Raw genomic sequence first — 114594 nt, 5'->3', positions numbered from 1 at the left:
CGATCCTCACGTCGACATCCTCCATATCGATGTCGCCGACGGCCATTTCGCGCCAGCAATGTTGTTTTTTCCCGACCTTGTCGCCGGTGTGCGCAAAGTCTCCGCGCGGCCGATCCATGTTCATCTGATGGTTGCAGACAGCATCATTATGTCGCAGATCGAGCAGTTCGCCGATGCCGGCAGCGACCTGATCAGCCTTCATGTCGAAAACGAAAGCGTCGCCGACGAGGCTCTCGATCTTCTCGACCGCCGCGGTATTGCAGCCGGCATGGTCCTCAAGGTCGAGACCCCCGTCGAGCGGATCGAGAAATATGTTTCGCGGCTGCGTTTTGTGACGCTGCTTGGCACGGCGATCGGCGTCAAGGGCCAGGGCCTCGACGAAAAGGCCGGCGCCCGGCTTCAACAGGCAAAGCAGATCATCGCCGGCTGCGGTGCGGCCGATCGGATCGTGCTTGCGGCCGATGGCGGCATTCGCGAGCATACGGTGCCTCTCCTGCGCCAGTCCGGTGCGGAAACAGTGGTTCTCGGTTCCCTGGCTTTCAATGCGCCGTCGCTCGATGAGCGGATGGCATGGGTCCGCGCACTCTAACTCTTGGTCTCCACATGCAGCAGGTTGCCATTGGTATAGACCTCGGCGGAACGCAGGTGCGGGCCGCCCTTGTCGATGAGCAGGGCAGGATCCTGGCGCGCTTGGCTGAACCAACGGATGCGCAGGCCGGCCCCGACCGGGTGCTCGCCCAGATTTGCGGCCTCACCGATCGGCTGCTTGCAGCATCGAAGCCTGCTTCGGTGGTGGGCGTCGGCGTATCGGCCCCAGGCCCGCTCGATACGGTCGCCGGTGTCGCGACTGATATCCCGACCCTTTCGGGCTTCGTCGATTTTCCGCTGAAGGCCGAGTTGCAGAAGCGCTTTCCGTTTCCGGTCGATCTCGAAAACGACGCCATTGCCGCGGCGATCGGTGAGTGGCAGTTCGGTATCGGCAGAGGACTTGATAACCTCGTCTATGTCACGGTGAGCACCGGGATCGGTGGTGGCGTTATCTCGGACGGTCGTGTGGTGCGCGGCCGTAAGGGCATGGCGGCGCATGTCGGACACATGTCGGTCGTGCCGAGTGGTGAGCTTTGCCCTTGCGGCAACCGGGGCTGTTTCGAGGCCTATGGATCCGGTCCGGCTTTTGCGCGGCGCGCCCAAATGCGGGCGCTGGGAAATGGCGAGACGACGTTAGGCAGTAACGGCGGCGCCATCGACAGCCGCAGCGTTTTCGCGGCGGCTCGAAATGGCGATCGGCTCGCCAATCAGCTGATCGACGAGGAAGCGGAAATTCTCGGCCGCGGTTTCACCAGTCTGATCCATATCTTCAGTCCCGATATTATCGTCATGGGGGGAGGGCTTTCCCACGAATTCGACCGGCTACAGCCGGGCATTCAAGCCTATATCAGCCAATGGGCGATGCCGGCATTCAAGGATGTGAAGGTGATGCTGGCGGCATTGGATCAGAACTCGGGCCTTATCGGCGCCGCGGCTCTGGCGTTTCTGGCGGGGAAGGTCGCTCCGCCGTGATGCAATTCCGGGACGACCGCCTTCGTCAGATGCGCCGGTTCAGCTCGTCTTCGTTTACTCCGAAGTGGTCGAGGATGATGCCGACGTTGCGGCGGTGAGATTTGAAATAGACATCGAAGATATCGCCGATCAGAGGGACCGTACCGCAGGCGGCGTCGACGCCGAGATTGACGCCCATACGGGCGAGTTTGTGGGCGGGAAGACCGAGCCGCCTTGCCTCATCGATGATGAAAAGACCGATCAGCGATCCGGCAATGTCGCCGACGCCCGGGATCAGACCGAGAACCGAATCCGCGCCGATCCGTACGCCGACGATAGGCAACCGGACCGCGGTATCCATTAGACGGGCTATGCCGACGGCGCGGCGAATCCGCCCGAGTTCGGCAGAGGTGAGGTATGTCGTCTTGCCCGTGTCCATGGCCGTGAAACGCCGCAAGACCCATAAAGTTCGTCGGCGCGCGTGATCTGGGAGATCTCGATCTTATCTTTCGTCGGGAACCGCCGACCTGGCTCGACATGCCGAACCTGTCATCGATCTCGATGATGCCATCATCGCGCGCATCCATCCGATCGGGCGGGCCGGGGTGGCGCGCCCCGCGAGATCCGCGCCGGAATTTCCCGGTCTGGTCAAACCGGGCGATTGTTGCCGTCGTGGCGATCATTACAGGCTGAGGTGAACGGAGTTTCGGCGGCTGCTCATACGTCAGGCCGCTCTCTGCGGTCTTGACGCGCTGGCTCTTGCATTAACCTGGAAGCGGTTGACGACCCCTTCCAGCGTCTGCGTCTGGGTGCCGAGCGCCCGGCAGGCCGAGGCGGTTTCGACGGCCATGGCCGCGTTGCGTTGCGTCACTTCATCCAGTGCGTTGACGGAGGCGTTGATCTCGCCGATCGCCACGGCCTGTTCGGAGGACACCGAAACGATGCGGGCAATCAGGCCGGCAACCTGCTCGACTTGTCCTTCGATTTCCAGAAGCGCCTTGCCGGTGCGGTTGACAAGCTGCACTCCGCTGGAAACCTGAGCCGAGGATGTGGAAATCAGAGCCCTGATCTCCTTGGCGGCATTGGCCGAGCGCATGGCGAGTTCGCGCACTTCCTGCGCCACGACGGCGAAACCCTTGCCCGCTTCGCCAGCACGGGCGGCTTCGACCCCGGCATTGAGCGCCAGAAGATTGGTCTGGAAGGCGATTTCATCGATGACGTTGACGATGTCGCCGATCTGCGACGACGAACCTTCGATCCGTTCCATGGCGGCGATCGCTTCGCGAACGACGGCGGCCGAATGTTCGGCGCTGGTGCGGGTCTCGGCCATCATGCCGGTTGCCTTGCCGGCATGCTCGGCGGCATCTTTCGCCTTGGCATTCATCTCGTCGAGGGCAGCCGTGGCCTCTTCGAGCATCACGGCCTGCTGTTCCGTACGCGACGCGAGACTCTCGGTTGCGCCGGTAATGCCGTCCGAGGAACTGCCCACTTGCCTGGAGGTCAGGGCGATCTCGGCCATCGAGGCGCAAAGTGCGTCCATGCTGTCGTTGAACTTGGCGCGCAAAGTCTCGTAGGCGGCGGCGAAGGGCGTGGCGATCCGGCAATCGAGATTACCGTGTGACAGCTGGTCCAAACCGTGTGTCAGTTGATCGATCACCGTTTCGCGGATCTGCTCCTCGGCGGCTTTTTCGGCCATCTGGCTGCGTTCGCGTTCGAATTCCACATCGCGAAGCGCCGTCTCTCGCTTCTGCGCGTCTTGCCGCTCGAGCGCGTTGTTGCGGAAGACGGCCACTGCCTTGGACATGGCGCCGATCTCGTCGGAACGGTCGGCATAGGGAACGTCCGTCGAATAATCGCCATCGGCAAGATTGCCCATATAGGCCTTCATGCCATCGAGCGGCACAATTGCCCGGCGACGCAAGAGATAGAGACCCACGAGCAGCAGGCCGAACGACCCCAAACCCGCAGCACCCGCATAGATCGTCCAGGTGACGATTTCCGAGGCGGCATTGTGCTCCTCACCCTTCAAAAAAGCATCGGAATTTGCAACGAGTTTCTCGACCGCGTCCTGGTGCGAATGAAAGGCGACGCGCAGTTGCTCGATCGCACCATGCGCCTTGTCTTCATCCTTCGCGTTCAAGGCTGGAATGATCTCGCGATCCATCACTCCCCAGAATACGTCGCCCTTGGCGATGACATCGTTTTCAAGCTCGTCCTTCAGGGCCTGCGGCAGCCGGGTGGTTTTCCAATAGGCGCGTCGGTCGTCGTAAGCGGCCTTGAGATTTGCGATCTTGGCGAGATTGGTATCGGTGAGTTCGGGAAATTTGCTCGCCTCGAAGGAGAGCATGTAAGATTCGACGACAAACAGCGGCGGCGGCAAAATATCGGCGATCAGATCCTTGCCGTAAACGACTTGTTCGTAAACCGGTCCATTGACCTTCAAGCGTTCGAGCGCCGATTGCTGCAATCCGATCGACATGAAGAGGCCGGCGGAAACGGCGACGCCAAATGCCACCAGACTGCGCGCAATAGTAAAGGCCAAGGACCATCTCCAAATAACTTTGGGCCTCTCTTCTTCGAGACGCCTGATTTACGTGGAGCATTATTTCGTAAGAACGCTGAGATATGGTTAATTCTTTCTTGGGCAGGGGGTTGGCTCGCCTGTGCAAAGCCGGCTCAGTCGTCCAAAATTGGGGTGATCGCAGACAATGGCCATTTTGATAGTACGCCAATCCACTATCTCACTGGCCGGGATGATAAGCTTTATTCATCGGAAAGGAGATCAGCATGGCCGTATCTCGGCTTGTCGTACGAAGCGCAAAGGCGCGTGATCTTGCACGACGGCTTGCCCGGCGCGAAAATCGTTCAATCGCCGAGATTGTCGAGAGGGCTCTTGAATATTATGAGATCTGTCAAGCCGGGCGCGAGCCAGCCATGTCGTTCTATGCCCGCCTTCCGCCGCAAAGCGGCACGGATCTCGATCTTGAGGCAATCGTCGATGGAAGCCGCGAGATTCATAAAGGCATAAAGCTTTGAATTTGTCGATGAATGGCTACCAGCCGGATGGGAGCAGATGACAATCCTATGATATCGGCGGTTAGATTAAGAATAGCGCCCAGTGGTGCATAAGACCGCTACCGGTTCAGGATAGTTCTATGTTTATTTATTTCGTGCTGTCTTTGCATTTGTTAGGACGCTCGGGTTTCGCCTTTGACGCCCCGCCCAGCGGGGGGACTTCACACACGACACAACTAGATATGCCGTCATCCAGTGATGAAATATGGGTGTCGGGCCAAAGAAATGTGTTTGATCCACACATCCTTCTAGCACAATTTTCGCGCCATCAAGCTGATGAAGATTTGATAATAATAGAAGCTGATCGTATTTTTGATACCATAGAGTCAATGAATTATACTGTTAACCCAGAGACGAAATATTTCGTCTTTTTTGCCGATAACTTTCCGTTCTTTCGTAGCCGTTCTACGCAGTTGGACAACGAAGTTTATGACTACAGACTGCCCACATCAGGTTACTTGCATTTAAAGACCTTTCGATTTGTGGTGGATCCCACCGATCAAAAGCTCAAAGCTGTTGTGGCAATGTCGTCTTTTTTGTAAGCGGCTTCCTAGGGGTAGTTTTCGGGAAAGCAGAAATCCCAATCCTTCAGGATTGGATCATTCTGGTGAGGATCAGGCCAATCGCATCAGCATATCGTTGAGGTCGCCGATCTCGCGCAGCAGCTCGACCAATCTATCCGTATCGTCTTGGCTGAGCCGGCCGGTTTCGCCGCTGCTATTCCAAAGCTGTTGGAATTCTTGGCTCATCTGGAGCGCGCTGTTCATTATGCTGATGATTTGCGCGCGGTTTTCCCAGGTTGCAACGACGGTTGGTTCGTCCATATCGATCGAAATATCCGGTTCGCGTTCCAGCAAAAGCAATTTCTGATTCCTTTTGGGCGATGATGACTTGGTTCGGGTGGGGCCATCGCGTCGGCGGTGACCCGTTTCGGAAATTACGCGAAAACACGGTTCGACTTAAAAAGCGTTTGAAAATCAGACGATTGGCTAGCGGGTATGGGGCGGACCCGTTAGCCAATCGGTAAACCCTTCCTGGAATCACCCGAAGCAGGATTCGCAAGAGCAATAAAATGGGAAAATTTCCCATTTGTCAACGTGGGTGACAGCGTTTTCAGTGCGGACCCGGATCGGGGGGCGGCGACCCGGGAGGCCCCGAGCCGGAAGGGGGGCCGCCAGGGCCGGGTGGCGGACCTCGCCTGCCCGGATTGGGAAAATCGCCGTCCGGCCCGCCTCTGCCGAAAGGCGAGTGATCGGGCCCGGGTCCGTTCCCGGGACCATTCGGCGGGCGGGGACCAAAGCCATTGGGACTAGGTCCGGGAAAGCCCGTCATTCTGCTCGAATCCCGTACGCCGATATCGACGAAGCCATGACCATCGGGGGAGAGTTGCATCGACCCGGACGGCGCTGAACCCCCAGGTCCAGAACCCGCCATGCCTCTGTCCCCCGGCCGGAAGGTCTCGATGTTGACGGTACCGTGTTTCAGACCCGGCACGACAGGTTCGGGCTGAATACGAGTGACGATCAATCGATCGGCGACTGCCTTCAGACGCACGACTGTTTGTTTGCCGGCCAGATACCCATGCGTGCTTCCAAGCGAAAGGCCGCCGATCAGGACGCGGTTGCCGCTCTTGACGAGGACACCACGGACATGGGCGCCATCGGAGACGGAGCGGGGCTCGATGCGCCGGGCAATGATCGTGCCGTCAGGTTTGCGGATACCGAACACGGCAACCCGCTTGCCTTTCCGCAGGCCCTTCGTTGGCAAATCTGATGTGTCGATGCTTTGCGAAAGTATTCTTATCCCGGTCTTATCAACCTGGTCGATGCGGCCCTGGACTTCGCTGACGATCGTAATGCGGGCGGCGCGCTTGCCTGTGAGCAGCACCCGGGCGACATGACCGACCTTCATCGCGCTGGCGGGAACGCGTCGTCCATCGATCTCGATCGGCGTCGTGGCGCTGAACGGTATGTGGATATCGTTGACGATGATGCTGCCGAAACCCTGGATGGTCCCGACGATGCCGGTTCCGCCGATACCGTGATCTTCGTTCTCCCCACCTCCCTGAATGGAAAGACCGGATCCGCCGATCCCATGATCGCTGGTGCCGGTCGGCTGCGCGGCCGTTATCGCAGGTATCAGGACCTGAAGCGCAATTCCGCCCAGGAGAAACTGTCGTCTCGAGATCGTTGACGGGCTCATTCGTCCGCCTCCGTCCCGGAGGCGGAATCTGCCCGGGGATCCGTCGCACGCTCCTCGGTCATGACGTAGAGGCCTGAGATCCAGCGGCTGTGGCCGCCCGGGTCGTCCTTGATGGACTGATGGGCGATCTTGTTGAGCTTGAGAAGCATCGCCATCCCTTCCTCGCGCGCGATTTCGTCGAGCCGGGCGGCGAGCGCTGGTGACATCCCATCATAATGAACGGCGCGTTCGAAATAGGGAGGAGGATCGTTCATCAGGTTCATGACCGACGCCTGCATATGGTCACGAAGGTTGCGGGTAAAATAATGCCGGCGGGCTTCGTCGCCGGCATTGGGCACGATCGATGAAAGGTTGAGCCGGACCCAGCCGTTGTCGTCGACAACGACGATGCCCTTGTCCAGCCAGTCGTCGAGGATGGAGCGGGGATGGACGTCTTTGGTGATGTCGCTCACCAGGCTCTCGAATGAGGGACCACCATCGCTTGAGGTTCGGGGCAGGGTGCTCGGCCTGTCCTCGGCATCGCAATAAAGCGGATCGGCAAGCCATCGGGCAAGGATGCGGCTCGTCTGCGAAACGCCCACGGTCAGGAACGAGGGGTCAAGCGCCAGTCCGCGCAGTCGGTTGACGTCCTTGCGGTGGATGCCTGTCAGCAGCGAGATGCGGCTATCCGTCTGCTGCTTGTTCGGCAGCGCGAATTCCTTCTCCGCCACCTCGATATAAAGCCGGCGAAGGACGACCGAAAAAGCGGTGAAGTTGAAGCCGGAGGCGAGAGCGAGTTTGACCAGCGGGCGAAGCACGCGGACCAGCATGGCCTGCAAGGTCTCTTCGGAGAACGGAAGCTTCGCGCGCGGCTTTGACATCAAGAAACACTCGGCCTGTGAAAGACCATTGCCGGCAGACTTCGACAATCGTCCTTGGTCTTCCCTATGGCAAAGTCCACACTGCCGCAACGCACAGGCGGCATGCAAGCCCGGTCCTTGCCATGCTCACCGGCGGAGCACACTCGATCGCGACGCCTTCCGGAAGGTATTTTTCTTATTCTATCAATGTCTTGTGTTCTCTGACTCGGGGGAGAGCAAGGCACCCTGACGCCAGTCGATCAACCGGTCGATTCGAGCAATCTTGTGGAAAACCTCGAAGACGTCGAATGACGAGCCTTTCTCGATGTAGGAGGCCAGGAGCTCGCAAAGCTCGAAGATTTCCGGGGGCGTTCCCGTCATCTCGACGCCGTCATCGGTGAAAATCCCCGATCGCGGCCACGCCTGGGCCTGTTGCTCGTCGAGCTTGCTGCCGACGAAAGGGATCGTATTGATGATGCCTGAGGCAAGCGCAAAGGCGGCCTCAGCCACGATTTCGGAGCAGCTCATGTTGGGCTCTCTCGTTAAGGCCGGTATTTGCAGCCGCTTGAATTCCCGCATTTTCAATCCGTCAGAGATAGTTGACCAGGCTCAGGCCCTGGAGTTTCGAGACGAGCGTGTAGGCCGTTTCCAGTTGTGTCTGCAGCTGGTTGACGAGTGCCGACGCCTCGTAGGCATCGACACCCTGGAGATCGACGAGGTTTCCTTGGAGCAGGCTCGACTGGGCATCGAGCGCGTCATTTGCCTTTTCGACCCGTTCCTGCGAGAGGCCGAGCTGGCTTTGCTGCGTCACGATGCCTGAAGTCGCCTGCGCGGCATAACCGATCGCCTTCGATGCCACCGTGCTCTGCGCGCCGGCGCTGAGATCCTGGCCGAAGAGCGCGGAGACGACGACGGAGGCAAGCGCCAGATAACGCATGCCTTCGGAATTGGCGTTGGTGGACGAGGTGATGGTTTCCGAGCCGCTGATCCGGCTTGTCATGTCGGTGCTGGAAGCGGTCGACCAGCCTTGCGAAGCGTCCGTCCAGGCGCTTTCGGAAAACATCGGCTCGACGGTACCGGTGATGAAAGTGCCGATTTCCTCGCCTGTGAGTTCGTTGACGTTTTTTCCAAGGCCGGTTGCATAATCGCCGAGCGCGGTCACGATCGCATCCGAGACCGTAGAGGACTGATCGGTCAGAGGCTGGCTGTCGAGATTCGTTCCGCCAAACAGGAACTCGCCATTCACCTCGGTGTTCGCCGTCGAGATCAGCTGAGAAATCGTGGCGCCCGCGGTCTGCAGGGCAACGGCGATGCTGGTCGTATCCTGGCTCGCCTGGAGCGCGGTCAGGTTCGAGACCAGGCTGTCGCCGGCATCCTTGAGGCTGGAAAGGGCGGTCTGCGATGCGTCCATGCGCAATCCGACGACCGCATTGCTCGACTGAAACGAGGCGGCCTGGTCGATGGCGCTGGTGAGATTGATCGTTTTCGCGGCGCCGGCGCCAAGGGAGACGCCGATATCGGCGTAAGTTCCGGTCGTCGCCTCCGTCGAAGCCTGCTGCAGCTTGGTTTGGGACTGGCTGATGGTCAGACGCAGGACGTTCTGCATCGCCGATGATGAGACAAAAGAGGCTTTCATGACTAGCTCGCTATATCGAGGAGCGACTTGAACATCTCGTCGATGACGTTCAGGATCTTTGTCGCCGCTTTGTAGGATTGTTCGATATCGAGGAGGAGCGTCAGCTCCTCGTCGAGGTTGACGCCGGCCTCGTTGGAATAGGCCTCGTCTGAGCGCGATAGCGCCGCAGATGTGTTTTCGGAGGCCGCCGTCGCATCGCTGCGGTATTGTTCGAGCCAGCCGATCGAGGAGCTGGCGTAGTCCATCAGGCTTTGCGATGTGGAAAGACCGGCGTCGGAGGAGAACGAGCGCTGTTCCGTCAACGCCGTATAGAGGGCGTCGAGATTGTCCGAGAAGCCGCTGTCGCCCGAACTGTTGAGATCGGTGATGCCGCTGATCGTTCCGTCGCGCAGTTTCGTCGCATCACCGCCCTCGCTGGTAACGACGGCAAGATTGACCGAGATCGAGGACGCTATACCGGTGATATCGTCGGAATCCGAGGGTGTTCCCCCGGTTGCTCCGGCCGCTGTTTTCCAGACGAAAAGTCCGGGTGCGCTGGTGCTGCCGTCGGTTTCCGAGAAGGCCTGGACGAGGGACTTGGCGATCTCGTCGAGCTGAGCCTGGAAGGTCGGGGCAATTTCGTCGCGAAGCTGCAGCAGCGCCTGCAGGCTGCCCGAGGCGCTTGTCGTCGATCCCTCGCCGGCGTCGAGCGCAACGCCGTCGATATAGACGGAATTGCCTTCCGTTCCGGCGACGTAGGTTGTGGTCGGGACGTAGGTGACGGTGCGCGGTATGGTCTCGAACAGCACGGTGCCGTCAGAGGTGTAGAGCGCCATGTCGTTATTGTTGCGGACGGCGGTGGTGACGCCGACGATCGAGGAGATTTGCTTCAGAAGCTTTTCACGCTCGTCAAGAGCCGAGGACGTATCGGCGCCGGTCGCTGTCGCCGCCTTGACCGCATTGTTGGCCGTTTCGAACTGTGACAACAGCGTATTCAGCGACGAGACCTGCGTGGCGATCTCGGCATCGGCATCGGCTCTGATCGACTGGACGCCGTCGCTTGCGGTATTCAGCGAGTTGGCCAGATCCTGCGCGGCAGTGACGGCCGATTGCGCTGATGTCGTGCTGCTCGGCGATGTGGCGAAGGTCTGCAGCGCTTGCTGAAATGCCGAGAGATAGGTGCTCGGCGAGGTCTCGTAATCATTGCCGCCCATCAGCGACTGCAGGCTTTCGAGGCCGGTCACCAGCGTCTGCTGCGCGCTGTCCTTGGCGTTCGATTGCAGATACTGGGCCAGCAGCGCAGTTTCCTGCGCCCGGCTGATGCTGACGACCTGGGCGCCGGACAGAGACGTCGTGATCGACGCCTCGCGTCTGACATAGTCGGAATTGCCGACATTGGCGATATTGGTCGAGACGACGCTGCTTTGCTGGCCGGTATTGTTGAAGATACTTTGCACGCTGTTCAAGGCGGAGGTAAGCGACATCCAGGCGCTCCCTCTATCGTTTCAGGTTGACGAGGACATCCATGATGTCGGAGCCGGTCTGAAACACCTTCGAATTGGCGGTATAGCTGCGCTGCGCCTCGATCATCTCGGTCAGTTCGCCGGCGAGGTCGACGTTCGAGCTTTCGAGAGCGCCGGACTGGATGGAACCCAGTCCGTTCGTCTGCGGAAAGCCGGTGACGGTAACGCCCGACTGGCCGTTGGCGCTGTAGACGTTGCCGCTGAGCAGCGTCAGATTGTCGGGGCTGGCGACCGTTGCAAGCGGGATCTGATAGAGCGCCTTGGTCGCACCATTCGCATAGGAGACCGACACCACGCCGTCCGTCCCGATCGATACCGAGCTGACGGCGCTGGCGGCCTGACCGTCGGCAGAGCCCGTCGCCGAGAAGTCGGAGGCAAGCTGGGTGAAATAAGAATAATCCATGGTGATCGTCTTTGCCGTGACCGGATCGACGATATCGGTGTCTGCCGAAGACGTCAGCTGGCCGTCGGCGTCGAAGGAGAGCGTCGCGACGCTCACCGCACTGGAGGAGTAGGGAAAGGACGTCGTGCCGCCGGTCGCTGCATCGGCGTTGCGGTAAACCGCGACCTCCCAGGTGCTTCCGGTGACCGCGCCGGCTGAATCCGTCGTGACACCCGTCTTGGTGAAATAGTAGTCGTACTGGACGGTGCCGCCGAGGCTGTCATAGGCCACCAGCGACATCTTCTGCGTATCGTCGGTGACAGTAGAGGAATTGGCGCTTGGCAGTGTCGTCGCATCGGTGACGACAGTTGCCTCGGAATTCAGGTTGCCGCTGAAATAGGCGCTGGTCGAAGCAACTGCGCTCAAGCCCGATTGGGCTACATTAACCGGCACCAGCCCGTCGAAACCGTTGACGACAACCGCCGGCAAGCCGGAATCATAAGAATACCCCATCAGGGTAAAACCAGCGCTGTTGACCAGATTGCCGTCGCTGTCGACCGAGAAGTCGCCGGCCCGGGTAAGCACCGGCGTGCCGTCGGGGCTTTCCACGATAAAGAACCCGTCTCCAGAGATCGCCAGGTCGTAATCCGAGGTCGTATAGGAGATGTCGCCCTGTTCGGAAATCGCCTGGCGCACGGATGTCTGGACGCCGCCGGAATTGTAATTGCCTGAAGAGGACGGCAGGACCAGTGACGAGAAGGACGTGGAAACGGCCTTGTAGCCGACGGTGTTTGCGTTGGCGATATTGTCGGAAACCGTGCTCAGCCGGTTTGCCTGGGCGCTCATGCCGGAGACGGCGGTTTTCATGCTTCCAAAGATGCTCATGGCTCGATCCTTAGTGGTTTGGGAACATGCCATGTGACGACAGGCTTCCAGCTCCCGGATTGCGGGCGCACGACATCGCTGGCGCCGGGCAAAGCCCACACCGGTCGATGATCTGATTGTCTGGACTGACCCCGTAATGGCGATAGGCGCTTCGGTTCATCCGGGCGCTGATGTCGTGCGCCTATTGCGGCGCACCATTTGTTCGGCGGAAGGCTATGCCGGCGTTCCTGCGACAGCATGATGCCGAAAAGTGTGAGCGGTTTCGGACGGCATCATGCTCTCACTCTCTAATTAAGAACGGGATTCAGATTTTAGGTCGACCGGGCCTAAAATCGTCCTGTTCCAGGCGGTCGTCAGCCCGTGGCAGTGGACAATGAACCGGTGCCCGATGTGTCGAGCAGATCAAAGAGCTGGCTCGCCTGGCTTTCGCTGACGTCGTCCGGCCTGCCGGCCATGAATTCGTCCAATGTCACGAGCCCGTCTCCATTCGTATCGAGATCGGAGAGCAGGGATGCGGTCTGGTCATCGTCGGCGGGCGGCGGTGGCGGCGGTCCGTCGGGACGTTGCGACGACTGAGAGGACATGGCCTCGGTCAGCGCATCGACCGATAGAGACCCGGCGCTTTCGCTGTCGAAGCTGTCGAACAGCGTGCCGGCCTGATCTTCCGTCACATCGGCCGGCCGGCCTGCGACGAACTCGGCCTTGCTCACCAGCCCGTCACCATCGGTATCGAGATCGGAGATCAGGGATGCGGACGGATCGTCGTGGGGCGGCGGCGGCGGCCCTCCGGCACGTTGCGACTGCTGGGCGAACATGGCCTCAGTGAGCGCATCGACCGACAGCGAGCCTGTGCCATCGCTGTCGAAACTGTCGAACAGCGTGCCGGCCTGATCCTCCGTCACATCAGACGGCCGGGCTGAGACGAACTCGGCCTTGCTCACATAGCCGTCGCCATCGCTGTCCAGCTGCGCAACGTCCATGCCTGCGCCGCCGTCCTGGTCTTGGCTGGAGCCGGACTGACCGGTGAGGCCGTTCATCGCCAGCGACATCAACTGGGCCATGAGTTTCTCGGCGCTGTTGGTCGTGTCTTCGTCGGACTGCTGGCTTGTGGTTGATTTTTTTGCCGAAACCGTATTACAGGATAGGATGTCCTGGGATGCGGATGTCGAGTTCTTGCTATAGGAATAGGAAGAAATTGATGTTGTGGCGGAAATGGTCGTCATAAGCGCTCCATCGCTAGAGGGTGGGGATGCAACGCATTACAGAACTTATGAGTTCTCTAAATCGAAATTGTTAATGCCACAACCGGAAAAATCATCCCTCAGAAATCGCAGTCCGCTTTTCCGGGTCGTCGGCATGCGCTTCGGTAAGGCGGTCTAGATCGTCATGGATGGTGTCGACGAACCCGCAGATGAGCCGCGCAAGCGGGGCCGGCCGAAAGTCTCCAGCGATGAGGACAAGCGGGCGCATATCGTCGAGATCGCTCGCCGTGTTTTTGTAAAATGCGGCTATGCCGGAAGCACGACCGCGGTCGTCGCCGCTGAGGCGGGTGTCTCGAAACAGACGCTCTACAAACTGTTTCAGAGCAAGGAAGAGCTGTTTGCCGCCGTCGTCGGTGCGCATCGGCGTATGATGCTCGATCTGCCCAGGCCCGTGGAAGATCTCTCGATTGCCGAGAGCCTCGAACGTATCTTCATGATCGACATGGATGAGGAGAAGGACGCGGATCGTGCCGGTTTCCTGCAACTCGTCTTTCGCGAGGCGGCTCAGTTTCCCGAGCTTGTCGACATCTTGCAGCATGAAGGCATGCTTGCCAGCCGCCAACACCTTGCCGACTGGTTGAACGATCGCCGGGCGGAAGGCAGGTTGGCGCTCGACGACCCGGCAAGCGGGGCCCGCATGCTGATGGATATGATCTTCGGCGGTATGGGCCCGCCGGAAGGGCGCGCCCAGGCGTGGCCCGATCGGGCGAGGCTGCTTGCCCATCTTCGCCGGTGCATCGCCATCTTTGCCGCCGGCGTCGGCGCGGCCTGACGCGCGTCGCATTTTTAACTTCCAATTCCGCATCAGATTAATTATAGAACTCTATAGTTCTTTTAAATCGATTCGGCCACATGGACGTGGCTGTGCCTCGCCATGATCGGCGACGAAATTCCCGCAGAGATGAAAAATTTCCCCGTGATTGCCGTCAGGCTTTCGCGCGGCGCCGTGCTTAGCGCAAATCCAGCAAAAGCCGCAGAGCGGTTTTGCGTTTGGAATTGCGTAAACACCAGAGTTTAGAGGGACAGACGTTGGTTTCCACTTATGTAAGCTACCTCGCGGTCGCTCGAAATCTCGGCGCCAGTCTTTCGAACGTCGCATCCCAGGCCACGGTTGCCCGCGACAGCGCCTATTACAAGGAAAACATCGGCAAGGTCACGACGGTCGATGACTTCATGGGTGATTACAAGCTCTATTCCTATGCCATGAAGGCCTACGGGCTCGACGACATGACCTATGCCAAGGCCTTCATGAAGAAGGTGCTGGAAAGCGACCTCAGCGATTCCTCGAGCTTCGCCAACAGCCTGAGCGACGGCCGCTATGCCGAGTTTGCAGCCGCCTTCAAATTTTCCGGCGAGACGAAGACGGCGCAATCGGACGTGCAGCGGGACAATCTGCTCGATGCCTACGAGACGTCGTTCGACACCGAGGCTGATGACATCGCGGATGAGACGGATTATTTCGAAGAGAATATCTCATCCATCACCTCGGTCGATGATTTCCTGTCGAGTTCAAGGCTGAAGAACTATGCGCTGACGGCCTTCGGTCTTAGCACCGACTATACGTCAAGCAGCTTTCTGAAGGAGGTTTTGACGAGCGATCTCGACGATCCCGACAGTTTCGTCAACCAGCTCGGCGACGACGTCTATGTCAGCCTGGCAAAGGCCTTCAACTTCAACGAGGACGGCTCGACCGACGGCGACGTGATGTCGGAAGACCAGATATCGCTGGTGACGAGTGGGTATGCGGTGGCCTCGTCGACTGCTGCGTCTTCGGACACCGGAGAGGCCTATGACACCTATTTCGCTGCAGAAATTGGAAACGTCACCTCAGTCGATCAGTTGATGAACGACGACAAGCTGGTCGGCTATCTCAGGATCGCCTACGCGCTGACCGACGACGAATCCGACACTTTCATTTCCGCGGCGTTGAAAAGCGCCGACATCGCCGACGCGATCGGTCTGTCCGATCTGCACGACGCCTTCAATTTCGACGAGGACGGCGCACTTGCCGATGGCGACACCGCCCAGACGTCGGAACAGACCGCCACGACCACGGCGGCCTTCGATGAAAATTATCAGGTGCTGGTCGCCAACACCAGCACGGAAGATGCCACCGACAACTATACGACGCGCATCGCCAGCGTCATCTCGATCGATGATTTCCTCGTGTCGAATGCCGATGACGACGATGACGACAATGACGATCTCCCGGAAATGTGGGAAATGGCGTTGCGCGCCTATGGCATCGATTCCACCGAGGTTTCGAGAAGCGAGGTCCGGAAGATACTCGAAAGCGATCCAACGGACGCCAAAAGCTATGTCAACAGCCTGAACGACGACCGGTTCGTGGCCTTTCGCAAAGCCTTCAACTTCGACAGCGCTGGCGACGTCACCGTTCCCTTGCAGGCCATGTCGGAATCCGTCGTCGACGACTATGCCGCCTATTACAAGCAGAACAAGATCCGCTACCTCGAAGGGGACGAGCTGACCGAGGCGACCGATGCGGCGGATGACGAGATTAGCTATTATCGCGAGCAGATGGCGACGATCACCACGGCGAGCGAATTTCTGGCCGACGATCGCCTGGTTTCCCTGGCACTGGTGGCCAAGGGACTCAACCCTGACGATATCACGTCGGACCAATTGAAGAAGATGTTTTCTTCCGATCTCGAAGACGAAGACAGTTATGTCAACAAGCTGGACGACAATCGTTTTGCCGAACTCGTCGGCTCGTTCAATTTCGATCAGGACGGCAATATTTCCGCCGATCCCACCGGGACGGTGCAGCAGCGCGGCGATGTGCTCGATACCATCGACTCCTATGTCAGGCTGACGCTTGAGGACGATCAGGGCGATAGCAACACCGGCGTGCGCCTGGCGCTCTATTTCCAGCGCAAGGCGCCGGAGATTTCGAGCGCCTATGGCATTCTGGGTGACAGCGCGCTTTTCGAGTTCTTTACCACGACCTTCAACCTGTCCAGTTATGTCTCGAACATGGACGTCGACAAGCAAGCCGAGATGGTCAACAATTTCGTCGACATCAAGGATCTGGCGGATCCTGACAAGGTCGACGATCTGATCAAACGCTTCACCGCCATGTATGATGTTGCCAACGGCACGGGCACCACGTCGACAGCACTTTCGATCCTGACCGGCTCTGCGACGATAAGCTCTGACACGCTGCTTGCCATGGCGCAGTTGAAAAGCGGCTGAGTGATCTTTTGCCTCGCCTCGTGATGAGAGCACTATTCTTTTCAGAAGACCGTTAAACCTTATATTAATCATTAAATCCCCATTAATAAGCATAGGCAAATATTCGCGGCCTGTCCGAATTGGCAGCGATGAAATCTATGGGGGATTTGTGAGTGAGCATTCTTGATCGTGGTGCAAATGCTGTCGCGGCTCTCGCCGCTCTATCCAACTCGCAAGCCATGATCGAGTTCGACTTGTCAGGCATGATCCTCACCGCGAACGAAAACTTCTGCAGGGCGCTCGGTTACGAATTGCGGGAGATCGTCGGACAACATCACCGCATGTTCGTCGAACCTGCCTATGCATCCTCGGCGGAATATAAGGCTTTCTGGACGAAGCTGTCTGCCGGGAAATTCGATCAGCAGCAATATAAGCGGCTCGGAAAAGGCGGCCGCGAGGTCTGGATCGAAGCATCCTACAATCCCGTGTTCCGGCGCGGGAGACCGGTCAAGGTCATCAAAATCGCAACCGATATCACCGCGCAGAAGCTGAAATCCGCCGAGGATGCGGGCAAGATCGACGCCTTGTCGCGGGCTCAGGCGATCATCGAATTCACGCCGGGCGGCGAAGTGCTTGGTGCCAACGACAATTTCCTTGCCGCCCTCGGCTATTCGCTTGCCGAGATCCAGGGCAAACATCATTCGATGTTCTGCGAAGCCGACTATTCGAGATCGGAGGCCTACAAGGAATTCTGGCGAAAGCTTGCGAGCGGCCAGTTGATTGCCGACGAATTCATGCGGGTGGGGAAGGGCGGACGCAAAGTCTACATCCAGGCCTCCTACAATCCGATCTTCGACCTGAACGGCAAAGTGTTCAAAGTCGTCAAGTTCGCAACCGACGTGACGGCACGCGTCGAGAATGTCGAACAACTTGCTTACTGCCTGACAAATTTTGCCGACGGCGACCTGTCGCAGACGATCGTGAAGCCTTTCATTCCTTCGCTGGAGCGGCTGCGCACCGATTTCAACAGCGCCTCGGAGAAGCTGAAGGGCGCGATGGCAACGGTGGCCGAAAACGCCAAGGCGATTTCGGCCGGTTCCAACGAAATCCGCACGGCAGCCGATGACCTGGCAAAACGCACCGAGCAGCAGGCGGCATCCGTCGAAGAGACGGCCGCCGCGCTTGAGGAGATTACCACCACGGTCAAGGATTCGAGCCGCCGCGCCGAGGAGGCCGGTCAACTGGTGGCGCGCACCAGGGACCATGCGGAGCATTCCGGCCAGGTGGTGCGGGATGCGATCGGAGCGATGGATCAGATCGAAACCTCGTCACGCGAAATTTCCAACATCATCGGTGTTATCGATGAGATTGCCTTCCAGACAAACCTTTTGGCGCTCAATGCCGGCGTAGAAGCGGCGCGGGCAGGGGAGGCCGGCAAAGGGTTTGCGGTTGTCGCCCAGGAAGTGCGCGAACTGGCGCAGCGCTCGGCGAAGGCCGCAAAAGAGATCAAGAGCCTGATTACGGCGTCCGGTTCCCATGTCGCAAACGGCGTCGCCCTGGTGACCAACGCCGGATCGGCGCTACGGGAAATCGCCACACAGGTTCACGAAATCAATACCAACGTCACGGCGATCGTCGAGGCGGCGCGCGAGCAATCGACGGCGCTCGGCGGCATCAACCAGGCCATCAACACCGTCGACCAGGGAACGCAGCAGAATGCCGCAATGGTCGAGGAGCAGACTGCTGCAAGCCATGGCCTTGCCCGGGAGGCTGCCGCGCTCTTCAAGCTCCTTGAGCAGTTCCGTTTCGAAGACGGACCGAAAACACGGTCTTCGTCGATGCAGGCGGGGCGTCACGCTTCGATGCCGTCGGCTTTAAAAGTTGTCCGCACGGCCTCGGCTCATGGATCGGCGGCTGCCGCGCTGAAGTCCGATTGGGAAGAATTCTGATTTAGCTCCAATCAAAGCTGCAGCGTTGCTTGCACGCCGAGAGGCGCGGCGCTGCAGGACTGAGGGCAGCTCCGGTTCCCTGGCGCTCGAAGCCAGGGGACTCGACCCTGACGATGTCACGTCGGACCAATTGGAGAAGATGTATTCTTCCGATCTCGACGACGAAGACAGTTATTTCAATAAGCTGGACGACAATCGTTTCGCCGAACTCGTCGGCTCGTTCAATTTCGATCAGGACGGCAATATTTCCGCCGATCCCACCGGGACGGTGCAGCAGCGCGGCGATGTGCTCGATACCATCGAATCCTATGTCAGGCTGACGCTTGAGGACAATCAAGCCATGTATGGTGTCGCCATACGGGCACCACGTCGACAGCACTTTCGATCCTGACCGGCTCTGCGACGATAAGCTCTGACACGCTGCTTGCGATGGCGCAGCGGCTGAGTGGTCCTTACTCCCCCGGTTCTGCAGCTTGTCCTTGAGTGACCGGATATTCCCAGGGTGCACGCGCTTTGAGGCAGCGGATCGGCTTGACGTGCTCCGACAGCGTCATGCGGCTGCTCCCTTTCGCCCAGAATATAGAACGCCCCAGGCCTGACCTGGAGAGGTTCCGATTTCCATCTCCGGCGCGCCGCTTTTTTCACCAAACCTCTGCGAAAGAGAATGTCATTTCTTATAATGCAGTTTGTCTACTGATTTTATAAATTATACTTTGCAACCAGCGATCGGCTCGTGATGTCATGACCTATCTCCTCAGCCTTCTCGACAAAAGTCCTATCGAACAGGGTTTCACTGCTGCGGATGCGTTGCGGGCGACGGTCAAGATTGCTGCCCGCGCCGAGGAACTCGGCTATCACCGTTTCTGGGTGGCCGAACATCACAACATGTCCAATCTGGCGAGCTCCGCGCCGGAGGCGCTGATCGCTTATCTTCTCGCCAAGACCTCGAAGATCCGGGTCGGCTCCGGCGGGGTGATGCTGCAGCATTACAGCGCCTACAAGGTTGCCGAGACCTTCAATCTTCTGGCATCGCTTGCGCCCGGCCGCGTCGATCTCGGTGTCGGCAAGGCGCCGGGCGGGTTTCCGTTGTCGACGCGCGCCCTGCAGCTTGCCGTCGATCCGTCCAGAAAGCCGGATTTTGCAAGCCAGCTTTCCGATCTCAACACCTATCTCGCCGCCGACCCGAATTATAACGGTGCGCAGGCGACCCCTTTCCCGCCGACGGCGCCCGATCGTTTCTTGCTCGGGGCCAGCGTCGAAAGCGCCGAACTGGCGGCCGAGAAGGGCTGGGAGCTGGTCTTTGCCGGTCACCTGAACGGCGATCCTGACAATCTGCGCAAGACCTTCGAGGCCTATGAGCGGGCATCCGGCGGCAAACGGCCGATCCTGGCGCTCGCAGCCTTTGCCGCCGAAAGCGAGGATTATGCCCGCGAGCGCGTCGGCAAGCTGCGCATCGTCAAGGTGTTCCTGCCGAACGGTCAGACCGTCAATGTCGGCAGCGAGGAGCAGGCAGCCGAATTTGCCCGCCAGGCCGGCGTCACCGATTACCGTATCGAGGAGAAGGTGCCGAGCGTGCTGCACGGCACGGCAAAGCAGATCCGCAAGGAATTGGACGAGCTTCACCGTCTCTACGGCGTCAAGGAGTTCGTGCTCGATACGCCGGCGCTTTCGGTCGCCGAGCGCCTGGCCTCCATCGAGCTGCTCGCCGAGGAGCGGCTTTCTCTCGTCGCCTGACCGTTTTCAAGGAGATCGATCCCATGGCTCAGAAACACGTCACGTTCGGCATCATGCTGCAGGGTCCCGGCGGTCACATGAATGCCTGGAAACATCCAGGCGGACCGGCCGATGCCAGCGTCAATTTCGACTTCTTCGTCAACACGGCGCGCAAGGCGGAGGCGGCCGGCATCGCCTTCGCTTTTGTCGCCGACGGGCTCTATATCAACGAGCAATCGATCCCGCATTTCCTCAACCGGTTCGAGCCGATCGCCATTCTTTCGGCGCTGGCGGCATCGACCTCGAAAATCGGCCTCGTCGGTACGGTCTCGACCTCCTACAGCGATCCCTTCACCATCGCCCGGCAGTTCGCTTCGATCGACCTCATCAGCGGAGGACGGGCAGGGTGGAACGCGGTGACCTCGCCGCTTGAGGGTTCGGGGCGCAACTACAGCCGCGAACATCCCGAACATGAGCTGCGCTACGAGATCGCTGAGGACTACATCGATGCGATCAAGGGCCTGTGGGATTCCTGGGACGACGACGCCTTTGTGCGTGACCGCGAGACCGGCGTCTTTGTCGACAAGACCAAGATGCATCGCCTCGACCACAAGGGCCGCTTCTTCCGCGTCGAGGGGCCGCTTAACATCGGCCGCTCGAAGCAGGGTCAACCGGTGGTCTTCCAGGCCGGCGCTTCGGATTCCGGCATCAGGCTTGCCGGCAAACATGCCGATGCCGTTTTCACCAATGGCGGGCCCATCGAGGAGGCGCAGGCCTTCTACCGCCAGCTCAAGGACAGCGTGATTGCGCATGGCCGCCCGGTGGCGGAGGTCGGCATCTATCCCGGCATCGGCCCGATCGTTGGCAAGACGGCCGAGGAAGCGGAAGCCAAGTACCAAGCGATCCGCAACCTTGTCACTATCGAGGAGGCGCTCGCCTATCTCGGCCGCTTCTTCGATCATCACGATTTCGGCGTCTATCCGCTCGACGAGCCGTTCCCCGAACTTGGCGATATCGGCAGAAACAATTTCCGCGCCACCACCGACCGCATCAAGAGAACGGCGCGCGACAAGGGCCTGACGCTTCGCCAGGTCGCGCTTGATTCCGCGACGCCCCGCACCGCCTTCATCGGTACCGCGGAGCATATCGCCGACGAGATCACCCGCTGGGTCGACCATGGCGCTGCCGACGGCTTCATCCTGGGTTTTCCCGTCATCGCCGAGGGTTTTGCCGACTTCGCCGAACACGTCCTGCCGATCCTCACGGAGCGCGGTTATTTCGACCCCGTCCTGAGGGGCGAGACGTTGCGCGACCATCTGGGTCTGCCCTTCCGTGAAAGCCGCTATGCGGCCAGTGCGGATCAGCTCGAGCGCGGAAAGGCCGTCGGCGCCTGAGGCGCTGACGAACCGTCATGAACATCATCGCTCGGAACCCACGCAGCAACGATCCCGTCGAAAAGGGCATCGCCGCCTATCTCGACGAGGTCATCGCGCTTCGCCACGATCTGCATCAATATCCGGAGCTTGCGTTCCAGGAACTCAGAAGCAGCAAGCTTGTGGCATCCCGGCTTTCCTCCTGGGGCTATGAGGTGGCGACGGGCATTGCCGGCACCGGCATCGTCGCCACCTTGAGACGCGGTGACGGCAGGAAGCGGATCGGCATTCGCGCCGACATGGATGCGCTGCCGATCGAGGAGGCGACCGGTCTTGCCTATGCCAGCAGCAATCCCGGCGTCATGCATGCCTGCGGCCATGACGGGCATGTCGCCATCCTGCTGGCGGCTGCCCGCTATCTCGCAGAGAGCGGCAATTTCAGCGGCACGTTGAGGCTGATCTTCCAGCCCGCCGAGGAAATCGGCGCCGGTGCCCGCAAGATGATCGCGGAAGGCCTGTTCGAACGTTTCCCCGTCGATGCGATCTTCGGGCTGCACAACTGGCCGGGTGTGCCGACGGGTCAATTCGGCTTTGTCGCCGGTCCTGCCATGGCCTCGGTCGATCAGGCGGTCGTCAAGATCGTCGGCAAGGGCGGCCATGGCGCGGAACCACACCGTGCCGTCGATCCGGTGCTGGCCTCCGCCTCCTTCATCACCGCCTTACAAAGCGTCGTCTCGCGCAATGTCGATCCGCAGGACATGGCGGTCGCCACCGTCGGATCGATCCATGCCGGCTCCGCTTCGAACGTCATCCCCGAAAGCGTCGAGATGAAGCTCACCATGCGGGCCTTCAGCGAGACGGTTCGCCAGCTGCTGCAGGAGCGCATTCCAGCCCTTGCCCGCGCCCAGGCTGAAAGCTTCGGTGCGGTGGCGGATGTGATTTACCGGCTCGGTTTTCCGGCCTTGGTCAATCACGCCAAGGAAACCGCCTTTGCCCGTGACGTCGCCTATGACGCACTTGGCCTTGCGGCGATCGAAAAGGATTTCCGGCCGAGGACCGCAAGCGAAGATTTTGCCTTCATGCTGCAGGCCAATCCCGGCAGCTACCTCTTTGTCGGCAATGGCGACAGCGCGCCTCTCCACAGCGCCCACTACAATTTCAACGACGCGATCATTGCACCGGCCTCCCGCTACTGGGTGCGGCTGACTGAGACCTTCCTCACTGATGACAACGGGTGACGAACGATATGAGCGATACGTTTCTCTATACCAGCCCTCTCGATCCCCGTGCCCAGCCGCTGATCGATGAGTTGATCCACGAATATGACAGCCGCTACGGCACCTATTTCAACGCCGAAGGTGCTGCAGCAGAGCTCAACCGTTATCCTCCCGAAGCCTTTGCGCCGCCTCACGGCAATTTTCTGTTGCTGATCCGCAATGGCGAAACCATCGGCGGCGGCGCCTTCAAGCAGTATGACGCGCGCACGGCCGAGTTCAAACGCATCTGGACGCGCTCCGACCTGCGCCGCCAGGGCCTTGCCCGCAAGGTGCTGGTGGAGCTGGAGGCTCAGGCCGCCCGCCAGGGTTATGCTCGCATTTACCTCACGACCGGTTTCCGACAGCCGGAGGCCGTCGGCCTTTATCTGAATGACGGCTACACCGCTCTCTTCGACACCTCAGCCGATCCCGAGATCTACAAGAGCCTGCCCTTCGAGAAGGATATCCGCCATCTGGCTCAGCCTGCGCTGGAGGAGGTGGCGGCCGAACCGCGTCTGCGCGTGGCCGGCGCACATCACTGAAAACGGCACAGACCGACAATCCATAAAAGGGAAGCACAATGGCACTGACGACGGATTTTGCCGGCATCGCGCCCGGCAGCAGGACGCTGGATTCGAAACCGGATCATTCCCGTTACCGCATCGTGCCGGCGCGCCATCCCGGCCGTCTGGCCGGCACGATCTTTGCCGCCATCGTCATCCTTGCCGTGCTCTATTCCACCTTCACCAATCCGCGCTGGGGTTGGGACGTCTTTGCCGAATGGTTCTTCGCCGAGCCGGTGCTCGTCGGCCTCGGCAGGACCTTGCTTTTGACCGTGCTTGCCGCGATATCAGGTTCCATTCTCGGAACGGCTCTGGCGCTTGCCCGGGTCTCCAGGTCGCCGCTACTGTCAGGCCTTTCCTGGGGCTATATCTGGCTGCTGCGGTCGATCCCCATGATCGTGCTGCTGCTGATCTTGAACAATCTCGGCTATCTCTACGAAACGATCAGGATCGGCATTCCCTTCACCGGCACGGTCTTCATCGACTATCCCACGGTGCAACTGCTGACGCCCTTTGCCGCCGCCTTCGTCGGCCTCACGCTCAACCAGTCAGCCTTCTTCGCCGAGATCGTCCGCGGCGGCATTCTTTCGGTGGATCACGGGCAGCTGGAGGCCGCAGCCGCACTCGGCCTGCCGCGCCGCCGCCAAGCCTTCCGCATCGTACTGCCGCAGGCCATGCGCTCGATCCTGCCGACCGGCTTCAACGAACTCATCGGATTGGCGAAGAGCACCTCGATGGTCTACGTGCTGGCGCTGCCGGAACTCTTCTACACGGTGCAGGTGATCTATCGCCGCAATCTCGAAGTCATTCCGCTGCTGATGGTCGCGACCGTCTGGTATCTGATCATCATGACGGTGCTGTCGATCGCTCAGCACTATATCGAGCGTTATTTCTCCAAAGGCGCCGTGCGCAATCCGACGCCGCTCCCTTTCCAGGCATTTTTCGAGCGCTTCCGCCGGCCGCTCCCTGTGCTGGAGACAGCGACCGATACTGTGCGGAAGGTCGGCTTCCGGGATGCGGCAGCTTTGCGGGCCGCAGGCGGTGCGGTGCGCATCCAAGGTATCTCGAAGAGTTTCGGCTCCCTGAAGGTGCTCGATAAGGTCGAGCTCAGCCTGCCGGCCGGCAGCGTGACCGCCATCCTTGGCCCGTCCGGCTCCGGCAAGTCGACGCTTCTGCGGGCCATCAACCATCTGGAGCGCGTCGACGAGGGCTTCATCTCCGTCGACGGCGATTTCGTCGGCTACAGCAGGAAGGGCGACACGCTCTACGAGCTCAAGGAAAAAGAGGTCCTGCAGCGCCGAGCCGATATCGGCATGGTCTTCCAGAGCTTCAATCTCTTCCCGCATCTGACCGTGCTCGAAAACCTCATCGAGGCGCCCATCCAGGTTCGCGGTGTCGGCCGCGAGGATGCCGTGCAGCTGGCGCAGGAGCTGCTGGCCCGCATCGGCCTCAGCGACAAGATCAACGCCTATCCGCGCCAGCTCTCCGGCGGGCAGCAGCAGCGTGTGGCGATCGTCCGTGCGCTGGCGCTCCGTCCCAAGGTGCTGCTCTTCGATGAGCCGACTTCCGCACTCGATCCGGAGCTGGTCGGCGAAGTGCTCGACGTCATCAAGGAACTGGCCCGCACCGGCACGACACTCGTCATCGTCACCCATGAGGTCGGCTTTGCCCGCGAAGTCGCCGACACCGTCGTCTTTATGGAAAGCGGCCGTATTCTGGAGGCTGGTCCGCCGGCCCGGATTTTCACGCAGGCGGAGCATCCCCGAACACGCGAATTCCTTGCCAAGGTTCTCTAGCGCCGGACAGTGCTGGTGAAATGCCGGGCCGCGACGGGCTGCTCTGGTCGAATGATAATAATTACAACCCAAAGATGAGATGGAGAAGGGGCATGGCATTTACAGATAGAGTAAGGCTTCTGATAGCGGGAGCCGTCACCATTGGTGCGATTGGTTTCGGGTACGCTCAGGCGCAGCAGAAATTCGATCTCAGCCCCGAGCAGCCGAACCGGCTGCGGGTGGAGAAGAACGAGAAGAGCATTGACGAGGTCAAGGGGTTCAAGTTCGTCGAAAACGGCCTCTTTACCGTCGGCATCAGCTCGAGCGGCAATCTGCCGCTGCATGACTATGCGTCTGATTCCAGAACGGTCATCGGTTACGACGTCGATCTGGCGCAAGCCATTGCCGACAGCCTCGGTCTGAAGCTCAATCTGGTTTCCGTTGCCTGGGCCGACTGGCCTCTGGGACTGACGTCGGGCAAGTTCGACGCGGTGATCTCGAACGTCACAGTCACGGAAGAGCGCAAGCAGAAATTCGATTTCTCGACCTACCGCAAGGATGAACTCGGCTTCTACGTCAAGGCCGACAGCCCGATCAGGGCGCTCAAGCAGCCGAAAGATATCGCCGGCCTGAAGGTCATCACCGATGCCGGCACCAACCAGGAGAAGATCCTGCTGGAATGGGATCGCGAGAACGTCGCGGCTGGCCTGAAGCCGATCGAGGTGCAATATTATGATGACGACGCGGTCAAGGATCTCGCCGTCCAGTCCGGCAGAGCCGACGCCGTCTTCAGCGTCAACGCGACGCAAGCCTATTCGGCAGGAATCAATGGCAAGACCAAGCTCGTCGGCACCGTCAGCGGCGGTTGGCCGATCACCGCCGAGATTGCGGTCACCACCCGCAAAGGCAGCGGTCTGGCGGCTCCCTTGACCGATGTTGTCAACGACCTGATCGCCAGCGGCGCCTATCGGAAGATTCTCGATGCATGGAATCTCGGTCCTGAGGCGATCGACAAGGCGCAGACCAACCCGCCCGGCCTGCCGAAGAGCGGCTCCTGACCTTATCCGGCCGGCAGCATTCCTGCCGGCCATTCCTGCCTGTCAATTTGGAGATTGAAGACGATGATTGCCTTTCCGGCATTGCGGACCCTGCTGATCGCCGCCATGGCGTCCGGCCTTTCCTTCGGCGCAACCCGTGCGGCCGACGATTTCGACCTGAGTCCGCAGCAGCCGGGCAGACTGCATGCCACCAGGAACGACGCGGCGATCGCTGCGATCCCCAAAGAGTTCAAATTTGTCACGCCAGGCAAGTTCACCATCGCCGTCAGCCCCGGCGGTCCTCCGCTTGCTACCTATGCCACCGATGCCAAGACCGTGGTCGGGGCGGATCCGGACTATGCCCACGCCATCGCCGACAGCCTCGGCCTGACGCTGGAGATTGTGCCCGTCGCCTGGATCGACTGGCCGCTCGGCCTTGCTTCCGGCAAGTATGATGCCGTCATCTCCAATGTCGGGGTCACCGAACAGCGCAAGGAGAAGTTCGATTTCTCCACCTACCGTCAGGGCCTGCACGGTATCTTCGTGAAATCCGATAGCCCTATCACCTCAATCAAGCAGCCGAAGGATGCGGCCGGTCTGAGGATCATCGTCGGGGCCGGAACCAATCAGGAGCGCATCCTGGTGAAGTGGAGCGACGAGGATGTCGCCGCCGGCCTGAAGCCGATCGAGCTGCAATATTACGACGACGAGGCGGCAAGCCTCCTCGCGCTCCGTTCAGGTCGGGCCGATGTCATCGTCCAGCCGCATGCGCAGCTCGTCTTCATCGCGGCGCGCGACAAAAATATTAAGCGCGTCGGCACGCTGAGCGCCGGCTGGCCCGATCGCTCCGACGTTGCGATCACCACCCGCAAGGGAAGCGGGCTCGCCGATGCGCTGACCGTCGCCACCAACGGCCTGATCAAGGACGGCAGCTACGCGAAGATCCTCGATCACTGGCATCTGTCCGAGGAAGCCCTGCCGGCATCCGAGACCAATCCACCCGGCCTGCCGAAATACTGATTATCGCCTGGCACGAATGGAAGGGGCAACATGAGCGGCCGCAACATATCGATCAGCCATATCGGCTTTCTCACACCCGGCAACTATCCCGACGACGATCCATTGTCGGGATTGGAGCAAACGCTCCAGCAATTGCAATATAGCGAGGCGCTGGGCTTTGACAGCGCCTGGGTCCGCCAGCGCCATCTTGAGCCGGGCATCTCTTCGGCCAGCGCCTTCCTGGCGGCGGCAACGCAGCGAACCAGCCGTATCGAATTCGGAACCGCGGTCATCCCGATCGGCTATGAAGCCCTTACCGGCTGGCCGAAGATCTCGCCACCGTCGATATTCTGTCGCGCGGCCGGCTGAATATCGGCGTCAGCGCCGGCCGGCCGCTGCATGCCGACCTGATTGCCCCGCTCGTGTTCGACGGTGACTGGACGGGTTACGATTTCTCGCATGATCGCGTGCTGCGCTTTGCCGACAATCTGCGTGGCGCCTATCTCGGCGACGAGCTGACTTTCATCAAGACGCCTTTCGGGCAGCAGCGGCCGCGCCTGCAGCCCTATGCCAAGGGCCTGATCGACCGGATCTGGTATGGTGGCGGGTCGCAACGCTCGGCCGAATGGGCCGGCCGCAACGGCTTCAACCTATTGACCGGCAACGTGATAACGAGTGAGGGGACGGACGATTTCTTCGCTGCCCAATCCAGATTGATTGAAACCCATCGCGCTGCTGGAATCGTGCGTCGCGTCGCGCTAGGCCGCGTCATCGTGCCTTTCGACAGCGCCGATAAGGCAACGCGCCGGCGTTACCGCGATTATGCCGAGGGCCGCCATGAACGGACGCTTTCGCCCCAGGGCGAACGGCGGACCCTGTTCGCCCGCGATATCGTCGGCACGTCGGAGGAAATATTGGAGCAGCTTTTCGCCGATCCGATCCTGCCAGAGGTCAGCGAGTTGCGGCTGGAGCTTCCTTACGAGTTCGAGCACGAGGAATATCGTCAGATCCTGCACGACTTCGTGACAAGGATCGCGCCGCAGGTCGGATGGAAAGCACAGCCGGTAATTCGGGCTGCTTCCTGAGGCAAGCCGCGCCGGTCACGCCCTCTTTCGACGTCAGAACAATCATTTACGAGGATCAATCACCAGTGACGAGAACGGTAGAATACTTCTTTTCGATTGGATCGCCCTGGTCCTACATCGGCTTCGATGCCTTCATCGAACTGGCGGCAGAGAATGACGTCGTCATCACGCCCTATCTGACGACTGTGGTCGAGGAAAATGGCGGGATCTTTTCGCGCAACCGTCCGGAGATCCGGCGCGCCTACTGGACGCGGGACCTTAAACGCTGGGCGCGCGTGCGGGAGAAGGAATTGCGGCTCGAACATCGCCCTGAGCTCAGCGATCCGACGCCGGCCTCCCTCTTCGTGATTGCTGCCTATCTCGACGGACAGGACTGGATCGGTGTCGCACGGACTCTGCAGCATGCCTTCTGGAGCGAGGCGAGGGATATCGGCAAGCCCGATGTGCGCGAGGCGATCGTTGTATCAGCGGGTTTCGATGGCGCAGCGCTTCTCCGGCGGCAAGCCGACGACGATGTCCAGAATAAATGGTCGGCAGACCGAGCGCATGCACGCGACAGCGGTGTCTTCGGTTTTCCCACCTATGTCCATGACGGCGAGATTTACTGGGGACAGGACAATCTGCCTTTCCTGGAGCGACATCTTCGCGGCGACCGGCCATAGGTTTGGATCATCAAGACGAATGTTTTTTCAACCGAGCGCCGAAGGAGAGACGCTCATTCCTTTAATCCAGTAATTTTATAGACAATATTTGAAGCAACCATAGAGAGGAAAAACCATGTCAGGTTTCAAACTCGTCGGCATCGCCGGCAGCTTCAACCGTCCATCGAAGACACTGGCACTTGTCCGGCATGTGGCCGACCGCGCGAGCCTCCGATATGGCTTTACGAGCAAGACCTATGATCTGCACGATGTTGGTCCGTCGCTGGGCCGCGCCTTGTGGCGCAAGGAGCTCGACGAGCAAGCCAGGCATGTCGTCGACGAGATCGTCAAGGCCGATGCTTTGATCATCGGCTCGCCGACCTACAAGGGTTCCTATCCCGGCCTGTTCAAACACCTGATCGATCTGATCGACCCCCAGGAACTTCGAGGCAAGCCGGTCATCATCACGGCGACGGGCGGCGGCGACCGGCATGCGTTGATGGTCGAGCATCAGCTTCGACCGCTGTTCGGTTTTTTCATGTCCCATACGCTGCCGACGGCCGTTTATGCGTCCGATCGCGATTTCGCGGATTACGCGGTCTCATCAGAAGCGCTTTCGAGCCGCATCAGCGAAGTGATCGGCGAATTGGCAGCCTTCTTTCCTGAAGCAAGGCCGACGATAGCGGCGGCCGAATAGGGATCGTCGCCATGGTTCGATCTCAGGAGGCCACGATGAACGATGTGGAAAGACCGGGGTCAAGCGAGCAATTGTGGAGCGTCTTCGAATTTGCTCGGCGATATCGCCTCGCCAAACGCGAAGAGAACCGCCTGTTGATGCTTTATGGGCCGACTGCGTCGCTTCGCGATCTTCTCGCCAATGCCCGACGTCATTCGCTGATTTCCTAACCTATCGGTCCCTGACAGGAGGTTCGCATGAAGCTTGATTTCCATTCCTGGCTGCAGCGCACGATCAACCGCCTCCTCGAGCCGAAGGTGCGGGAGCCCGCAAACGCATCCTCCTTGCGGGACAACCAACTATTCTCCCGGGACGAAGAGCGGGACCGGTCGGCACGCGAATACGAACTTCACTACTGGGGCGCGTTGCCCGGACTTTGGTATTGAGAAGGGTGGTGTAATGACAATTGTCGTCGAGACCGGCCTCGGTCGGCACGATACGGGAAGAGAAACGGGCAGCGTCATGTCGCAATTCAGGCATGCGGCCGGGATCTGCACGATCGTCAGTTCCTTCACCTTCCGCTTCGCCCTGGTGATCGGGTTGATCCGATGAGCGACGTCATTATTCTTCCAGGACTTTTCGGCTCGGGTGAAGGGCATTGGCAACAGCATTGGCTGCGGGATCAGCCTGGCAGCCGCTATGTCGCTCAGGACGACTGGGATCACCCGAACCTCGACAACTGGTTGCAGCGATTGGAAAGCACGCTTGAAGAGGTGGGTGAGGCCTATCTGGTTGCCCACAGTCTCGGATGCCTTCTCGCCGCAAGGCTGGCCGGGCGAAGCGCTGCCCGTCGCGTAAAAGGGGCGTTGCTCGTTGCACCATGCGATCTGCCGGTCACGGAAATTCTGCATCCGGGGCATATCGCCTTCGGCGGCATGCCGACGGCGGCTTTGCCATTTCCGAGCATCGTCGTCGGCAGCATGAACGACGCCTACATGACGGTCGATCGGCTGAGCCTTTTCGGCCGGCTGTGGAAGGCCGAAACCAGGAATATCGGCCTTGCCGGCCACATCAATATCGCCAGTGGTTTTGGCCGCTGGCGTACCGGCTATCGGCTGCTGGAAACCTTGAAGGCGCGCGCCGGCGATCGAAGGCGCATCATTTCCGCGCAGCCGGCCTTTGCGATGTGAATGGAAGCGGAATGTCCGACATTGTCGATGAATTCCTGCGCCTCAGCGAAGATCCGAATAGCGACCCTAAAAGCAGGCGCCGGCAAACCATGGAGCGTCTGGTGCAGACGCTGCTCACCATGGCCGATGCAGAAATCGGGCCGGAAGAGGCACAGCATCGCCATTCGATCATCCATTTGACGACGATTATCCGCGACATGACGGGCCGGATCGCCGAGGCCGACGATCCGACATTTGCGGCGATCGTCAGGGAAGCCGCGGTGCTGATCCGCAGCCTGGAGCGGCGCCAGACCGACGCGGCCGGATGTACGGTGCATTGAAACGTGACCGATATCGCGGAGCATAAGCAGGTGACGATCCGGCGAAGCGGGGTTCGGATGTTCGGCCCGACTAGGATGGCTCTTACGGACGAACTGGTGTCGCTCAGCCTCCGCCCTGAGCTCGACCGCGGCCCCGAGCCGCACCGGACACCGCTTACCGAGGCGGAGCTGGAGCTATTCGCCATGCGGCTTCTCGATGAATCCGACGGCGCGCCGCTTTGGGTTTTCGCCTATGGATCATTGATTTGGAAGCCGGACTTCGATGCCGTCGAATGGCAGCGGGGCGCAGCAAGAGGCTGGCATCGGTCCTTCTGCCTGAAGATGACCCGCTGGCGGGGAACGCGAACCCAACCTGGTCTCATGATGGCTCTTGATCGCGGCGGACGGTGCAACGGTATCCTCTTCAGGCTTACCGATGATGATCGCCTTGGCCAGATTCGACGGTTGATCCGCCGTGAGGTCGGCACGATCGAAGATGCCGCGACGGTTCGGTGGATTCCTGTCGAGACCGCACACGGCTTCGTGCGCGCGCTGGTCTTCTGGGCCGGGCCGAAGGGAGAGCGCGTTTCCCGCAAATTGCCGTTGGAGGCGGTGGCGCGCGTGCTTGCCAGGGCCTGCGGACACATGGGCTCCTGCGCCGAATATCTCTATCTGACGGTGAAGCATCTGGAAGAACGCGGCATCCGTGATCGCAATTTGTGGCGGCTTCAGGAGCTCGTCGCAGCCGAACTCCTGTCGATACATGGCTTCAACGGGGTCACGCAAAGTTGTTAATCGCTGCGCGTCTTTTCAGACCCGCGGCGCTTTGACGTTTTGCACTGGCCCATTCCCTCAGAGCTTGCCTTTCCAGGGCACAAGGTAAGTCTCCAGAAAACGAATGGCGGCCGAGAAGGTGAAGGCGCAGATCGCGATGATACCGATGCCGACGAAGACGACGTCGGTTGCCAGGAACTGCGACGCCGACATGATCATGAAACCGATCCCGCGCGTCGAGGCGATCAATTCGGCCGCAACCAGCGTGCCCCAGCCGATGCCAAGCGCAATGCGGATGCCGGTGAGGATCTCCGGCAGCGCGGACGGCAGGACGATATCGATGAAGAGCTGCAGCCGGCTCGCGCCCAGCGAACGGGCGGCATTGACGCGCTCGATCGGCAGCGAACGAACACCCGCCTGAGCCGAGAGGCAGATCGGCGCAAACATCGCCAGCACCAGCAGCGTGATCTTCGACGTCTCGCCGATGCCGAGCCAGATGATCATCAGCGGCAAGTAGGAGAGGGGCGGAAGCGGCCAGTAGAACTCGATCGGCGCGTCGAGCACCCCTTTCGCCCAACGGTTCAGGCCCATCAGCAATCCGAGCGGAATGGCGGCGGAGATGGCGATGAGGGCTGCGACCACGATGCGGAATAGGCTTGCAAAGACATGTTCGGAGAGCGACGCGCCGGCATAACCGTCGCGATAGATGACACCGATCTGAGTCAGCACCTCATCCGGACGCGGCAGGAACAGGTGTGGCACGAGGCCGATCGCCGAGACGAGCCACCACAGCAGCACTATCGCCAAGGCGGTGGCAATGCTGATCACCACCGTCGATTTTTCGCCGGCGCCGAAGCTCGCCATTTTCACCAGCTTGATCTGGCGGTCCTCTCTCTGTGCTGCAACCGGCGATGTTTGGACTATATCGCTCATGCGGCGCTCCTCAAATCTTCGCTGCTATGGAGAATGGCGCGGATCTCGTCGCGCAGCTCGGCAAATTGCGGCGACGCCTTGATCGACCGGGCATCGCCGGTTTCGGCGAAGCGGCGGATGAAGTCGAGATCGAAGCGAGCGACGACGCGCCCCGGCCGAGGCGACATGACCAGGACCTGCGTGCCGAGAAACAGGGCCTCTTCGATCGAATGGGTGATGAAGAAAACCTTCTTTGCCGTCTTGCTCCAGATGGAAACCAGCAGTTCCTGCATCTGCTCGCGGGTCAGGCTGTCAAGCGCACCGAACGGCTCGTCCATCAGCAGGATGTCGGGATTTGTTGCGAGCGCGCGGGCGATGCCGACCCGCTGGCGCATGCCGCCCGACAGCTCGTAGGGAAAGGCGCCGGCGAATTCGGCAAGGCCGACGAGCCGCAGCAGTTCGAGCGCGCGCACTCGCCGCTCCTTGCGGTTGACGCCGGCGAATTTCAGGCCGAGGGCGACGTTGTCGGCCACCGATTTCCAGGGCAGCAGCGCATCTTTCTGAAAGACGACGCCGCGATCGGCGCCCGGCCTTTCGACCGCGCGGCCATCGAGCGTGATCCGGCCATCGGAAAGCGGAAGGAAACCGGCAATCGCGTTGAGAAGGGTTGATTTTCCGCATCCCGAGGCGCCGAGCGCGACGACGAAACCGCGTTCGGGGATATCGAAGGAAACGCGATCGAGCGCGTGGACGGTCCGCCCGTCGCGGGCTGCGAAGAAAACGCTGGCGTGATCGACTTTAAGCATGGTCCGCTCATAAGTTCGATGCCGGCGCGACAACAGTCGCGCCGGCATCGGGGAGGATCAGTTGCTGACGCTGGTAAGCGCGTCTGCGGTGACGAAGGCGCCGTAATTTGCCAGCACGTCGGACACCTTGCCCTGGCCCTTCAGGAACGATGCGGTGTCCTGGAGGATCTTGGCAGCACCCGCCTTTTCGCCGCCGCCGAGCCAGGCATCCGATGCCTGGACCTCGGGCGTCAGCAGCGTCAGGTTCTTCAAGGCCGAGGCCTGCTGCTCGGCCGTTCCGCCGAGAAGTTTGGAGAGCGACTTGGCGTTGTCGCTATCAGGACCCCAGGCGGCTTTGTCCGAGGCGAAGGACGCGTAGTACTTGTTGATGACCGAGGCGAATCCCTTCAGGAATTCCGGATTATCGGTCGCGAACTTCGAGGTGGCGACCCAGGCGGAGAACGTCGGTGCACCCTTGTCCGCCACGTCCTTGGAGGTCACAAGAACCTTGCCGTTCTTCTTGAGTTCGGTCAGCGCCGGATCCCAGACGAAACCGCCATCGATATCGCCGCGATTATAGCTCGCGACGATTTCGGGCTGAGGGATTGCGAAGACCTGCACGTCCTTTTCGGTCAGGCCCAGGGATTTGACGAGCGCCAGCAGCTGGTAGTGGTCGGTGGAAACAGGCGCGGCGGCAAGCTTCTTGCCTTTCAGGTCGTTCAGGCTCTCGATGCCCGAGCCGTTGCGGACCACGAGAGCCTCGTCGATGCCGGAAATGGAGGCGAGGTAGAAGGCCTTGACCTCCAGCCCGCGCGATACTGCAGCCGCAAACGGGCTGGAGCCGACATAACCGACCTGAACGTCGCCCGAGGCGATGGCTGCAAAGATTTCGGCGCCGGAATTGAACCTGCGGAAATCGATATTGTAACCGGTGTCCTTAGCGAATTCGCCGTTGGCGATCGCCGCCGAAGACGGCAGGGCGTCGGTTTGATAGCCGACGACAACCTTCTTGTCCGCCGCTTCAGCAGCAATTGCCGTTGCAAGAGTACCGACGCCGATGGCGATTGCGGCAACCAAATTTCTGAAATTCATCCTAAGCCCCTTTGTTTAAGGGCCAGCCGGCCCCTTGATCTCACCTTTAAAAGGGTAACGGTTGCGGAGGGGCTGGCGGGAGAAATAACAAACTATATTTATAGACTATAGGGATAATTGTTTTCGTGATTCTGCCGCTTGAGCCATCCCCGGGCGGGTGAGCGATAAGAACCGGCGTTTCGCAGCTTCAGGGAGAATGCGTTGATATACGATGTGATCGTGGTCGGTTCCGGTTTTTCAGCGATCGCTGTGACCTGCAATCTCATCGAGCAGCTTCCCGCTTCGGCGAAGATCGCCGTCGTCGGCGACGATCCCGGTTTCGGACGTGGAACGGCATATAGGACGGAGCTCTATCTCCATCGCCTCAATGTGCCGGCAGGCCGCATGAGCCTGCTGCCCCATCATCCCGACGATTTCGTCGACTGGCTGAAAGCCCATGGACGCCAGCTGCAGGCAGGCGATTTCGCCTCGCGCGGCGACTACGGTCTTTATGTCAGGGATACGCTTGCGGGGCTGCTTCGAAAGCGGGACGGCCGTTGCCGGGTTGATTTCATCAAGGCCAAGGCGGCGGGATGCGTGGAACACTATAAGACGACGCTCGCCTTCCAACTCGACAACGGCGACGAGATTGCCGGGAAGAATGTCGTGTTGTGCCTTGGCGTCGGTAATGCCAACCTCCCGGTCGATCCGGCTGGCGTCCCATCATCTCTGCGATCGCGGATCATCGAGAACCCGTGGCGGCTCTCGTGGCTGAGGCGCGTCGCACCGTCCGATGCGGTCTGCATCCTCGGCTCCGGCCTGACGATGATCGACCAGGTTCTGGCACTTCGCGCCCGTGGCCATAAAGGCAGGATCGACGTGCTTTCGCGGCGCGGCTTGGCGCCGCTCGGCCATGCGAGGACGCCGCCGGCGGCTCTGCCGATCGACGTTCACACACTTCCCGCTACGGTCAGCGGTATCTTAAAAGCCTTGCGGGAAAAGAGAAGGGGCGCCGCCGACTGGCGGAGCGTGATGGACGGCCTGAGGCCGGTCACGCAGGCTCTCTGGCAGCGGCTTTCGAGCGAGGAGCGGGCGCGTTTCCTGCGGCATGCGCTTCCCTGGTGGAACATCCACCGTCACCGGGTCGCGCCCGAGGTGTTCGCCGGGTTCGAGAAACTGGTTTTGGAAGGAACCGTTCGCTTCCATGCAGGCTTCCTGAGAACGCTCGACGCCTGGGAAGATGGGCTCGCCGCCGGCTACAGGGTCCGAGCCAAGCGTGAGATCGCCGAGATCAGGGCGGACTGGCTGGTCAACTGCACGGGTATGGAGCGCGCCGGGATCAGCCATTCGCCGCTTTTAAAGGAAATGAGCCGGCTTCAACTGATCGTTCCCGATCCCCTTGGGCTTGACATCCTGGTGGATGCGGCTTCCGAGGTGATGGCTCCGTCTCGGATCTCGCCCGCTCGGCTGTTTGCCGTCGGCGCCTTGACCGCGGGGCAATTCTGGGAGATCACCGCCGTCCCCGATATCCGGGTGCAGGCGAAGGCGGTGGCCGAAGAGATCGTCAGGGCAAGACCCAATTCCGACGTATAGGCTGACGATCTGCAGATCGACACGGTGCTGTTGAATTGCTCGCCGCCGACCGCTACAGTATTCGGTAGGCCATAATACGATTCCTGAATTCGGCTGCCGCACCGGAACTTGAGCGTGCGACGTCAATCCAACACTGAGGTACAGCATGAGCGGTGCTCTGAAGGACGCGACAATCAGGGTAGAGCGTCCTGCGAAGACATTGCGGGAATTGGCGCTCGATAAGGTCCGCGAGGCCATCGTCAACGGATACTTTCGTCCCGGAGACCGCCTTGTCGAGCGCGACCTCTGCGCCCAGCTCGGCGTCAGCCGGACGGTCGTGCGCGAGGTTCTCCGACATCTGGAATCGGAAGGGCTCGTCGCCAATCTGCCGAACAAGGGACCAATCGTCGCCCTGTTGGATATCGAGGAAGCCAAACAGATCTATGAGATCCGTGGTGCGCTCGAAGGCATGGCGGCGCGGCTGTGTGCGGAGCGCGGCAGCCCAGAGATCGTCGCTGCGCTTGAGGAATCCCTGACCGCAATCCGCAACGGCTATCGCGACCAAGATATGGCGGTTGTGCTTGCCAATACCTCTTCCTTCTATCAAACGCTGTTCACCAGGGTCGACAGGCATGTCGCCTGGGGCGTCGTCAACCTCCTCACCGTGCGCATAAACCACCTGCGCTCGATGACGATCAAGACGGAACGGCGCGGCATCGAGGGGCCGATGCAGATGTCGAAAATCATCGATGCCATCCGCCGCGGCGACGGCGAGGGGGCCCAGCGGGCGGCGATGGATCATGTCGCGGCCGCCAGCGCAATTGCCGAAGCGGTGCTGTCCGCGCAGAAGCCTGCCGAATAGGCCGCAGCGCCGCTGCGTTTTTCAAGACGGTCGCCGCCCTACTACTCCAATTGGTTCATCCCTTCGTGTGCATCTGTCTTCACTAAAAGACGGCCAGCATGGCGTTGTCGCATCGACTGCCTCTTGCGTATTCGCAATCACGTTCCGCGGAATTCAAACTTCAAGCTTGACACCCAACTTTGCTCGATGTGATGGTATGCCATAATCCATCATATATAAGGCGGCATCATATGGGCCGGGGTAATATTTGCAGTCTGATGTGTCGCGTCACTGCGGGCCGCCGTCGCGCCTCCCGGCTCTCGACAAAAAACTGAATGAACAAGACGCTTCCGGGCGGTGGCGCGCCACATTGGCGATTTCTCGGACTTTATTGCGTCTTCGCCGAAACCAAGTTGACACTCATGTATTATGGTATACCATAATACTAAATAGAGAGATGAGGTGTTTCATGGCCATTCAAATTCGCAAGACGGGACTGCAGATCGAAACGACGCTGATCGAAGGCGGCAAGGCCGCGGCGGTGCCGCTGAAACTGTTTACCGCCTTCGCGGTCGTGAAGAATCCCTGGGCGGGCCGGGGCTTTGTCGAAGACCTCAAGCCCGAAATCCATGCGGGCGCTCCGGTTCTCGGCGAGTTGCTGACCAAGATGATCATCGATGCGGTCGGTTCCGGCGATGCCGTCGAAGCCTATGGCAAGGCCGCCGTCGTCGGCCTCGACGGTGAGATCGAACATGCCTCCGCGCTGATCCACACGCTGCGCTTCGGCAATTTTTATCGCCATGCCGTCGGCGCCAAATCCTATCTTGCCTTCTGCAATACGCGCGGTCCTGCCAATGCGCCGATCATGATCCCGCTGATGGACAAGAATGACGAAGGCCGCCGCTCGCATTATCTGACCATCCAGACCTCGATCCCCGACGCGCCTGCCGCCGACGAGATCGTCGTGGCGCTCGGTGCCTCGGTGGGTGGGCGTCCTCATCATCGCATTGGCGACCGCTATCAGGATCTGAAAGATCTTGGGCAGGACGTCGCCAATCCCGCGGGCGTTTGAAAGGGAAGGCGCTGAGATGCTGACAGCTGGATCGATCTCGGGCGCCGCTGCAGCAAAGAGCGCCGCCGCTCACCTGCCCCGAAAGCAGACGGCAGGTGGAACGGCCTATCACGAGGCCGGCAGCGGCGAGCCGCTGATTCTCATTCATGGCGTCGGTATGCGGCTTGAGGCCTGGGCACCGCAGATTGCGTTCCTGTCGGCCAGCCATCGCGTCATCGCCGTCGATATGCCGGGACATGGCGAGAGCGCAAAACTGCCGCCGGGCAGCCGCCTCGAGGATTTCGTCGCCTGGCTCGGGCGCTTTCTCGACGAGATGGCGATCGATACGGTGAATGTTGCCGGCCACTCGATGGGAGCGCTGGTATCGGGAGGGGCGGCGGCAACGTTCGGCGAACGTATCAGCCGTGTGGCTTACCTCAACGGCGTCTACAGGCGTGACCCGCAGGCAAAGGCTGCGGTCCTCGCGCGGGCCGCGGCCATTCCGATGACGGGCGTGGACAAGGAAGGCCCCCTGGCTCGCTGGTTCGGCGATGATCCCGATAGCGTCGTTGCACGTGAATTGACGCGGAAATGGCTCAACCTCGTCGACCCGGAGGGGTATGCTGTCGCTTACGCCGCCTTCGCCGGAGGAGACGAGACCTATGCCGATCGTTGGAAAGACGTGGCTGGTCCGGCCCTGTTCCTGACGGGGTCCGATGATCCGAATTCGACGCCTTTGATGGCGACGCAAATGGCGGCGCTCGCGCCCCGGGGCTGGGCCCGTATCGTCGAGGGTCATCGTCATATGGTGAACCTGACCGCGCCTGATATCGTCAATTCGCTGCTCGCTGAGTGGCTGTCGTTCGGGGAGGATGAACGATGACAATCCAGACTGTCGACCCAAGAGCATTGCGTGATGCATTCGGCGCTTTTCCCACAGGCGTGACTGTCGTCACCGCCTGCGACGGCGATGGAAATCCGATCGGCTTCACGGCGAACTCCTTCACATCGGTCTCGCTCAATCCGCCTTTGCTTCTCGTCTGTCTCGCCAAGACGTCGCGTAATTTCGCGACCATGACCGGAGCGCAGCATTTTGCGATCAACGTGCTTTCGGAAACCCAGAAAGACGTGTCGAACACTTTTGCGCGGCCGGTCGAAGACAGGTTTGCAGCGGTCGAATGGACCAAGGGCGCGGCGGGCTGCCCGATCTTCTCGAGCGTGGCGGCCTGGTTCGAATGCGCCATGGATCAGGTCGTCGAGGCCGGTGACCACGTCATTTTGATGGGGCGCATCGAAGCGTTCGACAATAGCGGCCGCAATGGTCTCGGCTATGCGCGTGGCGGCTATTTCACGCCGACGCTCGCCAGCAAGGCGGTTTCGGCGGCAAGTGAAGGCAATATCGAACTCGCAGCCGTCGTCGAGCGCCGCGGAGAGGTTCTGCTGCTCGGCGAGGAGGTGCTCTCTTTGCCAAGCGTCGACGCCCATGACGGCAACCCGACCGAGACGCTGGAAAAGTACCTGGAGACGCTCACCGGGCTGAAGGTCAGCATCGGCTTTCTTTATTCGGTCTATGAGGGCAAGAGCGACGGCAAGCAGCACATCGTCTATCACGCCGTCGCCGGCGACGGGGAGCCTGCCGGTGGCAGGTTCGTGAAACCCGACGCGCTGGCTGCGGCAAAATTCAAGACCAGTTCGACCGCCGATATCGTCAATCGTTTCGCGATGGAAAGCTCGATCGGCAATTTCGGCGTCTATTTTGGTGACGAGACCGGCGGCACCGTTCATCCCATTCCAGCCAAGGGCGCAAAAGCATGAAGTTCTCCCTCTTCGTCCATATGGAACGGCTCGACGCCAGCCAGAGCCATAAGAGCCTCTACGAAGAATTCGTCGCGCTCTGCGAGATCGCCGACAAGGGCGGCATGCATGCGATCTGGACCGGCGAGCACCATGGCATGGATTTCACCATCGCGCCCAACCCGTTCGTGACCATTGCCGATCTCGCCCGCCGCACGTCGCGGGCAAGGCTCGGGACGGGCACGGTGATCGCTCCCTTCTGGCATCCGATCAAGCTCGCCGGCGAGGCAGCTATGGCCGACATCATCTGCGACGGAAGGCTCGACATCGGGATTGCGCGCGGCGCCTATTCCTTCGAATACGAACGTCTGTTGCCGGGTCTCGATGCCTGGGGGGCTGGCCAGCGCATGCGCGAACTGATCCCGGCGGTCAAGGGCATCTGGAACGGCGACTACGCCCATGACGGAGAGTTCTTCAAGTTCCCCGCGACCACCTCGGCGCCGAAGCCGCTGCAGCAGCCGAACCCGCCGATCTGGGTCGCGGCGCGCGATCCGAACTCGCACGAGTTTGCCGTCGCCAACGGCTGCAACGTTCAGGTCACACCGCTCTGGCAGGGTGACGACGAGGTTCAGTCGCTGATGGAACGCTTCAACGATGCCTGCGCCAAGAATCCTGATGTCGAGCGGCCGAAGATCATGCTGCTGCGCCACACCTATGTCGGCTCGTCGGAAGAGGACGTTGCCCAGGCCGCCCATGAACTCAGCGTTTATTACAACTACTTCTTTGCCTGGTTCAAGAATGAGAAGCCGGTTACCCAAGGCCTGATCGAACGGATTCCGGACGAGCAGATCCGAGCGAACGCCATGCTGTCGGATCAAGTCATGCGCACCAACAATGTCGTTGGCAATGCCGAGACCGTCATCGACCGGCTGAAGGCCTATGAGGCGCTCGGCTACGACGAATATTCCTTCTGGATCGACACCGGCATGAGTTTCGAGCGAAAGAAATCGTCGCTCGAGCGCTTCATCACCGAGGTCATGCCGGCATTTCAGGAGTAGGGCCATGCGGCGTTTCCAGCACTATATCGACGGCGAATTTTCGGATGGCGAGGCTTCCTATCCGAGCATCGATCCGGCGACCGGCGTGGTCTGGGCTCATATGCCCGAAGCCCGCGAAGGGGATGTCGATCGGGCTGTGATCGCTGCAGAGAGGGCGCTTTATGAGGGCCCGTGGACGAAACTGACGGCCACCCAGCGCGGCAAGCTGCTTTACAAGCTGGCCGATCTCGTTGCCGCCAACGCCCCGATTCTGGCGGAACTGGAGACGCGCGACACCGGCAAGATCATCCGCGAGACATCCGCGCAGATCGCCTATGTCGCCGAATATTATCGCTATTATGCCGGCATCGCCGATAAGATCGAAGGCTCCTACCTGCCGATCGACAAGCCTGACATGGATGTCTGGCTCCGCCGCGAGCCGATCGGCGTCGTCGCAATGGTCGTGCCGTGGAACAGCCAGCTCTTCCTGTCGGCGGTCAAGATCGGCCCGGCGCTCGCCGCCGGCTGCACAATGGTGGTCAAGGCCTCGGAAGACGGGCCGGCGCCGCTTCTCGAATTCGCCCGCCTGGTGCATGAAGCGGGTTTTCCCGCCGGCGTCGTTAACATCATCACCGGTTTCGGCGCTTCCTGCGGTGCGGCGCTTGGCCGTCATCCGAAAGTTGCGCATGTCGCATTTACCGGCGGTCCCGAAACAGCCCGGCACGTCGTTCGCAACTCGGCCGAAAACCTCGCCTCCACTTCGCTTGAACTCGGCGGCAAGTCACCCTTCATCGTCTTTGCCGACGCCGACCTCGAAAGTGCGGCCAACGCCCAGGTCGCGGGTATTTTCGCGGCGACCGGGCAGAGTTGCGTTGCCGGATCGCGCCTGATCGTCGAACGTAGCGTCAAGGACAGGTTCGTCGCCCTGCTGCGGGAGAAGGCAGAAGCGATCCGGATCGGTCCGCCGCTCGATATGGCGACCGAAGTCGGCCCGCTTGCCACCAAGCGCCAGCAGGACAATATCGGCGCCCTGGTTGAGAGATCGATCGAAAGCGGCGCCCGTCTCGTCACCGGCGGACGCAAGATCGACGGCGAGGGTTATTATTTCCCGCCGACCATTCTCGATTGTGACGATGTCGCTTCACCGTCGCTGATCGAGGAATTCTTCGGTCCGGTTCTCTCGGTCGTCTCCTTCGAGACCGAGGCGGAGGCGCTGAGGCTTGCCAACGACACCCGCTACGGCTTGGCCTCCGGCGTCTTCACTCAGAACCTTACCCGGGCGCACCGGCTGATGAAGGGGCTGCGCGCCGGCATCGTCTGGGTCAATACCTACCGCGTGGTATCACCGATCGCACCCTTCGGCGGCTTCGGTCTGTCGGGTCACGGCAGGGAAGGCGGCATGGCCGCGGCTCTCGACTACACCCGTACCAAGACGATCTGGCTGAGGACCTCGGACGATCCGATCCCCGATCCCTTCGTGATGAGGTGACGCCGATGTTTTACGAAATCCGCACCTATCGGCTGAAGAACGGCACGATCCCGCAATATCTCAAGGTCGTCGAGGAAGAGGGCATCGAGATCCAGAAGAGCCATCTCGGCGCGCTGGTCGGCTACTTCTTCTCGGAGATCGGCACGATCAACGAGATCGTCCACATCTGGGCCTTCACGAGCCTTGATGACAGAGAGGCGAGACGCCAGCGGCTTCTGGCCGATCCCCGATGGCAGGCCTTTCTGCCCAAGATTCGCGACCTCATCGAGGTGGCGGAAAACAAGATTATGAAGCCAGCCAGTTTTTCTCCCAGGAGCAACGCGCGCTGACGACATAACGCATACCCGTAGGACAAACCAAAACAGGGATAAGGGAACATGAAAACAACATTTGCATTCGCGGCGGTTGCCGCATTCGTCGCGGTCTCTGCGCCGGCCCACGCTGATAACATGGTCTTCTCGAGTTGGGGCGGAACGACCCAGGATGCCCAGAAGGCGGCATGGGCGAGCCCCTTCACCGAGAAGACCGGCACCACCGTCGTGCAGGACGGCCCGACCGACTACGGCAAGCTCAAGGCCATGGTCGAGGCCGGCGAAGTCACCTGGGACGTCGTTGACGTCGAAGGCGATTATGCCGCCCAGGCCGGCAAGACCGGCCAGCTCGAGAAGCTCGACTTCTCCGTCATCGACAAATCTAAGCTCGATCCGCGTTTTGTCACCGATTATTCGGTCGGCAGCTTCTATTATTCCTTCGTCATCGGCTGCAATGCCGATGCCGTCAAAGCCTGCCCGAAGACATGGGCCGATCTGTTCGACACGGCCAAGTTTCCCGGCAAGCGCACATTCTACAAGTGGTCGGCTCCCGGCGTGATCGAAGCCGCACTGCTTGCCGACGGCGTGGCTGCCGACAAGCTTTATCCGCTTGACCTAGACCGCGCCTTCAAGAAGCTCGATACGATTAAATCGGACATCATCTGGTGGTCGGGCGGCGCCCAGTCGCAGCAGCTGCTGGCATCCGCCGAAGCGCCCTTCGGCAGCGTCTGGAACGGCCGCATGACGGCGCTTGCTGCGACCGGCATCAAGGTTGAAACCTCCTGGGAACAGAACATCACCGCTGCCGATGCGCTCGTCGTGCCGAAGGGCTCGCCGAACGTCGAATCCGCGATGAAGTTCATTGCACTGGCGACCTCTGCCGAACCGCAGGCCGCCTTGGCAAAAGCCACCGGATATGCGCCGATCAACCTTGACTCGGCCAAGCTGATGGACCCAGAGACGGCAAAGACCCTGCCGGACCAGCAGACGGCAAGCCAGGTGAACGCCGATATGAGCTACTGGGCCGATAATCGCGATGCCATTGGCGAGAAGTGGTACGCTTGGCAGGCGAAATAAGCTGAAACTTGAGATCAAAGGGCACGGCGAAGGTTCGCCGTGTCCCCCGCAGCGCCAGTGCCAATCGGTTGCACCTCGGCGCCCGCGGAAACTGACGGGTGGGAAGGACTGTCATGTCGACGTTTAGCAATGCCTCCGGCGTAATTACGCCCTTGCCAAAGGTCCGCAGGCCAACAGGTTTCAGCGGGGTCGTTCCGGCGTTCGCCTTCGTGAGCATCTTTTTCATCGTGCCGGTGGCGATACTTCTGTTGCGAAGCGTGCTGGAACCTGTGCCGGGTCTGGGAAACTACGCGCAGCTGATCGGCTCTGCGACCTATCTCAAGATTTTCGCCAATACTTTCATCGTCTCGGGTCTCGTCACGGTGATTTCGCTTACGATCGGTTTTCCGGTCGCCTGGGCGCTGGCGATCATGCCGGGACGGCTGAGTTCGGTAATCTTTGCGATCCTGCTCCTGTCGATGTGGACCAACCTTTTGGCCCGCACCTATGCCTGGATGGTGCTCCTGCAGCGGACCGGGCTTATCAACAAGATGCTGATGGGAATGGGTCTGATCGACCAGCCGCTGGCGCTCGTCAACAATCTGACCGGCGTGACGATCGGCATGACCTATATCATGCTGCCTTTCATCATCCTGCCGCTCTATGGCGTGATCAAGAAGATCGACCCGTCGACGCTGCAGGCGGCCGCCCTTTGCGGCGCCAATCGGTGGCAGTGCCTGACGCGTGTTCTGCTGCCGTTGGCGATGCCGGGCATGGCGGCCGGCGCACTCATGGTCTTCGTCATGTCGCTTGGCTATTTCGTCACGCCGTCGCTTCTCGGCGGCACCTCCAACATGATGCTCGCAGAATTGATCGCGCAGTTCGTGCAGTCGCTGGTCAACTGGGGAATGGGGGGTGCTGCGGCGCTGGTCCTCCTGGTGGTGACCCTGTCGCTTTATACCGTGCAGCTGCGTTTCTTCGGCAACCAGAATCCGGGAGGACGTTGATATGTTGCTCAATTTCGACCGTCTCGGTTGGTGGAAATACGCCCTTCTCGGCATAACGCTTCTGACCGCGGCCTTCCTGCTGATGCCAATCGTTTTTATCGCGGCACTGTCATTCGGCTCGTCGCAGTGGCTGATCTTTCCGCCGCCGGGCTGGACGCTTCAATGGTATGGCGAGCTCTTCGCCGATCCCCGCTGGCTGGAATCGGCTTTAACGAGTCTGAAGATCGCCGTCATCGTCACGGTTCTGTCGGTACTGCTCGGGCTCGTGACATCCTTCGGACTGGTGCGTGGTTCATTCATGTTCCGCGATGCGCTGAAAGCGCTGTTCCTCACGCCGATGATCCTGCCGGTCGTGGTTCTCGCGGTCGCCCTCTACGCCTTCTTTCTCAGGATCGGCCTTGGCGGCACCTTGACGGGCTTCGTCATTTCGCACCTCGTGCTGGCGCTGCCCTTCTCAATCCTGTCCATATCGAGTGCGCTTGAAGGTTTCGACAAGTCGATCGAGGATGCGGCGGTGCTCTGCGGCGCCTCGCCCCTTGAGGCAAAAATCCGGGTCACCCTTCCCGCGATCAGCCATGGGCTGTTTTCGGCGGCCGTCTTCTCCTTCCTGACATCCTGGGATGAGGTGGTGGTGGCGATCTTCATGTCCAGCCCGACCCTGCAGACCCTGCCCGTGAAGGTATGGGCGACGCTGCGGCAAGACCTGACGCCTGTTGTCGCAGCCGCGTCGACCCTGCTCATCCTTTTGACGATCATCTTGATGGCCCTGGTAGCCGTCGTGCGTAAGGTACTGAAACAATGAACGAACCATTCCTTCAGATCCGCGGAATACGCAAGGAATACGGCCCCGTGGTCGCCGTGCACGACGTCACGCTCGACGTCCGGCGCGGGGAATTCCTGACCTTTCTCGGCCCGTCCGGATCCGGCAAGAGCACGACGCTCTACATTCTGGCGGGATTTGACAATCCGACGAAAGGCGACATTACGCTCGAGGGCAAGACCCTGCTCGCCACACCGTCGCACAAGCGCAACATCGGCATGGTGTTCCAGCGTTACACCCTGTTTCCGCATCTGACGGTGGGCGAAAACATCGCCTTTCCGCTGAAGGTCAGGCGCAAGTCCAAGGCCGAGGTCGACACCAAGGTGAAGGAGATGCTGCGCCTTGTCCGGCTTGAAGGTTTCGAGGACCGCAAGCCGGCGCAGATGTCCGGCGGCCAGCAGCAGCGTGTCGCCCTTGCCAGAGCCCTTGCCTATGATCCGCCGGTGCTTCTGATGGACGAGCCGCTGTCGGCGCTCGACAAGAAGCTTCGCGAGGAAATCCAGCACGAGATCCGCCGCATCCACCAGCAAACCGAAGTGACGATCCTCTACGTCACCCACGATCAGGAGGAGGCTCTGCGGCTCTCCGACCGCATCGCCGTCTTTTCCAAGGGCGTCATCGACCAGATCGGCACAGGCCCTGAACTCTACGCCAATCCGAAGACCCGCTTCGTCGCCGAATTCATCGGCGACAGCGACTTCATTTCCTGCGACCTGCTGTCGTCGTCCGATGGGCAGGCTACGATTTCACTTGGCGGCGGCGCCGTCTTCAACAGCATTCCGGTGCATGGAAAAGGGGCTGCCGGCACAAAGGCAGCCTTGATGCTGAGGCCGGAGCGCATTCGGCTGTCGCGCGCCCAAGCGGGAGCGAGTCTCGCCGCCACCGTCAGTGACATCACTTTCCTCGGCAACAATATCCACGTTTCCACCGAAACGGCGAAGGGCGAGGCGCTGGCGGTTCGCCTGCCGTTCGGTCACGAAGCGATCACCGGGCTTAGCCGTGGAGATACGGTGCATCTGGATTTCGATCCGGGTGCCGCTCACGTCTTCTGTTGAGAGTCCTCCTATGAAACTCAGTGATCCCTCGCTCTTCCGTCAAGCATGCCCGGTCGCCGACCGTTGGATCGAAGCGGAAGGCCGTCCGGCAACGACCGTCCGCAATCCGGCGACGGGCGAGAAGCTGGGCGCGGTCCCCGACCTCGGGGCGGCGGAAACGGAGGAAGCCATCCGCGCTGCCGTCATTGCCCAGAAGCTTTGGGCAAAGAAGACCGCCGGCGAGCGCGCCGCCGTTCTCAAGGCATGGCATCGCCTGATGATCGAAAACCGTGACGATCTGGCGATGATCCTGACGCTGGAGCAGGGAAAACCGCTCGCTGAGGCCAAGGGGGAGATCACCTATGGCGCGAGCTTCATCGAATGGTTCGCCGAAGAGGCAAGACGCATCAACGGCGAAACCATACCGGGGCACCAGCCGGACAAGCGCATTCTCGTCCTGCGTCAGCCCGCAGGCGTGGTGGCCGCCATCACGCCCTGGAACTTTCCGAACGCGATGATCACCCGCAAGGTCGGCCCGGCACTCGCCGCCGGCTGCGCCGTCGTTCTCAAGCCGGCGCCGCAGACGCCATTCTCGGCAATCGCCATCGCCGTTCTCGCCGAGCGCGCCGGCCTGCCGGCAGGCCTCCTCAACATCGTCACCGGTGACGCTGTCGCAATCGGCGGGACGCTGACGGCAAGCCGTGACATCCGGGTCCTGACCTTCACCGGCTCGACGCGAACGGGCGAGCTGCTTTACCGGCAATGTGCGCCGACGATCAAAAAGCTCGGCCTCGAACTTGGCGGCAATGCACCCTTCATCGTCTTTGACGACGCCGATCTCGACGCTGCCGTCGAAGGCGCGATCATCGCCAAGTTCCGCAACAATGGCCAGACCTGCGTCTGCGCCAACCGGCTCTATGTCCAGGATGGCGTCTACGAGGCTTTTGTCGCCAAGCTGGCAACCGCCGTTTCGGCACTGAAGGTCGGCAACGGCCTGGAGCGCGACGTCGTGCTCGGTCCGCTCATCGACGAAAATGCTGTTGCCAAGATCGAGACGCATATTAGCGATGCCGTCGCAAAGGGTGCAGGACTCGTTTCAGGCGGCAAACGCCACGCACTCGGCGGCCTTTTCTTCGAACCGACCATTCTGCGCAACGTTGCGGCCGGCATGCAGGTTGCCCGCGAGGAAACCTTCGGGCCTCTGGCGCCGCTCTTTCGGTTCCGCGACGAGCGAGATGTCATCGAACAGGCAAACGACACCGAGTACGGGCTTGCTTCGTATTTCTACGCGCGCGATCTGTCGCGGGTTTTCCGCGTTGCCGAAGCGCTCGAATATGGGATGGTCGGCGTCAATACCGGTCTCGTCTCCACCGCCGAGGCGCCGTTCGGCGGCGTGAAAATGTCGGGTCTTGGCCGCGAAGGCTCCAGGCACGGGTTGGACGAATATACCGAACTTAAGTATGTATGTTTGGGTGGCATTGGCTGACCTTGGTCGACATTTGCGCATGCCGCAAAAGAAAGACCAGCATGCAATTCGCCCGTATAGCAATGTATCTCACACCCCAGCCGCTTGCAGGTGCGACGGCCGAGCTCTGGTCGTTCCTCCGGCATTATCTCTCGCAGGCCGGCCTGACGGACCTGCCCGAGACGCTCGATCGGACGGTGGCTTATGACGACGCCTGGCTGAGGCCGGATCTTCTCCTCTCGCAGACATGCGGCTATCCCTTTGCCAGCCGCCTGCGCGGCAAAGTTCGCCTGGTGGCGACGCCGGTCTATGATCATCCCGGCTGTGACGGCCCGCTGATGTGCAGCTTCATCATCGTCCGCACGGGTTCTTCCCTTCGCACGCTGGAGGATCTGCGCGGCACCACGGCTGCAATCAACAGCCCCGACAGCAATTCCGGCAGCAATCTCTTTCGCGCGGCCGTCGCTCCGCTTGCCCGCGAGGGCCGCTTCTTCGGCCGGATCATTGAAACCGGCAGCCACGGCGGCAGCATCGCCGCCGTCGTTGAGGGCAGGGCGGACAGCGCGGCGATCGATTGTATCACCTATGCCAATATCCGCCGCTTCGATCCCGGCCGGATTGAAGGGGTCCGCATCATCGCCGAAACGCCTAAAGGTCCAGGCCTGCCATTCATTACTTCAGGCGATGCCTCTGACGACAGAGTCCTTCTGCTACGAAATGCGCTCTACGCCGCCGTCAACGACCAATCGCTGGCAGCGGCGCACGCCACACTCGGCCTCGCCGATTTTGCCGTGCTTTCCGAAGCCGACTATGAGCCGCTTTTATCATTAGCCGGCGATGCATTGCCGCAATTGAGAACGTGAGTTTCTCAAATCATATCCGTCCTGGCGAGATGACGGCGGACGCTGATCAGTCACTCTCCTATCGCCGCGACAATGCCGATCTCGACGGAAAATTCCGGCCCAGCGAGCCTTGCTTCGACCGTGGCACGCGCCGGCGCATGGCCCGCTGGCACCCAGGCATCCCAGACGGCATTCATGTCTTCGAACCTCGATATATCCGCAAGCCAGATGGTTGCGCTGAGGATTCTCGTGGGATTGCTGCCTGCGCCCTCCAGAAGCCGCGTGATCCGCGCCAGGATGTTGGTCGTCTGCTCGCGGACGGAGGCACCAGGCGCGTCGATGGCCACCTGGCCTGCGAGGAAGACGAAGCAGCCATAGGTCACGGCCTGGCTCATCCGCTTTCCGGTTTCGTAGCGCTCGATCTGCATGCTCAAACTCCCTGAATTAGCCCCTGTGCGCAATCTTCTGGCGTTCAGCGCGTCGCTGCAGCCATTGGATCGTGGCGAGAAACAGTGTTGAAAAACAGGATGAGGAGGGTGGCGACGGCAGCGATTGTCGGGCTCAGCGTTTCCCGTACGCCGCTCCACATCTGGCGCGGCAGCGTGCGTTCCTCAGAACCGGCGATGAAGAGCGCGATCACCACTTCGTCGAACGAAGTCACGAAGGCAAAGAGGGCGCCGGATGCCACTCCAGGCGCGATGACCGGCAGCATGATGCGCAAGGTCGCTTCGACTGGGGTTGCGCCGAGACTGGATGCTGCTCGCATCAGATTGTGATCGAAGCTTGCGAGTGTCGCCGTCACGGTGATCACCACGAAGGGCGCACCGATGGCCGTATGGGCTAGCACCAGCCCCGTCAGGCTGTTGAGCAGCCCGACGGCGGCGAAGGCATAATAGATGCCGACCGCCGAAACGATGACCGGCACGATCATCGGTGAGATCAGGATGGCGGTCAGCGTGGCCCGCGCCGGACAGGATGGCCGGCTGAGACCGATCGCGGCAAGCGTGCCGAGAAAGGTCGACAGGACAGTGGCGCAGACAGCGACGATGATGCTGTTTCTCAGCGCCAGCTGCCAGACGTTGGAATCGAAGAATTCGCGATACCACCGCAGCGACAGGCCGGGCATGGGATAGGTGAAGAACGGCTCGGCATTGAAGGACAGCGGCACGATCGCGACGATCGGCGCGATCAGGAACAGAATCACAACGCCGCCGGCCAGCCACGAGAGTATCGAAAACAGCCGCGGGAAAGAAAGGAAGTTCGTCATCAGCCTATCCTCAGCCTGTCGATGCCGACGATGCGATTGTAAACGGCGTAGAGGATCAGCACCGCCACCAGCAGGATCGTGCTTAGAGCCGCCGCCATGCCCCAGTTCGTGACCTGGTTGGAATAATAGGCGATGAAATAACTCACCATCTGGTCTCCCGGCCCACCGACCAGAGCCGGCGTGATGTAATAGCCGAGCGCCAGAATGAAGACGAGCAAGCCGCCGGCGCTGACACCGGGCATGCTCATCGGCAGGTATATGCGCAAGAAAGCCGATACCGGCGGCGCGCCGAGCGACGAGGCGGCCCTCAGATAGACCGGGGGGATGCTTTTCATGACGCTGTAGATCGGCAGCACCATGAAGGGCAGCAGAATATGGGTCATGGCGATCAGGACGCCGATGCGATTGTAGATCAAGTCGAGGGGATGTGCGGGGTCGACCAGGCCCAGCCAGATGAGTGCCGAGTTGATCACGCCGCGTCCCTGCAGCAATACGACCCAGGCGCTGGTGCGGACCAGAAGCGAGGTCCAGAATGGCAGAAGCACCAGGATCAGCAGCGTATTGGCAACGGCGCCTTTCGAGCGGGCGATCAGGGCGGCGAGGGGATAGCCGAGGAACAGGCAGATCGCGGTTACCGAAGCGCTGACGACGAATGTGCGGATCAGCACATCGACATGTACCGCATTCTCCGCCGAGACCCTGCCGATGGCGCCCGACGCGTCGCGCTCCAGGTCGAGCGAGGCGAGAAGGTAGTAGTCAGTGAAGGGCGGCGACGCATTCTTGATGAGCGTCCAGTAGTGCGGTGTCTCCCATTTGGGATCGATGGCAACAAAAGCCGGCTTATACGGCGGCGCGGCGATGCGGATGGTGCGGGCGGTTTTCAACAGCATCGAGCGCATGCCTGTCTCATAATAGTTGAGACGCTTGGCCACCTCGGCGATCTGGTCGCGGGGCGATTGTTTCAGATCGGCGGCAAAGGCGGCAAACAGCGCTTCGTCCGGCGGCGATTGTTCATCCCAGGCTGATAGAGCCGACATCGTGTATGGCAGGGCGGCCGAAGCCGCCCTGTTGTCAACCGCCCGCGTCAGCAACAGGGCAATGGGCAGCACGAAGACGAGCAGCAGAAAGATCAATAAAGGCGCGACCAGCAGCAGCGCTCGCAACTGCGCCTTGTTTTTCGCGCTGCCGCGGCTTTTCACCCGCATGCGGGCGGCAATCGTCGAACCGTCGCTGTCATTCATTGTCGCGATCACCATCGCTCATGCCTTTTTGCGGTAGAGAAAGGGGCGGACGAAGCCGGGGGACACTCGCCCGCCCGACGAGGTTACTGTGCGAGCCACTTGTTGAAGCGTTCGGTCAACTCCTCGTCATGATCGGCCCAGAACTCGGAGGAGACGACGAATGCGGTCTTGGTGTTCTCGGGTGCTGTCGGCAGATCGACGAGAATGTCCGGCGGGACCTTGGCAATGGCCGCTTTCAGGGTCGGGCCATAGGAGATATACTTCGATTGCTGCGCCATCACATCGGGATTGACGGTGAAAGCGACGAATTTGTCCGCCAGTTCCTTGTTCTTCGAGCCTTTCGGCTCGGCCCAGAGATTGAAGTCCATTCCCTGGCCGTCCCAGACGATCTTGAAGTTCTTGCCGCTGTTCTTGACGGCATCGTAGATGCGGCCGTTCCAGGCCGTGTCATCACGACTTCACCGTCGGCGAGAAGCTGCGGCGGCTGCGCGCCGGCGGTCCACCAGACCTTCACATCCTTCTTGATCGTGTCGAGCTTCTTGAAGGCGCGGTCGACACCCTCCGGCGTCCCGAGCACGTCGTAGACCTCGGACGGTTTGACGCCATCGGCAATCAGGGCGAATTCCAGCGTGGTCTTCGGCGACTTGCGCAAGGCGCGCGGCCCTGGGAATTTGGCGGTATCGAACAGATCGGCCATGGTCGTCGGTCCGCCGTTCGGAAACTTGGCGGCGTCATAGGCATAGATGGTGCCGAAGACGATCGTCGCGACCGCGCAATCCATCGCTGCGCCATCGATGAAGGCGTCCTTGCCGCCAAGCTTCGAATAGTCGATGGTTTCGAGCCAGCCTTCATCACAGCCTTGCAGCGCATGGCTGGGTTCGACATCGACGACATCCCAGGTTACCTGGCCGGTCTCGACCATGCCCTTCAGCTTGGCGGTCGAGCCGTCCCATTCATCCTGAAGGATCTTGGTGCCGGTTTGCTTGGCGAAGGGCTTGAAAAAGGCCTCCTCCTGGCTCTTGGTATAGGCGCCGCCCCAGGAGGTGACGGTCAGCGTATCCTGAGCAAACGCCGCTCCCGCGATTGCAAGAGTCACGACGGAACTGAGAAGCATGCAGTTGAAACGCATCATGGTGGTTCCCCTTTTTGTTGCTGCGTTTACGAAAGAATCAATACCCGGTCAGGAGAGCGCGAGCGCGCGGCAATCATCCGGCGCCCAGCCGATGAGGGCATGCGAGCCCAACCCCTGAACCGGAATGTCCTGGGCGGCGGCAACTTTGATAAAGATGTCGTCGCAGCCGCAGGCGGCGACGCGTAACCGCACATGATCGCCGTGATAGATGATTTCCTTGAGCGTGGCCGTAAACCGGTTTGCAACGTCGGCAGCGGGCGCCAGCTGAATCCGCTCGGGCCTCAGAACCAGGGTTGCCCGCGCGCCTTCCTTCAATCCTTCTCCGGCGCGTCCGGTAATGATCGAACCGTCGGGCGCGCGAATTCGGCAGCCCGCCTTGTCGATCGCGATGACTTCACCCGATATCGCATTGTTCTCGCCGATGAAGGTTGCGACGAAAGGGTTTACCGGCGTCTCGTAAAGCGCATGCGGCGGCGCGATCTGCTGCAGGATGCCGTCATTGAACACGCCGACCCGATCCGACATGGTTAGCGCCTCGCTCTGGTCGTGGGTGACGTAAACGACATTGATGCCGAGGCGGGCATGCAGGTGTTTGATCTCGAGCTGCATATGTTCGCGAAGCTGTTTGTCAAGCGCGCCGAGTGGCTCGTCCATCAGCACAAGCTGCGGCTCGAATACGAGAGCGCGGGCGAGCGCGATGCGTTGCTGCTGTCCACCCGAAAGCTGGTTGGGCCGCCGCGTTTCGAAACTCGCCATGCGCACCATATCGAGCGCGCGGCGAACCCGTTCGCCAATCTCCGGCTTGCCGAGCCGGCGCATTTTCAGCGGAAAGGCGACATTCTCGCCGACCGTCATATGCGGGAAGAGCGCGTAATTCTGGAAGACCACACCGATATTGCGGCGATGCGGCGGAACGCTGTCGATCCTGTTGTCGTCAAGGGTAATGGTCCCGCTGCTCGGAGCCTCGAAGCCGGCCAGCATCATCAGTGTCGTGGTCTTGCCCGAGCCGGAAGGGCCGAGAAGGGTCAGAAATTCGCCCTTCGCGACGTCGAGGTCCAGGCCGCGCACGACATAGCTGACGCCGTCATAGGATTTACGCACGCCTTCGAAAGCAATGAAGCGCTCGCTCATGAATTCCTCCTGTTTGCATCGGCCGGGTCCCTGCCTCTTTGTCTCGATGCTGGCCCTATATTGTCTCGGTCTGTTTCTGCTTGTCAAGCCACACAAATAATTTTGTATGGCGGTGGTTGTGGATCTCGAAAACACTGGAAAAGCGTGCTATGTGGCACAAAATGACGTTAAATCGCAGCACGGGCAGCCAATACGGTGCATGATGCACATGAAATTTGTATCCCCGTTACAGGAATTGTATGTCTGAAAGATCAGAAGCAACCCGGACAAACCAGGAGCGGGAAGCGCGAATGCCGGCCTATCTGGAGCTTGCAAGCGAGCTTGAGGCTAGGATCCGTTCGGGCGGCTTGCCTCCGGGCAGCCAGCTGCCGCCGCAGCGTGACCTCGCACGGGAGCGGTCGCTCAATGTCTCCACGGTCACGCGCGCCTACCGCGAATTGCAGAACCTCAATCTTGTGATGGGCAGCACCCGGCGCGGCACGATCGTCATCGGCGACGGCGCCATGCCGCGGGTCGATCGGGCGGCGAGCCCGGCCGGGGTCATCGACCTGACGGTCAACCGACCGGCCGTTGACGATTTCCAGCAGCGTCTCGCCCAATCCCTGCCGGATCTTTCGTCCGATCCGCGCTTCCGCCAGATGCAGGAGTACCAGCCGCCGGAAGGGCCGGCCTGGGCGCGCCGTGCGGCGAAGAAGTGGATAGGGCTCAACGGCTTCGACCCGTCCGAAGACGATATCGTCGTCACCAGCGGCGCCCAGCACGCTCTTCTTGCTGTCATCAGCAGCCTGATCGAGCCCGGCGATACCATCGTCTGCGACCGGCTGACCTATTACGGCCTGATCGCGCTTGCTCAGATGTTCCGCTTCCACATTATCGGCATCGGAAGTGACGATAAGGGCATGTCGGCGGCGGAGCTCGACGATATCTGCAGCCGCGAGAGCGTGCGCGCCGTCTTCACGGTTCCCTCGATGCACAATCCGACCGTCGTCACCATGAGCGAGGCGCGTCGGCGGGAACTGGTCGAGGTCGCGGAAAAGCATGATCTCGTCATCATCGAGGACGATGTCTATGGACCGATGCTCGGGACCCGGGCAAGCGCCCTGATCACGCTCGCTCCGGCCAGGACCTACCATATCTCAGCGCTTTCCAAGGCCTTGGCGCCGGGGCTGCGCGTCGGCTATCTCACTTGCCCGCCGAGCCGTGCGCTGCTCTCCGCCGAGGCAGTCCGCACGACAGCCTGGATGCCTTCGCCGCTGCCGCTGCTGCTGGCCACCCGCTGGCTGGAGGACGGCACGGCCGAAGCGATCCTGAAGGCACAGCTTGCGGAGTTGCGGGCGCGCTATGCGATCGTCACGACGATCCTGGCCGGCCACTCCTTCTCCGCCGATCCGCGCTGCATGTTCCTCTGGCTCAGATTGCCGGCGCCATGGCGCTGTGAGGATTTCGCCGCCAATCTGCGCGCCCACGGCGTTGCCGTCATGGCTGCAACCGCCTTTGCGTGTGACCGTCAGCCCGTCGAACATGCCGTCCGTGTCAATGTCGGCTGCGCATCGTCGCGGGAGGAACTGGCAACGGCCCTGCGCATCATCGCCGCGACGCTGAACGATCGTCCCCGCGCTCTGGCCGGCCTGGTCTAGGATGAATAGGCCGCTCCCCGAGCTTCAGCCTTTGCCCGACGCCGAGCGCCGGCATGTGGCAGTCGTCGGCGCGGGATTGGTCGGCCTCTGCTCGGCCCTCTGGCTGCAGAGAACGGGGCATCGGGTCACGATCATCGATCCGGCGCCGCCATTGGGCGATGCATCCTACCGGCAGGCCTGTTCCTATGGGAACGCCTGCACCTTTGCGCCGCACGGCGTCGTTCCCGTCGCAACGCCGGGCGTCATGTGGCGTGTGCCGGGCATGCTGCTCAATCCGCTCGGTCCGCTGGCGATTGTCTGGAGATACCTGCCGCAACTGGCGCCGTGGCTACGCGCCTTCCTGGCATCGAGCACGAAAGCTGAGGTCGAGCGCATCGCCGCGACACTGGCGGTGCTGCTGTCCCATGCCGATGCCGCCTGGCAGCCGCTTGTGATGCAGGCGGGCGCCGAACGGTTGAAGCGGCATGACGGCTGCCTCTATCTCTACAAGACCGAAGCGCAATTCCGAGCGGCCGATGCCGAGAACGATCTGCGTGAACGCCATGGCGTCGCCATGGATCGGTTGGACCAAGCCGATATCCGCAGCATCGAGCCCAATCTTGCGCCGCTCTACCACAAGGGCGTGCTGTTCCGTGACGCCTATGTGTTTTCCAGCCCCAAACAACTCGCCTTCGCGCTCGCCCAGGCTTTTGTAGACGGCGGAGGAGATATCGTCTGTGGCGAGGTCTCGGCAATCGAGCCGCACACGGACGGCATCGGCCTCAGGATCGCGGGCAAGGCAATGCTTGCGGACCACGCCGTCGTCGCAGCCGGCGCCCATTCGCGCAAGCTCACCGTATCGATCGGTGATCGCGTCCTGCTCGACACCGAGCGTGGCTATCACGTCCTGTTCCCGCAAGCGGGTCAACTTTTGTCGCGCCCGGTCTGCTATCCCGAGCACGGCTTCTACATGGTGCCGATGGTGGACGGATTGCGCGCGGCCGGAACCGTCGAACTCGGTGGGCTTGCCGCTCCTTTGAACCCCAAGCGGACCGCGATGATCCGCGAAGGCGTGAAAAAGCTTCTGCCGTCTGCCGGGGAAGGCAGCGACGAATGGCTGGGCTTTCGCCCATCCATGCCGGATTCACTTCCTGTCATCGGCCGCTCCCGCCGCTTGCCCCACGTCACCTATGCCTTCGGCCACGGCCATCTCGGCCTGACGCTGTCGGCCTTGACCGGCTATCTCGTGTCTCAGCTTGTTGCGGGGCAGGATCCGGTCATCGACTTGGCGCCCCTGCGTCCCGATCGATTATGAGCCGCTGATGGCTCCGGCTGTCTGGCGGGAGCGTGATGAATATTGACAATATATGCTACGCCACCCATGATAAATAAGGAATGAAAGGGTATGCCGATGGCGTCGGGTAGCATTCATGTGAAGGTCAGTGGTCAATTGCAAGATCATATCCAGCAGCAGGTCGGTGACGATGGCCTCTATGAAAATGCCAGCGAATATATTCGTGCTCTCATTCGCCGCGACTTGCAGACCCGTGATGAGGCGTGGGATCTGCTTCAGAGGGAGCTTGCGCCCGCGATGCGGGCCGACGACAGCGAGTTTGTCGCCGTTTCGGCGGAAGACGTCATCCGCCGTAACAAGCGCCGATAGCCATGCCGGCTTATCGATTTTATCCGCGCGCCGACGCCGTGCAGGACAAGATTTGGCGCGATACGGTTGAGGCGTGGGGAGAAATGCAGGCGGACGCGTATATTCTCGGGCTGCATGCTTATTTGCAACGCCTATGCGAGGATCGAGTGATCTGGCGGCAGCTCCCGCAACGGCTGGCCGTGTCGGAAGACATCAAGCGTTCGGCCTATTTCGGCCGCTACGAGCATCACTATGTGTTCTTTCGCGAGCTTCAGAATGGTGATCTCGGTGTCATGAGCATTCTTCACGAGCGGATGAATCTGCCGGTTCGGCTTAAAGAGGACTTGGTGGCTCTCTCAAACAAACAACCGTGACGCGGGCTATCATCGCCCATCCTCAGAACCGATGTTCCGCTCCTTCGACCGGATTTGCCCAGACCGTCATCCCGGGCGCAAACGGCGTCTCGCCTTCGGCGCGCACGACCATCTCGCCGAGATCGGCGACGTCGAGATAGAGGATCGCGTCGGCGCCGAGCCTTTCGATGTGGCGGATCGTGCCCTGCCACTGTCCGGCACCTTTTGAAAGCCTGATATGCTCCGGCCTTATGCCATAGGTCGTGCAGTCCAATCGCCGCGCCGTCTCACCGCCATAGAGGTTCATTTTCGGGCTGCCGATGAAACCGGCGACGAAGGGGGTCGCCGGATTGCGGTAGAGCTCCATCGGGCTGCCGATCTGCTCGACCGCCCCGCCGTTCAGGACGACGATCTTGTCCGCCATCGTCATGGCTTCGACCTGGTCGTGGGTGACGTAGATCATCGTCGACTTGAGCCGGGCGTGGAGGTCGGCAATTTCGAGGCGCATCTGGGCTCTGAGCGACGCGTCGAGATTGGAGAGCGGCTCATCGAACAGAAAGACCTTGGGATCGCGGACGATCGCGCGGCCGATGGCGACACGTTGCCTCTGGCCGCCCGAAAGCGCTTTCGGCTTTCTCTGCAGAAGGTGGGTGAGCTGCAGCGTTTCGGCGGCGGCCGCGACCTTGGCGGCGATTTCCGCCTTCGGGCGGCGGGCAAGCGAAAGGCCGAAACCGATATTCTCGGCAACCGTCATATGCGGGTAGAGCGCATAGCTCTGGAACACCATGGCGATGCCGCGCTCTGACGGCTCGGCATCGGTCACGTCCTTGCCGCCGATGGTCAGCGCGCCCGATGTGGATTCCTCCAGGCCGGCGATGATCCGCAGCAGCGTCGACTTTCCGCATCCCGACGGCCCGACGAACACCACGAACTCGCCGGAAGCAACTTCCAGATCGATCCCCTTGATGACCTCGAGGGCGCCAAAGCTCTTGCGAACCTGCTTGAGGGTGAGTTCGGCCATTCTGCTACCCTTTGACTGCGCCGGCCGTCATGCCCGCGACGATCTGCCGGTTGAAGAAAATGAAGACGATCAGCGGCGGGATCGTCACCAGGAGGATATTCATGAAAAGGAGATTGTATTGGCTCGTATACATGCTCTGAAAATTATAGAGCGTCAGCTGCACCGTTACGTTCTCCTTCCCGGGAAGGTAATAGAGCGGGTTGGTGAAATCGTTGAAGATCGCGATCGACTGTACGACGATGTTGGTGACGGTCACCGGCTTCAGCAGTGGCAGGATCACCCTGAAGAAAATCTGCCGGGGTTTGGCGCCATCGATCAGTGCTGCCTCATCGAGGTCGCGCGGAATGGTCGAGATGAACGAGCGATAGAGCAATGTCGAGAAAGAGAGATTATAGGCGACCTGGATCAGGATCATCCCGGTCATGGTCTTGAAGAGACCGATCTCCTGCAGGAGGCCGATGGTCGGCACGACGGCCGGCGGCATCATCAAACCCATGAAAAGCGCAACGGATGCCACTCTGTTCCAGGCGGTCTTGCGGCGCTGCATGATATAGCCAACCATCGCCGACAGCAGGATGAGGATGGTGACGGAGACGACGGTGATCAGCGTGGAATTGAAATAGGCAAGGACGAGCTGGTAATCGCGCGCCTTGAAAACTGCCACCAGATTGTCCCAGAACAGCCATTGCTCGGGCCATTCGAAATCGAGGCGGGACGCTTCGGATTTCGATTTGACTGCCTGCAGGGCGACGAAAACGAAGGGCAACACGAAGATGACCGTTGCGACGGCAAGGGCTATAGCGCCCGTCACGTAAGGGCGGATGCTTCTCATTCTTCGAGCCCGCGTCGGTTGAACCAAAGGGTGAGCGGCAGGATGATTACGGCGATCAGCGCGAACAGGATGACGTTTCCGGCAGTCGACAGGCCGTAGAACCCCGCCTGATACTGCTTGTAGATGACCGAGGCGACCACGTCGGAGGAGAAGCCTGGCCCGCCGCGGGTCATCGCCCATATCAGGTCGAAGGATCGAAGGCCGCCGATCAGCGATAGGGTTACCACGGTGATGGTGGCGGGGCGCACGAGCGGCAGGGTGATCCGGGAAAATTGCTGAAGGCGGGTCGCTCCGTCGATCCTCGCTGCCTCATAATAATCGGGGCTAATCGCGGCGAGACCGGCGATGAAGATCAGCGTGGCAAGGCCGACGCCCTTCCAAAGATCGACCAGGGCCACCGAAAAAAGCGCCAGCGCCGGATCGGTCAACCATCCAGGCCCGGGGATGCCGAGCGCTTCGAGCGTGACATTGATGATGCCTTTGGTCGGATGCATCATCACCGTGAAGGTGATGCCGATGCCGATCGTCGAGACCAGCACGGGAAAGAAGACCAGCGTGCGTAGGAAGCCGCGGCCGAAGATATTGCTGGTCAGCAGCACGGCGAGCAGCAGCCCGCAGACCGTCTTCAGGCCGGAGGTCGTTACGGCATAGATCAGCGTGTTGACCAGCCCCTTGACCAGGAACGGTTCGGAGAAGAACTGCTGGAAGTTTTCGAGCCCGATGAATTCGGCCGTCGAAAGGTCCCAGCGCGTCAGGCTGAACCAGAGAGAGGATATCGTGGGAACGAGAAACAGCACGCCGTAGACGATGGCGGCGGGAATGAAGAACCAAAGCGGGTAGGGCGATTTGCGCGAGCGGGGGCGTGTCTCGGTCATATCAATCTCTTCGATCGGCAACCTCGCCCTATCGGGAGCGAGGTTGCCGAACGATCGCTACCAATTGGGCAGGCCGAGTTGCTTGGCCTGCTTGCGGACATCGTCATCATAGAGTTTCGCGGCATCAGTGGGCTGGCGGATGCCGGAGCCGACTTCGACGGTGATCTGCTCGAGAGCCGGTCCCTTGACCGGCGAAACGAATTCCAGCGCCGGGGTCGTCTTATCCTTGGCCTCGAAATAAGGAAGCATGTCCTTGATCGCGGGCGGCACGTCGGCAGGCAGGTCGCAGCCGTCGACCAGCGACGGTCCTTGGACGGCGTTGGTTTCCACCATGACCTTGCAGCCTTCGACACTTCCGGCGAAATCGACGAATTTCCGCGCTTCCTCGGCGTGCTGGCTGCTCGTCGGAATATAAAGGGCCGGGGGCATCCAGACCGTCAGGCCGTTGACCGCCGCATCGTCGCCCGGCTGGGCGAAGAAGCCGACATCTGCGAGGTTCTCCGGATAATTCTGCTTGAGCGCACTGACCGCGAAGCTCAGCATTGGATAATGCGCTGCCTCGCCGGTCGACACCATTCTCAAGCCATCGTCATAACTTGCCGCGCCGAAGTCCTCGTTCATCAGGCCGGCGTCGTGCACATCCTTCAGCCGTTCGAAGCCCTTCATAGCCGCGGGGGTTTCGGCATATTTCGCCTTGTTGGCGGTATAATCGGCGGCGAAGTTCGGCACGGCGGCATGCAGATTGTAATAATCGGCCAGAACGAACAGCTGCGAGGTCCAGGTGTCGCGATAGGTCTGCGCCACGGCGACCTTGCCGGATGCCTTGACCTTGGCGTTGTTCGCCATGAAATCCGCCCATGTCTTCGGAACGGAGAGGCCGAGATCCTGATAGATCTTCCTGTTGTAGAGGATCCCGCCGGCCATCGCCGTGCCGAAAGGAACGCCGTAGAGCTTGCCCTCGGCGCTGACCACCGCCTTGAAGCTTTCGTCCACCTTTGCCTGTGACGGCAGGCCGGTCAGATCGACCAGTTTCTGCGTGGGCTTCAGCGCCTGTAAGAGCGAACCGGAATTATAGAGGAACACATCGGACATCTCTCCCGTCGCCAGGCGCGTCTTGATGATGTTGTCGCCCTCGCCGCCGCCTGGCCGTTGCTCGATTTCGATCGTCACATCAGGCGCCTTGGCCTGGTAAGCGGCAACCAGTGCCTCGGCGGCCGCAACCGTGTCGGGGTTGTTGTCGATCAGCAAGGACAGGGTGGTTTCTGCACGCGACGGGCCGGCCGCGACCAAGGCTAGAAGCGCGGATGCGCCCGCAAGAATAAGCTTTATCGGATGTGTCATGACGTTCCTCCTCTGAACGATGTGACGTGTATTCTCCTCAAGAATTGGCTAGGGAAAAGACCAGCTGGTGCGTTCCCGGCGGAAGGACGGCTTCCTCGCCGACAGGCTCCCCGTTGAGCAACGGGTTCTGGTGCCGCGGCCCGGGCCGGAACCGGCCCATGCATCCCTCCGGAAGCGTCAGCACATAGGTGACCTCGTTGCCGGTGCAATGCCAGCCGGCTTCGATGCGACCCTGACGGATGTCATGATGAGCTGAAACCGGCGAAAGGGACGGAATGGGCGCGGGATCGACGATCACCTCGGCAAAGCCTGGTGCGCTTGGGCTCGGCGAAATTCCGGCGACGCATTCGAACAGCCATTGGCAGACGGCGCCATAGGCGTAGTGGTTGTAGCTGTTCATGTCGGGCTCGTAGATGGTGCCGTCGGGCGCCATCGAATCCCAGCGCTCCCAGATCGTCGTCGCCCCCTTCGAAACCTGATAGAGCCAGCCGGGCACGTCTTCCTGCAGGAAGACCTTTTCGGCGAGATCGTCCATTCCGAGCTTCGTCAGCGCCGGCAGCAGGGCAGGCGTGCCGATGAAGCCGGTGCCGATCCTGTAGTCGGCATCGACGATCACCTGCCGGAAATGCTGCCGGGCGGCGTCATGATCCTCCGTCGGTATCAAGTCGTGGAGGAAGGCCAGCGCATAGGATGTCTGGTCGTTATGCGCCAGCCGGCCGGCCGGCGTGATGAACTCGTTGGCGAATGTCTGCCGGATCTCGCCGGCGCGCCGCTTCATCTGATCTTCAAGCGTGTGCTCGCCGAGAACGGCGGCAATCCTTGCCAGAAGGTCGGTCGAGATGAAGTGATAGAGCGTCGCCGCGCAGTCATCGGCAATCGTCGGGCGCGGCTTCCTGTTGTCGCCGACCGGCTGCAGCCAGTCGCCGAAGGTAAAGCCGCGGTCGCCCCAGCGGGACGGCGGGTTCACGAGCGGGCCATCCGAGATCGACCAAACGAAATCGACCCAGCGGACCATGGAATCCAGGCACTCCGCCAGGACGGCCCGGTCGCCGTAGTGGGTGTAGAGGACCCAGGGGATGACGACGATCGCATCGCCCCAGCCGGTCGAGCCGGCATAACCGGGGAAATCGGCGGGATGCAGACGGGTCGGATCCGGCGAAAAATGGGAGACGGCACCGTCCTCGCGCTGGTCGGCCATCACATCGCGCAGATATTTCCTCAGGAACGACTGGCTGTCGCTCAGCCAGCAGGCAGTTGCGGCAAACACCTGGGCGTCGCCCGTCCAGCCCAGGCGTTCGTCGCGCTGCGGGCAATCTGTGGGGACTTCGACGAAATTGGCGCGCTGCGACCAGATGGTATTCTGGACGAGGCGATTGACGAGGGGATTGCCGGAGGTGAAGCTTCCGGCAGGCTCGGGCACCGACGAGATCGGGATCGATGCGATTTCAAGAATCTTGGCATTTCCCGTGATCGTCACCCTGGCATAACGGAAACCGTGGAAGGTGAAATGCGGCGCATAGGTCTCATCGTCGCCGTCGCCGCGCAGTGTGTAGAGCGTGTGCGCCGCGGCCGTGCGATAATTGCGATTGTCGAAATGCCGGTCGGGGCCGAGCACTTCCGAGTGCTCCACCCGCACTTCGGCGCCGCCGACGCCGCAGACTGTGTATCTGACGTAACCGCCAACGTTCTGGCCGAAGTCATAGATCGTTCTGCCGTCGTCGTCGGTCCAGCTTTCGACGGCGGCGAGCGGCTGCAACTCCCGCACCGCTGCCGTCTCATGCGCGACGAGCAGCGCCGTGTCGAACGGCAATCTCTCGGTGCCATGCGTTTCCGTGGGGTTTTCCAGCAGCGCGTCATAGATCTCGCCGAAATAGATCCCCGATTTCAGGATCGGCAGCCTGCCGCTCCGCCACGTCGTATCGGTGGAAAGAATGACGCCACCTGGGCCCATCAGATCCGCAATGGCGCCGATCTTGTCGCCCCAGCAGTTCGGGATCGGCTTGGCGCCCCACATCAGGGGCGACCGGTACCATCCGTCGGCAAGCCAGATCTCGATGCGATTGAGGCCCGGCTTGATGAGGCTGGAAACATCGTAGCGCTGATAGGCGATGCGATCGTCGTAATTCGTCCAGCCCGGCGTCAACAGGTCGTCGCCGACGCGCGCGCTGTTGATGAAGCAGCGGTAAAGACCGAGGGCGGAGATGAACAGTTCGGCCGGAAGCCCGGCGCCATCATGTTCGAAGCTTCTGGAGACGAAGCTTGCGGCGGTTCCCTGGCCGCCGTCCGACAGGGGGGCGATCATCTCTCCCGACCAGGCGCGCGAAACGAGATTGCCACTGATGGCTGCCGGCTGAAAGTTCATCAAATCCTCCCGATGAAATGTAGAACGTTCTCCATATAACGTTCTACATTTTCTTCGGAAGCGCAATAGAAATTTCGTTGCCGGTCTGCCATGGTGGTTCCGCGGGCGATTGTTGACGGCTCGCAGCCGCAAGCCAGAGAGTCCATGTCAGTCGAAGACAAACAAAAGCCGCAACGAAACGATCGCGTGACGATCCGGACAGTGGCAACCCATGCAGGCGTCTCGGTCGCAGCAGTTTCCAAGGTGATGCGAAACGCCTACGGCGTCAGCGAGGCGTTGCGCGCCAAGGTGACGGATGCCATCGAAGCGCTCGGATATCGCCCTTCGCGGGCGGCGCGGGGCTTGCGCGGCCGCAGTTTCACCATCGGTGTGCTCTTGATCGACATCCGCAATCCCTTCCTTCCTGACGTGATCGCCGGTGTGAACGGGGTGCTGGCGCCCTCTCACTATCAGGCGATGATCGGCGTCAGCAATGCGCGCGTGCAATTGGAGACGTCGTTGATCGAGTCGATGATCGACTACAAGATGGACGGCCTCGTCCTCGTTGCGCCACGCTTGCCCTCGGAGATCCTCGCCAAGTTCGCGGTCCAGATACCGATCGTCGCGGTCGGTTACCACGATGCCAGCGCCACGGCCTTCGATACCGTCAATGCCGACGATCAGCGCGGGGCGGAAATCGCGGTGGAAGCGCTTCTTGCCTGCGGCTATCGCGGCATTGAAATGCTGAGCCTCGGCGAGCGCGAGGGGCACGCGGTCTCCGTCGTCCGTCAGCGTGAGATCGGCTACCGCCGGGCGATGCAACGCTGCGGGTTCGGCGCCTCCGCACCGATCGGCAAAATTCCCATGGCCTCGCCAAAGCGGGAAGAGACGATGCGAAAATTCCTGTCGCGGCAAGACAGGCCGCGCGCCGTGTTCTGCTGGAGCGACCTCGACGCCATCACCCTTCTCAGCCTGGCGATGGAGATGGGCGTGCGCGTGCCCGACGACCTCGCCGTCATCGGATACGACAACTCATCGACCGCAGCCCTCGGCCTTGTCAATCTCGCCAGCATCGATCAGTCGGGCAGGGAACTCGGCCAGGTCGCCACCCGGGCCCTCATTTCCAGAATAGAAGGCCGCACCGCCTCCGAGCATATTCTCCAGATACCGTCGCTCGTCAGCCGCGGCAGCCTGATCGGGTCCGATACGAAATAGCGCTGATAGTAAGACCGGCAGAGGCTGTCCGTACTCGCCGGCCCCTTCAGCCGCGCAGCAAGAGCAGGAAAACAAAATGTCGTGGCAGCACTCCGTACCCCGCATAACCGATGAGGAGCGGCAGAGCCGCCTCAGCAGGCTTCGGCAAGTGATCGAAGCTCACGGATTGGCTGGCATGCTTCTCGGACCGACCGAAAGCCTGCATTATTTCACCGGGCTCGTGTGGCATCCGAGCGAAAGGTTTCTCGGCGCCCTCGTTACGCCGACGGCGGTTTCCTACATCGTTCCGGGTTTCGAGCGCAGCCGTGTCGAAACCCTGCCGCATCTGCGGGGGGAAATCCTGGTCTGGGAAGAGGAGGAGCAGCGCTGCTCTCATCGCGCGCCTTGTCGGCCAAAGTGGCAGGCTCGCCCTCGACGATGGGTTACAGCTTTTCTTCTTTCACGCTCTGGCAGCAGCAATGGGCGCCGAAAGGCTTGTCGATGGCGGACGGCTGATCCGCGACCTGCGTCGGATAAAATCGGCCGCCGAGATCGCGCTCATTCACTATGCGATGAACCTGACGCTCGACGTCCATAGGCAGGTACGCGCGCTGTTGAAACCGGGCATCAAATCATCCGAAGTAGTCGATTTCATCGATCGCCGGCATCGCCAGGCCGGCCCCGATGCCGGCTCGACATTCTGCATCGTGTCGTTTGGCGCCGCGACCGCGCTGCCGCATGGCTCCGACGGCGATCAGGTCCTCGGCCGCGACGACGTCATCCTCGTCGACACCGGCTGCCGGATCGACGGTTATCATTCCGATATCACCCGGACCTACATGCTGGAGGCTGGCAACAGTGCCTTTGAACGCGCCTGGTGGATCGAACGCGAGGCACAACAGGCCGTCTTCCACGCCGCCCGGATCGGCGCCGCCTGCTCCAGCCTCGACGATGCCGCCCGCAAGGTACTTGCCAAACATTCCCTCGGCCCCGACTGCCGCCTGCCGGGGTTGCCGCACCGCGCCGGTCATGGGCTCGGGCTCGAGATCCACGAGGAGCCCTACATCGTTCGCGGCAACGACATGCCACTTGCTGCCGGCATGTGTTTTTCCAACGAGCCGATGATCGTCTTTCCGGAAAAAATTCGGGATTCGGCTGGAGGACCATATCTACATGACCGCCGAGGGAGGGACCAACCGAGCCGTTCTCTTGAGCGGACGCTATGTCTTAGCCGCTCGGGCGTCAGTTCACGCCGATCCTAGGCTTGCTCGCAATGGTGCAAGAGACCTGCGGCGCTCTTTTGAGGGCTCGCAGCGAAAAGCGCCACCTCGTTCGTAAACCCTTTTGCCTCTCTCGCTAATCTGAGTTAAGTCGGAATTTCCGTACACGTTATCATTGAAGATTGGGAGCATCGGGGTGTCTACGAAGCAGCGCATGATAAAGGCGGCCAAAACGGTGCTGCCAAAGCCCCTAATTGAGGCAATCAGAAGCCGTAGAAGCCCCAGCCGTAAGAATCTGGTTGCGTGGGATGGAACGGCTGTTCAGTCCGATGCGGAGCACTTCCGATCCTCGCGGATTGTTGCAGATCAGATCGATGGGATGCTCTCCCCGTTTTCAATGGCGGCGATGGATAGTTTGCTGTCACTTCAGGCATCGAATCCCGAAATCTCTGGGAACGTTGTTGAATTCGGGACCTACAAAGGTCGCTCCGCCGCAATCATAGCGCCACGGGTCAGGCCATCAGAAAAGTTTGTTCTGGTTGATGTTGCCGAATACCTGGAGGTGGAAAAAATACGGGCAATAAATGCCAGTATGGAATTTATTCTCTGCAGGTCGGAGGAGTTTCGCTCGCGTTACTCGGAATATAAGCAACTCCGGAACAATTGCCGATTTATTCACGTAGATTCTAGTCATGCTTATAGAACTACATTTGAAGAAGTTAAAATGTGCAATGAGCTCCTGTCTTCAGGCGGCATTGCTGTTTTTGATGATTACACAAACCTGAATTATTCCCAGGTTCTTCCGGCTATATATAAATATATTTATACAAAAAATCCTGATTTGGCTGTATTTATGGTGACGGATATTAAGGCCTACGTGTGCAGGAAAAAGTATTTGAACTATTATTTATCTTTTGTTCTGCAAGGTGCAGTGCCGTCGATGGCGGCACGAGGTATTGAAGACGCGATGATATCGCGGACCGACTGGGACAGGGAATACCGCGCCATCTATCTACGCACTCGTGATCCAGGCGAAACAGGTTCTCACTACGGCGAGGAAGTTTACGGAAGACTTTACGAGGGGCCCTGAGTTAGCTCTTCAAATGCCGTTCGGATATTCCTGCCGTTGGCACGCCCCGGCACAAGTTTGAGAAATGATGCTATCGGCTCAAGGGCCAGCATGATAACTCAGCGGGGCGCGCCTAAAGTGCCCGTGCCCTAAATACTAGTCGCACTCCCCGCCTTGAGCTTGACCTCGATGACCGGGACGACGACGCCGGGGCGGCGCACCGGCAGGACGAATGTCAGTTCGTCGTCGGCGACGGGGAACTGGGTGTTCGTCCACAAGGTATTGGCGGAGGGGCGCAGCCAGGTGACTTCGCTGGCATCGTGCAGGAATTGCGCATATTCGATCTTCCCGGCCAGCGCATCGAAATGCAGATGCTTATAGGGCCAGTTGAAGAGGTGGATATAGAGGCGATCGCCGTTCTGGGTCAGGCGGCAGTCGGGCGGAGCGTTGAAATCGGACTGGGTGCAGCCGACGATGCTGCGCTCGTGCAGCGCCATCCACTCCTCATAGGCGGCAAGGGCTGATATTGCGCGGTGGTCCAGCGTGCCGCGTGCCGTCGGCCCGACATTCATCAGCAGATTGCCGCCTATGGCGACGGTGCCGACCAGCATCTGCACCAGCTGCTCCGTGCTTTTCCAGGTATCCTCGTCGCGGTGATAGCCCCAGGAACCGCTGAGCGTCTGGCAGGCTTCCCAGACGACGCGCCTGCCGTCGCGTTTCGGCCAGGCGCGCGGCATATATTGTTCCGGCGTGACGATGTCTGGCTGCAGACCGGCAAGGTCGAGCCGGTTGTTGATGATGATGTCGGGGGCAAGCTCGCGTACCATGCGCACGAGCTTCTCGCTTTCCCAGTCCCGATGGCCCTTGCCGACGAGCTCCCCGAGCTTCCACTGCGGATAGCTGAAATCGAACCACATGATGTCGATCTGCCCGAACTCGGTGAGCAACTCGCGCACCTGTTCGCGCATGAAGGCGGCATAACGGAGCATATCCCGGCCTTCGTTGATTTTCGACGCATCGGGATGATTGCGCTGCGGGTGGCGCGGATCGACTGTGAAGTCGGGATGATGCCAGTCGATCAGCGAATAGTAGAAGCCGATCCTCAGGCCCTCGGCGCGGAAGGCGTCGACGAAGGGGCGCAGCAGATCCTTGCCATAAGGCGTGTTGGTCACCTTGAAGTCGGTGGCCTTGGTGTCCCAGAGGCAGAAGCCTTCATGGTGCTTGGTGGTCAGCACCACATATTTCATGCCGGCGGACTTGGCGCGTCTTGCCCATTCGCGCGGGTCGTAGAGATCGGGGTCGAAATGATCGAAATATTTCTGGTAGTCGGTATCGTTCAGTTCTTCGCGGCTCTTGACCCATTCATGGCGCGCCGGCAGGGCATAGAGCCCCCAATGCACGAACATGCCGAACCGCTCGTGGACGAACCAGCCCTTCTTCTTCTCGGGCAAGGCCAGTGACTGCAGATTGTCGCCATCCATGGGATGTTCCTCCTGTTGATCGTCGATCAGGTCGTTTCGCGGATGATGAGTTCGGGCACGATGACGATGCCGTGCTGACGGTTCTTGGTGGCGATGCGGCTGAGCAGCAGGCGCACGGCTTCCTCTCCCATTTCCCGCTTCTGCACCCGCAGCGTGGTGAGCGCCGGAGACAGCAGTTCGGCGGTCGGGATGTCGTCGAAACCGATCAGGGCGATCTGCCCGGGGATGGAAATGTGGGCTGCCCGGCAGGTCTTCATGGCGCCGATCGCATTGAGGTCGTTGTAGCAGATGAGAGCATCGATATCGGGTGTTTCCGCCAGCAATTGCGCGGCCGCGGTCTGTCCGCCCGCCGCCGTCGGATCGCAGTAGACGATGCCATGCGCCTTCAGCCCATGGGCCGTCAGCGTCTTGCGAAAGCCGACGAGGCGGCTCTTGCCGCCGAAGGAACTGCGCGGTCCCGCGACGATCGCGATTTTGCGGCGTCCGCGCTCGACCAGATGGTCGATCGCCCGCGACGCGCCGGTCTCGTAGTCGGTGACGATCGTCCCGGCGATTTCGTTCGGAGCCTCGCGGTTGATGAGCACGACGGCGCGGTGGGGCGCCAGCGCCTTGTGAAGTGCTGCATCGGGCAGCCGCGCGCTGCAGACGATGATCCCGTCGACCCGATGCCTGAGCAGCGCTTCGATGAGTTCCTCCTCGCGTTTGCTGTTCTCGACGACATTGGACAGAAGCAGGTTGTAGCCGGCCGCACTCGCCGCATCCTCGGCGCCCCGGATGACTTCGGGAAAGAACGGGTTGGTGATGTCGGGAACAAGAAGGCCGATGGTCTTCGACCGGTCGGAGCGCAATCCGCGCGCAAAAGGGTTGGGGCGGTAATTGAGTTCGTTCGCCGCTGAGAGGATGCGTTGACTGGTTTCGGCGCTGGCGCCGCCCCGCCCGTTGAGCACACGCGATACCGTCATCGGCGACACGCCTGCGGCGTGGGCGACATCGGCGATGGTTATTTTGGAATCGGGTTCTTTGGGGCTGCTCAAGATTCTGTCTCTGAGGTGGCGGGAATTTACGGTAACGATAACTAACATAAATCAGGAGAAAGCCAAGCATTTGCGGGTCAGGATTCCGCCAGCGCGAATCTTTTTGACAAAAAAGGAACGATAACGTTAACGTTCTGAATTGAGGAGAATACGTTAACGATAACCTAAGTGGAATATTGGGAGGAGAGAATGCAACACGTCAGAATTCTACGGCGGCAGGTTGTTTCCACAGTTGCCGCGGCGATCCTCATGGGTACCGGTTGGGCCGGCGCCGCTTTCGGCTTTCAGGAGTCGCCGGAATTGAAGGCGCTGGTTGACGCCGGCAAGCTGCCGCCCGTGGAAAAGCGGCTGCCCAAGGAGCCGCTGGTGCTCACCCCGCTTGAATCGGTCGGCGCCTATGGCGGCACCTGGCGCACGGCCACCTTCGGCGGCGGCGACAGCGAGATCGAGCGTTCGATCGGCTATACGAGACTGGTCCGCTGGAACCCGGAATGGACCGAGGTGATCCCCGACATCGCCAGGAGTGTAGAGGTCAACGACAATGCCACCGAATATACCTTCGCCCTGCGGCAAGGTACGCGCTGGTCGGACGGCGAGCCCTTCACCGCCGACGATCTGGTGTGGTGGAATGAGAATGTGCTGCGCAACACCAAGATCACGCCTGCCGCCCCCGACTGGCTGACCGCGGGTGGTCAGACCGTCAAGGTCGAAAAGCTTGCCGACGACAAGGTCGTCTTCAAGTTTGCCGCGCCGAACGGCCTGTTCCTGATGAATATGGCGACCGTGCGCGGCTCCGATATTCTGGCGGCCGCACCGGCGCATTACCTCAAGCAATTCCACAAGGATTTCAATCCGGACGGCGTCGACGCCCTGGTGAAGGCGGCGGGTGCGACCGACTGGGTCCAGCTCTTCAACAACAAGATCGGCTTTCCCGGCCGCTGGCGCGATCTCGGCCGGCCGACGCTCGATGCCTGGGTGCTGACTGCGCCCTATAACGGCACCACCCAGGTCGTCGCCGAGCGCAATCCCTATTATGCCAAGGTGGATACGGCGGGAAACCAGCTGCCCTATTTCGATCGCATCACCATCGATGTGATGCAGGACACCCAGGCGATCATCCTGAAGGCGATCAGCGGCGAAATCGACATGCAGAACCGCTTCATCGAGACGACGGACGCCCGCACGGTGATCGTGCAGAACCAGGAGAAGGCCGGTTACGGCCTGTTCATCGCCCGGCCGGCATGGTCGAACGCCCTTTTGATCACCCTGAACGAAACGCACAAGAATCCGGCCTTGCGCGCCGTCTTCTCCAACAAGGATTTCCGCATCGGCCTCAGCTACGCCATCAACCGCGAGGAGCTCAACCAGCTGATCTATGCCGGACAGGCCAAGCCCTATCAGGCGGCACCCCGCGAAGGCACCGCGCTCTACGACGAGAAAATGGCGACGCAATATCTGGAATATAATGTCGACCTCGCCAACCAGTATCTCGACAAGGCCGGCCTGAGCAAAAAAGACGGCGATGGCTATCGCCTCGGCCAGGATGGCAAGCGGATCACCTTTGCGATCGATGCGCTGACCGGAAGCCCGATCCAGGTCGACGCGCTCGAAATGATCCAGCGCTACTGGCGGGCGGTCGGTATCGACATGCAGCCCCGCCCGGCCGAGCGTTCGCTGATCTTCTCCCGCCTGCAGAACAATGACAATGACGGTCTCGCCTGGGTTGGCGGCGGGGGCTACGACTTCCTCGGCCTGCTCGATCCCAAATGGTATTTCCCGCACGAATATGAATCGAGCTTCGCCACCGCCTGGGGCCTTTATTATCAGAATCCCAAGGATCCGAACGCTCAGGAACCGAGCCCGGCCGCCAAGAAGCAGATGGATCTCTACCGCCAGGTGCAGGAAGCCCCGACGCTCGAAAAGCAGCTCGAAGCGATGAAGGAGCTGCTGGCGATCACCCGTGACGAATTCTACGTGATCGGCACCAACCTTGAGCCGGATCGCGTCGGCATCGTCAAGACCAATATGCGCAACGTCCCCAAGGTCATCCCCAGCACGTCCTTCTACATGACGCCGGGACCGGCAAAGCCGGAGACCTTCTACTACCAGCAATAGACACATGATCGGTCGGAATGGCGTCCGCGGGCGCCATTCCGACAGCAGCCCCGCCCCATCCCCCAGACCGACCGGCGATCGCCGGTCGAAGGAGCTTGAACATGGCCGGCTTCATCATCAGACGTTTGCTTTACATGATCCCGATGATGTTCGCGATTTCAGTCGTGACCTTCATCATCATCCAGCTTCCGCCGGGCGATTTCCTGACCGCGATGACCGCGCGTCTCGCCTCGCAGAACGAAACCATCGATCCTAGCGCCATCGCCGGCCTGCGCGAACGGTATGGCCTCGATCAGCCCTGGGCGGTGCAATACTGGAAATGGATCAGCGGCATCCTGCTACGCGGCGATTTCGGCCAGTCCCTCGACTGGAACAAGCCGGTCAGCGAATTGATCTGGGCGCGCATGGGCCTGACGATGGTGGTCTCGGTCACCACGCTGCTCTTCGTCTGGGTGGTTGCCTTTCCGATCGGTATCTATTCGGCGGTGCGGCAATATTCGGTGGGAGATTATTTCGCCACCTTCTTCGGCTTCCTCGGCCTTGCCATTCCGAACTTCCTGCTGGCGCTGGTGCTGATGTTCGTCTCGGCGCAGTATTTCGGCCAGAGCGTCGGTGGGCTGTTTTCGCCCAACTATATCAATGCCGCCTGGAGCTGGGCCAAGCTCGGCGATCTCGTCTCGCATATGTGGATCCCGGTCGTCGTGCTCGGCACGGGTGCTACGGCGGCGCTGATCCGCATCATGCGCGCCAACCTGCTGGACGAGCTCAACAAGCCCTATGTCGACATGGCGCGCGCCCGGGGCCTGAGCGAAATCCGGCTGCTGCTGAAATATCCGGTGCGCGTCGCGCTCAACCCCTTCGTCTCGACTGTCGGCTGGGTGTTGCCGCACCTCGTCTCGGGTTCGGTGGTGGTTTCCATCGTCCTCAGCCTGCCGATCACCGGACCGCTTCTGCTCAACGCGCTGTTTGCCCAGGACATGTATCTCGCGGGCACCTTCATCCTGCTGATGAGCATGCTGACGTTGATCGGCACGCTGATCTCGGACCTGCTGCTCGCCTGGCTCGATCCCCGCATCCGCAACGGCTGAAGGACGATAGATATGACCGATCAAGCCATCGCGCTATCGCCAGAACCCACCAGAAATACCGCCGCCGCGGCAGGACAGTGGAAGCTCATCTGGTGGCGTTTCTGCCGCCACCGGCTGGCGCTGGCGGCAGGCGTCGTCATCGTGCTGATCTACCTGGTCGCTCTCTTTGCCGAGGTTCTCGCCCCGGTTTCGTCGCAGACCTACGATTCCCGTTACACCTATGCGCCGCCCCAGCAGCTGAGATTTGCCGGCTACGACGCAGCGGGGGGATTTCATCCGCTCTACGTCAACGGTTATTCGATGAAGATCGACCCGATCGCGCTCAGCCGCAATTATGTGCCCGATCCGGCCGTCGTCATTCCCGTCGGCTTCTTCGTCAAAGGTGAACCTTACCGGCTCTGGGGGCTGTTCGATCTCAACCGCCACCTGATCGGCCCGGTCGAGGCGGGCAAACCGTTCTACCTGTTCGGCGCCGACCGGCTGGGCCGCGACGTCTTCAGCCGGACGGTGCACGGCACCCGCGTGTCTATGTCCGTCGGGCTGATCGGGGTCACGATCAGCCTCACCCTCGGCATTATCCTCGGCGGCATCTCCGGGCTCTATGGCGGCTGGGTGGACGACGTCATCCAGCGTTGCATCGAGCTTCTTAACTCGATCCCGACCATTCCGCTGTGGATGGGCCTTGCGGCCGCCGTTCCGATCAGCGCCGATCCGATCCTGGTCTATCTCTGGATCACCGTCATCCTGTCGCTGATCGGCTGGACGGACCTGGCGCGGGTGGTGCGCGGACGCTTCCTGTCGCTGAAGACGGAAGATTTCGTCATCGCCGCCCATCTCGATGGCTGCTCGCGTATGCGGATCATCTGGCGGCATATGGTGCCGTCCTTCATGAGCCACATCATCGCCTCGGTGACGCTTGCCATCCCGACGATGATTCTTGCCGAAACCGCGCTTTCCTTCCTCGGCATCGGCCTGCGTCCGCCTGTCGTGAGCTGGGGCGTGCTGCTTCAGGAAGGGCAGAACATTCTCGCGGTTTCGAGCGCGCCCTGGCTGTTTCTTCCCGGTCTTGCGGTGATCGTTACCGTGCTCGCCCTCAATTTCCTCGGTGATGGATTACGCGATGCTGCAGATCCCTATGAATACTAATTCCCATTTCGCCGCCGGCGGCGGGCGCGCCGATCGCGACGCGCTGATCGAGGTCGACGACCTCAGGACGCATTTCTTCGGCGGTGCGGGCACGGTGCGGGCGGTCGACGGAGTTTCTTTTTCCATCCCGCGCGGCAAGACGGTCTGCGTCGTCGGCGAGTCCGGTTCAGGCAAGAGCATCACCGGCCGCTCGATCCTCAACCAGGTTCCGCGGGGCGGGCGGATCGTCTCGGGCGCAATCCGCTATCGGCCCGATCCGGCAGCTCCCGCCATCGATCTCGCCTCGCTCGATCCGCGCGGCCGCGACATGCGGGCGATCCGTGGCGCCCAGATCGGCCTGATCAGTCAGGAGCCGATGGCCGCCCTGTCGCCCGTCCATACGATCGGCAACCAGATGGTGGAGGTCATCCGCCTGCACCTCAAGATGGGAAAGAAGGAAGCACGCCAACATGCGATCGAGACGCTGGCGCTGGTCGGCATTCCGAGGCCAGCCGAGCGCATGGAAAGCTATGCCTTCCAGTTTTCCGGCGGCATGCGCCAACGCGTCTGTATTGCGCTGGCGCTCGCCTGCCGCCCGAAGCTCCTGATCGCCGACGAGCCGACCACGGCGCTCGATGTGACCACTCAGGCCAATATCCTCGATTTGCTCGCCTCGCTGCAAGCCGAATTCGGGCTCTCGGTGCTCTTCGTCACCCACGATCTCGGTGTGGTGGCCGAGATCGCCGACGAGGTCGTCGTCATGTATGTCGGCCGGGTGGTGGAGGCGGGCGACGTCGACACGATCTTTCACGCACCTGTTCATCCCTACACCAAGGCCCTGCTGCAATCGGTGCCGCGCCTGCACGGACAGCCGAGCGAACGGCTGGCGACCATCGAAGGCATGGTGCCCTCGCGTTTCCACAGGCCCGAAGGCTGCAGCTTTCATCCCCGATGCCGAGAGGCGAGGGCGGGCCTCTGTGACCGCGAGGATCCGCAAGCTGTCCTCATCGGCAAGGGGCACGTCGCCAGCTGCCTGCTTTACGAGGGAAGACAATGATGGCCGATCCCATGACGCAACCAAGCCCGCTGCTCGAACTGAACGATCTCAGGATGCATTTCCCCATTCGCAAGGGCGCGTTCCGGCGGGTGGTCGGGCATGTCAAGGCGGTCGACGGCGTCTCGCTTCGCGTCGAGGACGGCGAGACGCTCGGCATCGTTGGGGAATCCGGCTGCGGCAAGTCGACGCTTGCCCGCACCGTGCTGCGCATCTACCAGCCGACCAGCGGAGAAATCCGCTATCGCGACCGCAGCGGCGGCACGGTGGATCTCGCGGCCCTGTCCGGACCCGCCCTCAAGGAAATCCACCGCGACCTGCGCATCGTCTTTCAGGATCCGCAATCCTCGCTCAATCCGCGCCTTCCCGTCATCGACATCATCGGCGAGGTGCTTAGCGTCAACGGCATCGCCAAGGGCCGGGAGCTCGAGCACCGGGTCGCCGAACTGATGCAGAGCGTCGGCCTGCGGCCCGAATATATGCGTCGTTATCCGCATGCCTTCTCCGGCGGCGAACGCCAGCGCATCGGCATTGCCCGGGCGCTGGCGTCCAATCCGCGGCTGGTGATCGCCGACGAAGCCGTCTCGGCGCTGGACGTCAGCGTCCAGGCGCAAACCATCAACCTGCTGCAGGACCTGCAGGAACAGTTCGGCCTGACCTATCTCTTCGTTGCTCACGACCTCTCGGTCGTCCGGCACATCTCCGACAATATCGCCGTCATGTATGTCGGCCGGGTCGTCGAAAAGGCGCCGACGGAGCAGATCTTTTCGCGTCCGCGCCACCCCTATACCGAAGCGCTGCTCTCGGCGGTGCCGATCGCCGATCCGAGGCTGCGCCGCCACGGCCGGCGCATCCGGCTGGCGGGCGAGGTCGCCGACCCTGCGCATGCGCCCCCCGGCTGCGCCTTTCATCCGCGCTGCCGCTACGCCACCGAGCTTTGCAGGCAGGAGCTGCCGGCGCTGCGCACCGTTACCGCCGATGGACATGCGGTGGCCTGCCATCACGCCGAAACCCTGACCCTCAACCCTTCTGCCGACCGTACCGTAGCGGAGTTCAATTGATGCCCGAATTCATTCCACGCTCCGAGCAGCGTCCCATTGTGGATACCTCCTCCAGGACGCTCGATCTCATCTATTTCGACCTCGTCACGCTTCCGGCAGACGGCCGGGACACGCGGCGGCTGCCCTTGCACGAAAGCCTCTACGTCGTGCTGTCGGGGCAGGTGGATATCGAGGTGGATGACATCACCTTCGAAGCTGTGGGCCGGCGAGCCGATATCTGGGGAGGCGATGCGGACTCGGTTTACGCGCCCGTCGACGCCAATGTCCGGATATCGGCCCGTGGCGGCCCGGCGGAAGTCGCCATCGCCGGCGGCCTATGCGAGACGCGCTATGCCCCGTTCCGTGTCACGCCTGAGGAGGTCGACGCGGTCAATGTCGGCTCGCCCGACACTCATAGCCAGCGGCGGATCGTCCACCTGCTCGGGCAACGGCAAAACGGCCGCTGCGGCAACCTCCTGGTGAGCGAACTCTATGCCGGCGAGGGTTGCTGGTCCGGCTATCCTCCCCACAAGCACGATACCGAAGACGGCGATGCCGAGACCCTGCACGAGGAGCTCTATCATTACCGCTTCCAGCCCGAGACCGGCTTCGGCAGTCAGATCACTTATGATGACGACGGTCCGGTCAAGATCCTCATGACCCGCAACGGCGATACTGTCCTGGTCGACCGCGGCTACCACCCGACCGTCACCTCGCCCGGTCATCGCGGCTATATCTTCACCATCCTTGTTGGCAAGCACCGCCGCGGGCTGATCCAGCGTTTCGATCCGGCGCATCAGCATCTGACCAAGACTATCCCCGGCATCGATGCGATGCGTGAAAAGTTCAAATAACCAGGTTCCTGGCCTTCCGCGCTGGTTTTTCGGGCGCTGCCAGACTTCCGCTCAAGGAGAGACGATCCCATGCGTGAACGGACGCGAATAAATGTTGATGCCAGCCAAACGGTGCGCCCCTTCGAGCGGTTCTGGCGCGGCACCGGGTTTTCGCCTGCCGAGCTGCTGCTCGAACCCGAGATGCGCCAGATGCTTGCCTATATCGGCGGCCTGCCGAACGAGGGCATCAGGTTTCTGCGCGTCCACTACCTCTACAACCTGCTGCGCGCCACCGGCGGCGCGAGCGGCTACGATTGGTCGCTGCTTGACCGCGCGCTCGACGTGATGATCGAACACCGGCTGAAGCCGTTCTTCGAGCTGATGGGCAACCCGTCGGGCCTGTTCACCGACTACGAGGACATGAATCAGGTCAAGCGCTGGCGCGATCTCGTCACAGTGACGGTGGAGCGCTATGGCGCGCGCTACGGCATGGACGAATTGCGCACGTGGTATTTCGAAACGACGAATGAGGCCGACTCCGGCTGGTGGACCTACGGGATCAAGGGCTACACCAATTACTACGACGCCTGCGTCGCCGGCCTCGACGCCATTGACCCGAGTCTGCCGATGGGCGGGCCCGGCACCGCCCGCACGCTCTCGCCGATCTTTCGGGCTCTGATGGCCCATTGCGACAGCGGCACGAGCTGCCTGACCGGCAACGGGCCGCCGCGCATCGATTACATCTCGATCCACGAGAAAGGCGTCAACGGCAGCAAGGACGATCTGACCCCGAAAACCAACGCCATCGTCGATCGCACGCTTCTCGTCGTCGATTATCTCAAGGAGCATCATCCGCGGCTTGCCGGCCTGCCGATCGTCAACGACGAATGCGATCCGCAGCTCGGCTGGAGCGATCATCACAGCTGGCACGGCAAGGCCTATTATGCCGGGATCATCGCCCGCATCATCGAACAGCACGACCGGCGCATCATCGCCCCGAAAGCGGCGAATTTCACCTTCCTCAGCAATGACCATGCCTTTATCGGCGGCTGGAGCCAGCGCACGATCTTTGCCTATTTCGGTTCGCGCAATTTCACCAAGGCGCAGTGGGAGCACAAGACCGATCTGGAAAAGCTGGTGACCGACATCGACAGTGCGCCGCCCTTCGACATCATCAAGAAGCCGGGCCTCACATCGATGGAGCTGCTGGCAACGCTCGGCGATACCGTCTGCAAGGTGACGGCCGAGCCGCCGCTGGCGCCCGATCAGGATGGCCTGGCGATCCTGCCGACACGGCTGCCGGGCGGCGGTGTTTCCATCAGTCTCATCCACAGCGTCGATGCCATCAACCGCTCGGGCCGGACCGCCGTCCGCCTCGAGGTCGACGGGCTCACTCCCGGCCGCCATGCGCTCTGCCTGCTGCGCATCGACGAGGAATTCACCAATCCGATGGAGGTCTGGGAGGCCCAGCGCGATGAAAGCAATCCGCGCGGGCCCTTCGAGCCGGTCGGCGCGCCGCCCGTCCCTGATGAAGCGCAGTTTGCCGCACTGCGCCGCGCCCAGGAGCCCGCCTTGCTGCATCCGATCAGCACCGTCGCCTGCGACGAAGGCCGGGCCAGTGTCGATCTCGACGTGCCCTTGCCGTCGCTGACGCAGGTGCTCGTCGTTCCCGATATCGGCGCACCGCCGGCAGCACCCACCGGTCTCGTCGTCGAACGTTACCTCGGTCTCGGCGGTCGGGAGGAGCGCATGCTGTTCTGGGCGGCCGGCAATGCCAGCCCCGCCGTCTTCTACGATGTCCTCACCAGCACCGACGGCAAGACCTTTGAAAAGGTCAGTCCGGCGCCGCTGCTCTCCACGGCATTCCTGCACATGTCGCCGCCGGAGGGTGCGCGCTATGCGGTGCGCGCCCGCGATGCCTTCGGCCGCCACAGCGAACTCTGTGTTTCCAGTTGATGAGCAGGGACATCATGGATATCGCCTATTTCACCAAGACCCTGGAAGGTCTGCCGCTGGAGACGGCGGCGGAGATCACGGCCGGCCTCGGATTCGACTGTGCCGATCTTCTCGTTCGCGACGGCCATGCCGTGTCTCCCGACCGGCCGGAGGAAATCGTAAAGGCCACAAAGCTCTTTGCCGCAGCCGGCCTCCGCACCCCGATGGCGACCATCGATTCCACGCGGCCCGACGCTGCTGCGTCGCGCCTTCTCGGCTTTTGCGGCGAGGCCGGCATCGGCCAGGTCCGGCTCGGCTTCTGGCGTTATGATCCGTCCCGGCGCTGGAAGGTGCAGGTCGATGAGGCGCAGCGCGACCTCGATGGTTTTGAGCATCTCGCCGAACGCTTCGCCGTCAAGTTGACGATCCAGCTGCACGGCGGGACCCTGCACAGCTCCGGCGCGCTGGCGATGCAATTGCTGGCCGGGCGCGATCCGATCAGGATCGGCGCCTATCCCGATCCGGCCAACCAGATCATCCGCGAGGGAAGCGAGGACTGGCGTCTGACCCTCGACCTTCTCGACCCGTGGTTCTGCTGCATGGGCGTCAAGAATTGCGGCTGGTTTCCCGGCGCCTATGGGGCGCAGGGCCAGCGTGCCTGGCATTCGGATTGGTACGGGCTCGACGATGGCATGGTGCCCTGGGCCGACATCATCCCGCATCTCACCGCCACCGGTTTTGCCGGGGTGCTCTCGGTGCATTCCCAATACCGGGTTCCCCGCGAACAGGCGCTCGACAAGATCCGCGCCGATCTCGCCCATCTCAGGCGCCTGGTCGCCGCAGCGAAAGAGTAGAAGAATGAGCAAACAAGCGCCCGTCATTGCCGTCCTTTTGACCGAAAAGACCCGCCGCATGATGCTGAACGATGCGGCGACCGCTGATTTGAATGGGCTGGGCGACGTCCGCTGGCCGGCAGCCGCCATGATCGATGCCGCCGATGCCGACCGGCTGCTACAGGGCGCTACGGCGTGCCTGACCGGATGGGGCACGCCGCCCTTTGATCCCACAGCGCGCCAGCGCCATCCGCAACTTGCCCTCGTCGCCCATTCGGCCGGCAGCGTCCGCACGCTCGTTCCCGCCCGCCTGTTCGACGACGGCCTTCGCGTCAGCCATGCCGCCTCGAAAATCGCCGCCTCGGTTGCCGAGTTCGTCGTTGCCGAAGCACTGCTCGCCATGCGCGGCATTCACCGGCTGCATCATGCATTGCGCGGCGGCGGCGAATGGCTCGATGTTCGCGCCGCCGTGCCGCAAAGGTTGCTCGGCGCCAGAACGGTCGCCATCATTGGCGCCGGATATGTCGGCCGGGCGGTGATGCGCCTGCTCGGGCCCTTCGGCTGCCGCGTGTTGGTCGTCGATCCCTATCTCAATGACAGCGAGGCCGCGGTACTCGGCGTCGTCCGAACAGGACTGGACGAGGCACTGGCGCAAAGTGATGTGATTACCCTGCATGCGCCCGTTCTGCCGGAAACGCGCCGCATGATCGGTGCCCGCGAACTGGCGCTGTTGCGCCCCGGCGCATTGTTCATCAACACCGCGCGCGCAGAATTGGTCGATGAGGCGGCATTGCTCGCCGAGATCCGGTCCGGCCGTATCGAGGCGGCTCTCGATGTCTTCGACCAGGAGCCGTTGCCGCCGGACAGCCCGTTCCGCGATCCGGCACTTGCCAATGTCACCATTTCGCCGCATGCCGCCGGCCATACCGAAGAGGCGCATTTCGCCCAAGGCCAAGCCATGGTGGACGAGATCGGCCGGCTGCTGCGCCAGGAACCGCTCCATCACGAAGTGTCGCGCGCCATGCTCGACCGGATGGCGTAAAATGGACAGAAACATCGGAGGTTCCGTGACGGCGCCGCGCATCAGAATTGTCGAAATCGACGCCTTCGAGCGCGATATCCGCCTGCGCCTGCCGTTCCGCTTCGGCGCGGCAACCCTCGAAAGGGCCCCGCAGGCCTTTCTCAGGGTGCGCGTCGAGGATGACAGGGGAAAGACCGCCGTCGGCGGCGCCGCCGAAATGATGGTGCCGAAATGGTTCGACAAAAATCCGGCACTGACGCCGGCGCAGAATGTCGATCAATTGCGCGGCTCGATCCGCGCTGCAGCCGCAGCGTCGCTCGAAGCGTCGGCGCCGACGACTTTGTTTGCTGCCGCCCGGCTGAACGAGATAGAAACCGTGCGGCGCCTGCCCGGAAATCCGTTGGCCGCCGGTTTCGGACCTTCGCTTATCGCTCGCGCAGCACTCGATGCCTATTGCCGTCTTGCCGGAATTTCCTTCTTCGATGCGGTGCGCCAAAACCTCGTCGGCATCGGCGGCCCCTTGTTGCCGGGCGACATCGACGCCCATGCCGCATCGGCGGTGCTAGCCAGCCTTCGCCCCGCCGGTTCGATCTCGGCCCGGCATACGATCGGGCTGCTCGACCCGATTACCGAGAGGGATATCGTTCATCCCGTTGATGACGGCCTGCCGCAAAGCCTCGAGGCGGTGATTGCGCGTTATGGCAACCACTGGTTCAAAATCAAGCTTTCGGGCACGATCGATGCCGATCTCGACCGGCTGGCGCGAATTGCCGCGGTGCTGGACCATCTGCCCGATTACCGGGTGACGGTCGACGGCAATGAACAATTCGCCGCTGCCGAACCGCTTGCCGACCTGCTGGCGCGCATGGCGGCGATGCCGCGGCTGGCGCGGCTGCGTGCGGCCATTGCCTTTGTCGAACAGCCGTTCTCGCGCGCGATCACCATGCAGACGTCACTCGGGGCTCTGGCGGCGCAGTTGCCCTTCCTGATCGATGAGAGCGACGATGGCGACGCGGCCTTCGCCCACGCCCGTGAGCTCGGCTATACCGGCGTCTCCTCGAAGACCTGCAAGGGCGTCTATCGCTCGCTCCTCAAGGCGATCCGCATCAGGACGACAGGCGTGCCGAACCTGTTCCTCTCCGGCGAAGACCTGACCTGCCAGGCCGGACTTGCCGTGCAGCAGGATCTGGCGCTGGTTTCGCTGCTCGGCCTCTCCCATGTCGAGCGCAACGGTCATCATTATGTGGCCGGCATGCAGGGTGCGCCGCAGGCGGAGATGGCGCGTTTTGCTGCTGCCCACCCGGATATTTACGAGCGGGGTGCCGAAGGACCGCTGCTGTCGATCCGCGACGGCCGGATTGCCATCGGTTCGCTTGGGGCGATCGGATATGCCAGCGGCGCCTTGCCCGATTTCGAAGCAATGGAGCCGTTGTCAGCCGAGTAGCAGGACGCGCAGGCGGCTTGTGGCCGCCTGCGGGGGAACACGTCCCGCGGCCTTGTTCCGGTTGGGGGGAGGAACGCAGCCGAAGAGGGTGCCGTCACCGGCCGTTGTCTGGCGGGGTCATCTCTGACCTTGCCCCCGCCTTGACTGCTCGGGTTGGAAATCGACCGCCGCGTGATCGTTGGACGCATGCGGTTTGTTTCCGGCCATGTCCTCGGCCAGGCCGATCCGGCGCAGCAAGCGTTTGAGGATCTGTTCGAGATCATCGACGAAAGTGAAGATGACGGGGATGACGATGAGGCTGAGCAGCGTCGACATCACCACGCCGCCGATCACCACGATCGCCATCGGCTGGCGGAAGCTGGAATCGCCGCCCATCAGGCTGAGCGCGGCCGGCAGCATGCCCGAGGCCATGGCGATGGTGGTCATGACGATCGGCCGTGCGCGCTTGTGGCAGGCATCCACCAAGGCGTCGAATCTCGACATGCCACGCTGGCGCGACATGATCGCATATTCGATGAGCAGGATGGAGTTCTTCGTCACCACGCCCATCAGCATGAGCAGGCCGATGACAACAGGCATGGAGAAGCTCGTTCCAGTCACCACCAGCGGCACCAACGCGCCGCCGAGCGAGAGCGGCAGCGCCATCAGAAGCGTCAGCGGCTGCAGGAAATCGTGAAAGAGCAGGACGAGGACCGCATAGATGCAGAACACGCCGATCGCCATTGCCAGCCCGAAACTCTGGAACAGCTCCGAACTGCGCTGAAGTTCGCCCTGGTTGACCAGGGTGACGCCCGACGGCAGATGCCGGAGTGCCGGCAGCGCCTGCGCCTCGCGATTGACGTCGCCGAGGATGCGGCCGTTGAGTTCGACGGAAAGGGTGACATTGCGCATCCGGTCGATCCGATCGATCTCCGACGGGCTGCCGCCGATCTTCACGTCGGCGATCGATCCGAGATCGACGTTGCCGTTGGTTCCCGCCACCCGCATGTTCTTGATGTCGTCCAGATTGGTACGCGCCTCGGGTGAGAAGCGGACGACGATCGGAATCTGCCGCTGAGGCAGGTTGAGCTTCGGCAGGTCGGCCGAATATTCCCCGTTGGTCGCCACGCGCACGGCCTCGGCGATGGCGCTCGACGTGACCCCGAGTGCTGCGCTGCGCGCAAAGTCGGGCGTGATCTGGATCTCGGGTGCCTGTCTGGCTGCAGTCGATGTCACCGCTCCGATGCCCTGCAGTGAGCGGAGCTGCTCCTCGAGCGCCGTACTGGCGCTGTCGAGGACATTTGCATCGTCGCCAGCCAGCGTGATCTCGAGCTTCGTGCCATTGCCGCCGCCGCCGACCTCCACACGCACGCCGGGGAGGACGGAAAGCGCCTGCCGGATGTCGTTTTCGATTTCCGACTGCTTGCGATTGCGCTCGTCGATGGGCGGCAGCACGGCAACGATCGTCGCCGATCCGACATCGCTCGTGGTGCCGGCGTCGGGACCACCACCCGAGGACATGGAACCGACGGCGGAGAAGACATGGGTCACATCGGGAAGCTTGCCGATGATATCCGCGGCCTTCCTGCTGGTGGCGTCGGTCTGCTCGATGGTGGCGCCCGGCTGCATGGTCAGCGTGATCTGGGTCCGCGCGTCGTCGGACGCGGGCAGGAAGCCGGATTTCAACAGGGGAATGGTCGAAAGCGAGAGCGCGACGACGACGGCGGTGACGGCCACGGTCGTCTTCCTGCGGTTCATGGCGGCCTTCACAATGGCGATATAGGCACGCATGATCCGGCCGTCCTTTTCCTCGGTCGGATGGGCCTTCATGAAATAGGCGGCCATCATCGGCGTCAGCAGACGCGCGACGACCAGCGAGGCAAGCACGGCGACGGCAGCGGTGATGCCGAACTGGCGGAAGATAAGGCCCGGTATGCCGCTCATGAACGCCGTCGGCAGGAAGACCGAGACCAGCGTGAAGGTGGTTGCGATAACGGCAAGTCCGATCTCGTTGGCCGCTTCGAGGGCGGCATCGATCGGCCGCTTGCCCATCTTGAGGTGGCGGGCGATGTTCTCGATCTCGACGATGGCATCGTCGACGAGGATGCCGACCACGAGCGACAGCGCAAGCAGCGTGACGATATTCAGGCTGAAGCCGGCGAAATACATGACAAGGAAGGTCGGTATGACCGACAGGGGCAGCGCCACGGCCGACAGGATCGTCGCCCGCCAGTCCCGGAGGAAAAGCCAGACGACGATGATCGCCAGGATCGCGCCTTCGTACAGCATGTGCATCGAACCATCATAGTTGCCGATGATCGGGCCGATCGTGCTGTAAGCCTCGTCGATCTCAACGTTGGAATGCTTGGCGGCGAACTCCCTAATCGCCTTGTCCACATCGGCGGCAACACCGCTGTCGGAAAATCCGTTCGAGCGCTTGATCTCGACCGCGATCACCGGCTTGCCGTCGAGATAGGCCATCGAGGAGCGCTCGGCGAAGCTGTCGGTGATGGATGCGACGTCATCGAGGCGAACCTGCTGGCCGTTTGCCAGGGGGATTTTGAGCCCCTTCAGCGCCTCGACCGATGGCAGGGCGCCGAGCGTGCGCAAGGTCTGGCGGGTGCCGCCGATTTCGCCAAGGCCGCCCGATATATCCGTCTGCACTGCCTTCAACTGCGACGACACGGTGGCCGCGGTGACCCCGAACGACGCCATCGTCGCGGGATCGAGATCCACATGAACCTCACGGTCGATCCCGCCGATGCGGTTGACTTGCCCGACACCGGACACCGAAAGCAGCGCCTTGGTCAGATCATTGTCGACAAACCAGGAAAGTTCGGTCTCGTTGAGAGCGGTCGAGCCGACGGCATAGGTGACCAGTGCGGAACTCTGTACGGTGACCTTGCTGACGCTAGGCGTCTCCATTTGCGCCGGCAGGTCGCCCTTGACGCTGTCGACGGCATTGCGGACTTCGTTCAGCGCCGTTTCGCTGTCTTTTTCCAGCTTGAAGGACACTTTGATCGAGACGGTGCCGTCGGTGATCGTCGTGGTGATATGGTCGAGATAGCTGAGCGCGGCAAGACTGTCCTCGATGGTGCGGGCCACCTCGGTTTCGAGCTGCGTCGGTGCGGCGCCGTCGAGCGTAGCGGTGACGGTGATTGTCGGAAGGTCCATGTCGGGGAAGTTCTGTATCGGCAGCTGCCTGAAGGCCAAGAGCCCACCGACTGTCAGCATCACAAACAGCAATATCGCCGGTACGGGATTGCGGATCGACCAGGCTGAGAAGTTCATCAGTTTGTCTCCGCAATCTTCACGAGGTCATTATCGGACAGGAAGGCGCCGCCCGAGTTCACCACTTTCGCCGAGCGATCGATCCCGGAGACGATTTCCACTTCGCCATTATTGCGGCGGCCGGTTTCCACCCTGACCTTTTTGACCCGCTGATCCTCACCTGAAGTGAAGAGGTAACTGATGCCGTCCCGGAACACGATCGCCGTCTCGGGAACGGTCAGCGCTGGCGAGGTCTGCACTTCGATATTGCCGGTGACATAGAGACCGGTGCGCGGACGGACGTCGGTCGGAAGCGCCACATAGACGATTGCCCGACTGGTATCGGTGCTGACCGAAGGCCCGACAAGTCTAACCTTGCCGTCAATGGCATGGCCGTCCGGTCCGTCGATCCTGACGCTCAAACCTTCCGAAATGCGCGGGAGGTAGCGTGCCGACACTTCGGCCTGCCATTCGACACGCTGCTGGCGAACCATGCGGAACAGCTCGGTGCCGGCGGAGACGACGGCGCCGAGATTGGCGGAACGCGACGTGATCACGCCGTCGTCGACGGCCGTGATCGTCGTTTGCGCAAGCTTGATCTTTTCGCTGTCGAGCGCCGCTTCTTCAGATGCAAGACTTGCCGTCGCCGTCTGCTCATCGGCCAGATATTCGACGATCTTCTCGTCGGAAAGCGCGCCCGAGGGACGGAGCTGCCGCGCCCGGTCGGCATTCGCCTTGGCCTTTGACAGACTTGCCTTAGCGTTCTCGACGGCGGCCTCCTGCTTGCGGAGATCGGCGAGCACGCTCTCCTGGGAAAGCTGGACGAGCGTCTGTCCCTTCGTGACCACGGAGCCGACGTCGACCAGAACATCGGTTATCCGCAGGCCGCCGGTTTCGGAGGCGATGATCGCTTCCTGCCAAGGCTTCAGCCATCCGCTCGCCGGAACCGTCTCCGGCCAGTCGCGCTGCGCCGGCGTCGTCAGGGAGACGGTAAGAGCGGGTGCTTCCGCCTGTTCGGCCGCGGCATTGCGCAGGGGGAAGAAAAGCGCAACCGCAACGAACGCGGCGGCGAATGGTTTGGATGGTTTTCTCAACGATGCACTCCTTGTGGTCAAAGGCATCGCTGCCTTTGCCGATGCGCGATCAGCTCGATGACGGATTACGGCCCATGCACGGCAATCCGATCGCAGCTCGCGCCGATGTCATGGCAGAATAGGTAACGGGGCGAATGTTAAGTGCGGTCAAGTTGGTGTTAAGTTAGGTAAAACTTGGCCGCGTGAGCGTGTTCGTGCTGTATGGCTTGCCCGGATTAAAGACGGACGAAGTGAATGAACAAGGTTCTCCTCATCGACGACGATGCCGAGCTGACGACGCTTCTGCAGGAATATCTGATCGAAGAAGGGTATGACGTCGCAACGGATACCGACGGTCGCGCCGCCATTGCCGCAGCCGCCGGCAATACGGTCGATATCATCGTGCTCGACATCATGATGCCCCGGATGAACGGGATCGAAGTTTTGCAGAGGATCCGGAAGCTGAGCCAGGTCCCCGTTCTGATGCTGACTGCAAGAGGCGATGACGTCGACAGGATATCGGGTCTCAATCTCGGTGCCGACGATTATGTGCCGAAGCCATGCTCGCCGGGTGAATTGGCGGCAAGGCTGCGCGCCATCCTGCGCCGCGCGGGGCAGCCGGCAGCCGGCGCAGCGACCGACACGATCAGGGCAGGGCAACTGGTGATCCACTCCGGCAGCAGAAGTGCTGAATGGCGCGGCGAGACCTTGGAGCTGACCGGCACCGAATTCAGCCTGCTTGAGGTTCTCGCCCGCAGCGCCGGCCAACTGGTGTCGAAGCAGGATATTTCGAAGCGGGCCTTCGGCAAACCGCTCACGCCGTTCGACCGGCGTATCGACGTCCATATCAGCAGCGTTCGCCAGAAGCTCGGGCTGCGGGAGGACGGACAATCCTGGATCCAGTCCGTCCGCGGCCAGGGCTATCAACTTCTCGTGGACTGACCATGCCCCGGCTTTTCTGGAAATTCTTCAGGATCATCTGGCTGACGCTGGCGGCAAGCCTCGCTGTCATCATCCTGATCGTCAAGCTGCTTCAGGCGGTTCCCTTCGCAGGCGAGCTCGAACAGGAGCGGCGGACGATCGTGCTCAACCTGACCGCAAATATTCTGGTTCAGGATGGCGAAGACGCCGCTGCCCGTTTTGTCAGCACAAGCGAGAAGACGCAGCCGCTCAGCCTCAGCCTTTCGAAGCCTGCGGAAGCCGCTGCCTGCGCTGCGAAGAACACGCTGACCACCCGATCCGTGCTGAAGGATGGCGTCTGCTACCGGCTTTCCGTGTCGGCCCCGGCCAGTTCCATCTTCGACAGTCTTGGCCCGTTCATGCCGTGGATCACCATCCTGATCGCCAGCACGATCGCGGCCGGCGCATTGGCGCGATACCTCATTCGCCCCGTCGTGCATCTGCGCGACGGCCTGAGCGCGCTTGCCCATGGCCGCTTCGATTTTCGCATCGGCGACAAGATGGCTGGCCGAAAGGATGAAGTGACGGCACTCGCCTATGATTTCGATGCGAGCGCCGCCCGGCTTCAGGAACTCCAGGATGCGCAGCAGCGGCTGTTCCACGACGTCTCCCACGAACTGCGTTCGCCCTTGTCCCGCCTGCAGGCGGCCGTCGGCGTTCTCAGGCAAAGCCCGGCCAAACTCGGCACCATGCTCGACCGTATGGACAGGGAGGTCGAACGGCTTGATACGCTGGTGGGCGAGGTTCTGACCCTTGCCAGGCTGACGGCGGGATCCGGCCGGCCGCTGAAGACGCAGACTCTCGACGTCATCGAGCTGCTGAATGAAATCCTCGGCGATGCGGCATTCGAAGCCCAAGCCCGCGAGGTTACGATCACGACGAGTGTCGACGGCATCTTCCGGGCCGAGGTCGAAGGCGAACTGATCTACAGGGCGCTCGAAAACGTCGTCCGCAACGCCGTCAAATATACGGCCGAGCATTCGCGTATATCAGTGTCCTGCGAGGCGACGACCGATCGCCTTACGATCCGCGTTGGAGACCAGGGGCCGGGCGTCGGCCGTGACGAACTCGAACGCATCTTCCAGCCGTTTTCCCGGGGCAAAGACGCCGTGCCGAGAGGCGGATACGGCCTGGGTCTTGCCATCACCCGGCAGGCGATCGAGCGTCATGGCGGGCGCGTGCATGCCTCGCTGCCGGCGGCCGGCGGCCTGGCGATCACCCTGGAGCTTCCGAGGCGGCCGATGCCCTACGGTTCGGCCGGCGATGAAGCCTGATTTAGGCCGCTCGACGGGCGGTGCCGGATTTTACCTAACTTTACAGTTTCTTAACCGCCATTAACGCTGGTCTCGCTAAGCCTGAACTCACGATCCCGGTTCAGAAGGCTCGCCCGTGAGTACGTCGCTTCGCACAAGATTATCATCCCTCCGCTACGCTGCATCCGCACTGACGCTTCTGCTGACCGGTTGCGTCAGCGGCCCGGATCACGTTCCCCCGCAAATGCCGCTTCCCGCCAAATTCGAAGAAGGGGGCAATAAGAGCAACGGCAATGTCGTGACGGAAGAGTGGTGGACGGCCTATCGCGACAAGCGGCTCGACGGCCTGGTGGCGCATGGCCTCAGCGAGAACCTCGACGTGCTGCAGGCGCTCGAAAGCATCAACGCGGCTTCAGCCAATATCACCGTCGCCGCCGCCGGCGGCCTGCCGAGCCTGACTGTCGATGCTTCGCACACATTATCCGGCGAGAAGGGTCGGCTGCGCACCACGGTCGGCACCACGAACACGACGGGCGGGGAGGCCAGCCTCTCCTGGCTGCTCGATTTCTTCGGCCAGTATCGTCGCTCCAGGGAGAGCGCAATTGCCTCGTTGGGGGCCGCCTATGCGACGGCCGACAATGCCAAGCTCACTTTTCTCAAAGATCTCGTCGGGAGCTATATCGACGCCCGCTATTACCAGGAGCGCATCGCCCTTTCGCAGGCGAGTGTGAAATCCCGCCAGCAGACCTACGAGCTCACGCTGCTGCAATTGAAAGCCGGCGCGGCCTCTCGCCTCGATGTCGTTCAGGCCGAAGGCCTGGTGCAGTCGACGAAGGCCGATATTCCCGGGCTGGAAAAGAGCTTCACGGAATCGGCCCATCACATTGCCACGCTGCTCGGAATGCCGGCATCTTCGCTGATGGGTGAGCTTCAGAAGAGTGCCGGGCAACCGGTCTTCCGCGGCGACATGCGCGCCGGCATTCCCGCCGATCTCATCCGCAATCGTCCCGATATTCGCAAGGCCGAACGCGAACTGGCGGCTGCCGTTGCCGATATCGGCGCAGCCGAGGCCCAGCTCTACCCGTCGATCACGCTCTCCGGCTCGATCTCGCCGAGCTGGGTCAAATCCTCGGGCGCCAAAGGCGCAAGTCTGACCAGCTGGTCCTTCGGGCCCTCGCTCAACCTGCCGATCTTCGACGGTGGCACGTTGCGCGCCAATGTCGATATCGAAAAATCCGATGCGAAGACCCAGTATCTCGCCTGGAAGGCGGTGGTGCTGAACGGCGTCGAAGAGGTCGAAAACGCGCTGACGGCGGTTCGTCGCGACACGCAGACGCTGGAGCCGTTGCGCCGGCAGGTGCAGACGGCGCAGGAATCGCTGGCACTTTCGACCACGAGCTACAAGGATGGCGCGTCGTCGCTGCTCGATATTCTGGATGCGCAGCGTTCGGTCTCCGATGCGGAGGCAAGCCTTGCCGCCACCGTTCAGCAGGTCGCCAAGGACTATGTCGACCTCTACGTCGCCATCGGTGCCGGTTACCTCGAGTCGGAGCAGGTCGCCTCCAAGCCAACCGCAAAATCGGGCTGATCGGCGGAGACTATTGTCCGGCGCTCTTCAGAAGGCGGAGCGCGAGCTTGAGATGCGGCAGGTCGAGCATGCGCCCGTCAAGTTGGATGACGCCGGCGTCGGGGCTGGCGGCAAAGGCGGCAGCGACTTTCTCGGCCCAGGCGATTTCAGACGCATCCGGCGTAAAGGCGTGATTGATCGCTTCGATCTGGCTCGGATGGATGGCCATCATGCCGGAAAAGCCGTCTCGCCGAGCGCGGCCGAGATAGGTGCTCAGACCTTTGAGATCGTGAAAATCGGGATAGACGGTTTCGATTGCGGGAACGGCGGCGGCATGGGCTGCAAATAGCGTGAGCGAGCGTGCAAGTTCGTACGGTGGCGTATAGCGGCCATCCGTCCTCCGCGCGGCCGTGGCCCCCATCGCAGCGGGCAGATCCTCGGCACCCCAGGTCAGGCCGCAGAGGCTGGTCGAGACCTCCCGGTAACTGCCGATCTCGAAGATCGCCGACGCCGTTTCCGTCGCGATCGGCAAAATGGGAAAGGCCGACGTAAGCGAGGCTGCGAGTTTGCGCACGGAAGCCGCGCCCTCGGCCTTCGGCAGCACGATCGCGAAAGGGTGAAGGCCGCTCAGAGCGGCAAGGTCGTCCTCGAATTCAGGAGAGGTGAGGGGATTGATGCGGATGAGGAGAGCGGTTTCGCCGGAATGGCTTAGGGCGAATTCGTGCACGCGCGCGCGCGCTATTGGCTTATTCGCAGGCGCAACCGAATCCTCCAGATCGAGAATGACGGCATCGGCACCCGAGGCGAGCGCTTTTTCGAAACGTTCCGGCCGGTCGCCGGGCACGAAGAGCAGCGAGCGCAGCCTCATGACGGTTTCACCTTCAGCATCGCCGTGCGCAGGCACTGACAGACGATTTCATCGCGCTGGTTCAGAGTGATGTGCCGGAAGGTGACGATGCCGGCGTCGGGGCGGGAGTTCGAGCGGCGCAGTTCCGTCACCTCGGTTTCCACCCGCAGCGTATCGCCGATGAAGACCGGTTTCGGCATCGTCACCTTGTCGTAGCCGAGATTGGCGACGAGCGTGCCGAGCGTGGTTTCGCCGACCGAAAGGCCGACGGTGAGCGCAAAGGTGAAGGTGCCGTTGACGACGATCCGGCCGAATTCGGTGCCGGCTGCGTATTCGGCATCGAGATGCAGCGGCTGCGGATTGTGGGAGAGCGTCGAAAACAGCAGATTGTCGGTCTCGGTGACCGTCCGGCGGATTTCGTGAGCGATGCGGTCGCCGACCGTCCATTCGTCGAAATAGCGGCCGGCCATCACTCCTCTCCCTTCATGACGCTGGCGACCAGCTGATTTTCCGAGACGCGGACACCCGGGGAAACCTGCAATTTGCCGACGATGCCGTCGAAGGGCGCCCGCAGCGAATGTTCCATCTTCATGGCTTCGACCGTCAGCAGGCGATCCCCCTTGGCGACTGGGTCGCCTTCTGCGACATCCACCGAGATGACGAGGCCTGGCATGGGCGAAAGGATGGCGCCATCGCCGACGCCATGATTTGTCTCGATTTCGCTCGCGAGCGGCAGGCCGATCGACCAGGCATTGCCACTATCGAAAAGCACCGTCGCTTCGTCGATCTCGATCGCCTTTGCTTCGAGGCCGGGGCGCGCACGCCCCCAATGGAGATGACCGTCGATGCGCACACGCACGCGGCTGTCGCTCGTCGCAGCGATGCGGAAGCCGGAAAGTGCGGACCAGGGATCGCTGCCCATGCTCTTCGAAAGTGCCGCGGCTGCCTTGTCGATGACAGTTTCATCCGGCTCGCTCGCCACAAGGCTTTCGCCGTGGCGGTCGAGGAAGCCGGTATCGATCCGTGCGGCGCGAAAATCCGGGTCGGTGGCGATGCGGGCGAGAAGACCGGCATTCGATCTGACCGGCCAGACCTCGATGCCGGCGCAGGCGGCTGCGAGCTTCCACAGCGCTGCCTCACGGTTCGGCCCATGCGCAATGATCTTGGCAATCATCGGATCGTAGAAGGCGGTGATCTCATCGCCCTCGTCGACGCCGCTATCGACGCGGACGGACGTCGGGAGTTTGAGATGTTCGAGCCGGCCGGTCGAGGGCAGGTAGCCGGCGGCGGGATTTTCGGCATAGACCCGGGCCTCGAAGGCCCAGCCGTTGACGGCGATCTCGTCTTGGCGTTTTGGCAAGGGCTCGCCGCTGGCGACCTTCAGCTGCCAGAGCACCAGATCCTCGCCGGTTATGGCTTCGGTGACCGGGTGTTCCACCTGCAGCCGTGTGTTCATCTCCATGAACCAGATGCGGTCGGGATTGAGGCCGGAGGAGGCATCGGCGATGAATTCGATGGTGCCGGCGCCGACATAATTCACCGCTTTTGCGGCCTTTACCGCCGCATCGCAGATCGCTACCCGCGTGGCGGTATCGAGGCCGGGGGCAGGGGCCTCCTCGATGACCTTCTGATGCCGGCGCTGCAGTGAACAATCGCGCTCGAAGAGATGAACGCAATTGCCTGATTTGTCGGCGAAGATCTGCACCTCGATATGACGCGGATTGGCGATATAACGTTCGATCAAAACGCGGTCGTCGCCGAAGGAGGCAGCTGCCTCACGGCGACAAGAGGCGAGAAGCTCGGCGAAATCCTGCGCGCGGTCGACGCGGCGCATGCCCTTGCCGCCGCCGCCGGCAACCGCCTTGATGAGCACGGGATAACCGATGGCATCGGCTTCGGCCGCAAGCCTTGCATCGCTCTGGTCCGGCCCGAGATAACCGGGGGTGACGGGCACGCCGGCCGCCTGCATCAATTCCTTCGCTGCGTCCTTGAGCCCCATGGCGCGGATCGCCGCCGGCGGCGCGCCGACCCAGACGATACCGGCTTTCTCAACCGCTTCGGCGAATTCGGCATTTTCCGACAGGAAACCGTAACCGGGATGGATGGCGGCAGCGCCGGTTTTTCGGGCGGCCTCCAGGATTCTTGCCTCAGAGAGATAGCTTTCGCGGGCCGGCGGCGGGCCGATGGCGATCGCCTCGTCCGCTTCTCTCACGAAGGGCAGGCCGGCATCGGCCTCGGAATAGACGGCGATGGTGCGGATGCCGAGCATCTTTGCCGTGCGGATGATGCGGCGGGCGATCTCGCCTCTGTTGGCAATGAGAAGACTGTCCATCATCGCCGCCTCACATCCTGAACAGGCCGAAGCGCGGCCCTTTCGGGATCGGGGCATTCAGGCAGGCGGAAAAGGCAAGGCCGAGCACATCGCGGGTCTGGCGCGGGTCGATGATGCCGTCGTCCCAAAGCCGGGCCGTCGCATAATAGGGATTGCCCTCGGCCTCGTAGCCGGCCCGGATCGGCGCCTTGAAGGCCTCTTCCTCGTCGGCCGGCCAGTCCTCGCCGCGCGCCTCCATCGCGTCGCGGCGGATGGTGGCAAGCACGGAGGCTGCCTGTTCGCCGCCCATGACGCTGATGCGGCTGTTCGGCCAGGTGAAGAGGAAACGCGGGCGATAGGCGCGGCCGCACATGCCGTAATTGCCGGCGCCGAAGCTGCCGCCGATAATGACGGTGACTTTCGGCACGGTCGCGGTCGCAACCGCCGTCACCAGCTTTGCCCCATCCTTGGCGATGCCGCCGGCCTCATAGCGGCCGCCGACCATGAAGCCGGAGATATTCTGCAGAAAGAGCAGCGGCACGCGGCGCTGGCAGGCGAGCTCGATGAAATGCGCCCCCTTCAGCGCGCTTTCGGAAAAGAGCACGCCGTTATTGGCGATGACGGCGACCGGCATGCCCCAGATGCGGGCAAAGCCGCATACGAGCGTCGTGCCGTAGAGCGGCTTGAACTCATGCAGTTCCGAGCTGTCGACGATCCGGCCGATCACCTCGCGCACGTCATAGGGCGAGCGGACATCATCCGGAATGAGGCCGATGAGATCCCCGGGATCGAGTTTCGGCGGGCGCGGCGGCGTGACGTCGATATCGACGGATTTGACGCTGTTGAGGCTGGCTGCGATATCGCGCACCAGGAGCAGCGCATGTTCGTCGTTTTCCGCGACATGATCGACGACGCCGGAGCGGCGGCCATGGGTCTCGGCGCCGCCGAGCTCTTCGGCCGAGATGATCTCGCCGGTGGCGGCTTTGACCAGCGGCGGACCGGCGAGGAAGATCGTGCCCTGATTGCGCACGATGACCGTTTCGTCGGACATGGCCGGCACGTAGGCGCCGCCGGCGGTGCAGCTTCCCATCACGCAGGCGATCTGCGGAATGCCTTCGGCCGACATTTGCGCCTGGTTGTAGAAGATTGCACCGAAATGGTCGCGGTCGGGAAAGACCTCGGCCTGATGCGGAAGATTGGCGCCGCCGCTATCGACCAGATAGAGGCAGGGCAGCCGATTCTGCAGCGCGATCTCCTGCGCCCGCAGATGTTTCTTCACCGTCAGCGGGTAATAGGCGCCGCCCTTCACCGTCGCGTCATTGGCGACGATCATCACCTCGCGGCCGGAAACGCGGCCGATGCCTGATATGATGCCGGCGCCCGGCGCCTCGTCGCCATACATGCCGTTGGCGGCCAGCGTGCCGATCTCCAGGAAGGGGCTGCCGGCATCGAGGAGCAGCTGGATGCGGTCGCGCGGCAGGAGTTTACCCTTGCTTGTGTGGCGCTCGCGTGCGGATTGCGATCCGCCCTCCCGCGCTTTCGCCGAACGGGCGTGGAGCTCGTCGATCAGGGCTCTGTTCTTGACGGCATTGGCCTTGAAGCTGTCGCTGTCGCGGTCGATTGCGGTCGAAATCACCGTCATGACGTTATGAGCTCCCGGCCGATCAGGTAGCGGCGGATCTCGTTGGTGCCGGCGCCGATATCGTAGAGCTTGGCATCGCGCAGGAAGCGTTCGACCGGCCATTCCCTGGTATAGCCGGCGCCGCCGAGCGCCTGGATCGCCTCCAGCGAGACCTTCACGGCATTCTCGCTGGCAAAGAGGATCGCGGCGGCCGCATCCGTGCGTGTCGCCCGGCCGGCGTCGCAGGCGCGGGCGACGGAATAGACATAGGCGCGGGCCGAATTCAGCGCCACATACATGTCGGCGATCTTGGCCTGCATCAGCTGGAAATCGCCGATCGGTTTGCCGAACTGCTTGCGATCGCGCACATAGGGCAGCACGACATCCAGGCAGGCCTGCATGATGCCGAGCGGGCCGCCCGCAAGCACGGCGCGTTCGTAATCGAGGCCGGACATCAGGATCTTCACGCCTTCCCCCTCCCGGCCCATCAGCGCCTCGGCCGGCACCTCGCAATCCTCAAACACCAGTTCGGCCGTGTCGCTGCCGCGCATGCCGAGCTTGGAGAGTTTTTTCGAGACGGTAAAACCGGACAGGCCTTTTTCGATGATGAGGGCGGAAATGCCTCTCGGACCAGCCGCCGGATCGGTCTTGGCATAGACGACGAGCACGTCGGCATGCGGCGCATTGGTGATCCAGAACTTGGTGCCGTTCAGGATATAGCGATCACCCTTGCGTTCGGCCCGCAGGCGCATCGAGACTACATCGGAACCGGCGCCGGCCTCCGACATCGCAAGCGAGCCGACATGTTCGCCGGAGATCAGCTTCGGCAGATGGCGGTGTTTCTGTTCCGGCGAGGCCCAGCGGCGGATCTGGTTGACGCAGAGATTGGAATGGGCGCCGTAACTCAAGCCCACCGAGGCCGAGGCGCGGGAGACTTCCTCCATGGCGACAACGTGTTCGAGGTAACCGAGACCGGCGCCGCCGAATTCTTCCTCGACGGTGATTCCATGCAGGCCGAGCGCCCCCATCCGGGGCCAGAGCTGGCGCGGAAACGTGTTGCTTTCGTCGATCTCCGCAGCCAGCGGAGCAATATGATCGGCCGCAAACCGCGCCGTCGTTTCACGGATCGCGTCCGCGGTGTCGCCGAGCGAAAAATCAAACATGGCACTCCTCCCACTGAAATATGTAGCGCGGGTTGCGGAAGGTTCAAAGTGCTCTTTAGGTGTCGCTAACACGGGCGTCTGTTGTGAATGGTTTCTCCTGCCCACCCCCACCCTCCGTCATGCTCGGCCTTGAGCCGAGCATCCACGCCGCATCCACTGGCAGGCGTGGCATGGATCCCAGGCTCGAGGCCTGGGATGACGGAGAGTGTGGTTGGCGTAATTGCCAAACTCGCCGCCGGCGTACAGAGAACACCACAGCGGGGCTCGTTCGGCCGGCAATTACTATGCCCTCCCTCATGCCTGTGACAAGCACAGGCATGAGGGAGTATGTTGGACGGCCAGCGCCAAGTCGCGCCGTTCTATGACGTCGCCGATGACGCGAATCTCATCTTACCGCTCGCGCTCCTTTCCCCGGACCCCTCCCGCCGGAAAGCCTCCGGACTCTTGCCTATCCACTTCCGGAAGGCCCGAAAGAAGGCGCTGGGTTCGGAATAGCCGAGCTGCACAGCGATCTCGCCGATGGTGTTCGATGTGCTTAGCAGCAGTTCGACGGCAAGGTCGCGGCGGATGTCGTCCTTGATGGCGGCATAGCTTTGCCCCTCATCGTGCAGACGGTGGCGGAGCGTGGAGGGCGGCATGCGCATATCGGCGGCGAGCTTGGCGAAGTTCGTCCAGGCATTGGGCGTCGCAAGGTTCAAGCGCCGGCGGACGGCGGCGGCGATGCCGGCATCGTAACGGTAGCGCACCAGAATATTGGCAGGCGCGCCGCGCAGGAACTGTTTCAGCGCCTGTTCGCTGCGTGATATCGGCAGGTCGAGCAGGGCGCTGTCGAAGCCGAGCCGGCTGATGGCTTGCGAGAACCGCACCGGTGCTCCGAAGAAGAGCTGGTAGTCGGCGCCTTGGCGGGGCTCGGCGCAGCGGAAGTCGACGAGCTTGATCGGGATACGCCGGCCGACCAGCCAGCAAATGATGCCGTGCAGGATGATCCAGTAGGTGCGGTAGGCGAAGGCCGAACGCGGCTCGCCGGCATCGGTGAGCTCGACCTCAGCCAAGCCGTCGCGAATGACGAGCCGTCCCCGGGGATCGTCGAGCACGACATCGAGAAAGCGCAGCGCCCGGCGGAGCGCATGTCCGAGTGTTGGTGCATGCAGCACGCAATGGCAAAGCAGGGTGAAGCTGCCGCTGCGCATCGGCCGTGCGCCCATACCGAAGAATTCGTCGTCGAGCGCGGCCGCGATCGCCAGCCAAAGCGCGCCATAGGTCTCCGCCGAAACCGGCTGGTCGATGACAGGCGGAAGGTTGACGCGGGCAAGGATCGGCGCCGTCGGCTTGCCCAACCGCCGCAGGCTGTCGAGCGCCTCCTCCACGAAACCCGGCGCGATCATGCGTCGCTCGATCTCGGCCATATATCAATCCCTGCTATGGCAAAACTGGCCGATATAATGGAGCAGTTCTGTCATCGCTTGCAATAGGTGGAGCGAATAGAATCGCTGCTGCCGGTTGTGCCTGGGGGACGGCGCGGGCGGCAGGGAGGAACAGGTTCATGCTAATCCCAGGTGCAAGCTTCATCGTGACAGGCGGCGGCTCCGGGCTCGGCGCGGCAACGGTGCGCGCGCTGGTCGAGGCGGGCGGGCGCGTGACGATTGCCGATCTCAATCCGCAGGCGGGCGAAGAGATTGCCCGGCAATACGGGCGCGATGTCCGCTTCGTCCAGGCGGATGTGACCGATGGCGAGGCGGGTGCAGCAGTGGTCGCCGCGGCGGTCGATGCCTTTGGCGGCCTGCGCTGCCTGGTGAATTGCGCCGGTGTCGCGCCGGCCGAAAAGGTGATCGGCCGCGATGGACCGCACCGGCTGGAGAGTTTTGCCCGCACAGTCGGCATCAATCTCATCGGCACCTTCAACATGATCCGGCTTGCCGCTGCTGCGATCCGGAATGCGGAGCCGGATGCGGAAGGCGAACGCGGCGTCATCGTCAATACGGCTTCGGTTGCCGCCTTCGACGGACAGATCGGCCAGGCAGCCTATGCCGCCTCCAAGGGCGGCGTGGCGGCGATGACCTTGCCGGTCGCCCGCGAGCTTGCCCGTTACGGCATTCGGGTCGTCTCGATCGCGCCCGGCATTTTCGAGACGCCGATGATGGCTGATATGCCGGCCGAGGTTCAGGCCGCACTCGGCAAGAGCGTGCCCTTTCCGCCGCGGCTCGGCCGGCCGGCGGAATTTGCCGGGTTGGTGCGCCATATCTTTGAAAACAATATGCTGAACGGCGAGGTCATCCGCCTCGACGGCGCATTGCGGATGGGTGCGCGGTGAGCGTCGCCCGAGGAGGAAAGATGGCTTTGCAGGACCCCATCGTCATCGTCGGTGCAGCGCGCACCCCGATTGGCAGCTTTCAGGGAGAGTTGAAGGAGGCGACAGCACCAGAGCTCGGAGCAGCGGCGATCCGCGCAGCGCTCGAGCGCAGCCGCGTCGAGGCCGAGGCGATCGAGGAGGTCATTTTCGGCTGTGTGCTGCCGGCAGGCCAAGGGCAGGCGCCGGCCCGCCAGGCGGCCATCCATGCCGGCCTGCCGTTTGCGACTGCGGCCAGCACCGTCAACAAGATGTGTGGCTCGGGCATGAAGGCGGTGATGATGGCGCATGACCTGATCGCCGCCGGCAGTGCTTCGGTGGCGGTCGCAGGCGGCATGGAAAGCATGACGAATGCACCCTATCTCCTTGATCGAGCCCGTGCCGGCTACAGGCTTGGCCATGGGCGGGTCGTGGATCACATGTTTCTCGACGGGCTGGAGGATGCTTATGACAAGGGGCGCTTGATGGGCAGCTTCGCGGAGGATTGCGCCGAGGCCTATCAGTTCACGCGCGAGGCGCAGGACAACTACGCCATCGCCTCTCTGACGCGGGCGCAGAAGGCGATTGCCGACGGCTGTTTCGAAAGCGAGATCGTGCCGGTCACGGTCAAATCGGGGAAGAGCGAGCAGGTGGCGAGCCGCGACGAACAGCCCGGCAAGGCCAGCCTCGACAAGATCCCGACGCTGAAGCCCGCCTTCCGCGACGGCGGCACGGTGACCGCCGCCAATTCCAGCTCGATCTCCGATGGTGCTGCAGCCCTCGTGCTGATGCGCCGTTCCGAGGCGGAGCATCGCTGCCTGAAGCCGCTCGCCACCATTCTCGGCCATGCCACCCATTCACAGGCGCCCAATCTGTTCGCCACCGCGCCGATCGGCGCGCTGCAGAAGCTCTCCGACCGGACCGGCCTGGCGCTCTCGGACGTCGATCTCTTCGAAATCAACGAAGCTTTTGCCGTCGTCGCGATGGCGGCGATGCGCGATCTCGACCTGCCGTATGAGAAGGTGAATGTGCATGGCGGCGCCTGTGCGCTCGGCCATCCGATCGGCGCATCGGGAGCCCGGATTCTAGTGACGCTGCTTTCGGCATTGGAGCGCTACGGCTTAAAGCGCGGCATGGCGGCACTCTGCATTGGCGGCGGCGAGGCGACGGCCGTCGCCATCGAGCGGCACGAGGCGAGAGGTTGAACAGATGATCCTTTCCGAACTCCAGCAACAAATCTCAGATCTCGCCCGCGACTTTGCCCGCGACCGGCTGGCGCCGGGAGCGGCCAAACGCGACCGGGAACATCTCTTCCCGCGCGAGGAATTGAAGGAGATGGGCGAACTCGGGCTGCTCGGCATGCTGGTGCCGGAGGCCTATGGCGGGTCGGATACCGGCGTTATCGCCTACGCCGCAGCCCTGGAGGAGATTGCCGCGGGTGACGGGCCGTGTTCGACAATCATGAGCGTGCACAGCTCGGTCGGCTGCGTGCCGATCCTGAAATTCGGCACCGAGGAGCAGCGGCAGCGGTTCCTGCCGAAACTGGCGAGCGGCGAATGGATCGGCGGCTTTGCGCTCACCGAGCCGCAGGCTGGTTCCGATGCCTCGAACCTGAAGACCCGGGCGCGGCGAGACGGCAACGACTACGTGCTCGATGGCGCCAAACAATTCATCACCTCAGGCAAAAACGGCAATGTCATCATCGTCTTTGCCGTCACCGATCCCAATGCCGGCAAGAAAGGCATCACGGCCTTCATCGTGCCGACGGACACACCAGGCTACGAGGTGATCCGCGTCGAGGAAAAGCTCGGGCTGCATTCCACCGATACCTGCCAGATCGCCTTTAGCGGCATGCGCATTCCGGCCTCGCTCAGGCTCGGTGCAGAAGGTGAAGGCTATCGCATCGCGCTTGCCAATCTCGAGGGTGGGCGGATCGGTATTGCCGCGCAGGCCGTCGGCATGGCGCGGGCGGCCTTCGAGGCGGCGCGCGACTACGCCAAGGAGCGCACGGCCTTCGGCAAGCCGATTTTCGAGCATCAGGCGGTTGCCTTCCGCCTGGCCGATATGGCGGTGCGGATCGAGGCGGGCCGGCAGCTCACCTTCCATGCCGCCGCCTTGAGGGAAGCCGGATTGCCCTGCCTGTCGGAAGCCTCAATGGCGAAGCTCTTTGCCTCCGAAATGGCCGAGCGCGTCTGCTCCGAGGCCATCCAGATCCATGGAGGCTATGGCTACATGGCCGATTACCCGGTCGAGCGCATCTACCGCGACGTGCGCATCTGCCAGATCTACGAGGGAACGAGCGACGTGCAGCGCATGGTGATCGCACGCAATCTGTAAGAACATCTCCGGCCTGCTTCCGGGGAGGGACGCATGGCCGGCAAAGGGAGGAAAGAAAAAACATGGTGGATTCCACGCGTTTGAGCCTGCACGTCCCCGAACCCGCCGTCCGCCCGGGCGGTCAGCCCGATTTTTCCAACGTCAAGATTGCCAAGGCCGGTGCCGTGCCACGGCCGGAGGTGGATGTCGCTTCGGAAGACATCCGCGAGCTCGCCTATTCGATCATCCGCGTGCTGAACCGCGACGGCGAGGCGGTCGGCCCCTGGGCAGGGTCGCTCTCCGACGAGGAATTGCTGACCGGGCTTCGCAACATGATGAAACTGCGTGCCTTCGACGCCCGCATGCTGATGGCGCAGCGCCAGGGCAAGACCTCCTTCTACATGCAACACCTCGGCGAGGAGGCCGTCAGCTGCGCCTTCCGCAAGGCGCTCATCAAGGGAGACATGAATTTCCCGACCTATCGCCAGGCGGGCCTGCTGATCGCAGACGACTATCCGATGGTCGAGATGATGAACCAGATTTACTCGAATGAGAGCGATCCCTTACGCGGCCGGCAGCTGCCGATCATGTATTCCTCCAAGGAACACGGCTTCTTCACCATCTCCGGCAATCTCGCCACCCAATATGTGCAGGCGGTCGGATGGGCGATGGCCTCGGCGATCAAGAACGACAGCCGCATCGCTGCCGCCTGGATCGGCGACGGATCGACGGCGGAATCGGACTTCCACTCTGCGCTCGTCTTCGCCTCGACCTATAAGGCGCCCGTGATCCTCAACATCGTCAACAATCAATGGGCGATCTCCACCTTTCAAGGCATCGCCCGTGGCGGCTCCGGCACCTTCGCCGCTCGCGGCCTCGGCTTCGGCATTCCAGCGCTGCGGGTCGATGGAAACGACTATCTCGCCGTCCATGCCGTCGCCCGCTGGGCGGCCGAGCGGGCGCGGCGCAATCTCGGCCCGACGCTGATCGAATATGTGACCTACCGCGTCGGCGCGCATTCGACTTCTGACGATCCGAGCGCCTATCGGCCGAAGACGGAATCGGAGGCCTGGCCGCTCGGCGATCCCGTGCTGCGGCTGAAGAAACATTTGATCGTCAAGGGCGCATGGTCGGAGGAGCGGCATGTGCAGGCGGAGGCTGAAATTGCCGACGAGGTGATCGAGGCGCAGCGTCAGGCGGAAGCGCATGGCACGCTGCATGCCGGCGGCAGGCCTTCGGTGCGCGATATTTTCGAGGGCGTCTATGCCGAGATGCCGCCGCATATCCGCCGCCAGCGGCAGAAGGCGGGGTACTGACATGGCCAGGATGACGATGATCGAGGCGGTGCGTAGCGCCATGGATGTCTCGATGGCGCGCGACGACGATGTCGTGGTGTTTGGCGAGGATGTCGGCTATTTCGGCGGCGTCTTTCGCAGCACGCAAGGGCTGCAGGCAAAATACGGCAGGACTCGCTGCTTCGATACGCCGATCAGCGAATCCGGCATCGTCGGCACGGCGATCGGCATGGCCGCATACGGACTGAAGCCCTGTGTCGAAATCCAGTTCGCCGATTACATGTATCCCGCCTATGATCAGCTGACGCAGGAGGCGGCGCGCATCCGCTACCGTTCCAACGGCGATTTCACCTGCCCGATCGTCGTGCGTATGCCGACCGGCGGCGGCATCTTCGGCGGCCAGACGCACAGTCAGAGCCCGGAAGCGCTCTTTACCCATGTCTGCGGGCTGAAAGTGATCGTGCCTTCCAACCCTTACGACGCCAAGGGCTTGCTGATCGCGGCGATCGAGGATCCCGATCCCGTCATGTTCCTGGAGCCGAAGCGGCTCTATAACGGCCCCTTCGACGGCCATCACGAGCGGCCGGTGACGCCCTGGTCGAAACACGAGCTCGGCGAGGTGCCCGACGGTCATTACACCATCCCGATCGGCAAGGCCGAACTGCGGCGCACGGGGTCGGCGGTGACCGTGGTTGCCTACGGCACGATGGTGCATGTGGCTCTTGCTGCGGCCGAGGATGCCGGCATCGATGCCGAGGTGATCGATTTGAGAAGCCTGCTGCCGCTCGATCTCGATACGATCGTCAAATCGGTTTCGAAGACCGGGCGCTGCGTCGTCGTGCATGAGGCAACGCTGACGTCGGGCTTCGGCGCCGAGGTGGCAGCGCTGGTGCAGGAACATTGCTTCTATCATCTTGAAGCGCCGGTGGTGCGCGTTGCCGGCTGGGACACGCCCTATCCGCATGCGCAGGAGTGGGACTATTTCCCCGGTCCCGGCCGTGTCGGGCGGGCGCTTGCCGAAGTCATGGAGGCCTGAACGTGGGCGAATTCATCATCAAGATGCCCGATGTCGGGGAAGGGGTGGCCGAGGCCGAGCTTGTCGAATGGCACGTGAAGACCGGAGATCCGGTCCGCGAGGACATGGTGATTGCCGCCGTCATGACTGATAAGGCGACCGTGGAAATTCCCTCTCCCGTCAACGGCACCGTCATCTGGCTTGCCGGCGAGGTCGGAGACCGTATCGCGGTGAAGGCGCCGCTGGTGCGGATCGAGACGGCGGGCGATGCCGGCGAGGCGCAGCCCGTGCAGATCTCGCAGGCGCCGGCTGCCGAGACAACGAAAATCGAGGCTGCGAAGCCTGCTCCGGCAGCGCCGGCTCCTGCGGCTGCGGCTGAAAAGCCGCTCGCCGCGCCTTCGGTGCGGCTCTTCGCCAGGGAAAATGGCGTCGATCTCAGGCAAGTACAGGGAACGGGAGCGGCCGGGCGTATTCTGCGCGAAGATATCGAGCAGTTCCTGGCTCAGGGAACGGCGCCTGTGACGGCCAAGAACGGCTTTGCCAGAAAGACGGCGACCGAGGAGATCAAGCTGACCGGCCTGCGCCGCCGCATCGCCGAGAAGATGGTGCTCTCCACCTCGCGCATCCCCCACATCACCTACGTGGAAGAGGTTGATATGACCGCGCTCGAGGAGTTGCGCGTCACCATGAACACTGACCGCAGAGAAGGCCATCCGAAATTGACGGTTCTGCCCTTCCTGATGCGGGCGCTGGTCAAGGCGATTTCCGGGCAGCCTGACGTCAACGCCACTTTCGACGACGATGCTGGAATCATTACGCGTTATAGCGCCGTGCATATCGGCATCGCCACGCAGACGCCGGCCGGTCTGACCGTGCCGGTGGTGCGGCATGCGGAGGCCCGCGGCATCTGGGATTGCGCCGTGGAGATGAACCGGCTGGCGGAAGCGGCGCGCTCGGGGACGGCGACGCGCGACGAGCTTTTGGGCTCGACCATCACCATCAGCTCGCTCGGCGCGCTCGGCGGGATCGTCTCGACGCCGGTGATCAATCATCCCGAAGTGGCGATCATCGGCGTCAACAAGATCGCCACACGGCCGGTCTGGGACGGCGCGCAGTTCGTACCGCGCAAGATGATGAACCTCTCCTCCAGCTTCGATCATCGCATCGTCGACGGCTGGGATGCGGCGACCTTCGTGCAGCGCATCCGTACGCTGCTGGAAACGCCCGCGCTCATTTTCATCGAAGGCTGAGCCATGAAAGAAATTGTCTGCAAGCTCCTCGTCATCGGCGCCGGTCCGGGCGGTTATGTCTGCGCCATCCGCGCCGGACAGCTCGGCATCGATACCGTCATCGTCGAGGCCGGCAAGCCGGGCGGCACCTGCCTGACGGTCGGCTGCATTCCGTCCAAGGCGTTGATCCATGCGGCCGAGGAATTCGACGCGACGCAAAAGATGCTCGCCGGCAAGAACCTGATGGGCATCCGCGTCGAAGGCGCGTCGATCGATCTTGGCAGGACGATCGCCTGGAAGGATGGCATCGTCGGCCGGCTCACAGGCGGTGTCTCGGGGTTGCTGCAGAAGTCGCGGGTCAAGATCGTCCACGGCCGGGCTCACTTCCGCGACGGCAAGACGGTGGAGGTCGAGACGGAGACCGGCCAGCAGATCATCCGCGCCGAGACCGTGGTGATCGCCACTGGCTCCGATCCGGTGGAGCTTGCCAACCTGCCGTTCGGCGGCCGCGTCATTTCCTCGACGGAGGCGCTGTCGCTGACGGAGCTGCCGAAGAAGCTCGTCGTGGTCGGCGGCGGGTATATCGGGCTGGAACTCGGCACGGCCTTTTCCAAGATGGGCTCCGAGGTGACGGTCGTCGAGGCGACACCACAGGTGCTGCCGCTCTATGATGCCGATCTGGTGCGGCCCGTCCTGCGCAAGCTGACCGAAGGCGGTGTCCGGGTGTTGACGGAGGCGAAGGCGATCGGTCTTACCGACAACGGCGAGGCATTGATCGTCGAAACATCGGATGGCCGCCGAGAGACCCTGCCGGCAGACGGGATCCTCGTGACCGTCGGCCGCCGGCCAAGAACCGCAGGTTCCGGTCTCGAAGAGCTCGATCTCGATCGCGCCGGCCCTTATCTCAGGATCGACGACCGCTGCCGCACCTCCATGCGGGGCATCTATGCGATCGGCGACGTGACCGGCGAGCCGATGCTGGCCCATCGAGCCATGGCGCAAGGGGAGATGGTGGCCGAGATCATCGCGGGCAAGAAGCGCGCCTGGGACAAGCGCTGCATTCCGGCCATCTGTTTCACCGATCCGGAGATCGTCAGCGCCGGCCTTTCGCCGGCGGAAGCGCGGGCGCAAGGCTATGAAATCCGCACCGGCCAGTTTCCGTTCAGCGCCAACGGACGAGCGATGACGATGGTCTCGGAGGAAGGCTTCGTGCGTGTCGTCGCCCGCGCCGACACCAATCTCGTGCTCGGCATCCAGGCGGTGGGGGCAGGCGTCTCTGAGCTCTCGGCGGCTTTTGCTCTGGCGATCGAGATGGGCGCGCGCCTGGAAGACATCGCTGGCACCATCCACGCGCATCCGACCCGCAGCGAAGCGGTGATGGAGGCGGCGCTGAAAGCCTTGGGAAGCGCTTTGCATATTTGACGAGAAGCACAGTCAATAAGCAGGCGATGATGAGTGGTTATTGCCAGGCGGAGGCCAGTTGGCGTGGAGCGCGCAAAGCCGCTTTTCTGCCAATGGTCAGACCAGGACGGTGAAGTTGTCAAACGCAAGCTGCGGAAAGCCTGTCGGCTCTACGTCAGGATGAATATCGAAGCGGACGAAGTCGACGGCTCCGAGGGCTTCCAAGGAGATATGCTGGCCGTCGGCAATCGTGTCTCCATAGACCGTAACAGCCATCTCGCTCACCTTGTTGCCACCGATATAGCCCTCAAAGGTTACAAGGGCATCGACCCCTTCGTAACCAGGGTCGAAATTGGTCGCGACGTCGACGCCCTTTATCGTGAAGAGCTTGCCGTCAGCGTGATTGAAAAAGGGATTGTAGGGATTGCTGATGACGTACTCGTTGCCGTTCGCTTCGGCGACCGCCCAGAGATTGCCGTCAAGTTTGTCGCCAAACTTGAAGCCCGCATAACCCGAGGCGATATCGGGCTGCCCGGGATATTCCCTGGGGGCGTTTTCGAAATCGATAGAATACAGCCCCTGCGGCGGGGCGTTGACGGCGATGTGGAGGTTGCTGACGTCAGTGCCGCCTTTTCCATCGGAGGTCTTGAATGAAAAATTCTCCGAAAATAGGCTACCAGGCTCGAGGCTTGCCGGGTCGTTGACGTTGTAAGCATAGCTGCCGTTGCTCCAAATCGTCAGCGTTCCGTGCGCGCCCTCTACCGTAAGAGATCCGGGCTCACCGGCTTTGTTGGGGATTCTCATGCCGTTGACGAACTGAACTTGAAGCAGATCGCCATCTTCGTCCGAAGCGTTTTCGAGGAGGTTGCCTTCGACGGCTTCCGTTGGGGAGTAGTCGTGGATCGACACGCTGGGCACGGTTGGTTTGTGATTTGCCATGGCTCGCCTCCCGAAAGATGAGCGTGGAAAGGACATCGGGCAGCGGCCCGAACGCTGCAAATAAACTTTCTACCAAATCTTGAGTCAAGCAACAAAATACACGCTCCAAGGGAAGTGGAGCGTGGAGCGTCGCTGCGACCGCAAACTTGCAGCGATTAGGAAGGGATGGGCAGCCGGAGGGAGAGGATCCTCGCATGAATGAATTGTGGCAGCGATGTTGAAATGTCCGCCGTTGCACAAGTTAGAATGTCCGTTTCGGTGTCCACACGGCATGACGACCAGCCCCGATCTGAGCGGCTGGTCGGGGTTGCAAGATCAGATCGGGGCGGGTGAGGGGCACCCTTCGGCTTTAGCTTTGAGACGATGCGATTGACGCCTCACTCGGCAGCGTCAAGCTTTGCCAGCGCCGCTTTGCGGCGTTCGATCACCGCCGGGTCGTTCATAAAATCTGTCCGCCGTCCCGGACCGTGAGCCCGTCGCACATAGCCGTTCTTCTCGCTGTTGGTCTTCACCACCGGCTTCGACGGTTGCTCCTGGCGCTCCTTGATATAGGCCAGAACATCGCCGAGTCGCTTGTTCTCGGTGATCGCCGCATGGATCACCCGCTGGTCCTTGTCGAACACCTTGTAGGGCAAGGGAATGCCCCTTCCAGCGCACGTCCAATCGACCACCCCGGCTACATACATTGGTGGCATAATGAACATTATGGAACTTCGCGGCTCGAAGGACTACTTCCTGCGTGTCGAGTAGACGCTTTGCAGCCTTAGCATTGTGGCGGCTTTGCACCAGAACGTCGAGAACAAAGCCATCCTGATCGACGGCCCGCCAAAGCCAATGCTTCTTTCCCCGAATGGTGATGACGGTCTCATCAAGATGCCATTTGTCGCCGAGCTTTCCGGCTGAACGCTTCCGGATGTCGTTGGCAAAATGCCTGCCGAATTTCTCCGCCCACAATCTCACCGTCTGGTGGGAAACGATGATGCCGCGGGCGGCCAGCATATCCTCGACCATCCGCAAGCTGAGAGGAAACCGGAAATACAGCCAAACCGCATGGGCAATCACCTGAGCGGGAAACCGGTGGCGACGATATAGAGGATCACGGGCATAGCTGGTCATGCCGCCAAATCTCACATTTCGATGGCGGATCGGTTAACGTTACGGTGCCGTGCGGGCTTCTGAAAATGAACGTGCGGCAGCTCATCTTTTCACAACTCAGCAGCACCACAAGACGCCTCCCGACCTTGGCTCTCAGGAGGCGGAAGCTCTGGCGCGTTTTGGATAAAAGTGTGCGTGACCCGACCGTCACAGATTGTCATGGTGGCCAAAGATGGACCATCCTGACGCCGAAAGCGGAGATCGGAATTCGGAGGACGAGCTTCGGGCTGCGATCGACGCCTATAAGATCCTAAAATTGAACGGCTTTTGCTGAACAAAAAGAGCGCTGGCGAGCACGGGCTCAGCCTCCGTTATCTGCCCGGCCGCGCGAGCGAGCGTGCAATATCGATGATGTCGACACGCGAGGCGGTGGGGTCTTTTTCTGTTCCAGGCGACACCGAGCCCGATCTTGAAACCGACACCCCTCACCTTCTTCAGCTCGAACCCGCAGATGCACGCGACCTGATCGCCACCGTGCGCTCCACGCCAAGAGCGTTCTGCTTTTTCGCGACATCGCAAAGCTGATCTGCAAGGGAACTCTGCTTTTCCCGGACCCCTGCGAGGAAGAGAAGTCTGGAAGAGTGAACCGGACGACACCCACGCCCTGAACGAATTCGAACCAACGTGTCTCTGGTCATTCAAGAACTAAGTCGCTGAAAACATAGAACTAAGGCGTAAGGCGATTGTGAACCGAACCATCTTGCTGCCATCCAGCGAGTCAGTTCTTCATCGCGCCGCCAGCGGCCACGATATCGTCCGGCGTATCGACGTCGAGACAAGCCGCATCGCCGACATCGACATCGAGAATGGGCAGGCCTGACGTCGCAATGATACCGCACGCGCCGACGTCCCCCTCAAGTCTCAGGACCGCGTAATAGAGAGAATGTGGCAGGATAACGGGATTGCCGGGCTTACCGCGTGATACGGCGCGCACGATGGCCTCGCCGCCCGCGTTGCGAAAGGCGAAAATCAAGGCATTAAGGTGTGCCGTGGAAATGCCGGGCATATCGGCCAGCATGACGAGAATGCCGTCGGCGCCGTCAGCGCGCTTTGATGAGAACCCTGCCATGAGCGAGCTCGCCATGCCGCTGGCGTAATCGGGATTATCGACGAAAGTTTAAGCGAGCCCGTCGAGCGCGGCCTCGATCTCGCTCCTGCGATGACCCGTCACGACAATAGCGGACGCTGCATCCGCACCGAGCGCGCTCAATGCTGACCGCCGCACGAGCGGCATGCCGTCGAACTCGGCCAGCAGCTTGTGTTTCCCGCCTTCACCCATCCGGCTTGCCTTGCCGGCAGCGAGAATGACGATCGCGACCGACGCATCAAGCATAAGCAACCAGCCTTGCCGCAGCGACATCAGCCAGAACCGACAGGGCGAGCGATGTCGCATCCCGCGTCGGGCCGAACATCCCGATGGGGGCTTTGATACGAGTGATGTCGTCCTTTCCGAAACCTATGACTGTCAACCGCTCGACACGTCGACGATGCGTCCGGGTGCTGCCAAGCGCGCCGATGTAGAACCCCGGCGAGGCAAGTGCGGTTTCGAGAATAGCAGCTTCGGCGTCAAGTTCATGATGCAGGAGCACGACGGCCGTGAAGGGGTCGATGCTGTCGGCTGCGACCCTACCCCCCTCGCCCTGTTCCCTGACGATCACTTCGTAGCCGGAAGCTTCGGCCAGTCGTGCGACGGCCTGCGCTTCAATCGTCTGCCCGGAAAGGATGACGCGGGTGCGGGGACGGTAGACGTTCAGGAAATCTCGCTTGAGCCAGCACGCCCGCGGCAGCGGGTCTACCGGTTCGAGCACCTGCCGCTCTGGCGAATATGCAAGGCCGGCTGCCTGTCTGCGTTCGAGACGCTCCACAACATGCCGCAAAGCTCCGACATTTTTGAGGACATGGATTGCGACTGAGATTCCGCCGCCGCAGGGAAGGACAATGTCGAAGAAGGGCGAGCCGTCGCCGAACTTGACCGTGCGGTCGCGCCCTTGCGCCATTGCAAGAAGCGCTTCGGAAGCGAGCGCGGCTTCGACGCATCCGCCGGAGACATAGCCGCAGAATCGCCCGTCTGCTGCAACCGCCACATGAGCGCCGAGCGCGCGCGCGGCCCCGCCCCGGATTTCGACGAGGGTGGCGAGCGCCACCGCGCCGAGACCATGGGCGTCTATCGCGAAGCGAAGCAGTTCCGCAGGATCGTCGGTGGACGACGCCCGGACAGGAATTGGCGCCGTGATGGGCGCGTGTGTCTGATCCATCGGAAATCCTACAGGAGAGAGACGACGGCGATCCGGCTTTAGATTACCCGTTCTACAAGGTGTTTTAGTTCAGCGGAAGCACAATGCGCCTCCAATTTCTGCCTTTGCAGAGCAACAAGCCGAGATCACAGTCACGGCCTGATTAGCCGCCCATTTCAATTCTGTTGCTTCCAAACGCTCGCGCAGGTTTTGTTCGGAGCGGCCGAGGTTGCCAAGCGACGCGGTTGGAATCCCTGATGTCGATCGAGGTGGGATCGAAGCGCCCCCCGCCTTGAAGGCCGCTTGAACTGTGAGCTTGTAGAAGCTGCTGTGACAGGAATCATCAATGATCGGAGAGAGAGATCAACCACCGCTCGATATCATCAGCATCCGTGACGTCTGCGTACTTCTGATCCATATCGTAAAGATTGGCCTCATGCGGTGCGATGGCGCGATCAGCGCAGCAATCGGCCGGGACCAGCACGTTGAAGCCTGACTGCACGGCATCGACGACGGTTGCCCGGACGCAGCCTGAGGTCGTCGCACCGGCGACAACCAGCGTGTCGACGCCGGCACCGGTGAGAAGCGCAGCAAGAGACGTCCCATGGAACGCGGATGCGCCCTTCTTGGTGATCACAGGGTCGCCGGGCTGGATACCGGTGGCCGCATCGATCTCCACAAGCCGGCTGCCCTCGATCAGCGCCGCCATGCCGGTTGCCTTGCGCAACCAAGGCAGTTTGTTAAGTTCACCCGGATGATAGGCGATGGTCGTATAGATCACCGGCATCCCCTTGACGCGGGCAATATCGGTGAGGTGCCGTGTGGCAGCAATAGCCGTCGTCATGTCAGCAGCCGTCGGATAGGTCGTGTCGGTGAACCCGTAGGTGAAATCAACGACGACGATTCCTGGGCGAATGCCCCGCGGGACGGGCTGCCCGAACCCCGCGGTCTTGTAGGTTTCCTGCTGCGACATGTGTTACCCCTCAGGCTGGAAAGAGTGCTCGTCAGCCACGCACCATCTGGATTTCCTTCACAACAATGTCGCCGTCGATGACGACCGGTTCGTCGTCTAGGAACAGCGAGCATCCGCGCATGGGGATATCAAGGTGGCAGGCCGTATCGTTGGGCCCACCCAATTCGTTGTTGGGGCCGGTGGAGAACATAACGTTGCCATAGAAGCTGCGTGGTTCCATGCCCATGCCGCCCGGGAAGGCGCCGGGGACCAGGTTGTGCCATTTCGCATGCGGGTTCATGCCCCAGCCGACGTGGCTCATACCCATGCCACGCGGATCGTTGAAATCCTCCATGTAGGATTTGACCAATTGCGCGTCGAGCCCGCCACGGATGTCGGTCACCCAGCCCTTCTCGATGGTGTAGACGATCGGATCGCGGACGTAGATATTCTGCGGCAGGAGAATGTCGCCGGGTGCCACCACGATCTGACCGTCCACGCCGTCGTCGTCACCACCGGTGAAGACGAAGCCTGACGGCCAGTGGTCCCAACGGCCGGGCTCGTCGGTACAAGCATATTCGGTGATTGTCGGATAGGTATTGAGTTTGTAGCTAATGTCGGTTCCATGTGGTGACGTGATCCGCATGACCTTGGCCTTGGCCAACATGACACCGGCGATTTCGACCTTCTCGCGGATCTCCTTCGTCGGCAACATGCGAGCCAGCAGTTCCGGTGGCTCCACGGCGGTCAGGATTCGCGTTCCGGCCGCCTGGATTGCCATCTGCTCCGGCGAAAACAACAAAAAGATGCAGTCGATCAGCATATCGCAGGCCTTCAGCGCTTCGACCGCATCGGGCATGGCGGCAAGGCCAGTGACGCCGACATTCCAGCCGCCGACCGGCAGGGGTGCGGGCAGGCGCATGTGATACATGCTTGCGCCGAGGCGCTGGCCCGCCGCCATGAAGGCGTCCGCATAGTCCAGGCGATCACTTCCCTGCGTGAGCACGATCAGTTTTTCGCCTTGGCGAACACCAGACATCTTCAACTGGTGCAGGCAGATTTCGGTGAAGCTCGCATGGTCCATGGCTGGGTCCTTTTCAGTTCGTCGTGCGGATGGGCTGGAAGTCGACGGTGGCGGAGAGGAACCCCTCGAGGTCGTCCCAGGGGATCATGTGGCCGGCCTTTTCGACGATGCGCACGTCGATGCCGGGCTTCAGTTGCCGGATTTCGTCGATGTCGGCCGCGCCGATCACGGTCGCGCCACCGGCAACGACCAGCCGGGCCGGCGCGGTAATCTCGGGAAGGTCGGCATGGATGTCGTCTATATGGAAACCGTCATAGGCGGTGCGGATCGCATCGAGCTGGCAAGTGTGCAGCCACTCTGCACGCAGCGCATTCTGCCCATCTGTCCAACTCGGACAAAAACTGCGCATGTCTTGTCCCGAACAGCCCTTCTGCGCCATCCGGATGGAGTCCTCGTACCAGTTCCAGGCGGACGGATAGGCACGCCGTCCCGGGCCTGAAACCGGAGGATCGACGAGTATCAAGCCCGAAAATGCATCGGGAGCCTGGCGGGCCGCACGAATGGCAATGCGCGCACCCATTGAGTGGCCAAGCACGATCGGACGGCCTATTGCCGCCGTTGTCGCCAATGCCACGACGTCCGCTGCCATGGCATCCAGCGAATAATCAAGGTTGCCCGCCTCACTCAGTCCGCGACCGCGCACGTCGAGTACATGGACATCGAAGGCCGCGGCCAATCTCTCGGCTACAAAGCCCCAGGTAATAGCGGGGGAAGTAATGCCCGGAACCAGCAACATTGTCGGCCCCTGCCCCGGGAAATGGAGGAGATGCTGGCGGATTCCATTTGCATGAACATGATATCCCTTTGCCATCTGCCCGCCCTCCTCAATAGGCGCCGGACAGCAGCGTGCCGCCGCCCGGTACCTGCCTATTGAGATCAAGGGCCTGCAGCATCTGCCAGGTGGTGGCAATGGCGGCCGTCAGAACCGGCTTGCCCGTCATCGCCTCGACCATGGAAACGGCCGGCAGTGACGGCATCTGGACGCAAGCCGAAAGCACCACGACGTCCACATCGCTGGTTTTCATGCCCTTGACGATTTCCGGCAGGTTCATCGGGTCATGCGCGGCCACAGCCAAGTTGTCCGGGATTTCCAGCGCGCGCCAGTCCGAGACTTCGATCCCTTCGTTACGAATGTAGGAAACGACCAACTCCGTGAGCGGCTTCATGTAGGGCGCCACCAGCGCGATGCGCTTGGCGCCGATAGCCTTTAGGCCGTCTACGAGCGCTCCGGCAGACGTCACCACGGGCGCCGGATTGCCGTTCGCGACCGTGATGCCATGCAGGCGCGCCTGGCTTTGGCGATGATATCCGAGCCCCATCGCCATGATTGCCACCAGACAGGCATAACCCATCACATCGACCCGGGCATCGGAAAGTTCTAGCGCGCAGCGGTCGCTGTCGGCATCCATGGCGGCCAGCTCTTCCTTCGTCACGTGCTTCATCCGCATGCGAGACGAATGAAAGGTGAAACGTTCGGGCGCGATCATCTCGCGGGCGCGCAGCAGCGCTGGGATTTCCGTCTCCATCGTAACGTTCGAGCTCGGGACGATCTGGCCGATCCGATAGGTTCTCATTGCATGGCTCCATCGATCTGATGGAGAGACATTAATTATTCATTTGAATAATAACAAGCACAAATTTTCGGCTGGCCTAGGAATTGGGCGGCCGGCCGGTTTATGTCTTGTCTAGACGGGTGCGCGCAGTCCCGCTGCGAGGAAGCGGACGAGCTGGTCGAGCATTTCGTCCTTGCCGAAGGATGTCAGATGACCTTCGGTGAGATCGCTGATGCGCCCCAAGTCGTTGAGCATGAAAAGATATGCGCCGACAAGAAAGGCCATACGCACGCTGATGATGTCCTTGGGAACCTGAGGCAGCACCTGTGAAAGCGCCGATATATAGCGCTTGACCGAAGCGTCGTAGACTTCCCTTCGAAGACGTAGAGCATGCTCCTCAGGCTCAGCATGCAGCCGCGCCTGCATCGCGACGAAGGCTGCGCCATTGGGGCTCGAATACTTCATGTCCCACTGTGGTTTGAGGTAGGCAAAAACAAGATCCTCGACCGATGGGTTTTCGCTGATCTCTAAAAGCCGATCCAGGTTGACGTGTCTATGTCCCGCCAAAACTCCGCCGCGCCGCCTGAAGCATTCATCGAAGAGGTCGGCCTTCGAGCCGAAATAATACCGGATCAGCGCCTGATTGACCCCCGCAAGAGAGGCGATTTCCCGCAGATTGGCACCTTCGAAGCCCGCTTCCGCGAACGCCAATTCGGCATGATCCAAAATACTGTCGCGCAAATCCGAGGCCTTCCCAAAGCTATCGGTTCTCGGAGGTCGCCCGGGACTGCGGTTTTTTGTTTGGAGCTTTTGCTCGGCCACGCGATCGTCCTCGTCAGGCG

99 protein-coding genes and 11 pseudogenes (1 of these 110 running past the window's edge) are annotated in these 114594 nt (G+C 61.6%); 66 read left to right on the top strand and 44 right to left on the bottom strand.

Going from position 1 to position 114594, the window contains the following annotated elements:
• On the top strand, nt 1-589 hold the 3' portion of the coding sequence (locus GR197_RS04025; RefSeq protein ID WP_164006804.1) for a ribulose-phosphate 3-epimerase. 113 nt of this gene lie to the left of the window's left edge; 589 of the gene's 702 nt are visible here — the last part of the coding sequence; its start codon lies off the left edge, out of view; it ends in the stop codon at nt 587-589.
• A gap of 14 nt (nt 590-603) precedes the next feature.
• Nucleotides 604-1560 (top strand): ROK family protein, encoded by a 957-nt coding sequence (locus GR197_RS04020; RefSeq protein ID WP_164007232.1) that lies wholly within the window; start codon nt 604-606, stop codon nt 1558-1560.
• 25 nt (nt 1561-1585) lie between these two features.
• Here the strand turns inward: GR197_RS04020 and GR197_RS04015 are convergent, their stop codons facing one another.
• Complete coding sequence (locus tag GR197_RS04015; protein ID WP_164006802.1) at nt 1586-1978, bottom strand: DUF4112 domain-containing protein; 393 nt, start codon at nt 1976-1978, stop codon at nt 1586-1588.
• A 285-nt stretch (nt 1979-2263) separates the two neighbouring features.
• Entirely contained in the window at nt 2264-4081 is a 1818-nt protein-coding gene (locus GR197_RS04010; RefSeq protein WP_164006800.1) for a methyl-accepting chemotaxis protein, read from the bottom strand.
• Nucleotides 4082-4326: 245 nt separating this feature from the next.
• Here GR197_RS04010 and GR197_RS32235 point away from each other — a divergent pair, with 245 nt between their 5' ends.
• Both GR197_RS32235 and GR197_RS04000 read left to right on the top strand, forming a co-directional pair.
• Nucleotides 4327-4575, top strand: coding sequence for a plasmid stabilization protein (locus tag GR197_RS32235; RefSeq protein WP_164006798.1), 249 nt, complete (start codon nt 4327-4329; stop codon nt 4573-4575).
• 119 nt (nt 4576-4694) lie between these two features.
• Nucleotides 4695-5156: a hypothetical protein gene (locus tag GR197_RS04000; protein ID WP_164006796.1), complete on the top strand. Its 462-nt coding sequence runs from the start codon at nt 4695-4697 to the stop codon at nt 5154-5156.
• 72 nt (nt 5157-5228) lie between these two features.
• Here the strand turns inward: GR197_RS04000 and GR197_RS03995 are convergent, their stop codons facing one another.
• The 8 genes and pseudogenes from GR197_RS03995 to GR197_RS03960 all read right to left on the bottom strand — a co-directional run bounded on the left by GR197_RS03995 (nt 5229) and on the right by GR197_RS03960 (nt 13283).
• The gene (locus tag GR197_RS03995) at nt 5229-5477 is read right to left on the bottom strand and encodes a hypothetical protein (RefSeq protein ID WP_164006794.1); all 249 of its coding nucleotides are present in this window, start codon (nt 5475-5477) and stop codon (nt 5229-5231) included.
• Nucleotides 5478-5727: 250 nt separating this feature from the next.
• Nucleotides 5728-6816 (bottom strand): DUF5666 domain-containing protein, encoded by a 1089-nt coding sequence (locus tag GR197_RS03990; protein ID WP_164006792.1) that lies wholly within the window; start codon nt 6814-6816, stop codon nt 5728-5730.
• Nucleotides 6813-7705: pseudogene (locus GR197_RS03985) on the bottom strand (DUF6502 family protein). The gene GR197_RS03990 and the pseudogene GR197_RS03985 overlap by 4 nt, the downstream one beginning before the upstream one ends.
• Nucleotides 7706-7859: 154 nt before the next feature.
• Nucleotides 7860-8234 (bottom strand): hypothetical protein, encoded by a 375-nt coding sequence (locus GR197_RS03980; RefSeq protein ID WP_164006789.1) that lies wholly within the window; start codon nt 8232-8234, stop codon nt 7860-7862.
• Nucleotides 8235-8244: 10 nt separating this feature from the next.
• A complete protein-coding gene (locus GR197_RS03975; RefSeq protein WP_164006787.1) occupies nt 8245-9291 on the bottom strand; it encodes a flagellar hook-associated family protein in 1047 nt (348 codons plus the stop codon).
• Nucleotides 9292-9293: 2 nt separating this feature from the next.
• Nucleotides 9294-10754: a flagellar hook-associated protein FlgK gene (gene flgK, locus GR197_RS03970; RefSeq protein WP_164006785.1), complete on the bottom strand. Its 1461-nt coding sequence runs from the start codon at nt 10752-10754 to the stop codon at nt 9294-9296.
• A gap of 13 nt (nt 10755-10767) precedes the next feature.
• Nucleotides 10768-12060, bottom strand: coding sequence for a flagellar hook protein FlgE (locus GR197_RS03965; RefSeq protein ID WP_164006782.1), 1293 nt, complete (start codon nt 12058-12060; stop codon nt 10768-10770).
• A 353-nt stretch (nt 12061-12413) separates the two neighbouring features.
• A complete protein-coding gene (locus GR197_RS03960; protein WP_164006780.1) occupies nt 12414-13283 on the bottom strand; it encodes an EF-hand domain-containing protein in 870 nt (289 codons plus the stop codon).
• A 163-nt stretch (nt 13284-13446) separates the two neighbouring features.
• On the opposite strand from GR197_RS03960, the gene GR197_RS03955 reads away from it, so the two are divergent.
• The 20 genes and pseudogenes from GR197_RS03955 (at nt 13447) to GR197_RS03865 (ending at nt 31865) form a co-directional block, all read left to right on the top strand.
• Nucleotides 13447-14094 (top strand): TetR/AcrR family transcriptional regulator, encoded by a 648-nt coding sequence (locus GR197_RS03955; protein WP_164006777.1) that lies wholly within the window; start codon nt 13447-13449, stop codon nt 14092-14094.
• Nucleotides 14095-14351: 257 nt separating this feature from the next.
• Nucleotides 14352-16535 (top strand): DUF1217 domain-containing protein, encoded by a 2184-nt coding sequence (locus GR197_RS03950; protein ID WP_164006775.1) that lies wholly within the window; start codon nt 14352-14354, stop codon nt 16533-16535.
• A gap of 152 nt (nt 16536-16687) precedes the next feature.
• Nucleotides 16688-18463 carry a methyl-accepting chemotaxis protein gene (locus GR197_RS03945; RefSeq protein ID WP_164006773.1) on the top strand — a complete coding sequence of 592 codons (1776 nt, stop codon included), beginning with the start codon at nt 16688-16690 and terminating at the stop codon, nt 18461-18463.
• A 76-nt stretch (nt 18464-18539) separates the two neighbouring features.
• Nucleotides 18540-18946, top strand: a pseudogene (locus GR197_RS03940) (DUF1217 domain-containing protein); the annotation flags it as partial.
• Nucleotides 18947-19204: 258 nt separating this feature from the next.
• On the top strand, nt 19205-20197 hold the full coding sequence (locus tag GR197_RS03935; protein ID WP_164006771.1) for an LLM class flavin-dependent oxidoreductase: 993 nt from the start codon (nt 19205-19207) through the stop codon (nt 20195-20197).
• 23 nt (nt 20198-20220) lie between these two features.
• The gene (locus GR197_RS03930; RefSeq protein ID WP_164006769.1) at nt 20221-21570 is read left to right on the top strand and encodes an LLM class flavin-dependent oxidoreductase; all 1350 of its coding nucleotides are present in this window, start codon (nt 20221-20223) and stop codon (nt 21568-21570) included.
• 17 nt (nt 21571-21587) lie between these two features.
• Entirely contained in the window at nt 21588-22787 is a 1200-nt protein-coding gene (locus GR197_RS03925; protein ID WP_164006767.1) for a M20 aminoacylase family protein, read from the top strand.
• Between the two features lie 8 nt (nt 22788-22795).
• Entirely contained in the window at nt 22796-23347 is a 552-nt protein-coding gene (locus GR197_RS03920; protein WP_164006765.1) for a GNAT family N-acetyltransferase, read from the top strand.
• 38 nt (nt 23348-23385) lie between these two features.
• On the top strand, nt 23386-25164 hold the full coding sequence (locus tag GR197_RS32600) for an amino acid ABC transporter permease/ATP-binding protein (RefSeq protein ID WP_164006763.1): 1779 nt from the start codon (nt 23386-23388) through the stop codon (nt 25162-25164).
• Between the two features lie 92 nt (nt 25165-25256).
• The gene (locus GR197_RS03910; RefSeq protein ID WP_164006761.1) at nt 25257-26201 is read left to right on the top strand and encodes an ABC transporter substrate-binding protein; all 945 of its coding nucleotides are present in this window, start codon (nt 25257-25259) and stop codon (nt 26199-26201) included.
• A 63-nt stretch (nt 26202-26264) separates the two neighbouring features.
• On the top strand, nt 26265-27200 hold the full coding sequence (locus GR197_RS03905) for an ABC transporter substrate-binding protein (RefSeq protein WP_164006759.1): 936 nt from the start codon (nt 26265-26267) through the stop codon (nt 27198-27200).
• A 30-nt stretch (nt 27201-27230) separates the two neighbouring features.
• Nucleotides 27231-28264, top strand: a pseudogene (locus GR197_RS03900) (LLM class flavin-dependent oxidoreductase).
• A 65-nt stretch (nt 28265-28329) separates the two neighbouring features.
• On the top strand, nt 28330-28926 hold the full coding sequence (locus GR197_RS03895; protein ID WP_164006756.1) for a DsbA family protein: 597 nt from the start codon (nt 28330-28332) through the stop codon (nt 28924-28926).
• A gap of 115 nt (nt 28927-29041) precedes the next feature.
• The gene (gene msuE / locus GR197_RS03890; RefSeq protein ID WP_164006754.1) at nt 29042-29602 is read left to right on the top strand and encodes an FMN reductase; all 561 of its coding nucleotides are present in this window, start codon (nt 29042-29044) and stop codon (nt 29600-29602) included.
• An 11-nt stretch (nt 29603-29613) separates the two neighbouring features.
• The gene (locus GR197_RS03885) at nt 29614-29811 is read left to right on the top strand and encodes a hypothetical protein (protein WP_164006753.1); all 198 of its coding nucleotides are present in this window, start codon (nt 29614-29616) and stop codon (nt 29809-29811) included.
• Nucleotides 29812-29838: 27 nt separating this feature from the next.
• Nucleotides 29839-30027, top strand: coding sequence for a hypothetical protein (locus GR197_RS03880; RefSeq protein WP_164006751.1), 189 nt, complete (start codon nt 29839-29841; stop codon nt 30025-30027).
• Between the two features lie 13 nt (nt 30028-30040).
• Entirely contained in the window at nt 30041-30193 is a 153-nt protein-coding gene (locus tag GR197_RS31890; protein ID WP_204330035.1) for a hypothetical protein, read from the top strand.
• Nucleotides 30190-30771, top strand: coding sequence for an RBBP9/YdeN family alpha/beta hydrolase (locus GR197_RS03875; protein WP_164006749.1), 582 nt, complete (start codon nt 30190-30192; stop codon nt 30769-30771). The genes GR197_RS31890 and GR197_RS03875 overlap by 4 nt, the downstream gene beginning before the upstream one ends.
• 11 nt (nt 30772-30782) lie before the next feature.
• Nucleotides 30783-31091 carry a hypothetical protein gene (locus tag GR197_RS03870; protein WP_164006747.1) on the top strand — a complete coding sequence of 103 codons (309 nt, stop codon included), beginning with the start codon at nt 30783-30785 and terminating at the stop codon, nt 31089-31091.
• 3 nt (nt 31092-31094) lie between these two features.
• Complete coding sequence (locus tag GR197_RS03865; protein ID WP_164006745.1) at nt 31095-31865, top strand: gamma-glutamylcyclotransferase; 771 nt, start codon at nt 31095-31097, stop codon at nt 31863-31865.
• A gap of 57 nt (nt 31866-31922) precedes the next feature.
• Here GR197_RS03865 and GR197_RS03860 read toward each other — a convergent pair whose 3' ends face one another.
• From GR197_RS03860 to tauA, 3 genes are read right to left on the bottom strand one after another with little or no spacing between them, the layout of a single operon-like run.
• Nucleotides 31923-32777, bottom strand: coding sequence for an ABC transporter permease subunit (locus GR197_RS03860; RefSeq protein WP_164006743.1), 855 nt, complete (start codon nt 32775-32777; stop codon nt 31923-31925).
• Nucleotides 32774-33562 carry a taurine ABC transporter ATP-binding protein gene (locus GR197_RS03855; RefSeq protein ID WP_164006740.1) on the bottom strand — a complete coding sequence of 263 codons (789 nt, stop codon included), beginning with the start codon at nt 33560-33562 and terminating at the stop codon, nt 32774-32776. Before GR197_RS03855 ends, GR197_RS03860 begins: the two co-directional genes overlap by 4 nt.
• Nucleotides 33563-33619: 57 nt before the next feature.
• Nucleotides 33620-34633, bottom strand: coding sequence for a taurine ABC transporter substrate-binding protein (gene tauA, locus GR197_RS03850; RefSeq protein ID WP_164006738.1), 1014 nt, complete (start codon nt 34631-34633; stop codon nt 33620-33622).
• Between the two features lie 201 nt (nt 34634-34834).
• Between tauA and GR197_RS03845 the strand changes: the two genes are divergently transcribed.
• From GR197_RS03845 to GR197_RS03780, 14 genes are all read left to right on the top strand, one after another.
• Complete coding sequence (locus GR197_RS03845; protein WP_164006736.1) at nt 34835-36205, top strand: FAD/NAD(P)-binding protein; 1371 nt, start codon at nt 34835-34837, stop codon at nt 36203-36205.
• A 145-nt stretch (nt 36206-36350) separates the two neighbouring features.
• Nucleotides 36351-37046 carry a GntR family transcriptional regulator gene (locus GR197_RS03840; protein ID WP_164006734.1) on the top strand — a complete coding sequence of 232 codons (696 nt, stop codon included), beginning with the start codon at nt 36351-36353 and terminating at the stop codon, nt 37044-37046.
• A 448-nt stretch (nt 37047-37494) separates the two neighbouring features.
• Nucleotides 37495-38097, top strand: a complete 603-nt coding sequence (locus tag GR197_RS03835; protein ID WP_097666523.1) for an amino acid synthesis family protein — start codon at nt 37495-37497, stop codon at nt 38095-38097.
• Between the two features lie 16 nt (nt 38098-38113).
• A complete protein-coding gene (locus tag GR197_RS03830) occupies nt 38114-38959 on the top strand; it encodes an alpha/beta fold hydrolase (protein ID WP_164006732.1) in 846 nt (281 codons plus the stop codon).
• On the top strand, nt 38956-39891 hold the full coding sequence (locus GR197_RS03825; protein ID WP_164006731.1) for a flavin reductase family protein: 936 nt from the start codon (nt 38956-38958) through the stop codon (nt 39889-39891). The genes GR197_RS03830 and GR197_RS03825 overlap by 4 nt, the downstream gene beginning before the upstream one ends.
• Nucleotides 39888-40928: an LLM class flavin-dependent oxidoreductase gene (locus GR197_RS03820; RefSeq protein ID WP_164006729.1), complete on the top strand. Its 1041-nt coding sequence runs from the start codon at nt 39888-39890 to the stop codon at nt 40926-40928. The genes GR197_RS03825 and GR197_RS03820 overlap by 4 nt, the downstream gene beginning before the upstream one ends.
• A 4-nt stretch (nt 40929-40932) precedes the next feature.
• A complete protein-coding gene (locus GR197_RS03815) occupies nt 40933-42396 on the top strand; it encodes an aldehyde dehydrogenase (RefSeq protein WP_164006727.1) in 1464 nt (487 codons plus the stop codon).
• 5 nt (nt 42397-42401) lie between these two features.
• Nucleotides 42402-42725, top strand: coding sequence for an NIPSNAP family protein (locus tag GR197_RS03810; protein WP_164006725.1), 324 nt, complete (start codon nt 42402-42404; stop codon nt 42723-42725).
• Nucleotides 42726-42773: 48 nt separating this feature from the next.
• Nucleotides 42774-43784: an ABC transporter substrate-binding protein gene (locus tag GR197_RS03805; protein WP_164006723.1), complete on the top strand. Its 1011-nt coding sequence runs from the start codon at nt 42774-42776 to the stop codon at nt 43782-43784.
• A gap of 113 nt (nt 43785-43897) precedes the next feature.
• On the top strand, nt 43898-44770 hold the full coding sequence (locus GR197_RS03800) for an ABC transporter permease (protein ID WP_164006721.1): 873 nt from the start codon (nt 43898-43900) through the stop codon (nt 44768-44770).
• A gap of 1 nt (nt 44771) precedes the next feature.
• On the top strand, nt 44772-45572 hold the full coding sequence (locus GR197_RS03795; protein ID WP_164006719.1) for an ABC transporter permease: 801 nt from the start codon (nt 44772-44774) through the stop codon (nt 45570-45572).
• Entirely contained in the window at nt 45569-46645 is a 1077-nt protein-coding gene (locus GR197_RS03790) for an ABC transporter ATP-binding protein (protein WP_164006717.1), read from the top strand. The genes GR197_RS03795 and GR197_RS03790 overlap by 4 nt, the downstream gene beginning before the upstream one ends.
• A 10-nt stretch (nt 46646-46655) precedes the next feature.
• Nucleotides 46656-48110 (top strand): NAD-dependent succinate-semialdehyde dehydrogenase, encoded by a 1455-nt coding sequence (locus GR197_RS03785; protein WP_164006715.1) that lies wholly within the window; start codon nt 46656-46658, stop codon nt 48108-48110.
• 41 nt (nt 48111-48151) lie between these two features.
• Nucleotides 48152-48952 (top strand): phosphate/phosphite/phosphonate ABC transporter substrate-binding protein, encoded by an 801-nt coding sequence (locus GR197_RS03780; RefSeq protein WP_164006713.1) that lies wholly within the window; start codon nt 48152-48154, stop codon nt 48950-48952.
• A gap of 50 nt (nt 48953-49002) precedes the next feature.
• Here GR197_RS03780 and GR197_RS03775 read toward each other — a convergent pair whose 3' ends face one another.
• The 5 genes and pseudogenes from GR197_RS03775 to GR197_RS03755 all read right to left on the bottom strand — a co-directional run bounded on the left by GR197_RS03775 (nt 49003) and on the right by GR197_RS03755 (nt 53702).
• The gene (locus tag GR197_RS03775) at nt 49003-49359 is read right to left on the bottom strand and encodes a RidA family protein (protein WP_164006711.1); all 357 of its coding nucleotides are present in this window, start codon (nt 49357-49359) and stop codon (nt 49003-49005) included.
• A gap of 16 nt (nt 49360-49375) precedes the next feature.
• A pseudogene (locus tag GR197_RS03770) lies at nt 49376-50198 on the bottom strand (ABC transporter permease).
• Nucleotides 50198-51454: an ABC transporter permease gene (locus GR197_RS03765; protein ID WP_164006709.1), complete on the bottom strand. Its 1257-nt coding sequence runs from the start codon at nt 51452-51454 to the stop codon at nt 50198-50200. The pseudogene GR197_RS03770 and the gene GR197_RS03765 overlap by 1 nt, the downstream one beginning before the upstream one ends.
• 68 nt (nt 51455-51522) lie before the next feature.
• A pseudogene (locus GR197_RS03760) lies at nt 51523-52571 on the bottom strand (ABC transporter substrate-binding protein).
• A gap of 48 nt (nt 52572-52619) precedes the next feature.
• Nucleotides 52620-53702 (bottom strand): ABC transporter ATP-binding protein, encoded by a 1083-nt coding sequence (locus GR197_RS03755; RefSeq protein WP_164006707.1) that lies wholly within the window; start codon nt 53700-53702, stop codon nt 52620-52622.
• 239 nt (nt 53703-53941) lie between these two features.
• On the opposite strand from GR197_RS03755, the gene GR197_RS03750 reads away from it, so the two are divergent.
• From GR197_RS03750 to GR197_RS03735, 4 genes are all read left to right on the top strand, one after another.
• Complete coding sequence (locus tag GR197_RS03750; RefSeq protein ID WP_164006704.1) at nt 53942-55339, top strand: aminotransferase class I/II-fold pyridoxal phosphate-dependent enzyme; 1398 nt, start codon at nt 53942-53944, stop codon at nt 55337-55339.
• 1 nt (nt 55340) lies between these two features.
• Entirely contained in the window at nt 55341-56633 is a 1293-nt protein-coding gene (locus tag GR197_RS03745) for an NAD(P)/FAD-dependent oxidoreductase (protein ID WP_164006702.1), read from the top strand.
• Between the two features lie 96 nt (nt 56634-56729).
• Nucleotides 56730-56981: a ribbon-helix-helix domain-containing protein gene (locus tag GR197_RS03740; RefSeq protein WP_164006701.1), complete on the top strand. Its 252-nt coding sequence runs from the start codon at nt 56730-56732 to the stop codon at nt 56979-56981.
• A 2-nt stretch (nt 56982-56983) separates the two neighbouring features.
• Complete coding sequence (locus tag GR197_RS03735) at nt 56984-57334, top strand: type II toxin-antitoxin system RelE/ParE family toxin (RefSeq protein WP_164006699.1); 351 nt, start codon at nt 56984-56986, stop codon at nt 57332-57334.
• Nucleotides 57335-57356: 22 nt separating this feature from the next.
• Here the strand turns inward: GR197_RS03735 and GR197_RS03730 are convergent, their stop codons facing one another.
• Genes GR197_RS03730 through GR197_RS03710 form a run of 5 tightly spaced genes read right to left on the bottom strand, consistent with a single transcriptional unit; the run spans nt 57357 to nt 63744 of the window.
• A complete protein-coding gene (locus tag GR197_RS03730; RefSeq protein ID WP_164006697.1) occupies nt 57357-58334 on the bottom strand; it encodes an ABC transporter ATP-binding protein in 978 nt (325 codons plus the stop codon).
• Nucleotides 58335-58338: 4 nt separating this feature from the next.
• Nucleotides 58339-59166: a carbohydrate ABC transporter permease gene (locus GR197_RS03725; RefSeq protein ID WP_164006695.1), complete on the bottom strand. Its 828-nt coding sequence runs from the start codon at nt 59164-59166 to the stop codon at nt 58339-58341.
• Entirely contained in the window at nt 59163-60041 is an 879-nt protein-coding gene (locus GR197_RS03720) for a carbohydrate ABC transporter permease (protein WP_164006693.1), read from the bottom strand. The genes GR197_RS03725 and GR197_RS03720 overlap by 4 nt, the downstream gene beginning before the upstream one ends.
• Before the next feature lie 57 nt (nt 60042-60098).
• Nucleotides 60099-61382 (bottom strand): ABC transporter substrate-binding protein, encoded by a 1284-nt coding sequence (locus tag GR197_RS03715; protein WP_164006691.1) that lies wholly within the window; start codon nt 61380-61382, stop codon nt 60099-60101.
• Between the two features lie 37 nt (nt 61383-61419).
• Complete coding sequence (locus tag GR197_RS03710) at nt 61420-63744, bottom strand: alpha-L-rhamnosidase (RefSeq protein ID WP_164006689.1); 2325 nt, start codon at nt 63742-63744, stop codon at nt 61420-61422.
• Between the two features lie 144 nt (nt 63745-63888).
• Here GR197_RS03710 and GR197_RS03705 point away from each other — a divergent pair, with 144 nt between their 5' ends.
• The 3 genes and pseudogenes from GR197_RS03705 (at nt 63889) to GR197_RS03695 (ending at nt 67227) form a co-directional block, all read left to right on the top strand.
• Complete coding sequence (locus GR197_RS03705) at nt 63889-64938, top strand: LacI family DNA-binding transcriptional regulator (protein WP_164006688.1); 1050 nt, start codon at nt 63889-63891, stop codon at nt 64936-64938.
• Between the two features lie 76 nt (nt 64939-65014).
• A pseudogene (locus GR197_RS03700) lies at nt 65015-66130 on the top strand (M24 family metallopeptidase).
• 203 nt (nt 66131-66333) lie between these two features.
• Entirely contained in the window at nt 66334-67227 is an 894-nt protein-coding gene (locus GR197_RS03695) for a class I SAM-dependent methyltransferase (protein ID WP_164006685.1), read from the top strand.
• A 128-nt stretch (nt 67228-67355) separates the two neighbouring features.
• Here the strand turns inward: GR197_RS03695 and GR197_RS03690 are convergent, their stop codons facing one another.
• The gene (locus GR197_RS03690) at nt 67356-68687 is read right to left on the bottom strand and encodes an alpha-L-fucosidase (RefSeq protein ID WP_164006683.1); all 1332 of its coding nucleotides are present in this window, start codon (nt 68685-68687) and stop codon (nt 67356-67358) included.
• 26 nt (nt 68688-68713) lie between these two features.
• The gene (locus GR197_RS03685) at nt 68714-69721 is read right to left on the bottom strand and encodes a LacI family DNA-binding transcriptional regulator (protein ID WP_164006681.1); all 1008 of its coding nucleotides are present in this window, start codon (nt 69719-69721) and stop codon (nt 68714-68716) included.
• A 189-nt stretch (nt 69722-69910) separates the two neighbouring features.
• On the opposite strand from GR197_RS03685, the gene GR197_RS03680 reads away from it, so the two are divergent.
• From GR197_RS03680 to GR197_RS03635, 10 genes are all read left to right on the top strand, one after another.
• On the top strand, nt 69911-71836 hold the full coding sequence (locus tag GR197_RS03680; protein WP_164006679.1) for an ABC transporter substrate-binding protein: 1926 nt from the start codon (nt 69911-69913) through the stop codon (nt 71834-71836).
• A gap of 101 nt (nt 71837-71937) precedes the next feature.
• Nucleotides 71938-72924, top strand: coding sequence for an ABC transporter permease (locus GR197_RS03675; protein WP_164006677.1), 987 nt, complete (start codon nt 71938-71940; stop codon nt 72922-72924).
• Nucleotides 72925-72936: 12 nt separating this feature from the next.
• On the top strand, nt 72937-74070 hold the full coding sequence (locus GR197_RS03670) for an ABC transporter permease (protein WP_164006675.1): 1134 nt from the start codon (nt 72937-72939) through the stop codon (nt 74068-74070).
• On the top strand, nt 74060-75106 hold the full coding sequence (locus GR197_RS03665) for an ABC transporter ATP-binding protein (protein ID WP_164006673.1): 1047 nt from the start codon (nt 74060-74062) through the stop codon (nt 75104-75106). The genes GR197_RS03670 and GR197_RS03665 overlap by 11 nt, the downstream gene beginning before the upstream one ends.
• A complete protein-coding gene (locus GR197_RS03660) occupies nt 75106-76164 on the top strand; it encodes an ABC transporter ATP-binding protein (protein WP_204330033.1) in 1059 nt (352 codons plus the stop codon). Before GR197_RS03665 ends, GR197_RS03660 begins: the two co-directional genes overlap by 1 nt.
• A complete protein-coding gene (locus GR197_RS03655; protein WP_164006669.1) occupies nt 76164-76997 on the top strand; it encodes a 5-deoxy-glucuronate isomerase in 834 nt (277 codons plus the stop codon). Before GR197_RS03660 ends, GR197_RS03655 begins: the two co-directional genes overlap by 1 nt.
• Nucleotides 76998-77066: 69 nt before the next feature.
• A complete protein-coding gene (locus tag GR197_RS03650) occupies nt 77067-78932 on the top strand; it encodes a GH39 family glycosyl hydrolase (protein WP_164006668.1) in 1866 nt (621 codons plus the stop codon).
• 14 nt (nt 78933-78946) lie between these two features.
• Nucleotides 78947-79765, top strand: coding sequence for a sugar phosphate isomerase/epimerase family protein (locus tag GR197_RS03645; protein ID WP_164006666.1), 819 nt, complete (start codon nt 78947-78949; stop codon nt 79763-79765).
• Nucleotides 79766-79769: 4 nt separating this feature from the next.
• The gene (locus tag GR197_RS03640; RefSeq protein WP_164006665.1) at nt 79770-80786 is read left to right on the top strand and encodes a hydroxyacid dehydrogenase; all 1017 of its coding nucleotides are present in this window, start codon (nt 79770-79772) and stop codon (nt 80784-80786) included.
• Nucleotide 80787: 1 nt separating this feature from the next.
• Nucleotides 80788-82209, top strand: coding sequence for a mandelate racemase (locus GR197_RS03635; protein WP_164006664.1), 1422 nt, complete (start codon nt 80788-80790; stop codon nt 82207-82209).
• A gap of 117 nt (nt 82210-82326) precedes the next feature.
• On the opposite strand, the gene GR197_RS03630 is transcribed toward GR197_RS03635, so the two are convergent.
• Nucleotides 82327-85479 (bottom strand): efflux RND transporter permease subunit, encoded by a 3153-nt coding sequence (locus tag GR197_RS03630; RefSeq protein WP_164006663.1) that lies wholly within the window; start codon nt 85477-85479, stop codon nt 82327-82329.
• Nucleotides 85479-86579, bottom strand: a complete 1101-nt coding sequence (locus GR197_RS03625; RefSeq protein ID WP_204330032.1) for an efflux RND transporter periplasmic adaptor subunit — start codon at nt 86577-86579, stop codon at nt 85479-85481. The genes GR197_RS03630 and GR197_RS03625 overlap by 1 nt, the downstream gene beginning before the upstream one ends.
• Before the next feature lie 207 nt (nt 86580-86786).
• Between GR197_RS03625 and GR197_RS03620 the strand changes: the two genes are divergently transcribed.
• The 3 genes from GR197_RS03620 to GR197_RS03610 all read left to right on the top strand — a co-directional run bounded on the left by GR197_RS03620 (nt 86787) and on the right by GR197_RS03610 (nt 90332).
• On the top strand, nt 86787-87473 hold the full coding sequence (locus tag GR197_RS03620; protein WP_164006661.1) for a response regulator: 687 nt from the start codon (nt 86787-86789) through the stop codon (nt 87471-87473).
• A 2-nt stretch (nt 87474-87475) separates the two neighbouring features.
• Nucleotides 87476-88765 (top strand): HAMP domain-containing sensor histidine kinase, encoded by a 1290-nt coding sequence (locus GR197_RS03615; protein WP_164006660.1) that lies wholly within the window; start codon nt 87476-87478, stop codon nt 88763-88765.
• 115 nt (nt 88766-88880) lie between these two features.
• A complete protein-coding gene (locus GR197_RS03610; protein WP_164006659.1) occupies nt 88881-90332 on the top strand; it encodes an efflux transporter outer membrane subunit in 1452 nt (483 codons plus the stop codon).
• Nucleotides 90333-90342: 10 nt separating this feature from the next.
• On the opposite strand, the gene GR197_RS03605 is transcribed toward GR197_RS03610, so the two are convergent.
• The 6 genes from GR197_RS03605 to GR197_RS03580 form a co-directional block, all read right to left on the bottom strand.
• Complete coding sequence (locus tag GR197_RS03605; protein WP_164006658.1) at nt 90343-91179, bottom strand: HpcH/HpaI aldolase/citrate lyase family protein; 837 nt, start codon at nt 91177-91179, stop codon at nt 90343-90345.
• Nucleotides 91176-91628: a MaoC family dehydratase gene (locus GR197_RS03600; protein WP_164006657.1), complete on the bottom strand. Its 453-nt coding sequence runs from the start codon at nt 91626-91628 to the stop codon at nt 91176-91178. Before GR197_RS03600 ends, GR197_RS03605 begins: the two co-directional genes overlap by 4 nt.
• The gene (locus tag GR197_RS03595) at nt 91628-93493 is read right to left on the bottom strand and encodes an acetyl/propionyl/methylcrotonyl-CoA carboxylase subunit alpha (RefSeq protein WP_164006656.1); all 1866 of its coding nucleotides are present in this window, start codon (nt 93491-93493) and stop codon (nt 91628-91630) included. The genes GR197_RS03600 and GR197_RS03595 overlap by 1 nt, the downstream gene beginning before the upstream one ends.
• A gap of 7 nt (nt 93494-93500) precedes the next feature.
• Nucleotides 93501-95111 carry a carboxyl transferase domain-containing protein gene (locus GR197_RS03590; RefSeq protein WP_164006655.1) on the bottom strand — a complete coding sequence of 537 codons (1611 nt, stop codon included), beginning with the start codon at nt 95109-95111 and terminating at the stop codon, nt 93501-93503.
• Nucleotides 95108-96253 (bottom strand): isovaleryl-CoA dehydrogenase, encoded by a 1146-nt coding sequence (locus GR197_RS03585; RefSeq protein ID WP_164006654.1) that lies wholly within the window; start codon nt 96251-96253, stop codon nt 95108-95110. The genes GR197_RS03590 and GR197_RS03585 overlap by 4 nt, the downstream gene beginning before the upstream one ends.
• A 359-nt stretch (nt 96254-96612) precedes the next feature.
• The gene (locus tag GR197_RS03580; RefSeq protein ID WP_164006653.1) at nt 96613-97659 is read right to left on the bottom strand and encodes an AraC family transcriptional regulator; all 1047 of its coding nucleotides are present in this window, start codon (nt 97657-97659) and stop codon (nt 96613-96615) included.
• 137 nt (nt 97660-97796) lie between these two features.
• Between GR197_RS03580 and GR197_RS03575 the strand changes: the two genes are divergently transcribed.
• From GR197_RS03575 to lpdA, 7 genes are all read left to right on the top strand, one after another.
• A complete protein-coding gene (locus tag GR197_RS03575) occupies nt 97797-98564 on the top strand; it encodes a 3-hydroxyacyl-CoA dehydrogenase (RefSeq protein WP_164006652.1) in 768 nt (255 codons plus the stop codon).
• Between the two features lie 20 nt (nt 98565-98584).
• Nucleotides 98585-99784, top strand: coding sequence for an acetyl-CoA C-acyltransferase (locus GR197_RS03570; RefSeq protein WP_164006651.1), 1200 nt, complete (start codon nt 98585-98587; stop codon nt 99782-99784).
• Nucleotides 99785-99788: 4 nt separating this feature from the next.
• On the top strand, nt 99789-100916 hold the full coding sequence (locus GR197_RS03565) for an acyl-CoA dehydrogenase family protein (RefSeq protein WP_164006650.1): 1128 nt from the start codon (nt 99789-99791) through the stop codon (nt 100914-100916).
• A gap of 62 nt (nt 100917-100978) precedes the next feature.
• Entirely contained in the window at nt 100979-102211 is a 1233-nt protein-coding gene (locus GR197_RS03560; RefSeq protein WP_164006649.1) for a 3-methyl-2-oxobutanoate dehydrogenase (2-methylpropanoyl-transferring) subunit alpha, read from the top strand.
• Nucleotide 102212: 1 nt separating this feature from the next.
• Nucleotides 102213-103226, top strand: coding sequence for an alpha-ketoacid dehydrogenase subunit beta (locus GR197_RS03555; protein ID WP_164006648.1), 1014 nt, complete (start codon nt 102213-102215; stop codon nt 103224-103226).
• A gap of 2 nt (nt 103227-103228) precedes the next feature.
• Complete coding sequence (locus tag GR197_RS03550) at nt 103229-104455, top strand: 2-oxo acid dehydrogenase subunit E2 (protein WP_164006647.1); 1227 nt, start codon at nt 103229-103231, stop codon at nt 104453-104455.
• A 3-nt stretch (nt 104456-104458) separates the two neighbouring features.
• Nucleotides 104459-105856, top strand: a complete 1398-nt coding sequence (gene lpdA / locus GR197_RS03545; RefSeq protein WP_164006646.1) for a dihydrolipoyl dehydrogenase — start codon at nt 104459-104461, stop codon at nt 105854-105856.
• Between the two features lie 96 nt (nt 105857-105952).
• On the opposite strand, the gene GR197_RS03540 is transcribed toward lpdA, so the two are convergent.
• The 3 genes and pseudogenes from GR197_RS03540 to GR197_RS03530 all read right to left on the bottom strand — a co-directional run.
• The gene (locus GR197_RS03540) at nt 105953-106774 is read right to left on the bottom strand and encodes an Ig-like domain-containing protein (RefSeq protein WP_164006645.1); all 822 of its coding nucleotides are present in this window, start codon (nt 106772-106774) and stop codon (nt 105953-105955) included.
• Between the two features lie 377 nt (nt 106775-107151).
• Nucleotides 107152-107470: pseudogene (locus GR197_RS03535) on the bottom strand (ISNCY family transposase); the annotation flags it as partial.
• Nucleotides 107471-107518: 48 nt separating this feature from the next.
• A pseudogene (locus GR197_RS03530) lies at nt 107519-107890 on the bottom strand (IS6 family transposase); the annotation flags it as partial.
• Between the two features lie 208 nt (nt 107891-108098).
• On the opposite strand from GR197_RS03530, the pseudogene GR197_RS32220 reads away from it, so the two are divergent.
• A pseudogene (locus GR197_RS32220) lies at nt 108099-108203 on the top strand (molecular chaperone DnaJ); the annotation flags it as partial.
• Between the two features lie 37 nt (nt 108204-108240).
• Here the strand turns inward: GR197_RS32220 and GR197_RS32845 are convergent.
• The 8 genes and pseudogenes from GR197_RS32845 to GR197_RS03485 form a co-directional block, all read right to left on the bottom strand.
• Nucleotides 108241-108373: pseudogene (locus GR197_RS32845) on the bottom strand (LysR family transcriptional regulator); the annotation flags it as partial.
• A 274-nt stretch (nt 108374-108647) separates the two neighbouring features.
• Nucleotides 108648-109262: pseudogene (locus tag GR197_RS03515) on the bottom strand (nucleotidyltransferase family protein).
• A complete protein-coding gene (locus tag GR197_RS03510; RefSeq protein WP_164006643.1) occupies nt 109255-110184 on the bottom strand; it encodes an XdhC family protein in 930 nt (309 codons plus the stop codon). The pseudogene GR197_RS03515 and the gene GR197_RS03510 overlap by 8 nt, the downstream one beginning before the upstream one ends.
• Nucleotides 110185-110506: 322 nt before the next feature.
• On the bottom strand, nt 110507-111136 hold the full coding sequence (locus GR197_RS03505; RefSeq protein WP_164006642.1) for an isochorismatase family protein: 630 nt from the start codon (nt 111134-111136) through the stop codon (nt 110507-110509).
• Between the two features lie 31 nt (nt 111137-111167).
• Entirely contained in the window at nt 111168-112199 is a 1032-nt protein-coding gene (locus GR197_RS03500) for a leucyl aminopeptidase (RefSeq protein ID WP_164006641.1), read from the bottom strand.
• A gap of 13 nt (nt 112200-112212) precedes the next feature.
• Nucleotides 112213-113010 (bottom strand): alpha/beta fold hydrolase, encoded by a 798-nt coding sequence (locus GR197_RS03495; RefSeq protein WP_164006640.1) that lies wholly within the window; start codon nt 113008-113010, stop codon nt 112213-112215.
• A 13-nt stretch (nt 113011-113023) separates the two neighbouring features.
• Nucleotides 113024-113725, bottom strand: coding sequence for a maleate cis-trans isomerase family protein (locus GR197_RS03490; protein ID WP_164007230.1), 702 nt, complete (start codon nt 113723-113725; stop codon nt 113024-113026).
• A gap of 159 nt (nt 113726-113884) precedes the next feature.
• Complete coding sequence (locus tag GR197_RS03485; protein WP_062945230.1) at nt 113885-114574, bottom strand: TetR/AcrR family transcriptional regulator; 690 nt, start codon at nt 114572-114574, stop codon at nt 113885-113887.
• Between the last annotated feature and the right edge of the window lie 20 nt (nt 114575-114594).

It is taken from the genome of Rhizobium phaseoli (assembly GCF_010668805.1).
Classification (GTDB): Bacteria; Pseudomonadota; Alphaproteobacteria; order Rhizobiales; family Rhizobiaceae; genus Rhizobium; species Rhizobium phaseoli_A.
The sequence above is the reverse complement of the archived record's forward strand: the minus strand, read 5'-3'. Positions and strand labels throughout refer to the sequence as shown.

What these genes read in the sequence shown, in the direction of transcription:
- GR197_RS03835 (WP_097666523.1), top strand. Translation starts at nt 37,495, where the DNA reads ATGGCCATTCAAATTCGCAAGACGGGACTGCAGATCGAAACGACGCTG.
- GR197_RS03650 (WP_164006668.1), top strand. Translation starts at nt 77,067, where the DNA reads ATGCGTGAACGGACGCGAATAAATGTTGATGCCAGCCAAACGGTGCGC.
- GR197_RS03925 (WP_164006767.1), top strand. Translation starts at nt 21,588, where the DNA reads ATGAACATCATCGCTCGGAACCCACGCAGCAACGATCCCGTCGAAAAG.
- GR197_RS03715 (WP_164006691.1), bottom strand. Translation starts at nt 61,382, where the DNA reads ATGACACATCCGATAAAGCTTATTCTTGCGGGCGCATCCGCGCTTCTA.
- GR197_RS03670 (WP_164006675.1), top strand. Translation starts at nt 72,937, where the DNA reads ATGACCGATCAAGCCATCGCGCTATCGCCAGAACCCACCAGAAATACC.
- GR197_RS03905 (WP_164006759.1), top strand. Translation starts at nt 26,265, where the DNA reads ATGATTGCCTTTCCGGCATTGCGGACCCTGCTGATCGCCGCCATGGCG.
- GR197_RS03965 (WP_164006782.1), bottom strand. Translation starts at nt 12,060, where the DNA reads ATGAGCATCTTTGGAAGCATGAAAACCGCCGTCTCCGGCATGAGCGCC.
- GR197_RS03690 (WP_164006683.1), bottom strand. Translation starts at nt 68,687, where the DNA reads ATGGATGGCGACAATCTGCAGTCACTGGCCTTGCCCGAGAAGAAGAAG.
- GR197_RS03570 (WP_164006651.1), top strand. Translation starts at nt 98,585, where the DNA reads ATGGCTTTGCAGGACCCCATCGTCATCGTCGGTGCAGCGCGCACCCCG.
- GR197_RS03615 (WP_164006660.1), top strand. Translation starts at nt 87,476, where the DNA reads ATGCCCCGGCTTTTCTGGAAATTCTTCAGGATCATCTGGCTGACGCTG.
- GR197_RS03730 (WP_164006697.1), bottom strand. Translation starts at nt 58,334, where the DNA reads ATGGCCGAACTCACCCTCAAGCAGGTTCGCAAGAGCTTTGGCGCCCTC.
- GR197_RS03885 (WP_164006753.1), top strand. Translation starts at nt 29,614, where the DNA reads ATGGTTCGATCTCAGGAGGCCACGATGAACGATGTGGAAAGACCGGGG.
- GR197_RS03640 (WP_164006665.1), top strand. Translation starts at nt 79,770, where the DNA reads ATGAGCAAACAAGCGCCCGTCATTGCCGTCCTTTTGACCGAAAAGACC.
- GR197_RS03565 (WP_164006650.1), top strand. Translation starts at nt 99,789, where the DNA reads ATGATCCTTTCCGAACTCCAGCAACAAATCTCAGATCTCGCCCGCGAC.
- GR197_RS03510 (WP_164006643.1), bottom strand. Translation starts at nt 110,184, where the DNA reads ATGGATCAGACACACGCGCCCATCACGGCGCCAATTCCTGTCCGGGCG.
- GR197_RS03605 (WP_164006658.1), bottom strand. Translation starts at nt 91,179, where the DNA reads ATGAGGCTGCGCTCGCTGCTCTTCGTGCCCGGCGACCGGCCGGAACGT.
- GR197_RS03990 (WP_164006792.1), bottom strand. Translation starts at nt 6,816, where the DNA reads ATGAGCCCGTCAACGATCTCGAGACGACAGTTTCTCCTGGGCGGAATT.
- GR197_RS03795 (WP_164006719.1), top strand. Translation starts at nt 44,772, where the DNA reads ATGTTGCTCAATTTCGACCGTCTCGGTTGGTGGAAATACGCCCTTCTC.
- GR197_RS03815 (WP_164006727.1), top strand. Translation starts at nt 40,933, where the DNA reads ATGCGGCGTTTCCAGCACTATATCGACGGCGAATTTTCGGATGGCGAG.
- GR197_RS03540 (WP_164006645.1), bottom strand. Translation starts at nt 106,774, where the DNA reads ATGGCAAATCACAAACCAACCGTGCCCAGCGTGTCGATCCACGACTAC.
- GR197_RS03870 (WP_164006747.1), top strand. Translation starts at nt 30,783, where the DNA reads ATGTCCGACATTGTCGATGAATTCCTGCGCCTCAGCGAAGATCCGAAT.
- GR197_RS03655 (WP_164006669.1), top strand. Translation starts at nt 76,164, where the DNA reads ATGCCCGAATTCATTCCACGCTCCGAGCAGCGTCCCATTGTGGATACC.
- GR197_RS03880 (WP_164006751.1), top strand. Translation starts at nt 29,839, where the DNA reads ATGAAGCTTGATTTCCATTCCTGGCTGCAGCGCACGATCAACCGCCTC.
- GR197_RS03855 (WP_164006740.1), bottom strand. Translation starts at nt 33,562, where the DNA reads ATGCTTAAAGTCGATCACGCCAGCGTTTTCTTCGCAGCCCGCGACGGG.
- GR197_RS03560 (WP_164006649.1), top strand. Translation starts at nt 100,979, where the DNA reads ATGGTGGATTCCACGCGTTTGAGCCTGCACGTCCCCGAACCCGCCGTC.
- GR197_RS03745 (WP_164006702.1), top strand. Translation starts at nt 55,341, where the DNA reads ATGAATAGGCCGCTCCCCGAGCTTCAGCCTTTGCCCGACGCCGAGCGC.
- GR197_RS04000 (WP_164006796.1), top strand. Translation starts at nt 4,695, where the DNA reads ATGTTTATTTATTTCGTGCTGTCTTTGCATTTGTTAGGACGCTCGGGT.
- GR197_RS03710 (WP_164006689.1), bottom strand. Translation starts at nt 63,744, where the DNA reads ATGAACTTTCAGCCGGCAGCCATCAGTGGCAATCTCGTTTCGCGCGCC.
- GR197_RS03980 (WP_164006789.1), bottom strand. Translation starts at nt 8,234, where the DNA reads ATGCGGGAATTCAAGCGGCTGCAAATACCGGCCTTAACGAGAGAGCCC.
- GR197_RS03705 (WP_164006688.1), top strand. Translation starts at nt 63,889, where the DNA reads ATGTCAGTCGAAGACAAACAAAAGCCGCAACGAAACGATCGCGTGACG.
- GR197_RS03590 (WP_164006655.1), bottom strand. Translation starts at nt 95,111, where the DNA reads ATGACGGTGATTTCGACCGCAATCGACCGCGACAGCGACAGCTTCAAG.
- GR197_RS04020 (WP_164007232.1), top strand. Translation starts at nt 604, where the DNA reads ATGCAGCAGGTTGCCATTGGTATAGACCTCGGCGGAACGCAGGTGCGG.
- GR197_RS03875 (WP_164006749.1), top strand. Translation starts at nt 30,190, where the DNA reads ATGAGCGACGTCATTATTCTTCCAGGACTTTTCGGCTCGGGTGAAGGG.
- GR197_RS03735 (WP_164006699.1), top strand. Translation starts at nt 56,984, where the DNA reads ATGCCGGCTTATCGATTTTATCCGCGCGCCGACGCCGTGCAGGACAAG.
- GR197_RS04015 (WP_164006802.1), bottom strand. Translation starts at nt 1,978, where the DNA reads ATGGACACGGGCAAGACGACATACCTCACCTCTGCCGAACTCGGGCGG.
- GR197_RS03490 (WP_164007230.1), bottom strand. Translation starts at nt 113,725, where the DNA reads ATGGAGACGGAAATCCCAGCGCTGCTGCGCGCCCGCGAGATGATCGCG.
- GR197_RS03720 (WP_164006693.1), bottom strand. Translation starts at nt 60,041, where the DNA reads ATGACCGAGACACGCCCCCGCTCGCGCAAATCGCCCTACCCGCTTTGG.
- GR197_RS03935 (WP_164006771.1), top strand. Translation starts at nt 19,205, where the DNA reads ATGACCTATCTCCTCAGCCTTCTCGACAAAAGTCCTATCGAACAGGGT.
- GR197_RS03920 (WP_164006765.1), top strand. Translation starts at nt 22,796, where the DNA reads ATGAGCGATACGTTTCTCTATACCAGCCCTCTCGATCCCCGTGCCCAG.
- GR197_RS03625 (WP_204330032.1), bottom strand. Translation starts at nt 86,579, where the DNA reads ATGCCTTTGACCACAAGGAGTGCATCGTTGAGAAAACCATCCAAACCA.
- GR197_RS03630 (WP_164006663.1), bottom strand. Translation starts at nt 85,479, where the DNA reads ATGAACTTCTCAGCCTGGTCGATCCGCAATCCCGTACCGGCGATATTG.
- GR197_RS03495 (WP_164006640.1), bottom strand. Translation starts at nt 113,010, where the DNA reads ATGGCAAAGGGATATCATGTTCATGCAAATGGAATCCGCCAGCATCTC.
- GR197_RS03500 (WP_164006641.1), bottom strand. Translation starts at nt 112,199, where the DNA reads ATGGACCATGCGAGCTTCACCGAAATCTGCCTGCACCAGTTGAAGATG.
- GR197_RS03930 (WP_164006769.1), top strand. Translation starts at nt 20,221, where the DNA reads ATGGCTCAGAAACACGTCACGTTCGGCATCATGCTGCAGGGTCCCGGC.
- GR197_RS03505 (WP_164006642.1), bottom strand. Translation starts at nt 111,136, where the DNA reads ATGTCGCAGCAGGAAACCTACAAGACCGCGGGGTTCGGGCAGCCCGTC.
- GR197_RS03620 (WP_164006661.1), top strand. Translation starts at nt 86,787, where the DNA reads ATGAACAAGGTTCTCCTCATCGACGACGATGCCGAGCTGACGACGCTT.
- GR197_RS03600 (WP_164006657.1), bottom strand. Translation starts at nt 91,628, where the DNA reads ATGGCCGGCCGCTATTTCGACGAATGGACGGTCGGCGACCGCATCGCT.
- GR197_RS03740 (WP_164006701.1), top strand. Translation starts at nt 56,730, where the DNA reads ATGGCGTCGGGTAGCATTCATGTGAAGGTCAGTGGTCAATTGCAAGAT.
- msuE (WP_164006754.1), top strand. Translation starts at nt 29,042, where the DNA reads ATGTCAGGTTTCAAACTCGTCGGCATCGCCGGCAGCTTCAACCGTCCA.
- GR197_RS03595 (WP_164006656.1), bottom strand. Translation starts at nt 93,493, where the DNA reads ATGATGGACAGTCTTCTCATTGCCAACAGAGGCGAGATCGCCCGCCGC.
- GR197_RS31890 (WP_204330035.1), top strand. Translation starts at nt 30,041, where the DNA reads ATGACAATTGTCGTCGAGACCGGCCTCGGTCGGCACGATACGGGAAGA.
- GR197_RS03585 (WP_164006654.1), bottom strand. Translation starts at nt 96,253, where the DNA reads ATGTTTGATTTTTCGCTCGGCGACACCGCGGACGCGATCCGTGAAACG.
- GR197_RS03825 (WP_164006731.1), top strand. Translation starts at nt 38,956, where the DNA reads ATGACAATCCAGACTGTCGACCCAAGAGCATTGCGTGATGCATTCGGC.
- GR197_RS03820 (WP_164006729.1), top strand. Translation starts at nt 39,888, where the DNA reads ATGAAGTTCTCCCTCTTCGTCCATATGGAACGGCTCGACGCCAGCCAG.
- GR197_RS03755 (WP_164006707.1), bottom strand. Translation starts at nt 53,702, where the DNA reads ATGAGCGAGCGCTTCATTGCTTTCGAAGGCGTGCGTAAATCCTATGAC.
- GR197_RS03675 (WP_164006677.1), top strand. Translation starts at nt 71,938, where the DNA reads ATGGCCGGCTTCATCATCAGACGTTTGCTTTACATGATCCCGATGATG.
- GR197_RS03765 (WP_164006709.1), bottom strand. Translation starts at nt 51,454, where the DNA reads ATGGTGATCGCGACAATGAATGACAGCGACGGTTCGACGATTGCCGCC.
- GR197_RS03955 (WP_164006777.1), top strand. Translation starts at nt 13,447, where the DNA reads ATGGATGGTGTCGACGAACCCGCAGATGAGCCGCGCAAGCGGGGCCGG.
- GR197_RS03860 (WP_164006743.1), bottom strand. Translation starts at nt 32,777, where the DNA reads ATGAGCGATATAGTCCAAACATCGCCGGTTGCAGCACAGAGAGAGGAC.
- GR197_RS03750 (WP_164006704.1), top strand. Translation starts at nt 53,942, where the DNA reads ATGTCTGAAAGATCAGAAGCAACCCGGACAAACCAGGAGCGGGAAGCG.
- GR197_RS03830 (WP_164006732.1), top strand. Translation starts at nt 38,114, where the DNA reads ATGCTGACAGCTGGATCGATCTCGGGCGCCGCTGCAGCAAAGAGCGCC.
- GR197_RS32600 (WP_164006763.1), top strand. Translation starts at nt 23,386, where the DNA reads ATGGCACTGACGACGGATTTTGCCGGCATCGCGCCCGGCAGCAGGACG.
- GR197_RS03660 (WP_204330033.1), top strand. Translation starts at nt 75,106, where the DNA reads ATGGCCGATCCCATGACGCAACCAAGCCCGCTGCTCGAACTGAACGAT.
- GR197_RS03665 (WP_164006673.1), top strand. Translation starts at nt 74,060, where the DNA reads ATGAATACTAATTCCCATTTCGCCGCCGGCGGCGGGCGCGCCGATCGC.
- GR197_RS03575 (WP_164006652.1), top strand. Translation starts at nt 97,797, where the DNA reads ATGCTAATCCCAGGTGCAAGCTTCATCGTGACAGGCGGCGGCTCCGGG.
- GR197_RS03800 (WP_164006721.1), top strand. Translation starts at nt 43,898, where the DNA reads ATGTCGACGTTTAGCAATGCCTCCGGCGTAATTACGCCCTTGCCAAAG.
- GR197_RS03775 (WP_164006711.1), bottom strand. Translation starts at nt 49,359, where the DNA reads ATGCAGATCGAGCGCTACGAAACCGGAAAGCGGATGAGCCAGGCCGTG.
- tauA (WP_164006738.1), bottom strand. Translation starts at nt 34,633, where the DNA reads ATGAATTTCAGAAATTTGGTTGCCGCAATCGCCATCGGCGTCGGTACT.
- GR197_RS03635 (WP_164006664.1), top strand. Translation starts at nt 80,788, where the DNA reads ATGGACAGAAACATCGGAGGTTCCGTGACGGCGCCGCGCATCAGAATT.
- GR197_RS03975 (WP_164006787.1), bottom strand. Translation starts at nt 9,291, where the DNA reads ATGAAAGCCTCTTTTGTCTCATCATCGGCGATGCAGAACGTCCTGCGT.
- GR197_RS03810 (WP_164006725.1), top strand. Translation starts at nt 42,402, where the DNA reads ATGTTTTACGAAATCCGCACCTATCGGCTGAAGAACGGCACGATCCCG.
- GR197_RS03910 (WP_164006761.1), top strand. Translation starts at nt 25,257, where the DNA reads ATGGCATTTACAGATAGAGTAAGGCTTCTGATAGCGGGAGCCGTCACC.
- flgK (WP_164006785.1), bottom strand. Translation starts at nt 10,754, where the DNA reads ATGTCGCTTACCTCCGCCTTGAACAGCGTGCAAAGTATCTTCAACAAT.
- GR197_RS03725 (WP_164006695.1), bottom strand. Translation starts at nt 59,166, where the DNA reads ATGAGAAGCATCCGCCCTTACGTGACGGGCGCTATAGCCCTTGCCGTC.
- GR197_RS03580 (WP_164006653.1), bottom strand. Translation starts at nt 97,659, where the DNA reads ATGGCCGAGATCGAGCGACGCATGATCGCGCCGGGTTTCGTGGAGGAG.
- GR197_RS03790 (WP_164006717.1), top strand. Translation starts at nt 45,569, where the DNA reads ATGAACGAACCATTCCTTCAGATCCGCGGAATACGCAAGGAATACGGC.
- GR197_RS32235 (WP_164006798.1), top strand. Translation starts at nt 4,327, where the DNA reads ATGGCCGTATCTCGGCTTGTCGTACGAAGCGCAAAGGCGCGTGATCTT.
- GR197_RS03680 (WP_164006679.1), top strand. Translation starts at nt 69,911, where the DNA reads ATGCAACACGTCAGAATTCTACGGCGGCAGGTTGTTTCCACAGTTGCC.
- lpdA (WP_164006646.1), top strand. Translation starts at nt 104,459, where the DNA reads ATGAAAGAAATTGTCTGCAAGCTCCTCGTCATCGGCGCCGGTCCGGGC.
- GR197_RS03555 (WP_164006648.1), top strand. Translation starts at nt 102,213, where the DNA reads ATGGCCAGGATGACGATGATCGAGGCGGTGCGTAGCGCCATGGATGTC.
- GR197_RS03780 (WP_164006713.1), top strand. Translation starts at nt 48,152, where the DNA reads ATGCAATTCGCCCGTATAGCAATGTATCTCACACCCCAGCCGCTTGCA.
- GR197_RS03785 (WP_164006715.1), top strand. Translation starts at nt 46,656, where the DNA reads ATGAAACTCAGTGATCCCTCGCTCTTCCGTCAAGCATGCCCGGTCGCC.
- GR197_RS03805 (WP_164006723.1), top strand. Translation starts at nt 42,774, where the DNA reads ATGAAAACAACATTTGCATTCGCGGCGGTTGCCGCATTCGTCGCGGTC.
- GR197_RS03645 (WP_164006666.1), top strand. Translation starts at nt 78,947, where the DNA reads ATGGATATCGCCTATTTCACCAAGACCCTGGAAGGTCTGCCGCTGGAG.
- GR197_RS03840 (WP_164006734.1), top strand. Translation starts at nt 36,351, where the DNA reads ATGAGCGGTGCTCTGAAGGACGCGACAATCAGGGTAGAGCGTCCTGCG.
- GR197_RS03960 (WP_164006780.1), bottom strand. Translation starts at nt 13,283, where the DNA reads ATGACGACCATTTCCGCCACAACATCAATTTCTTCCTATTCCTATAGC.